This window comes from Sutcliffiella sp. FSL R7-0096 (assembly GCF_038595065.1).
GTDB lineage: Bacteria > Bacillota > Bacilli > Bacillales > Bacillaceae_I > Sutcliffiella_A.
Map to the genome: position 1 here is coordinate 576,716 of NZ_CP152003.1, position 115,343 is coordinate 692,058.

Here is a 115,343-nt window from a genome sequence, read left to right on the forward strand (position 1 = left end):
AGTGAATGCGCATGTGTATGTTTTTAACGAAGGATCTGTTAAGTTGCATGAACGTCTCGGATTTGTAGAAGAGGGGCGCATGCGTAATATGGTGTATACAGATGGAGGCTACCATGATGTGTTGTTATTCGGCCTGACACACGAAGAATTCAAAGAAAAGAACAGATAGCATGAGTGCACTATTCAAAAGGATTGATACCGTATTTCTAGAGGGTGGGCGCGTTTCATTAGTGCCTTGAGATAGTAATAATGGATATATCATTTTTAGGATGGATATCGCCCCAATGTCAGGTGGTATGGGGCGCTCAAAATGGTTGGTCCCACCTCAAAATAAAACATAATTACCAAACCCCACTTTTAGAGAGACCCAAGTGCACATAAAGAAGCCTTTCCACATCCACGAAAGGCTTCTTGCTCATTTTTTCCTTTGTATTCTACTAATCAGAAACTCGACTCTCTCCTCATATCCCTCATCAAGTGATGACAGTTTGGGAATCGCAATCCCGTCCTGGATAAGCTTCCCTTTAAACAGTATGTAGTAGTCCTTTGTTTCAATCATTTCCGTATGGTTGGAAAAGTCAAACCTCGATTGGTCTTTACCCGCTAGGAAATAGTCGTCTCCCTCTTCATACCGCACTACTATTTCCTCATCAAAAACTGGCTTCCTCAATAAAATGACTCCAGCAAGAAAAGTGACCACCTTTATCAATAGAAAAGCAACAGCGAACGGAACGAGAAATGCCATTACGGCGGACATGATAAAGATTCCGGTAGGGATTTCCCCGTACATCTGAAGCAGGTCGATAAAGGAATAGATGCTGAAAAGCAAAGCCCCTATATAAAAGAGAATTCTCCCATAGCGCCAAGGTTTAAACTGATCAACCAGCGCGGATAAAGCATGTCTTGTGACTTCGTACTTGAATTCTATCTGGCGAATGACGGTTTCCCCCTAGTTCTTGATGATTACTATCTTACCACCAGAGAGGAGAAGCGAAACATATATGGTAAAAACCATTTACATTTGTTTCCTATGTTATATAATTATATTCAAACGAACGTTTGAATGTTGAAGGGAGGATGGCAGAATGGAATCTTATCAGGTTGTTATTATTGGGGCAGGTCAAGCGGGATTATCGATGGGCTATTATCTTAAAAAAGAGGGAATTCCATTTATCATCCTGGACGGCAATGAAAGGGTGGGAGATTCCTGGCGGAAAAGGTATCAATCCCTTGTTTTATTTACTCCGCGCAGGTACAGCTCTCTTCCTGGGTTGCCATTGTCAGGGGAGCCAGAGGGGTTTCCTACTAAAGACGAACTAGGGGAATACTTATTGAAATATGTCAGTCATTTTGATCTTCCCATAAAAAATAATGTGCAGGTACAATCGTTAACGAAAATGAATGGTACATTCCAGATGATCACCAATCAAGGGGACATCTCCGCAACAAACGTAATTGTTGCGACAGGAGCATTCCAAAAACCATACATACCACAAATTTTCGAATCACAAGATAATCTGCCTTCGCAGCTTCACTCCTCAGAATACAGTTCACCAAAAGATATGAACGGAGATAGCGTCCTGGTAGTAGGAGGAGGGAATTCCGGAGCCCAGATTGCGGTGGAATTGGCAAAAGAAAAACAGGTGACCATCGCTGTCAGCCATCGTTTTAAATTTCTTCCTCTTAAGTTTTTAGGCAGAAGCATCTTCAGCTGGTTGGAGCGGACTGGGCTCTTATTTGCAGGAGTTGATACACCTAAAGGAATGTGGTTCCAAAAACAGTCCGATCCCATCTTTGGAAAAGAACTAAAAGCATATCTGAAAAACGGGAAAGTGAAGCTGAAGCCGCGTGTCAGTATGGTTGATGGAAACAAAGTTAAGTTTGAAGACGATACCAATCAAGAGTTCGATAGTATCGTTTGGTCAACAGGTTTCATTCCCGCATACGACTGTATTAACATTAATGGAGTCATGGGCGTGGACGGTAAGCCAATTCATAAAAGAGGGGTGACAAATATAAGTGGATTGTACTTTTTGGGTTTGCCATGGCAATACACAAGGGGATCTGGATTGATTTGTGGAGTGGGGAGGGATGCAAAGTATTTGATGGAGTTTTTCTCTAGAAAATCTTAAAAGGAAAAAGCATAGCCAATCCACCCCCGGATCAGCTATGCCCAACTGCCTTATCCTCAAACTGTCCCCAATTCGTCACCTTTTCCAACACAATCGAGAGCAGTACTCCCATAATCAATCCATTAGCCAAGAACGGTTGCAATAACACCGGTAACGGACCAAAAACAGCCGGCGAGGTGTTCATCAAGCACACTCCCAATAATACCGGAGCGGCCAAACGAAAAATCGTATCCGAGTTGAAAACAGCGCCCCGTAAACTACCATAAGCGGTTCCGAACAACTGAAGGTAAGCAACAAACAGCACCGCGTTCCCTACCGTCATAGGCATTGTCACCAAGAAAGAGGTCAACGGTGGTACAAGTCCAATGGCTGCAAGCATGAAACCACCTATGAAAAACGGTTTCCGGTCCAATATCCTTGTACTCTGCAAAAATCCGATCGTCGACGTGAATGGCGTGTATGGGACAAGTCCGAATAGGGATGCAATGACAGAAAATAAACCGGTAAAAAAGAAGGAATTCCTGAATTGCCCTGGTGTGGCGGTCTCTCCATATAGGTCAGCTGCAGCCTGGACGGATGCAATCGTGTTACTCAGATTCAACACCCCTGCAAAAAATGCGACCGCAATTATTCCGTATTCAAGGTTCGGCGCCCCGAGCGGAAACAGGTCAAATGCGAAGGTAGCAGCCGGCGCCTCCTGTCCACCACCTGGAAACAGCAGAACATAGGCTATCCACCCAATGATGATCCCTATAAGAATCGCGAAGTTACCGATAACCCGCGGTGCTTTTATTTTCAACACACTTACAAAAATAACAAGCACAACAGAAAGGATGCTGACAGGTACATTCATCACGCCATCCTCTGTAATGCCAAGCATCCCTTGGAAAAATACCATCATCAATTGGAAGGTCAATAGGAAAAGGTACACCGTCATGACCATAGGCGTAAAAATACGCGGTAGTACTGACGTCCAGCCGAACACAGCAAGCAGCATGGTAAACCCTCCTGCGAGCAACAGTCCTGTCGCGACACCCCCACCTATTTCCGTGAAACTCATTCCTAGAGAAGAAGCAGTGAGCCCTAGATTCAGCATCACACCCCACAATAAACCAGAATGTCCTTCCAGCAGCGGGTAACGGTGGCCCATCCACCCTTGAAAGATGCACGCAAGCCCCGTGAAAAGAAGGGAGGCGCTCAGCATCATCCGGCTTACTTCCGGTGTCACATCAAATGCTGCCCCGATAGAAAGCGGAACCACGACCGTATTGGCGAAAATGAAAAAAAGCCATTGTAAGGAAGAAAACATCGTAAACGATGAGATTAATTTATTCATAGAAAAACTCCTTTAATATGCCCCTTCTTTCGCAAGTAGAGCTTCCATTTCCTTATAGCCCTTGCTTTTTGCATGTTGTAAAGGGGTAACACCATCTTTATCAGCTAGGTTAACGTCGGCATCGTGTTGGATGAGAAGAGAGACGATTTCCTGGTATGTCTCACTGCCATCAGTCAAAATAATCGCTTCCAATAATGCGGTCCAGCCAAGGTTATTTATATGATTCACGTTTTGATCTGCATGATTAAGCAGAAATTCCACCATTTCCACATGTCCTTTTTCAGAAGCCGGAATGAGGGCGTTCCCTCCATAACGGTTGGTGATAGTCTGATCCGTGCCAGCCTCAAGTGTAAGGCGGGCAATCTCCATGAGCCCTTCTGCCCCGGCATAGAGAAACGGTGTGTTTAAGAGGTCGTCCTGTATATTTATGTTTGCACCGTTTTCGATTAGAACGGCGACTGCATCCGGTTGATTCGCATAGGTAGCCGCCATGACAGCAGTCCTTCCCTTTTCATCAACGGCATTGATATCTTGCCCTTTTTCAATCATCGTCACTAAATCCAATGTATTTCCTCGTTTTGCAAGCTCGTGAAGCGTTTGTTCCATGCTTCCAACTCCTTTTGATGTATCTTTAGAATCTATTAATAAGACAGCCATCACAATTAAATTTAGTAGAACTAGAATTATTATCGGCCGCATGTCTTCTCCTGCCTTTCCCCAAATATATGGTATCATATGTAAAACCATATGTATGATATTAGTTTTGTAGTGAAATCATACGAAAAACATATAGGGTGGTGAAAAGACGTGGATCTTCGCCAATTGCGTTATTTTACTGTCATTGCAGAAGAGAAAAATATTTCACAAGCTGCGCGGAAATTACATATGTCCCAGCCTCCTCTGAGTCAGCAATTAAAGCAGATGGAAGAGGAATTAAAAGTAGAGCTTGTTCACCGGGAAGGGAAAAAATTACGTCTGACGGAAGCTGGTGAGAAGCTATATCACCATGCTGTTCAAATTACCAAGCTGATGGAAGAGGGCATGGAGGAAGTAAAGGAAATTGGTGATGGCCTCAAAGGATCCTTGAAAATTGGGGTAAACACCTTATCAGAAATCTCTTTATCTAATTTATTGTTTGCTTTTAAAGAAAGCTATCCCCAAGTGACATATGAAATACATCAAAATGAGTCCGGACAACTTCTTCAATTGTTACGAGAGCGGGTCATTGATATTGCCGTCATTCGTTTTCCAGTACAGTCAGAAGAATTTGCAAGCTTTATGCTGAAAAGGGAGCCATTCTATTTTGTGAGCGGGGAAGAGTGGAGGGGTTCTGTAAGCTTGGAATCTATCGCAAATGAATCACTCGTGTTACCAAGCACAAAGGGCCAGGGGTTGTACGATTATATAATGCAGGCATTCGCGCAACGAGGTTATGAACCGAATATTGTATGTGCAAGCTCCGATTTGACTCTGCTCTCTCGCTTAGTCCAGCAAGGGTTTGGTTCAACCTTGGTTCCAGAGAGTGCGATGCATATTTTTTACGGAACGGATGTCCATACATACCTTGTGGATGATGAGAATCTTAGTACTCAATACGGCGTTGCTTGGATGAAGAAATATTATTTGTCCAAAGTGGCAAAACGGTTTCTGGAAATGTATATGGAAATCACTTCTGACAGCTTGCCAAATTGATGTATAATAGGAAGCAGAAAGATATCCTTTTAATTTCTGAAAGAGAGTGAATATATATGGGTCGTAAATGGAACAACATCAAGGAAAAGAAGGCGGCAAAGGATCAAAATACAAGTAGAGTCTATTCCAAATTTGCCCTTGAAATCTATGTAGCAGCCAAGCAAGGCGAGCCGGATCCAGAATCTAACATGGCCTTGAAATTCGTTCTTGAGCGTGCGAAAACATACAACGTACCTCGTAACATCATCGACCGCGCCATCGAAAAGGCAAAAGGCGGCGGGGAAGAGAGCTATAACGAGCTTCGTTATGAAGGTTTCGGACCAAACGGATCGATGGTAATCGTGGACACATTGACAAACAACGTCAACCGTACAGCTTCCGAGGTGCGTGCAGCATTCGGTAAAAATGGTGGAAACATGGGCGTAAGTGGATCTGTTGCTTACATGTTCGACGCTACGGCTGTATTCGCATTTGAAGGGAAATCCTCCGACGAAGTACTTGAAGTGTTGATGGAAGCGGACCTTGACGTACGCGACATCATGGAAGAAGAGGAAACGGTTATTGTGTACGCAGAGCCAGATCAATTCCATGCCGTGCAAACAGCATTGAAAGGTGCGGGCGTGGAAGAGTTCTCCGTGGCTGAATTGACGATGCTAGCGCAAAACGAAGTGGAGCTTCCAGGAGACGCACAAGAGCAGTTTGAAAAGCTGATCGATGCGTTGGAAGACTGTGACGACGTGCAGCGCGTGTATCATAATGTGGATTTGGGTGAATGATTTGATTTTTAGGACAGGCTTCTATCTTTTGGGATAGGGGTCTGTTTTTTGTTAAGGATAGAGTAACGGTTTACTTGTGAGGTGCAAACAACCAAATCACAGTGCAATTCGCAACGGAACTCACAACATTTTCACATCAAAAAGGCCTAGAGGGTTTTTCTACTAACCCAATTTCTTTATTTCAATGTTCCATTAAAGCTCCCAGTTAACTAAATAAACAAAGGTGTATATCGCATTATTCCTCATCTGCAAAGTCAATCATCACTCCAACAACCTTTTTTGAAATGTTATATTTTACTTTTACCTCGTACAATCCATCACCATAACCAGACATTGAAACCACACCATCTGAGACAACTCCCCCCTGTGCATCTGAAGAAACAATCTCATCAAATTGGATGGCTTCGTTTTTAACAAATGTTTTAAAATCAAAAATTCCTGCTTGTGCAGAGTCAATTCCAATCTGCTTATCGCAAACATGCCATTTTCCACTTGGTTTCTTTTCCCCATAAAATACAAATAAGTTTTTAACAACTTCATCAGTAGTATAAGAAACAGAAGCTGTCCAACAACCATTTTTCACATTTAAAAGTACAATTTGTAACTCAGCTTCTTCATCCACGTTATAGTAGGGGTCAGTAACAATTAGCTTTCCACTTTCAACTATAAAAGTGCCCAGTATATTAGGCTTATTAATATTCACTTTGGGCACATGCCTATCAATAAAATCACTTAACGATAAAGACGCATATTTGCCTAACCCAGTTTTGTCATTCCAAGTATAAATTAGTTCCTGCATAAACCTTTTCCTAATTCGATAGCAGAGTTTATCACCATTCAGTTTTTCACCAATACAAACCATATCACTCGGTAGATTTTGAGGTCTGTGCTGATTTTGTTTTACTATATCAATTGGTAATGCCGTTTGTTCATTAGTTTGAATAGGAAACAAAGTCCACTCGCCAAATTTTGCGCCATTCGTTTCTAAAAAAAGTTCCTTGTATTCATCTGGAAAAATAGCACCAAGTGCTTTTTCTGTTTTTTTCAATTCAACTAACGACACGCCATCCACTTTCGAACTTGGATTAATCATATTTATTACTTTCTTCATCTCTTCCTCCATGATAACTAGGAATTACTTTGTCATACTACAATCAAAATAACTATGTTTGTTTCGATTATTATTATTCAATAAAATAAAGCATTTCTTCTTCATAACAGGAATGCTGCCCGTTTGTTGAATAGTGATAATTATCTGTCATATCTATATTTTAACATATTTTATTTAGTGACCTGCGTTAAACTCCTACAAAATATCCTTATTCAAACCAATTTCACACACCCTCCAATAAATATTTTCACCTCTAGAAAGGGTATGTGATCATAGTGAATTGAGAAACAAATACTCATTTGACAGTTGGAATTTCAATAAAAAACGCACTGTGAATTTCTATGTGAAATACAGTGCGTTTTGCATTGATATTTACTTGTTTGCATCTCTGAAGTAAAACCGTAAGGGATTGAGTGGCGTGCTGTTGTTTTTGTAACATAGCAATCTCAAAAGTTGATTTGTTGTTTTTGGGCAGAAGCCTTGGGGCGCATGAGCTTAGTTTTTTCTTGAACAAACGATTGTTTCAAAATTGCTATGCTAGTATAAGTGGGTGATTCTTTTGCTGATAGGTGGAATTTTTATGTATTTGTGCAACGCTTAACCGTTTTAGGGAAAATAATCGAAAAAGTGAACAAATTTATCAAAAAACCTCCTCAATTAATCAAATAAACAATTCAATTTATCGAGAATCCATATATCCCAACAAAGAAATCCACCAAAAAAATGAAACTAAAACTCTTTTAAAAACGTAAATTACCTAATTACCCAGCCCAAAGGAGTCCTGAATCATGACAACAACCAACAATTCAGCACTAACAAACACACCAATCACCATCCAAGGAACCAAAATCCAATTAAAAAAGCTAACCATCCCAGACCTGCCCATGCTATACCACCTGATGTATGGCGACCCGAACCCAGAATATAAAAAGTGGGACGCCCCATACTTCCCGCTCCAAATGATCGACGAGGAAACCTACCTCTCCAAAATGACGAAACAACTAAACGAAGGACAGGACTCGATCTACCTGATTCAAACACGAACCGATGAGCATCAAACCATTGGCAGCGTCACGTACTACTGGGAGCACGAACCTTCCAACTGGCTTGAAATGGGCATCATCATTTACCTGCCCGAATTCTGGAACGGCGGTTACGGAACAGAAGCCATTCAATTATGGACCGACCACCTTTTCCAAACGAAACCGCAGATTCCAAGAGTCGGATACACTACCTGGTCCGGAAACCATCGCATGGTCAAAGTCGGGACCAAACTGAATTTCACACAGGAAGCCCGCATTCGAAACGTCCGAACCTATCAGGGCAAACTGTATGATTCCATCCGCATGGGCATGCTGCGCGAGGAGTGGGAGCAAACGAAATCCAAAACCACATCCAACCAAAGCGGAGGAAACTAAACGAACATGCAAACATACGCAGAACTCACAAAAGAAACCGAACAAGAACTTGTCCAACTGCTAACAACAGAAACCTGGCCTTATCATGGAACCGAAAAGCCAACAGAGGAAAGCGTCCGAACAATCCATACAACAAGGCAACTATACAAACGAAGGAACAAAAACCTTCCTCGTTCAGGACAAAAAAGAAACCGCCATTGGGATGCTCCGTCTTTTTGATCTGGAGGATCCTACCTGCCTGTTTGACCTCAGGCTCAGACAACAAGACAGAGGTCAAAATAGAGGAGCGCATGCCGTAAAATGGCTCACCGGATACGCATTCATGAACTACCCGCACCTCATCAGGATCGAAGGGCATACTCGCCACGACAACCTGGCGATGCGCAAAACCTTCCACAATTGCGGGTACGTAAAAGAAGCCTACCACAGGAGTGCCTGGCCTCAAGAAGATAAGCTATTTGATTCCGTGGGCTATGCCATCACGCGCACAGATTGGGAGCAAGGCACCACAACACCAATCGAGGACAGTGTCCGGTTCTAACATTCTTTCTGGCATAGAACCAATACGGCTTCAGAGAGTATATCGATCGCACGCTCCAAATCAGAAGTGTCGAGAAATACATTCGTATTCTCGCCAATATACATACTTTCCAACTGCAGCTCACACCAGAGCGCACCAAAAAGGTCGTTGAGCTGTCCGGACTTACCTGCCGGCAGCTTTACCACCTGAATGACCTGTCTTTCTTTAAATGGAAGACCGTATCCGCGCAAAACTCTGCGCATTGTCTGCAAATCTTGTGTCGTTTCCGCAGTACTGCTGCCAAGCACTAGCTTTACAAGATGAATATCCCCATCCAACTTCGTATGAAAATAGGCATTTACATTCACTTGTTGCTCTGCCAATCCGTCCAATATGCAACTCAACGCCCAATCATCCACCTGAAAAGAAAACTGCGTCCGAACCAAATAATCAAAGGACTCCACAACCTCAGGCATTTCCCGCATCACCACACAACCCCCTCAACCTGCGTTTTTTATCCTATACTATGCAGCACACAGGCAAAAGGCCATTACATCAGTCAAGGCAACGTGACGGGTTCTCCTCCGACAGCAATCGGATTGCATAACCTATGTTGGAAACATCCAAGTAAATGTTATTGTCCTCCCCAAGATAAACAGCGCGAACCTGCATCTTGCACCATAGTGTGCCAAAGATAGCATTGACTTGCCCAGGCACACCAGAAATACTATCTAGCAGTTGAATCACCTGATTCTCCCTGTAACGAACACCAACCTGCTTCATCACCTTCCGAACCGTACGGATGTCGCTCTCCTTCTCCTCAGTCGATGTGCCGACAACCATGCGAACAAAGTTGAAGTTCTTACCCGCAAGCGTCTGGAAATATCCGTTGATATTCACGCTTTCCTTTGCTAGTCCATTTAAGATACGGCTCAGATCGCGGTCACTGACGGTAAAGGTAAATTGTGTCCTGATGTTGAAATTTAGACATGCGTTTCCCATCCCTTTTCACTCCCACAAAAAAGTCTTTCCTATAGGATATGAGAAATGGCTTGGCATGCTTGGACTTTTCCCTATGTAGCTTTCCGATCCTTCCACCATTTAAAAAGAGAGAAAAGTAGAATGATGGCAAGCGTACATAAAATGACAATGAATTTATTCGGCTGGGCCTCAGCGGGATATGTTGGGGCGGATGTTGCCTTCACGTAATCCGCCTGCGAAAACCACACCAATAATAAAAAACCTATAATTAATATATGATATTTAATCAGTAGTCTCATTCACCATCGCTCCTTTTCTTTAATATCGTGAACAAAGACCTATTATTTTAGCTTATTAGAAAATATTCTGATAAGTTCATAGGTATTAAGGGAAAATAATAGATTATATTGATAGAAAAAAGGGAATGGGGAATAAGGATGGAGTTTAACCTAAAGGAAGCAATGGAAATCCTCGAGCAAACACCGACAACTATAGAAAGCTTTGTTGGCGGTCTATCGAAAGAATGGTTAAGTTGCACGGAAGGAGAAGGGACCTGGAATGCAAAGGAAGTCATCTCCCATTTAATAGAAGGAGAAAAGGTGAACTGGATACCACGACTCCGTTTTATTTTACAAGAAGGAAACAGCAAACCTTTTCCGGCGTTTGACCGATATTCCCATATGAATGACAAAGATAGCTCTATTACCGAAGCGTTGATAGCTTTCAAAGTGATACGCAAGGAAAATCTGGAAATCCTGAAAAAGTCGATCACGACAGATGCCCAGTTGGAGCTTAAGGGAGTTCACCCAGAGCTAGGGGAAGTGAAAGTGCGCGAATTGATATCTACCTGGGCTGTTCATGACCTTACCCATATTGCTCAAATAACCCGCGTCCTCGCGAAAGGATATAGGGAAGAGGTAGGTCCATGGAGGGAATACTTGGGAATACTAAATAGATAGGATGCAATATCCAAAGAAGGGAACCGTGCAATGCAAAATACCTCCTATAGCACGCAGAAAATGATTTACAAAAACTTTGATGAGGCAGCAGACAATATCTTAAAGATGATGAGCGGGCTTCTCGACATCAACACCTTGTTCATTGCAAAAAACGACCGCAGTACGAACAAAATAATGAAAGTACTGAACAAAAAAGATATTTTGCTAGAAGAGGGTGACACCCTTCCATTTGAGCAAACATTTTGCAAGCTCTCTGTTGAGTATGGCAGCAGGACCTTGCTTATCCCGGATATTACCCAAAGTGACCTGACAAAGAACATGGGTGTGACAAAAAAATTAGGAGGGGGTAGTTTTATCGGGATCCCCATTTATTTTGAGGACGGACATAATTACGGGACACTATGTGGACTGGACAACAGACCGCATAATTTTCGGGAAGATTTGATTGAGTTATTTGAGACAATGGGATCACTACTTACATATGTACTTGAACTGGATGAAGCCTATCAACAGATTCGCAGCCTATCTGTCCCGTTCATTCCAATAACAAAAGGAGTTGCCGCCCTTACCATCACAGGAAATGTCAATGAACAACGGGCAGACACCATCATCACCCTGGCATTAGAAAAAAGCCAAGACCTAGACTTGGACTATTTAATCATCGACCTTTCCGGCATTGGAAAAATAAATGAAATAGTCAGCTTTTCTTTACTTAAAATAGTCAATCTCCTTCAAGTAATAGGCGTGAAACCAATCCTTACAGGAATCACCCCGGACGTCGCCATTAAAGCAATCGGCATCGGCTTTGAAACGGATGATATCCCCATTCAATCCAACCTGGAACAGGCATTAAAGAAGATAGGGTTTTCTTTGTATAAGAATGATGTTAGGGGTAGTTGATTACCCTACATACTAAAAGCAACCAAATGTATGGTTGCTTCAGACTGTTGATAAACTATACAATATTTTGGTTATTTCCTATAACAGTTGATCTTCGTTACAGGAGCTTCGCTTTCCGCGGGCAGTCCGGAAGCCTCCTCGGGCTACGCCCGGCGGGGTCTTCCATGTCCTTTCCTCCCGCAGGAGTCTACGCTCCTTTCACTGCGATCAACGGGGAAACTATAACTCAAAATGACTTTGTTTACACACTGAAGCAACCAAATGTGTGGTTATTTTTAACGTTCATCTAGATTAAATTTAAGTTTAATAAGTTCATGCTAGAAACGATCACGACAGAAAGCACCATGACTAACATATCGCTTAGAGTTAAGATGGCTTCTTTGGGATTATCGGAATATTTCCATTCAAAGAATGCCTGCACGAAACGATCACCTATAATGAGTACCACAAGGCCAAACACCACTACGGATATAGAGATGTTCTCATAAAGGATCATTCCGACAAGGGTGATGTTGACAATCATTATAATTATTCTCATGGCCCAATCAACTTTCCTATGCAAATCATTAATGTGATTGTATGAGAAAAACTCCTTTTTACTCTTTTTGATTTTAAATGCCCTTCGTAATAAGAATCTCACTCCGTACACAATTACCATAACTATAACTCCAATGAATGCAAAATTCAGCCAAAACATGCCATCACTCTCCTCATATAAATAAATCTCATTGTATTCCATTTATTTCTATACTATCATAAAGAAACCCACAAATTTCAAACAAATGGAAGGAATTAGTGCGGTTTATCTTGAAATGGTAAGTTGTGTAAAAATAGCGAAATTGCAATAGTTGGAGGAATACTAGTGGAAGCAATCATGATTCTTGGGTTGACGATAGGTTCTATATTCATGCCGTTATTTGGCATTATCTTTTGTGTCAATTTGGTATCTATATTAAAAAAGGTAAAAAATGATGAGGAAACTAGAGCTAATACTTTTTGGTTGACCTCTTCATTTACACTGATTGTATGGAGTCTTGCCATGATTGGCCTCGCAGGAGTTTATTAAGGAATTTTTGTAATCTAATACTAAGTTAGCGAGGGAGTAAATTGAACTTATTTAATATCATTAAAAACAAACAGGAATATTGGCTTGTAGATCAAATTAAAAAGGACGGCATTCCAACAGAAATATATTTACGCAAATTGAGAGAAATCCTGCAGGAGTGGAATCGTCTAGAGATTGGATATTTGTCTTTACTTATGGATGAACAATTTGAAAGCTGGCTGCTTGAAAATAACTTTGGCAAAGTTTCAAGCATCGTGGAATATACAAGAAAGCTAGAGGAATTGCCGGACGCGGACGATTTAATAGTGGGGCATTCCCTAGCAGAAGGGTTGCTCGATGTTCAGAAATACGCGGAACTATATGAGCTTTGTCGTTCTGGTTCTGCCAATAAGAATACGAAGCAACCGGTAAGTCAGGTAATGAGTTCTATAGAAAATGAATTGGGACCGGAATGGCGACAGCATTGTTTTTATTTTATGAAAGATGGTGGCTTTGCCGGCATTAGTATCCCTCATATTGAGATGGGAACGGAAGATGAAGGAAGATTATTTTATTTTGGCGTCGTACCAGATCTAAGAGGGCAAGGAATCGGGGGGCAAATACATAAAAACAGTATGGCGTTACTCAAGCAATTCCATGCCACCTATTATGTCGGAAGCACCGATATCCACAATACCAATATGATAAAGATATTTGAGAAAAATGGTTGTGAGCTACGGGATAGGAAGGGGATTTATAAGATAGTTAGATGCAAAAATCAGATTTAAAGTGGAATTCTATCGATGCCTATTATATTTGAAATTAAATAATCCAATTTATAAGGGAATGACGATTTAAATGGTAGATAAGAAAGCTATTAAAATATTATATAAACGGTATTGGTCATCGGCGGGTTGGACAGATACCTTCATAAGTAGAAACGAGTTAGACTATGCAAAAGATGCAGGAGTAATGTTTGAACAAATAGAGCTGTCGCATGATGAGATTATTCAGCGGTTAATTTTAATCGTAAATAAACTATCATTAAAGGAAGTGACAGACCAGTTTATAGCTAGTTTATCTACACGAAGGCTTGATTTACGTTCAGCATTAGGTAGTTATATGGTGGGGAGACATATAGTCCATCATGTGTTTGCAGGTGACGAAAGCTATTGTACTTATTGCGGGGCATTTAGCAAGGACCGTGAAAAGCAAGATTTGAATGTTTTAAATTTTGAAAGGTTCAAGTGGGGAGGGGTTCGACATCTTGATCCTTTATATATTTTGTTTGATCTAGAACAATTTGATAAGACAGAAAAGCTTGTTCCACTCACAATGGATTATGAAATTATAAATGAAATGATTAAAACAATTATTGGTATTCCTCCAGAAGCAAAAATAAGAGACTTAGAAAAAGCACTTTCTATAGTTATTAAATCAAATAAAGAAGAAAGAGAAGTATTGCTTCAGATTTTAGGTTTTTGCTCAATACTTGCCCCAAATAAATATCCTGGCTTTACTAATCGATTTATTCCGTTTGAAGAAAGAGAATTACCTGACCATAGTAAAAATGATTGGTCATACCCTATCTGTTGGTGGAATGGAAAAGAAAAATTGAATGTCAATGCTTTAAAGGAAGTATTTAGGATGAACCTCCCATAGTTTGGATACGTAGCTAGGCATTCAAAAAGAATGGTTTATTCTAGAGCGGCTGTTGCTTCCATTCCTCCTTCCATCGGTATCCTACCAAAAATAATGGGATTACCGGATATCAAGTGATGCATATAATGAGTTATGGATTAGAAGATCTGAAAGAATACCAAGAGATTGCATTGCCATATTCGGTGACTAAACTTTTGAAGGCAATTCGAAACTTTATAAATGTTAAACCGTAAAGTAACTAAGTAATGTCCAATACCAATAAAATACAGGGGGTTTGTGATGAGAAAATTTTTGAGGTATTTTTTCTGGACGGTGGTTATCGGGTTTATCATCTATGTTGGTTCAAGGTATGAGTTGCATCTAATCGAACAAGGTCAAATGAATTATAATTTTTGGCCTACGGTGATATTTGCAACAATATTCCCGGTCTTGATAGGGATACTCCTTCGCTTGCCAAGGTTAATAAAAGAGATAAAACAGGAAAAGGCATGGTCGGTGAATTGGATCAAGCTACTGGCGGTCGGACTCCCAATCTTTTACGTAGTTTTGGTTCCCTTACTTTCACTTACTAGCCTATTTAGGTACCTCCCATTTGCGATGGACATCATACATTTTGATCTTGCAACCTTAGCTGGGGTGATTTTTGGTTATGTGTTAATGGATAGTTTGAAGGAAGATGAGGAGAATGTAGACACTATCCAAATGGCGCGTATATAGTTTTTTAAAGGACTCTTTTCAAGTAACAATGAAAAGGGTCTTTTTTTGATTAATTTAAGAAAAAGTTAAGTATTATCCCATGGTTTTTTAAAGGAATTTTATATAAAGTGGTAGATGAAAAGGTAATGCCGTTATATCCATTTGGACAGAATATGTCCAAAGAGTAATCATTCGATTAGTTGCGACGAATTAATGCAAGCCTTTTGAGAATACGATTTTATATAGGAGTGGAAATAATTGAAACGTTTATCCATTTTAATTGCTGATGATGATGCTGAAATTGCTGATCTGGTCGCTATCCATTTAGAAAAAGAAGGGTATCATGTTATAAAAGTTTCAGATGGGGAAGAGGCTGTTCTTGCAGTTGAAACTCAATCGGTTGATTTGATGATTTTAGATATCATGATGCCAAAAATGGATGGTTATGAAGTAACCCGAAGCATTCGCGAAAAGCATAATTTGCCGATCATCTTTTTAAGTGCCAAGACATCGGATTTCGATAAGGTACAGGGACTAGTCATTGGAGCGGATGATTATATGACGAAGCCATTCACACCAATAGAATTGGTTGCCCGTGTAAATGCTCAACTCAGACGTTTTATGAAGCTTAATCAGCCGAAAATAGATAATAAAAGCTCCTTGGAATATAGAGGGTTAGTGATAACTCCTGATCAGCGCACAGTAACCCTTTATGGTGAGAGCATACAGCTTAGGCCGAAAGAGTTTGACATTTTGTATTTACTTGCGTGTAATCCAAAGAAGGTTTATAGTGTGGAAAATATATTCCAGCAGGTTTGGGGTGAAGCATATTTTGAAAGTGGGAATACCGTTATGGTTCACATACGTACACTTAGGAAAAAGCTTGAAGAAGATAAGCGGAAAGAAAAATGGATTAAGACAGTATGGGGAGTAGGGTATACATTTAATGGGTAAAATGATGCACAGCTTTAGGTCAAAAATGGTACTATTATTTGGTTTAAGTATGATTTTTTCTGGAATTATAACATTTATAGTCTTTAAATCACTCCAACTGTATTATTATACCAATGTCGAGTATGGTGACCAACTAGAATATTATCGGAAGGTTATGAATCAAATTGGCGACATTAATGTATTTTTACTACTTTTTATCCCTCTTTCGTTCATGTTCTTTTACATACTTACGAAGCGATATTCTATCTATTTTTACAAGATTTTAATCGGAATCAACCAACTATCTCGGGGAGACTTTACCCATCAAATTCAAATAAAATCAAATGATGAATTTCAGCAAATAGCCCATGATATCAATTTGGCAAGTGAAAAATTGAAACAAGCTGTAGAAAGAGGCGATTTTTCGGAAAGCAGTAAGGATCAATTGGTTGTAAATTTAGCTCATGATTTGCGGACGCCGCTTACCTCTGTACTGGGATATTTAGATTTAATCCTAAAGGATGAAAACTTGACAAAAGAACAAGCAAGACATTTTTTAACCATTGCTTTCACTAAGTCTCAACGTTTAGAAAGGCTGATTGATGAATTATTTGAAATAACTAGAATGAACTATGGAATGCTTCCGGTTGAAAAAAATAGATTGAACTTAACGGACCTCCTTAATCAATTAAAGGAAGAATTGTATCCAGTCCTCAAAAAGAATCATTTGGTTGCCCGCCTGGAATGTACCTCTCACTTACCAATTTTAGGTGATGGAGAATTGATAGCCCGTGTGTTTGAAAATCTTCTGACCAATGCCATTCGTTATGGATATGAAGGTCAGTATGTCGATATCTACGGCACTATTGAACTAGATGAAGTAGTCGTTCAAGTTGTGAATTATGGAGATAGTATTCCTCCTGATGAACTCCCGCAAATCTTTGAGATGTTCTATACTGGTGACAAGGCAAGAACGAATCAAGAAGACAGCACTGGTCTTGGCTTGTTCATTGCGAGGAATATTTTAGAGCAGCACAATGGTACCATCACTGTCGAAAGTAATGTCATCAAAACAGTCTTTGAAGTTCGCTTACCAAAGGATAATGAACAAATTAATCTAGATAAATAAAGGATTTAAGAAAAATTTAAAAATTACCCTACTCTTTTTTTAAATAATTTCCCCTATTCTTTAAGAAAGAAAGAACAAGGAGGAAACTAGATAATGAAAAAGTGGGGCTTGGCATTAATAATATGTTTGGGGTTAACTTTTGTTTATATGAAACCTTTTGCTGAACCAAAAGTAGAAATACAATATGATGATTATAAAAATGATAAAGAGGATAGTTGGACTACAGAAGAAATTCAAAAAGAGATTAATGTGGAACAAATTTATCAAGGCAATCTGCTTTTGGTCAATAGTGAACATCCGGTTTACCAAGAGAGTATTAAATCGGATATAGTAAATTTATCAGCCAACAATGATTTAACACAAGGTTACGTATTGTTAGGCACTGACATATATTTATCAGAGGAGATTGCGCATAAATTCCAAGAGATGATTGCAGCTGCAGGAAAAGAGGGCCTTCAATACTTCGCCATTACAAGCGGATTTCGAGACTTCAATGAGCAAAGTATACTTTTTCAAAACATGGGTTCTGACTATGCTTTGCCACCTGGATATAGCGAACATAACCTGGGCTTATCGCTTGATGTAGGATCTACTCAGATGAGGATGACTGATGCACCAGAAGGAAAGTGGATAGAAGAAAACGCTTGGAAATACGGGTTCATTTTACGCTATCCAAAGGATAAGGTAGGAATTACGGGCATTCAATATGAACCGTGGCACATCCGCTATGTTGGTTTCCCACACAGTGCAATTATGAAGGAAAAGAATTTAGTTCTAGAAGAATATATGGAATATCTAAAAAAAGAAGAAACCATATCTGCTAATGTAAACGGGGAGAGGTATGAGATTTCTTATTACCCTGTTACGGAGAATACGTCGATTCCTGTGCCTGCCGATCATTATTATGAGATTTCAGGTAACAATGTCGATGGTGTGATTGTAACAGTGTTTTCCTCATAGGCATGCTGTCTACTCAGGATGAGGAATAAACAGAACATAAGGTATCATAATACCCTACTTTCACTTAATATAAATATATTAAGGAGTGATATGAATGAGTGGTAAAGTAAGTTGGTTTATACTTTCTTTTTTTGTAGTCATGATGACAGTCGTGGGTTTAATTGCATTTGATAATATAGCTTCATCGCTAATTTTTGGGCTAGGTGTCGGTGGGATATTTGGTTGGATATTTTCCAAAAAATCTAAAGTGAAAGAATAGTAGGTTGCATTATCAATGCCCATTGGTGTTGGCAACCATTCTAAATTGAGCACAATCCTAGGACGGGATCAGTGCTCATTTTTCATGTTGAAAAATTATCGGATGAAGACACAAGAAGAAAGGAGGAGATGGAATGCTACAAACTGAATACGTTTAAGATTTCAGTGCTTGTTTTATCAGGTAAATAATGGGAAGGGATATGCCGTGTAATGTCGAAATTATAGTGTATTCGGAAAAAGCAACCCATGGAGGTATAGACAGTGGTTAAATGGTGGAAGAACTCTTCAAAATAAAAATTTTGAGGAGGAAAAAGAAATGGAAATTAAGTTCAGTAGGGATAAAGACATCAAGCTAGAACAACTAGAGAAATTATACAACGATTTAGAATGGTATGCTTACACTAAGGATTTACATGTCCTTCATCAAGCGATCTATCAGTCTTTAGATGTTATTTCTGCGTGGAATGACGACGAATTGGTAGGGTTGATTCGTATAGTTGGTGATGGATTGACCATTATCTATATCCAAGATATTTTAGTGTTGAATGCTTATCAAAATCAAGGAATTGCTACTCAACTGATACAACAGATTCTAGAGAAATATGTACATGTTCGTCAAACAGTTTTACTAACGGAGGAAGCTCCTGATGTAAGGCATTTTTATGAAAAAAATGGCTTTGAATCTTGTGATAAGGGATTGTTAGTTGCCTTTGCAAAGTTTAATTAACTTCGAACCTTTCAAGGTACGAACTGATTATTTTGGCGCTATTCGAAATCTTGGATAGCGCTAGATTTATATTTAGTGATAGGAGAGAGGCTTCTTGATCAACCTTTTCGAGCAAATGAAGACCGGAAATATAAAGCAGCAGGAGGCTTATTCAGCAATTATGGACTTGTGTGTATTTGATGAGCTCCATGCTTACAACCCCGTCCTATGTGGAACGCTTCCCATCGGTATTGATATAAAAGGGTCAGATTTAGACATCATTATGGAAGTACAGGAATTAGATTTTTTTGCAGAGCAACTACAAACTCTTTACGCTGATAAAGAAAATTTCTCTTTGAAAAGAACTACGATCCGAGGGAAAGAAGTCGTGAAAGCGAACTTCATCTTTCGGAATTTCGAGTTTGAATTGTTCGGCCAAGCTCAGCTTGTACATAAGCAGTTTGCGTACCTCCATATGATGATTGAATATGAACTGTTGAAAAGAAAGCCCGGCTTAAAAGAGAAAGTGATATACCTTAAAAACCAAGGATACAAAACGGAACCAGCTTTTTGTAAACTCCTAAACATTGGCGGAGACCCTTACGAAGGTCTGATCCTGTTCGGAGTGAAAGAAGGAATCGTGTAGGTGCTATTCGACGTTATAGTTAATGAGCGGCTAAACTTAATAGAAAAGGTGAATATAATGTTAAATAAAATCAAAGCAGTGCCTGAAACAAAGTCGTTTTTCATTGGCTTAACCTTGGTGCTAGTTACCCCATTATTATTTCTAATATCAGATTTATTCCCAATTCCTAATTGGATAATGATTTCTGTAGTAGCATTCATCATTTTTATTTCTGGTTTATTTATATTGAATGCAGCGGATCAACGACATTCAAGGTTGGGTAAAAAGACATGAGGGTTTTGCCAATACGTTGTTTTCAAAAGAGAAACTTAGTCTATTCCGCACTTTGTAATCTCAGGCTCTTCAAATGAAATAACATCAATAATGTGATTTAAGCAAGGTATTTGATAATGGGTATATTCCTTTTCAGGAAACATTCCGTCTGCAAAAGTCTCCAATTTTACAAAATCTCTGAATCTAGAATGTTTATGAATTCTAAAAGTATCCCCTTCATAAATTTCGTTTCCCTGCATGTAACAATATGCTTCATTAGTTGTGACATACGAAATATAGGATGGAAAGAATATATGTATTTGTTTACTGGTGTCAGGCACGACTGGTGAAGCTCTTATTTCATGGTCCATCATATAAACAGACTCTTCTTCTAAGGTTGATGTAAAATTTACGATAATAAATAACGAGTTTTCCTCTGGTTCATACATTCTCTCTAGTAAAATAGGTCCCTTTAGATTCAATATGTCTCTAAAACTCATAAAAATCACCCTTTATACATAATTATTTAGATTATTCAGAAATATATAAGGATAACTATATACAAGAATTTTACATTTTACAATATATTAAAAGTTGATACAAGGAGTGAGTTAGTTTGGAAAAATACAAAGTAATTCTATTCGATTTAGATGGGACCCTTTCCGATCCAAAAGAAGGGATTACAAAATCTGTTCAATTTGCATTAGAGAAAATGAATATTGTGGAGCCTGATACCAATAAGCTAGAATGTTTCATTGGTCCACCACTCCAGGTATCTTTTGCAGAGTATTACGGTTTTAGTGAAAGGGAATCAAAGAGTGCAATTGATTTTTACCGAGAGAGATTTAAGGAAAAGGGTATGTTTGAAAATGTGATATATCCCAATATTTCCTTGCTACTAGCAAAATTAAAGGAGAATGACTATTTGTTAGTGGTTGCTACCTCGAAGCCTACCGTTTTTGCTGAACAAATTGTGAAGCATTTTGATTTAGATCAGTATTTTCAACTCATTGTTGGGAGTAACCTGGATGGAACACGATCATCCAAAACGGAAATCATTCAATACATACTAGATAAATATACTAATTATGAACCTAGCGATTTTATCATGATAGGAGATCGGAAGCACGATATCATTGGGGCGAAGAATACAGGGATCGACTCCATTGGAGTGACGTATGGTTATGGGTCGTTAGAAGAGATTAGTGATGCTAAGCCAACTAATATCGTTAATGGTGTGGAACAATTGAAGGATTTGTTGTTGGGAAGCGTGGTCAAATAAAAGATTGAATCCCTGGGATGATTGGTGAAGTGTGAAGGAGGATACCGCAGTGCTTAACGTAGAGATAAGAAGGCCAAGAGCGGAGGATATTAACGAATTAAACCATTTTTTTAGAACAGTGATAAAAGATACTTTCAATAAAGAAGGTATAGGGGATAAGTTAGAGGACCTAGAAACCGAGATCCAAGCCAAGAAAAACTACTTATCTAGTGATCTAAAGAGCAATGGAAAAGAACGATATTTTTTGCTTGCTTTAGATGGAGAAAAAATTATTGGGACAATAGAATATGGTGCAGCAAGCGACCTTATATGTAAATGCACTAGTAATGCCTTAAAAGAGATCCATGAGGTGGGTACAGTATTTGTGCATCCTGCTTTCCAAAGGATGGGTATAGGTAATGTGCTTTTGAAAAAAATAATTGAGACATTGCACAGTAAGAGGATAGAAGAATTTTGCCTAGATAGTGGGTATGTGAGTGCACAGAAAATCTGGAAAAAGAAGTTTGGAGATCCTGCTTATCTCCTAGAGAATTATTGGGGCGAGGGCTATCACCATATGATTTGGAGAATCAAAGTGAGAGTTTAGGGGGATGACCAATGATTATAAGAAAACTGCTGACTTTTTTCCTGGCTTGTATGTTGATACCGGCAATTATTGCGCTATTTAGCCTAGGTTCTGCTTTAGAATTTCTGGGGACGTTTTGGTTCCTTTTTTTTTATGGAATGCCTTTATTATTGCTGTATGGTTTGCCAATTTCTTGCCTTTCCGATAAAGTCACAAGTAAATTTTCCGCTTCTGCTAGAGCCTTAGTTGCTTTTGGCTTTCACATGTTTTTTGGGGTAATTCTAGTTTTCCTCCTCCACCTCTTCAATATAGGATTTTTTAAAAATGAACCTTGGAATGATTTGAGCCAGCTTTTTCTCATTTTTTCTACTGTTGGAGCTTTTGTTGTCTGGGGCATTGATGAAATTCTACGTAAGGTGGCGGATTGGGAAAAGATACAAAGCGGGATGTAAGAAATGGGTGAGGAGGATTTCAATGAAAGCGAAATTGACTACCGTGAAGTACATATTTTTGATGTCTTCATTGTTATTCCTGTTTATTGTCTTACAAAGTATCGTAGTGGTTTATACCCCTCATACCTTTGTGAGGATTATGAATATGATAGCTATCATAGTAGCTTCTGGCATTGTGGGGGCGTTTAATAGGGAAATGTTTATTCTAAAGAGGAACAGCAATAATCTTGCGTTTATCAAACATAGAGTGGAACGAAAACTCCTTGAATGCAAAAAAATCTCTTAAAGGCCTGTAACATCTGAAGGGATAAATCGTATATCCTACAAAGAGGTGATCGCCGTGTGGAAAAAATACCTGAATCCACTTAGAATCAGAAATGCGATTGTATGGATGTTATTTATTGCTGCATTTCTTAGTTTTGTAGGAGGGGTCTTGGAAAGTAAGTGGTTGATCTATACAACTTTTCTTCTCTTCTTTATTTTTGTGATTGTTTCTCTCGTGTTCTGGAGATGCCCTAATTGCAAGAAGAGACTACCACTCAGATACGATAGTGAAATCGAGTTATCCTACGCTTATGTATGTCCGAGATGCGAGAGACGTTTTTTTGATGACGGGACGATGGAGTAGCCCCGTTTGGTTTTACAGGAAAATCATTAAAGCAAATGGTAATCCATGTTATCCTTGAAACAGAGGAGTGATTTTTTTTTGGAAGAAAAGAAAGAAACTGTTTCCATAAGTGGGGTTATTAGTAAAGAAATGTTTCAAAAGTACATGGCTTATCATGTAAATGAAGAAAATAAATATACATTTCCTATTGTCTTAACAGCATTCTTTCTATGTTTATGGTTTGTTGCTAATATAAATCGGTTCGTTTCACTAATTGGAACCTTGTTACTAGGAGGCTTTGCTATGCTACTAATCTCTGTATTAATCAAGTTGCGTGCGACCAAGGAATATAAAAGCGACAGGCAGATCATGGGCGAGATTTTTCTTGCGTTCAGCGAAGATGGCATCCAGCAGAAGCGTCATAAGTCAGAAGCATTTTGGGAGTGGAATGATGTCCTTACCATCAATGAAAAGAAGGAAATGTTTCTGTTCTATGTATCCAAAAATAGGGCGGTACTATTACCGAAAAACTTTATGGTCAACCATGAGATGATCAAATTAAGAAAAATCATACATAACAACGCATTGACCCAGAAGGTTAAATTGTTAGAGGAAGCGGTGTAGGTATGACAAGGTCCATCTATATCATTTCTGGTCCCTGTGGTGTTGGAAAATCGACCATCACAAAAGGGCTCGCACGGAAATTAGAGAAAACGGTACTAGTTGAGGGTGACATGATTAGCGCCTTGTTTGTCGGCCAAGTGCAGCCACCTTGGGAAGAAAAGCTCTCCATTGTCTGGCAGAACTTAAGCAGCCTTACCAAGAATTTTTTGTTGAATGGCTACGATGTTGTCATTGATTATGTGGTGGAAGACGAATTGGAGTGGTTTTGCAAAGAACTCCAACAGACAGGATTGGATATTTCGCTTCATTACTATGTCTTACTTGCTGATCCGGAAGTGCTTGTTGAGCGAATAACCAGACGGGGAGACACCAACATGATTCCTCGATCCTTGGAGCTTCTCCATCAGCTGGAAAATAAAAAGGAAAACGCTCTCCATCTATATGACACGACCAATAAAGATCCGAAAGTCATCATAGAAGAAATTGCAGGCAATAGTACACATTATTATCCTTGACAGATTCCTTTGAAATTCTTACCATAAAGAAAAGAGATGGACGGAAGGGGAATCGAAAGCCTAACAATGTGGAAAAACCTTTAATGAAAACAGAGTAATTGGATAGAGTCAGCGGTTCCGACCAAGGGATTAGTCTGTCCGTCAAATCATTTCATTAAAGGGATACACATGTTGTGGAGTCGATACCCCACTGGAAACAGGTGCCTTTGGTGCACCTGTTTTTTTGTGGAGAAAAAACATCTCTTTCGACCACAAATGAATATGCCCTAACACTAGGAGGGTCATTTTATGAATAGAATAGCAATCGTAACTGGCGCAAGCCGTTCAAAGGGAATAGGAGCTGCCGTCTGCAGAGAGCTTGCAAAAGCGGGGCACCCTATCTTTTTTACGTACTGGACGCCTTATGATGAAGAGATGCCGTGGGGGTCTAATGCCAATGAACAGACTCTTTTAAAAGAGGAGCTGGAGGGTTTCGGTGTTCCGGTGAACATGATGGAGCTTGATCTAACAAGCCCGGAAGCTCCAGAACAATTGTTTCAAAAAGTGAGAGAGGATCTTGGTCAGCCAAGCATTTTAATCAATAACGCGACCTATTCAACCAACGATGATTATAGCACCATTACAGCAGAGGACTTGGATAAACATTATTTTGTAAACATCCGGGCTACCACTTTGCTAAGTAGCAGGTTTGCTCAGCAGTTCAACCTTGGGAGCGGTGGGCGTATTGTCAACCTGACATCTGGACAGTTCCAAAGGCCAATGCCTGGCGAGCTTTCGTATGCAACAACTAAAGGCGCAATTGATGCCATGACCATCACCTTGGCAGCAGAAGTGGCTAAGCTTGGGATTACTGTCAATGCCATTAATCCTGGTCCGACTGATACGGGGTGGATGACAGAGGAAGTCAAGTCTGGTCTATCTGGCATGTTTCCTTCCGGCAGGGTAGGTTTGCCGAGTGACGTTGCTCGGACTATCAAGTTCCTTGTCAGCGAAGAGGCCGAATGGGTGACAGGACAGATCATCCATTCTGAAGGCGGATTTAGGAGGTAGTGGTGTGAGAGAGTTGAGTGTACAATTGCAATTGGTTAAAAGCGCAAATCGTTCGGAGTTTTTACCGTACTTGCTTTTAGCGGATGAGAGCGAGAGTGTGGTGAAAGAGTATATCGCGGACGGTGAAATGTTCGCGATTATTGATGATAGTGGTTCGGTAGCGGGTGTAGCGTTGTTTATGGAAGAATCCGAAGGTGTGGTCGAGCTGAAAAACATTGCATTGGATCCGCAATTTCGCGGGCGCGGACTTGGTAAAAGGGTAATAGCATTGGCCTGTGAACTATATCGTGTGGAAGGCTTCCATAAAATGATTGTAGGCACCGCTAACTCCAGCATTGCCAATATCGCATTCTATCAGAAGGCTGGATTCAGGATGGCCGAAATCAGGAAAGACTTTTTCTTGAAGTATCCGGAACCCATTTTTGAGGATGGAATTCAGGCAGTGGATATGGTGATGTTTGAGCTGGTGTTGTTGGAGATGAAATAAAGTAAAGTTTGAAAAGCGCCCCATAAATCTGGGGTAGACAGAGTCATTTGGAGTAATAGTTCTAGTTGATCGCAGTGAAAGGAGCGCAGACTCCTGCGGGAGGAAAGGACATGGAAGACCCCGCAGGGCGCAGCCCGAGGAGGCTTCCGGACTGCCCGCGGAAAGCGAAGCTCCTGTAACGGAGATAAACTGTTACAGGTAATAACCTAACTAATCTATAGAATGTGCGCCCCATAAATCTGGGGCGCTTTAACATGCGCTCAAACAACACTTGCTTTAAATGTGACAAATTGTAAACAATATCCAACTTATTTTTAACAAAATTTTCAAAAAGTAATTGAGTAATCCGAACTATTTTGAAATAATTGGTGATAGAATATTGGAGCATAAAGGAGCATTCCTGTTAGAAGGATTTTCGGGGACTTGAACAAAAAAGAGCCCTCTTGGTATGATACGGGGTGTCAAATCGTGCACCGAATTGACCCCTAACTTAGGTAACCAAGGAGGACTCCAACATGGATTTTAAACAAAATCAGAAGATAAATCAAGTCACCGAAAATACACTTGTAGTCGGAATCGATATTGCAAAGCGGAAACACTTCGCCTGCTTTGTCGATGACCGTGGGCGTGTGCTTCAAAAATCTTTTTCGGTATTACAGTCTAGCGACGGTTTTGATCGTTTTTACGAGCGTATTTTGGCTGCCATGAAAGAATACGAAAAGACGGAGGTCATTGTCGGGATTGAACCTACCGGCCATTACTGGCTTAATCTAGCCTATTTCCTTGAGGAACGAGGCATTCCCCTGGTGATGACCAATCCTATGCACGTTAAGCGGTCAAAAGAATTGGATGACAACTTGCCAACCAAACATGACCGTAAAGATGCGTTAGTTATCGCTCGCCTGATTAAAGATGGACGCTTCAGTTATCCTCGTATCCTAAAGGATGTGGAGGCTGAACTCCGTGTGGGTTCAACGTTCAGAAGCAAGTTGACAGAGGAACTGGGTGCCGTCAAAAACATGGTCATTCGCTGGCTGGATCGCTATTTTCCTGAGTTCACCCAGGTCTTTCCGACATTCGGAAAGATGGCAATGGCTGTCCTGGAGTGCACACCATTTCCGGCCGATCTTCATCAGAAACAACCGGATGAAGTATTGGCACTTTACCGTAAGGTCGAGGGGCTCAAATCCCCCCAAAGGCCGAAAGCCATACGACTGATAGAACTCGCTTCAGACTCGATCGGGGTAACAGAAGGACGGGAGATGGCCCGTATGGAAATTGCCACACTCGTTCGCCGTTACCACCAGTTAGAACAAGAGATTGAAAGCATTACGCAGCACCTGGTTGAACTTATCCAAACATCAGTAGAATACGAATGGCTCTCAACGGTTCCTGGACTTGGAGATACCACGATTGTCGATTTACTAGCTGAAATCGGAAGCTTTTCTCACTATGAAGATCCACGCCAACTAATCAAACTCGCGGGATTGACATTACGGGAAAATTCCTCCGGCCAGCACAAAGGACAAAAGCGAATCTCCAAAAGGGGCAGAAGAAAGCTTCGTTCCCTCCTATTCCGAGTGATGATGCCGATGATTCGCCATAATGAAGCTTTTAAAAGGCTCCATGATTACTACACAAACCGTAAGGATAATCCGTTACGCAAGAAGCAATCCATCGTGGTCCTATGCGGAAAACTCTTAAAAGTTCTCCATGGAATCAGCACGAAGCACAAAGCGTTTGACGCAAAGCGAATGATGAGGGATATTCCTAGTCTCGCAGAGGCTATGTAAAGTCCTGCATCCCCTTTAAAGACCTAGACAACAGGATGACACGGAGAAGCTGGCACTATTTTTTCCATTCGACCTCGAGTCCCTAAAGGAGCTTCGCTAGCCTCTGCCTTATGACTAGACCGAACGAAGGAATGTAGGCACACTGATGCCCAGAGACATGGGAGGGTACGTCATCATAAGCTACGCAGAGATCCATTGTGCATCGTATATCCAATGATCACTACTTTACCATCATTACCCAGTAGTGACCGCGTAGCGTACCCACCAAATGTAAGAGAATCACAAATTTATTAATATCTGTTAGGGAGTATGTCGAAAAATATTTTTTTGACATCCCACCAACGGGTCAAACCGTTGATATATCAATATTTATAGAGGGAGGAAGCGGATTGGTTTGGAAGAGTTTTCTTATTCTCACCATCGTTGTCTACCTATCATTATCCTTACCTAGTATGTTGGGTATTGGATATGTAATTGACTGGGTCCCTGAAGCAACGGCTTTTCAAATGGCCAAAGGGTATGTGGGGCAAGGATTGAAAGCAAATTTTCCTCTAAAACTTCTTATCGCTGTGATAGTGGCTTTGATTGCCAGCTTGTATAGAAGGAAAAGAACCTCAGATTAATAGCCCCTTGCAACCTTCCATACATACCAACCGTCAAATGCTTGGGTGATATTGTGGAAAAAAACTATATTGAAAAGCATCTAGATAGCAATTCCCTACCGCCCGGGACACCACTCTATCAAAATACACCGAGAACAACAGCAACATCCTATACGAGCTGGATGACAAATACTATATCGCAGAGAAAAAAGACTGAATGTTAAAAATTTTTTAGGGGGATCCAATGGATTTAAAAAAAGAATCACTCAAATTGTCTATTTCCGTTTTTTTGGCTTTGCTCTTTACCATCCTGCTCATTTTTTTCCCAAGAGGAGGGTACTATGGGGAAATTCCCATGAATTTAGAAGACGGGGCATTTCCAGGTTTTCAGCTTTCTCTTTTCTTTGAAGTATACCGAACAAACATCACCCAATTCTTTCAGCATATTTGGGAGCACAAGAGTCTTGGCGAAACCATGTTTTCACAGACTTCCGTGGAAAAAGAACTAGTCCGCTATTATCCAAAAAGTTTGCTTATCATTGTCATCGGATTTGTGGTCAGTATTATTTTTGGAGTATTAAAGGGGATTTTTGATTATCGCAATACATATACAAAAAAGAACCTGCTTGGGAACGGGACAACTTGGCTTTTCCAGTCCATACCTGACTTTTTCATCGTGATTATCGCATTTTATCTAGCGTTCTATTATTTACCGATGGGACTGATTTTCAGTAATCGGAACTGGTACAGCTTTGCCGCGCCAGCCTTACTCGTTTCCATCTATCCGACTATGTATGTTGCACGGATGACCTGTGTGTCGCTTTTAAATCAAGATGGACAGGACTATATCCGCACGGCTTTTGCTAAAGGGTTTAAAGTCAAACAGGTGATAAACCGTCATATTATAAGGAATAGTGCACTTGATTTGATTGCCCACCTGCCGACCATCATGATGGTTGTCATATCAAACATGTTGATGGTGGAGTACTTGACTGGCTACGCCGGGGCAGGTAATAGGATGTTTGTGGCGCTAGGAGGAAGGCAGGAGACGGTCGGGTTTGGCACTACCTCTATTGAAGCGGGACTAGTCTTTGGTTATGCCCTCTGTTTCATTGCGACCGTGCTTATCGTCCATATTGTAAAAATGATTCTGCTGACAAGACTCAGCCAAAAGGGGGAATAAGGGATGTTGAAAAACAAAGCGCTATGGACCGGTGGACTTTTTCTATTGCTGTTAATCCTGGTGGCTGCATTTGGCTCCTATTTTCCATATGTGAAAGAGGGACTAGAGGAAAAGCGTTTGATATTCCCAGAGTCAGGTGGTCTCGAGAAAGCACCCTTTGCTCCATCCGCGGACTTCCCGCTTGGCTCTGATCATGAAGGCAGAAACATGGTGAGTCTTCTCGTCATGGGGGCCAAGGATACATTGTTACTCATTTTCTTGATCACCACCATCCGTTATCTTGTGGGAGTAATGCTTGGTGCGATTGCATCATTAGGAGGTCGGTTCATCTCAAACGTTCTCAATGTGTGGGATCAGATTTTCTCCAGCATGCCTGTGATTTTCTTTGCCATTCTTGCCTTCAACCTGCCACTTTTAATTTATGCCGAAAATAGGTTCTGGATTGTCATTTTCAGCATAGCATTGGTGGAAGTGGGGCGCGTTGGGGTGACCACCAGGGATCAATTGATCCATGTGAAAAATAAACCGTATATAGATGCAGCTCGCACTGTGGGTGTCACAAATTTCGGCCTTGCCAAAAACCACTACCTGCCTACACTGCTCCCGACCATGCTTGTTAATTATTGCTTTGATATTGGTAGAGTTGCTTTAATTATCGGTCAGCTCGGGATTTTCTCGATTTTTATTACGATGCAATTTGTAGAGGTTCCACCGGGAGGAATGTTCCAGTTGGTGAATACAAGCTTCAACTGGCCGACTATTTTGGGAGATGCCCGTAAAGATATCTATACGGCCGTGTGGATTCCGGCAGCAGCAGCGTTTGCCATTATGTATGTTATTTTGACGTTCAATATTTTAGGGGAAGGATTGAGAAGGCACTTTAGTCGTTTTGGGGTGTGATGGATGAAGAAATTTCTTGTGGTATTCCATAGTATTTGGCTCCTGATTTTCGCATTATCGCTGCTTGCGGCGGGGACCAATCCGAGTGAAGAAGAGTATCTTGAACTGTTCGATTATCCATGGTGGTTGGAATTGTTTAATTGAACCCGTGAAAAGGAGGAGGGCAATGGATTACAATGACTATCACTATCAGCAATCAAATCACATAAACCATGGGACCAGTCCTACGCGACATGACTGGGATAATAGTGGAGTAACGATCGGTACCTGGATTGTCGTCTTGCTCCTTATAGCTATCCCTCTCATAAATATAATTGTTTTGCTTGTTTTGGCTTTTGGTGATCATAACGTAAACTTGAAGAATTTTGCGAAAGCATCCTTGATTATTATGGTTGTGGGATTCATGTTTGCTTTATTGGTGAGTGGATGTAGTTTTTAAGGTTCTTAGCACAGAAAGCACTTTTTTTCATCCATTTAAACATGGAACTTTTCCCTTATCCATTTCGTTTAGTTAATAGTAATAGCGGGAGGAAAGGGGCCATCATAAAGTGATGGAATGGATAGTGAGTTCTATAATATGGGGAGGGTTGATGCTGTACTTTATCATTCCTTTTAATAAAATCAGTGAAGACCCCGGGAACCTTACATCTATAAAACTAGCCATGAAAATAAGCCTTAAGAGGGTCACTTTTCATCGTAAGGTCTCCCTTGCGTTTATCTTTTTATTACTTACATATCTCGCAATATGGTACTGCAACAAAGATCTGGCCTGGTATAACGAGGCACATGGAGTTCCTCACACATCAAACACAGTAGAAAAACTACCTTTTTATTTCGCAGGAGTCACCACTTATACCCTTTTCCTCTATTTCGCTGTTGTCGTAAAGCGAGCTCTTTCCTATATGAAAACGGAGGACTGACTAGTGTATACTTATTCCACATTTGAAATAGCAGGAGCATTTGCTTTGCTGAGACCTATTCTATATACAGTATTAGTGTCATCAATCTTACTTTTTATAATCATTGTCGTACCCAAATGGAAAGCTATGAGACTATCAACTTTAACTGTGCTGATCATTTCCCTTATAAATGTGGTGGTTGCCGGTCAAGTGCTATTCTTCAGTGCCATAGTGGCCGATGAACTAAATCTTACAGGGGATAGTGTGGGAATGATTTTGTTCATGTTCATACTTGGGGTCAGTGCTTTAAATATCTTGCTTTACTTAATCAGAGATAGAAGCTAATAGGAGTTGTACTAGATGGGATTGTTTTTTGAAAAAGTAAAACGTAAGAAAAGTTCGAAGCCGGTAGCGGCAGTTAGGATAATATTCTTTATAGGGATGATTGCTCTTTTGATACTAGGGTATAGGGATGATTTTAATGGGGTGTATTTAGGGTATGCCTTTATTGTAGTGGGACTAATGAATGTCATGAATGGTGTAGAATCGCACTATCACAGAGATGAAAAGAAGGTCTATTTGACTGATTTTTTTCTAGGGGTTTTGTTTTTATTTATGGCAATCACACAGTTGTGGGTCAGTTAATGTGGGTCAAGGTGCCTGTCTTAGTGCCTTTCTTGATTTACTTATAACCATATCTGCTTGCAGTACTATTTACTGGACAGAAAAAACAGATAACCAGATTGAACGTCTAAATCAAGCCAATATAAATGATGAAATTAGAGATGGAGAGATTTGGATTAGGGAAGAGGGTATAAGAAAAGTAGTGGCGTGTTGTAGCTAAGGATGGCTATAATGCAGTTAGAGTGTAAATCTTCTAACATTCACTGAATTAGAATGGTAGGTGACGAAAATGAATAGTTCTGTTCCACATTCTGAGACGGGAAAGCTAAATAGTAACGCTATTCTTTCTTTAATTCTTGGTATCTTATCAATATTATGTTGCGTCATCAGTTTTTTGAGCATGCTCTTTGCGGTTCCGGGTTTTGTCCTCGCTCTGATTGGACTTAATGAAATCCAGAAAACCGATCAAATAGGGCGAGGATATGCCAAGGCAGGATTAATATGTAGCATTCTAGGTATGCTGCTGCCACTCATCATTATCCTCGTTAGTTTGTTATTCTTTCAATCGACAGACTTCATCATGGACTTGAGCTAACAATGGAAAAGGACAGCCCTTATTGGAAAATGGGTTGTCCTTTTCTGCATTCTAAAATAGTAATTTTTAAACAAACGTTGGATTAAGAAAAGTTCAAAGCTATGGGGCAGTAAGGAGGAAAATATATTTAAAAGATTAACTTTTAAAAAAGGTGTAGTGGTATAATTCACAAACCTATCATTTTTCGTATTAAAGCGACAAATTTCCCGGGAAACATTTATCCTGGAATAGAATTTTTTAAACAAACGTTTGTTGAACAAAATAATAGCCCCTTGAGTGACAAGGGGTTCAGCGAAAAAATCTTAATTAACTTTTGAAAAAGGTATGGTGGAAAAACATCCTTTTCCTAATTGGAGAATTTCCATGTCTTCTTGTCGAAATCTATGGTGCTTGAAAACCGAAAATCGCTACAAATAGTAATAATACCCATCCACAAATACTAAGTAAGTTTGCCGCAATCAGCCAACCCTTCTGCCAGCCTTTTACTCCAACTATACTTACAATTAAACCTACTAAACCACAAACTATGGGAATAAAGATAGTCACTTTGTTGAACAGTTCAATTAATGCAGACCCCCATGAAGTCATAAAGGCGACCAAAGGAATGGCGGATAATAGGAAGAATAGTGTCCCCATTATAGTGCTCTTTTGCATAAAGTCCCCCCTTGTTCCATAATAGTATGCTGTGGACTGAACAAAAACACCGATTCTTACGAAATCAGTGTTTTTCATTTTCTTACACAAACGGGTGGGTAAAGTGGCCAGTTTCCTAAGCCCGCAATATCTTCTCCATCGCTTTTCCCTTGGCTAATTCATCAATCAATTTATCCAAATAACGAATTTCACGCATGGTTGGTTCTTCAATGTTTTCCACTCGGACACCGCAAACAACGCCTTTAATCAAGGATCGTGAAGCATTCATTGTGGGAGCTTCCGCAAAGAAAGTTTCAAAATCTGTTTTCTTTTCCAGTACCATTTCTAAACTCTTCCTGGCTATAGCCCGTCAGCCAACGGATGATCTCATCCACTTCTGCTTTGGTGCGTCCTTTTCTCTCTGCCTTTGATACATAGTGAGGGTAGACACCTGCGAAACTCATAGTGTAGATACGATGCTTTTCCATTTTATATCCTCCCTTAAAGGTTTTTCTTTTATTGTAGCATGGAAAATTGAGAATGATGTACAAACCATCGCCAGTATATATAACATGTGAAGATTAAGGAAGGGTGGAGATGTTTTGTTTTTTCACATAAAAGAATTACAATATGAAGCCAAACCGGATAAGCCCGATCCCATATTTGCCACAAGATTACAGGAGATTTTGGGTGGGCAATTCGGGGAGATTTCCGTTGCTGTTCAATATCTCTTTCAAGGCTGGGGAGCAAGAAGGCACGATAAGTACCGGGATTTGTTGATGGACACTGGTACGGAGGAGCTTGCCCATATTGAGATGCTTGCGACAATGATTGCAAGGCTACTAGATGGGGCACCGGTAAAAGCGCAAGAGGAAGCGGCCCAAAATCCAGTCATGGCAGCGATCATGGGTGGGATGAACCCGCAGTATGCAATCGTATCAGGCCTTGGCGCGTTACCGGTCAATAGTGTCGGGGTGCCATGGAATGCCGGATATGTTATTGCAAGTGGGAATTTGCTGGCTGATTTCAGGGCAAACCTAAATGCTGAAACGCAGGGACGCCTGCAGGCAGTAAGACTATATGAACAAACGACGGACCCAGGAGTAAGAGACATGTTGTCATTCCTTATTGCCAGGGATAGAATGCATCAAAACCAATGGTTGGCAGCTATTCATGAGCTTGAAGCACAAGAAGGCGTCATTGTTCCAAGTACATTCCCTACTTCCAAGGAAAAATCGGAAGTTTCTCATACATTTATAGCTTTATCAGAGGGTGAACAGAGCAGCAAAGGGAAATGGGCAAGTGGCCCGGCGCCAGATGGATTGGCCAACTTCCAATACTTAAGCATGCCAGGTGCCTGGGGAAGCAAGCCTTTATTGAATCCTGCACCACCAGCCTTTCATAATACTCCACCATCGGTAAAATAAATAGGCTTTTTATCTAGCCATGTACAAAATACGTAAGAGATACAGGCCTTACGAAAATAAACAATAAGGAACGTTTCGATCCACAGATTATGATCGAAACGTCACTTTATTTTATCCTTTGGATATCTCTACAATTCCTTCTTCCTTCAATGAAACTTCACCTTGCTTATTCAGCTTCACCTTTTCATCGTCCTTAAGGTTGGTGAACACGATTGGTGTTATCAACGAAGGAGCATTCTTACCGATGAAGTCCATATCAAACTTTAGGAGCTCTTGCCCCTTCGTCACGGAATCTCCTTGGGCAACCAAAGCTTCGAATCCTTCGCCTTTCAAGTTCACTGTATCAATACCGACGTGGATCAGGATTTCGTGCCCCTCGTTCGACTCAATCCCAATTGCATGCTTGGTCGGGAATAGGTTCACGATTTTTCCGTCAACAGGGGAGACGACAAGTCCTTCTGAAGGCTCGATGGCAAAGCCGTCCCCCATCATTTTTCCGGAGAAGACTTGATCTGGCACATCATCGAGTGGTTTTATTTCCCCCTTGATCGGAGCGATAAATCCGCCTTCTGTCGATTTGGTCTGCATCGCATCTGGATTAATCTCTTCAATCTGCTGCTCGACTTCTTTGTTGGCGTCCGTTTTAGCAGGACGAGGCGTTTTACCATCCATAATGTCTTTCATCTGAGATTTTAAGGTGTCTGATTTTGGTCCGAAAATGGCTTGGATGTTGTTTCCGACTTCCAGGACACCAGAAGCACCAAGCTTTTTCAGACGAGCCTTATCAACCATCGAAATTTCATTTACCGATACACGAAGCCTTGTTATACATGCATCAAGGTGGGAGATGTTCTGCTTTCCTCCCATTGCCTCTAACACATCATGCGGAAGATCACCGGCAGTAGAAGTGGAGGCTCCATCCTCATCCTCGTCCACATCTTCACGACCAGGTGTGGCAAGGTTGAATTTTTGGATAGCGAAACGGAAACCGAAGTAGTAAATGACCGAGAATACAAGCCCCACCGGTATCACCAACCACCAAGCAGTCCGGTTAGGCACAACCCCGAACAGAAGGTAATCGATGACCCCACCAGAGAAGGTCATCCCGATTTTTACATCTAAGATATGCATGACCATAAAAGATAGCCCCGCAAACACCGTGTGAATCGCAAACAGAACAGGTGCGACAAACAGGAAGGAAAATTCAATAGGTTCTGTGATTCCTGTCAGGAAGGAAGTTAGGGCAGCAGATGCCATGATTCCGCCGACCACTTTCTTTTTCTCCGGGCGTGCTGTGTGATAAATGGCAAGCGCTGCAGCAGGTAGTCCGAACATCATGAACGGGAACTTACCTGTCATGAATGTACCGGCAGTCGGCTCGACACCATCACGCAACTGCGCAAAGAACATGGCCTGGTCCCCACGGACAATATTCCCGGCTTCCGTCGTATAGGATCCGAACTCAAACCAGAACGGTGAGTAGAAAATATGATGCAGTCCGAATGGAATCAAGGCTCGTTCAATCACACCGAAAATAAAGGCAGACACCGTCAGGTTTGTGTTGATCATACTTTCGGAAAGTGTGTTCAATCCACCTTGGATTGGCGGCCATACAAAGGACATGAGAATTCCGAGCGCAACTGCCGAAGCAGCTGTTACAATCGGAACGAATCGCTTACCGGCAAAGAACCCAAGGTAAGACGGTAATTCAATATTGAAATACTTATTATACATGAATGCCGCGAGGATACCGACGATTACTCCGCCGAACACCCCACTCTGAAGCGTGTTGATTCCAAGTACATTCGCGTATGCCGGGTCTTCCAGCATTCCGTCATCGACCCCAAGCACGACACCCATCGTCGCATTCATGATCAGGTACCCGATGATGGCGGCAAGCGCGGCAACCCCTTCACCACCGGCTAGTCCAACTGCAACCCCAACGGCAAAGAGCACTGGGAGGTTATCAAACACAATCCCCCCGGCAGCATCCATGATATTCGCTACCATCTGGATCCAACCCGCCCCAAGGAACGGCATCAGCTCCAGCAAATTCTCCTCCTTCAACGCATTCCCAAACGCAAGCAAAATACCCGCAGCAGGCAAAAGCGCGACAGGAAGCATCAACGCTTTCCCGACCTTCTGCAACACACCAAACAATCTCTTCACAGAACAACCTCCTAAATATGTATTAGTCAAAGTGGTTTTAATTTCCCCTAATTGAGCGGTTTTAAACAAAAAAGGAGGAGACTGGTTGAGGGGACAGACACGGTGACCCATTTGGGGCAACGTGTCTGTTCCGAAAGACCAAAAACTTGTTTTGGCACGAACTTCAAATGAAACCTTATAAATTTTACTAATATCCACATATATAGGTATTTAAATTTGGGGAGGGAGGGTCTTCGCATGGACATCGCAACATTATTTATAGATTTATGGCGCAATTTATAGGGATTTTTCTTTAATCAGGATGGAATTATAAATAAAACAAGAATGGTAACCTGTACTGCTGTTGGGTATTTCTCTTATCGCTTCTTTGTTTAAATATCCATCCCCGTTTTCTTACACAATATATCCAGTTGACTGGACACCAAATAGTGTCATATAATAAAGACACTATTTGGTGTCCTATTTGTTTGAAAGGAGGGAGAATCTTGAATCTTGCCCTACAAGAAAAGGATGTGTACGTGGCTATCGCAGATCCAACAAGAAGAAAGATTATCCGGTTGTTAGCAGAGTCAGAGGAACTGCCGCTCTACGAACTCACGCCACACTTTGATATGGGCCGTACTGCCGTATCTAAACATTTGACTGTGCTGAAAGCAGCCGATTTAGTCACAAATCGGAAAATAGGAAGAGAAACAAGATACCGCCTTAACCCGGCCCCTTTGAAAGAAGTACAGGACTGGCTTGCGTTCTATGAGCAGTTCTGGAATGAAAGTGCAATGAAACTAAAGAAGTTATTGGAGGAATAAAATATGGCCAACTTATCATTAGATTATCAATTTAAAAGCCCTATCGACAAGGTTTGGAATGCTTTAACCCATTCAGAGACACTGGCACAATGGGTGATGGAGAACAACTTCAGACCAATTGTAGGGTACAAGTGTCAGTTTCAAAATAAAGAAATTGGATTGGTTGTTAATAGTGAAGTTTTAGAGGTGGACAAGCCTCATAAATTATCATACACATGGGTTGGCGGTCCCATTGATACGATTGTAACCTGGACTTTAAAAGAAGATGGCGATACAACTCACCTCCATTTGGAACATACAGGGTTTGAAGAAGAGAACCAAGCTTACTTTGGGGCGAAATATGGTTGGACAATGATGATAGAAGGGTTGACCGAAATCTTAAAAGAGGGATGAAAGGGGATACTTACATGAGTTTTTTTAAAGATGCACTTTCTATTTTCAAGAAAAGTGAACTTGTTTTTATTGAAAAAGTAAAAGAATCAGAAAAGGTCTATTCCTTTTTATTTGAAAAGGATCAAGACCTTACATGGAAATCGGGCCAGCACGGGCTATTGACGATTACCCACAAGAAAGTAAAAAATGGAACAAAGCCTTTTACAATCTCCTCCATTCCAAGTGAGGGTGTGGTAAGGGTCACTACCCAAATTGGCGATACCACAAGTGAATTCAAGCGTGCGTTACTGGAATTAGAACCAGGAATGAAAATCAGCATGAGTGGACCGGTAGGCTCTTTTTATCTAAAAGAAGAGAGCCCTGCACTCTTCATAGCAGCAGATATCGGCATAACCCCATTTCGAGCAATTATTAAGCAAATAGAGGGGGAAAATATAGGGAAGCAAGTTAAACTCCTTTATCTCGATAGTGATAATATGCACATCTATAAAGAAGATTTCAAGAACGTTGATGTTGACTTTATCACGACAAAAGAACAGTTGTTGCAGGAATTAAATGCATTCACGGAAAAACACAAAGAAAATGGTCAATATTTTGTTGCAGGTTCAAAGGACGCAGTAAACATGGTAGTCGAGCACTTGAAGAGTAACAATATAGCCAAACGTAATATCAAGAAAGATGTTTTTGTGGGTTGAGGGGACAGGCACGGTGCCCCGTTTTAGTGGAGTATGAAAAAATTTAGCCTAAGGCAAGTATGGAGATATGCTCTATATTTGCCTTTTTTGTTTTTTGATCATCCCGTTAAAAGAAAGACGAATACCAGGCCACCATCAAATCCAAACTATCAAAAAACGAAATGGAATGGAGCCACTCAAATGTCAAAACTACTTTTGGTAGGCCTGCTTTTAACGATGCCAGTTCAGCCCCTAAACACGGAAACCGATTCTATTACTTCTAATTACACAAGTTCAGGCTTCACCACAGTCGAAAAAGCTACAGTTCAATATGAAAAGAATACCAGTCTAGACACAGAGACACCCGAATCCATCCCCTTCAAGCCGACGCACTCTTTTGGTAGGTATAATGAGAGAGGATACTACAAAGGGAAATTACAGCTGGAATATGTTGACTCAAGTAATATGGATGTTATGGTGGTCTGGGTCGGGGGAGATGAGCATGAAGATTTTCCTCAAACAATATCGAAGCATGTTCCACTTAAAAATGGCATTAACGGTTCATACGTTGAAGGAAAAGAGCATGCTTCTATTTCAAAGCTTGCTTTTGAATATGAAGGAAATCATTACATGATTGAATATATACGGGCACTTTCTAGGCCCTATGTAAAAGAAGTGTCACTTGTGAAAGTCGCAAATTCCATCATTCAATAAACTATAGAAATTATTACCATATCCTTACTTATATGATACTATTAATTAAAGACGGAATATTCCTTCATTAAAGAGTAAGGAGATGGGAAAATGGAGTTATTTCAAAGTCAGTACGATTGGATCAGACGGACAAGGGAGACGTTATTCCAATATTGTGAGGGGATGTCTCACTCCGACTATGTAAAGGAAATGGAAAGCTTCGGCGGGGACTCAATACGAAACCTTCACGTACATATAGCGACCTGCTACCATTTTTGGCTTGGTACGCATGGTCTTGGAAAATCAATCGGCAAAACAGATCCACTCGCTATAAAAAACGTCCACGATATGAGGGAGCTTTTCCGACAAACAGACGAGCTTGTCGAAGAATTTTTACTGAAGTATCAAGGCAATTGGGAGCACACCATTCCATATACTTTCAAGAGCGGTGAAACCTCTGACTTCAGTACACTCTGGCTTTTCACCCACACCACCACTCACGAATTCCACCATAAAGGGCAGATTGTCAAAATAGGACGACAGTTAGGCTATACCCCACCTGATACGGATTTAATTGCGCCGGAGGCAAATACATGTCCATCTTAACAAAAACTCATTTGGAAATAGTGGGACAGTCAGATATCGATGTGCTTGAAGATAGATTGATGAGAGTACGAGGACTTCACGATAATGCGATGGGCGTGGAGCTGAAACGATTTGGAAATGCAGTTGCTTTCTCGGTCAAAAACATCCCGGGTCCATCATTCAACACGGTGAAGGGGATCAGCGAAGAGAATATAGATGATCTAGAAGAAATAGTAGAATTTTATTCTAGTAGAGGGATTTCAGCTAGGTTCGAGGTGACACCAGGCAATGCCTCTACAAATCTCTTCCGGAAGCTCAGTGCAATGGGCTTTTTTCAAAGTGGCTTTCATACGGCTCTTTATCGCAATTTGGATGAGTTGCCTAGATTTGGTGGAGGTAACACCATTCAAATAGAAGAAATCAGTCTTGAGGATTTCGATATTTTTGGAGAACTTTACACGAAAGGTTTCGGGATGCCCAATGCGTTCAAAGACTTTGTGACCGCCAACAACAGGGTACTTGCAGAGAGCAAAAACTGGACTTTTTACCTCGCGCTTGTTGATAGGGAGCCAGCCGGGATAGCGGTACTGTTTAGAAAAAATGGCGTAGCAACATTGGCTGCTTCGGCAACCATACCTGACTTTAGAAACAAAGGTGTTCACACAGCTTTGCTACAAAAGCGCATCCAAACTGCGATTGATGAAGGTTGCCAATACATTATAGGGCAAGCGGCTTTTTGCAGTGTGAGCCAGAAAAACATGGAACGGGCGGGGCTCAAGGTGGCTTATACGAATGCAGTTTGGGAGAAATTTTAAGTAGGAGGCTTTCATGCAAGCAATCATTGATTCAATTAAGGGATTTTTCTTAGACATCATGGCAATGGGAAAAGGATTTATTTATGGCTTTATGATGATTGGGTTACTCATTGCAGGTGGAACAGCTTTGTTGTATGAGATCTTATGGGTAAGGAATTTATTTATATAGAGTTGCTTGAAAGTGAAGTTACGCAGAGTAGTTTTGATTAGGAAAGGAGCAACCTTTGAAACGCAGAATTGATAAGTGTCGATTGGCATTTATCTTACTCAAAGTGGCTTATAAAAATGAAAACATGATATATGATCCTCATGGGTGGGTAGTTAAGGGTGGATATATCCAAGAAGTTCAGTAAGTTCCCCGAGGCAAGAAGCTCTACGAATATCAATCACCGTATATATTAAGTCTTATCAATTAAATAATCCCTTTTCCTATGTCCTAGCCCCATCTTCAGTATAAAATGTACATATCAGAAGTGAAAGGAAGGGATTTATTATGTCCATAGCCGTTATTTATGGGGGAACCCGGGAGCAAGGAAATACAGAAACTCTAACAAAACACGCCATCCAGGGGATTGAGGTAGAAGAGATATACTTGAAAAACCACAACATCCTGCCGATCATCGATATGCGCCACGATGCCCAGGGGTTTCAAAATAGAACCGATGATTATAACGCCATCATGGAGCGTATTCTGGATCATGACACATTGATTTTTGCGACTCCGATCTATTGGTACAGTATGTCGGGGACGATGAAAAATTTCATCGATCGCTGGTCCCACTCAATGCGGGATGCTAAATTCCCTGACTTCAAAAAAAGAATGTCTACAAAAGGCGCATACGTCATTGCAGTAGGAGGAGATTTTCCTGCAATCAAAGGCTTGCCAATGATCCAACAATTCAAATACATATTTGAATTCATGGGAGTTGAGTTCAAGGGGTATATCATTGGAAAGGGAAACCAACCAGGAGACATTCATGAAGATAAAGTGGCGCTGTATCAAGCAGCAGAACTTCGAAATGAGCTTGGTTAAAATCATAAGGGAGTGGGATGTCTGTTGATTCCCACTCCTTTTTTCTCCGCTAGATATAACTAAAACAATCAACCCAAACGTGCATAGGACAAGTAACAAGTGCACCATATAACAAGCTAGAGTAGCAAATCCAAGATAGCGCAATGACGTTAACTTTTCTAATGCAATCTCCCCCAAAAATAAGATGATCAATGGTATCAGGTAAATGGAACTGTTCCCCGTCCATAAAAGAGGAATACTTATAGGAACAATGGAAAGTAACAGCTTGATTAAAAGGGCAGTAGTTTTATTGGGGAATGACTTTGTCAGGGTGTCCCCTATTAAAGGTAAAATGAAAGATAGTACTAGTGTGATAACATGCATAATCGGTACTAAATATGACATCGTGAATACCACAGTAGTTAAAAATTCTTCTGAAGGATAACTCTCCAGGAAAATAAACCGATAATAATCCAGGTACTTATAAAAGTAGTAAGAAGAACTGTAAGAAATATTTTCCCCAAATATCTGCATTTGAACTTCGTAAGTGACCCTACCAATTCATTATAATCTTCCATATTAATCCTACCAAGAAAATCAATTATCATACAAAACAATGAAAAGAGAAGGGTTTTTGTCGTGGTAAATAGAAAATATTAGTAGATGAATGTTGCTTAGCGAATAGAGGTGTAGCTTAGCCATATGTATGAGGAAGAATTATTTTAAAAGGCAAAATAAAGGGGCCAAGGCAAATGGATTCATATCTTTGGGTTCTCCCGGCAATTATTACAATTTGTTATTTGAAATTTCTAGGAATAGGTGTTCATTGGGTTAATAAGAAAAAGTACAAAATCGAAAAGAGAGCTTTATTGATTTGTACCTTCGTAATACTTATATCGACATTCGTTTTGTTTGTTCCTATAGACTCCGGCATTCATATTAGTTTTGCATTGGCAGGCATAACCGTAGCAGTTTCTTTAGTAATTTTATTGGTATGGATAAGACTGACAAAGAAATTCAATCAACAAATCTATGAAAAATCAGTGGGGGTATTAGAGAAGTTTTTAGGGAGACTGGTTTGATTAGTTCGTTGTAACTCAATATACCAAAGAAGTAACTCGTATTTTAACGATAAAAGATTGGTTGAAGATAAATGGAAAATAAAGTACTACAAGAGAGTTTAACAAAACAATTGCGTAGTAGAAGAGGTGTTCCTATGTGGAAAAGGAATCTAGTAGAGACCGAAAGAGGTAGCTTTGAATATTTTGTTCAAGGACAAGGAGATCCGATTGCTGTTACCCATCTGTACAGTGAATTCAATGAGCTTGGTAATTATTTTGCAGATATGTTCCTTCCGCATTTTACAGTGATTTTAATTAATTTGAAGGACACGGGTAATTCTATTCGTGTAAAAGAGGATGAGGAACTTAGCATGAAAGAGAGCGTTAAAGATCTTGAAGCAATCCGAGAAGCCCTTGGTTATGAATGTTGGGCGTTTGGTGGTCATTCTACCGGAGGGATGCTTGGGTTGGTGTATGCGACGCTTTTTCCCAAATCGCTAACTAAATTAATGGTCGGGGGAGCTACTGCCTCCAATAAATATATGGAGCATGAGCAGAGCATGTACAGTCCTACAAGCCCGTTGAATAAGAGGATAAAGGAGATTTTGCAAACCTTGAATTCTAAAGAGTCATCAATGGATGAAAGACGACAAGCGGGTATGGAGTGGACAGATATGTCCTTATACAACCCGAGTAATAGGGGGGAATATTTTGTAAAACCAAGTAGTGGCAAGGTCGTGCCGAGAAGGTTGGATTATTTCTCCTATCATGATTTGCCGCGTTTTGATATTTTACAAGAGCTAGAAAGTGTCACCGTGCCCACGGTTGTTTATTGTGGCAGGTATGACGCACAGTGTCCGCTTGTTTTTTCGGAAGAAATACATAAAAGTCTTCCTCATTCTATGTTAGTGGTTTTTGAAGAAAGCAATCACTACCCGTTTGTGGAGGAAAAAGAAAAGTTTGAAGAGATGATTTCTATGTTTGAGGGTCTGTCTGGGGGGGCGATGAGGCTGCGGCAATTGCGATGGTGAAGGCAGGATTTTATGCAGGTAAGAAAGAGGAGAAGTTGGATGGGTGATAACGCTAATGTGGATGAAAAGATATTTAAAATAGTAAGGGAAGAAAGAATGCCTTACTGTTTTATTCCGTGCTATGCCCCTTATTAATAATGAAACATATTTCCAGTATATACGTATAAAAGGTATAGAATAATTTCGGCTGAACAAGACAGTAGGGCAAGATTACTGTGAGCCAGGCAAGTTTGTTAAAAAGATAATGATTTTAAGGTAGATAGGAGCAATAAGAATGTTAATTGTTGGAATCGGCATATTGCTTGTGGTGTTCATTTCGTCCATAGCAGTTGAAAAGTCATTAAGAAATATAGAAAGTCAAAATGAACAGATTATCGAGCTATTAAAGGAGAATAACAATCGGAGATAACATGGGGAAACGGAGGGATGAAAAAGTGGGAAAAACCTTTTGGGTACCATTAACAATTGCTTTCGGATCGATGATTTTACTGTATTTGATTGGATTTTTAGCTGATATCAACTTTCTTATTTTCAAAGTATCCCCTTCGTCTACTGAGATTGCGTTATTACCTATTTTAGTTGGGTTGTTGTTGAGTTTTTTCAGTCAGCAGATAATAAAGCAAATTAAATGAAATACCACCACCAAAAGGGGATATAAAATTGGAGATACCAAGTATATCGAAACCGTTTATAGGTACGATTTTTATTTATTTTGCATTTTTGTATCTATACTTTTTTTCCCTGTTGGTGGGATAGAAGCCGGGGAAACTCCGGAGATGGCTACAAAAAGAGAAGTGTTTGAGGAGTTAGGTGTGAAAATCCTAGTTAAAGAATGCTTCGAACAAGTTGAATATAATGGCGTTCAATATTTTTTCCTAGCAGAAGTATTGGAAGGGGAAGTAGGAACTGGTATGGGAGAAGAGTTTTACTGATTTGACGAGGAATCGGGGGACCTATGAGCCTATGTGGGTGGAGATTGGTGAAATTCCTTCCTTAGATGTTAGACCACGACAAGTTGCGAGAAGATTTGTCTCGAGGGGGCTATTGTATGTTTATAAAGGGAAAGGTGCTTTAAAGAATGTTTTTTCAATCAAACAATGACAAGCTATTTTATCATATTGAAGGTGACGGATACCCAGTGCTTATTTTGCATGCTATGGGGACTGACCATCACGCTATGAAAAAGTGGATAGAGCCTATTTTTGCAGCTAAGGAAGGGTTTCAAAGGATCTACGTTGACCTTCCTTGGCATGGACAAAGTGTGTGTAAAGGAATTAAATCATCAGAAGAGGTCCGGGAGTTGCTGTTTACGTTTATTATGAAGGTGGTTGGAACGAAGCAATTTTCCTGTATTGGGCATTCCTTTGGTGGCTATATTGCCCAAGGGCTGGTATGTCCTCAACTTTCAGGGCTATGCTTACTGGCACCTGCCGTTCACAAGAAAAATCGGAATGTACCTGAGAAGGCGGTTTATGGTCGGGAAGATATATCACTGGCAAAAGTAGAGCCAGAGGTCCGAACTGCATTTGAAACACTGATGGTTTATCAATCTAGTGGAAATTTACAAACATTTTTAGAAGAAGTTCAACCGGGACGCCTACTTGCTGACATAGAATTTTTAACTTCTAGTTGGAGAGATTCTGGGTACTTCTTCAACAAATCCCCATTAGCAGAACAGTATACTGGCACATCGTTAATTATTGCTGGAAAATTAGATTCCATTTGTGGTTACAAGGACTACTACGAGCTTATTGAGTGCATGCCAAATTCAACGTTTGTCCTGCTGCAAGCAGGCCACCTCTTACATATTGAAAAGAGAAATAGCGTCCAATTCCTCATTCGTGAATGGGTGAACAGCTTAGAGGGTAGCGACGATCCAAACGTAACTGCCTGTTGATGAAGAACTTTCGTGCACTAAAAAAGGAGAAGCACGGTCTTCAAGTGGTCGTAGGGACAGGTTCCTTGACCCACATTCACACAAAATGGAGGTAATCCTATGAGCTACATAGAAAATCTACGAAACGTTGTTGGCCACCAACCGCTGATATTAGTGGGAACTGCAGTGGCAGTGATAAACAATGAAGGGGAAATTTTGTTGCAAAAACGTAGGGATGGAGTTTGGGGTGTTCCTGGCGGGTTTATGGAATTAGGGGAATCAACGGAGGAAGCTGGCAGACGTGAGGTTTTAGAGGAAACGGGTTTGGAAATCGGAGGGGGGTTCTAGGGACGTTTAACGAAGGGAATTTCACGAACCTCCCAGTGGTTGTCGATGACACAATCATCACTGCTAAAGGGTCTGCTTTTATAGAATTTGCCTTCGCCTTTGGGGATCGCCTGCAACTGAACTATCAGAAAGAATGGTATCGTTAAGGTGGGTTAGGGCTTTTGGGGCTGTAGGAAACCTCCCTCCCGCCGATGAAGACCTCTTAGTGTTGGAAGCGGACGAAGTGAGGTCTTCATAGAGGCGATGAAGACCTCTGAGAGTTGAAAACAGACGAAGTGAAGTCTTCATAGAACGAATAAAGCGCTACTCTAAGGTATGGCTCGCAGTGCCTGTCCGCCCCAACACCCTCAACTATACTTCAACTTCTTCCCGCCGCTCTTCTTCCACTTCCTGTGCATGATCAATGCCACGATCCCAATCAAAGCTACAAAAAGGATGCTGATGAAAAAACCATTGCGGATGGTCTTTTCTACAAGGGTTCCGCTTATGGCCAATAGCAGAAGGAGCAGCCCAAGTATGGATAAAAGCCTCCCTTTCTCCACTAGCTTAAAAGAAGACAGCAGGATGAATAGCCAGTTATACAATAATAGTAATCCTGCGGCTGTAGTGATAAATTCAAACACCTTTCCTGGAAGGAGGAAGGCACAGATGACGGAAGCTGCCAATCCCCCCATTCCAAGTAACAGGGAAGGAAGCGGCAGTTCCTTAAAGTTTAATTTCTTCTGGAATAGCTTTGGGGCGTCCCCGTCTTTTGCCAATGTAACAAGAAGGGTGGTGACCCCGAAAAGTGCTGCGGTCATGGTTGAGAACCCGGCAATGATGATGGCCCCGTTGAATACATGTGGAAAAAAGGCAAGGTCGTAATTGGTCAGGGCGGTCACAAAGGGACTTTCTTTTTCGGTAAACTTGTCAAAGGAAGCGAGGCTGACGGCAAGCCCTAATGACCCCACATAGAGAACCATTAAGAGGAACATCATGATGGTTCCTGCTTTTAGCGTATCTTCCTTCTTTTTCAGCTGCATGGCCATCAGGCCGATCACTTCGATTCCCCCGTATGCGTAAAAGGCATATATGAGGGAAGACCAGAGCCCTTTTACCCCCATAGGTAGCCACTCTTTGATGGTGTTCGGAAAATTGCCTGGGTTGGAACCGCCACCAGCAGCTCCTTTAATCCATCCAAAAAAGATACCCAAAGCAATGACAATGAACATTAAAATCGCCGCGATCTTGATGATGGCAAAAAGGTCTTCCATTTTATCAAACCCCTTTGTTCCCAGCATAACGACGAAAAAGGATAAAACAGCATACCCGGCTGAAAAAATCCAAAGCGGCACATCGGGAAACCAGAATTGAGATAAAAGGCCAAGGGCAGTCAGCTGACTACCCATGATCAGTATGTTGGAGCACCAATAATTCCAGCCACAGCTGAATTCTGCCCATTTGCCAAATGCCTTACCTGCGTAATAGCAAAAGGAGCCTTCCTGTGGATCTTGGATTGTCATTTTAGCTAATCTACTATATACGATATAGGTTCCGGTGGCTCCAATCAAAAAGGAAAGGATGATGGAGGCTCCGGCATGCTTGATTCCTAGAGAGGATCCCAGGAAAAAGCCGATTCCGATGGTGCATCCGATTCCAATCAATGATAATTGCCACCAAGCTAAATCACCTGATGATGTTTGTTTGGTACTGCATGTGGCTTTTGACATGTGACTCTCCTTTTAACCTACTACCATAGTGTGCTTTTAGTGGGTTTTACATTTTGGATGAAAAGAAAAACTAGGACTCCTATTACGACTGCCAGAGCACCGGAGATATACAGGCTTAGTAGAAGGTTGTTTTTCATTACGACAGACATGATCGGCGGACCTGCCGCGACCCCGATGAATCGAGATGAACTATAAAAGGATGTAATTGTCCCTTTTTCTCCCTTATCTACATTTTCAGTAATCAAAGCATCAAGCGTAGGAAGCATAGCCCCAATGCTAATGCCGATAAAGCTGGATATCGTGAGCAATAAAAAAATACTCGCATTCAGATATCCAACAAAAACGATGGTTACAGCGATGATTCCAAGGGAGACCATAAGAATTTTCCTCATCAATTCGATATCCCCTTTTATCACTTTTCCAGTGATAAAGGAGGAGACACACAGAGTAAATAAAGGAACAGCTAAATATAACCCTTTTGTCACACCATGCAGGTCATGCGTTTTTTCAAGAATGTCTGATAAATAAAATAATAGGCCAAAAAGAATCAGCATTGCGTATATGCCGATAACGAAGGTGGTATATAGCCATTTGCCTTCTTTGTGAAAAGTCTTTTTTGTGTTTTGGATAAAAATATTTAGTGCCAGTGGTTTTTCTTCCATCTTCGGGACCTTGATGAAAACAAGTACGAGCAGGATGGAAATCAAACTGAAAAAGGATATAGAGAAGAATGGAAGGTACCATAGGAAAGCAGCCAATAGTGAGCCTAAAATAGGGCTTAGAACCTTCCCGAACGTATTGGAGGTCTCAATGATCCCCAAACATGAACTTGTTTTCTCGTCGTCATCCTGATACAAGTCTCCAACTAGAGGCAAGATGATTGGAGTTGCCCCGGCAGCTCCGACACCCTGTATGATCCGGCCAATGATGATCCAAGTGAAAGGGTCCTCTATCATCCATGAAGCAAACCCTGAAATCAATCCCCCGATAAGTGCCAGTGTTAAACTTGGCAAAATGATCATCTTCCTGCCAAACCGATCTGATAAATAACCTGCAATAGGTATTAAAAAAATGGAAGATACCGAGTAGGAAGTAATGATCATACTCGACTGGAAGGAGGATATGCCCAACTCTTTTTCGAGCAATGGCAGAACGGGAATAAGCATAGAATTGCCCAATGTCATAATAAGAGGGATGGAAGCCATGCTTATTATGCACCAAGCACTGACTTGTCCTATTTTCTTTGTTGTCACCTCTACCCCTCCGTAGTCGTTTCTATGTTTGATAAGCTGAGTTGCTTAAAGCTTGAATGAAAAAGCATCAATCGAATCAATCCTTCCACGCCACCAAGCGTGACTCTTGAAAGGAGATTGTGTGTTTGCTGAGATGTATACAGCATCCTTTAGATGAATAAATGTAGCGATCATATCCTGCTTGTTCTTTTCTTCCTCTTTTTGCTTTTCACTGATATAGGCTTCTTTAAGATCTGTGAATTTCTTATGTAGGACATGAGAAAGGGTACTATTCTCCACATCATCTGCTGATGTAATGATCCCTTCATAATAGGTGTGCGGGCCGACAAGCGTCCCGGCAATCACTGTCCCATTCACATTTAAAGTAAGCCCTATCTCCATCCCGTCCTTATCGGTTAGGTCAAGGAGCATTTGCAACACTGCATCATCAGTGGATACGTTTTCCTCTTTTTTCGCCATTTTTACCCCACCCATTCGTTTATGGTCCTTTAATCAAGCACATAGTTAGTATAGGTAAATAGGGGTAGGATATTCTGGAAGTTTGTGCAAATGAAGACATTAAAAGGAGGGGGAAATAAACGAGAAAAAGCCCGATCAGCATGGGCTCTCACATAAACAGTAATATAAAGGCTTGTACTCCAAAATAAATACCGAACCCAATCATCGAAAGAGATGAAATAATGGATATGAACACAAGGAAATTTGTGTGCAGAAGGTTCCTTGCAATACTTGAAATCGTGGCCATGAACACATCCCATAATAAAATTCCGCAGATGATCGCAGCACTATAAATGGCCAATTGACTACTGGAAAAAGAAGTAGCTGTTTTTGCTAAAACGGATCCATAAATACCAAGCCAAAAAAGAATGGTAAGCGGGTTAGAGATAGATAGCAGGAACCCTGAAGTCCATGATCGGAGCAATGTCGTCTTTCCTTTTGGCCCATCCACAAAATGTGATTTTTTACTTTTCACCAAACTCTCTATTCCTGTATACGTGAGCACAAAAAAACCAAAAAGCCAGAGAAATGCCTTCATCATTGGCTGCTCAATAAAATGAATCATCCCCATGTAAACAAGCAACATATAACAAATATCAGCAATGAGTGCACCGACCCCGAATATCCAGGCATGTCCGAATCCTAGTCGCAATCCTTTATCCAACTGCGCAGCATTGACCGGTCCAATAGGTGCTGCGAGGGACACCCCTAAGAATATGTAAGTGAAAATGGAATTCATTTCGTAGCCCTCCCCATCATCTCCTTACATTTCTATTCACCATCTAGGGGTTGTACCACTATTTCCGAAAAAAAGAGCCCCATCCTGGGACTCTTCATTAATCATTTCGTATGGCGTTCTCAGCCGCTTGTGTCTCTTTCAAGAGCCTGAGCATATCTTTTGCACGTTGTTCTTCTATAGAAGAAGTGTGATTTTCTTTTGCTTCTTTCAACGCTTGTTCCACTCTCTCGATTGCCTGTTGGGAATAACCGAGATTATCACTAGTGCTTTCCAACTGGGTGGCATATACTGCCTCATCAGCATGTTTGATAGCTTTTGTTAACTTTTCATTATGTTCATGCGCCATAAAGGGACCCCTACTTGTGTTCAGGACCATTTAGGTGTAATGGTGGAGGAACGAGCCATCCCTTACTTTTATTCAGCTTTAGAAGTTTTGCGCCATATTGCGCTTTTGTCATATGAAATTGCCCATACATCAAGGCAATATCCTCACGGACGCATTGTGCAATGACTTGGCTGCATGCCACAAGGGCTTCACCAGTGTTTTTAGACAAAGTCGCACTGATTTCTGGATCACTGAACCTTGCTCCGACTGGAATTTCCTCCAAGTTTGCAGTTGGTCGTTCTGGCGGTGCAGGAGGTAATCCAATACCATTCGCCTTAAGCACTTGTTCGATTTGTTTGTTCTCTTCTTTTAAACCTTCAATGCCTTCCTCTACCAGCTTTCTGAGATCTTCATCACCGGTATGATTCACAAATGTTTGTGAAGCAGCGATAGATCCATGATTCGCTAATAGATTGGACCACATACTAAATACTTCTCCATAATGTAAAGGTTCATTCTGAGGGTTTCCGTCTAAAATTCCCATAATAACACTCCCTATTTTGCCAAGATTCATGTGAGGCTCCTTTGTCAAGGATTTGCTCAGTTAGTTTGTGCAATAAATATAATCCTAATCCTACACATTCAAATGAGTATTATTTATTCGTTTCCTTTGGGTAACAATAGAAAATAGAATTTAGTAAAGGGGGTCTATTAATGTCGTTATTTTCAAAGAATCCGATGCGGCCGCATGTTAGAAGTGAGTATGATGTGTTAAAAAAAGTCATCTTGTGTAAACCAGAGCATATGACCATTCGTGAAGTAATCAATGAAACGCAGAAAAAGTTCAAAAATGAAGGCATTCATATCGAAATTGCAATGGCACAACATAAAAAGTTCGTGGATACATTGGAGGAGCAAGGAGTGGAAGTGATACTCCTACCTGCGATCAAAATGTTCCCAGAGCAAGTTTTCACACGTGATATTGGCTTCACCCTCGGAAATATTCTTTTTGTTGCGGAAATGGCCAACAAAATAAGACAAGGGGAAGAAGAAGTCCTGAAAAGCATGCTGGAGCATCATGAAATCTCCTATTTGAATTTAAAAGGCGACATGATCGAAGGTGGAGATGTCATCATAAATGGCGAAACCGTATATGTTGGCATAAGTAACCGGACCAACGAGGAAGCAATCGAACATCTGCAAATCATCCTGCCTCATTATGAAGTCGTAAAGGTACCATTCAAGGAAAAATATTTACATCTGGATTGCGTGTTCAATATCATCTCACCAACAGAAGCACTATATTATCCAAAAGCGTTCACACAACAAGAACTAGACATCCTATCTTCCCGCTTTGAGCTAATCGAAGTAACAGAAGATGAACAGTTCTCCCTTGGCACAAACGTACTCAACATAGGCAACAAAAAAATCTTCAGCCTCCCTGTTAACCCAAAAGTAAACGCAGAGCTCAAGCAAAGAGGCTATGAAGTAATCGAAGTCGACATCATGGAAATCATCAAATCCGGAGGCTCCTTCCGCTGCTGCACGCTCCCGATTCTGCGTGATTAGAGCGGACAGGGACGTATCCCCCTTAGTAAAAAATCAATAATCTACGCAGGCGCTTACCTACTGGGGTGCGTCTTTTTTGTGTATCTTAGAGGATTTTTCAAAAACAAATAGAAACATACACATACTACAGTTAATGAGCGCGTGAGCCGGTCAATCTGCGTGTTTTCTAGAGAAAGCTGATAAGTTTGTTGGCCTCGTGGGATTTTTGAGGTTTCTATTGGTGCGATGGTGATTTCTATGGGGTGATTGTAACTATTTTTATACTGATTGTGAGTTTTCCAGCTGTTATTGTGACTAATTTTGTAGTCATTGTGAGTTTTCCAGCTGTTATTGTGACTAATTTTGTAGTCATTGTGACATTTCCAATGGTTATTGTGACATTTATACTCAATCGTCCGATTAAATAAAAGATGAGCTGTTATTGCCGCGCAATGGTTTCAGCTAAAAAACAAAAGAATATGGTAGAAAAGCAATAGTGCATAGGGGGATAAGCTTTTGCGACAGATTACATTATCAAATGGTACGAAGGTGGAAGTGGAGTGTTTAAGTTGTGCATTAACGAGCGGTCTGATAGAGCCGGATGGGGGAGTGGTGTTGGAAACAGAGCACTTTCATGCTCATCAGGATGTGGCTTACCCCATTAAAGGGTTGATCATCCTTGCCTCTAAGCGACATATCAAATGTTTTGATGAATTAACGGAAGAGGAGAAAATGGAATATATTCAGGTGCTGGCTAGGATCAGGAAAGCGCAAAGGGATGTGCTCGGTATTGAATATGTTTACTATTTTTACAACGAAGATACCACGCATCATTTTCACACGTGGATGGTACCGAGGTATGACTGGATGTACGAGTTTGGTCGTTCGGTGGAATCCGTTCGCCCGGTGTTACTGCATGCCAGGAATAACATGAACGGCGGGGATAATTTGGTGGAAGTGATGGAGGCTATTGAGGCGTTGAGGCGGGAGTTGGGGTAGAGGAAGCGAGTCGAGGGAACAGGCACCCCGACCCAGTTTCTTAACTCTAATTTTTAAAAATTGTCAGCTTCTTTTCTGCGGAAGTCCGCTCTCTCTTTGGTGGCACCTGTTCAAAGTATCCCATATGCAAGAACCCGGCAATCTTTTCTCCAGGCTGTACGCCTAAAATTGCATGGACCTTTGGATCATATATATGCGGATTGGTTTTCCAGACAACGCCAAGCTTTTGTTCCCAGGCAAGCAGCTGAAAGTTCTGAATTAGCGAGCTGACCGCCCCAAAGTTTTCCTCCCATTGTTTTTGTCTCGGGTCTTCCTCCATTACCACGATCAGAAAGGCGGCCGGCTGACTGAAATAATTCCTCCTATTATCCTGCATCTCTGGGGGAAAGGTTTTGACCAGTTTTTCAACGAATCCTTCCTTCTCATTTGAAGATACAAAAATGAACCGCCAAGGCTCCCTTAATCCATGGTTTGGTGCCCAGACTGCATCGTCCAGTAGTTCCAGTACGGTTTCCTGTGTCACTTCTTTATCGGTATATCCAGCTTTTATAGAACGTCGCTCACGAATGGTTTGAGCTAGGGTCGATTTATTCTTTTCCATTGGATTGTCTCCTTTTTAATCTTTTTCAGCGTGACTCTGATTATCATTCTCAATTACATTGTAGTATAGATTTTTATTTAATTCCATATCTATGGGAGAAAAAAGAAAATGTTCATTTTTTAAAAGCGACTCATTAAAGAGAGATGTAACATTTTCCATTTTTATACGTAATTAATAGTAGAGAGGAAGGGGATCCACACATGTCAAAAAACATATACATAGTCAGGCATTGCCAAACTGAAGGGCAACCACCAGAATCGCAGCTTACAGAAGAAGGATTTAAACAAGCGTTAGAGCTAGCACAATTCTTTTCCAACACACCAATAGACCGCATCGTCTCAAGCCCCTTTTTGCGCGCCATCCAATCTATTGAACCATTGAGCAAGAAAACGAATATTCGCATGGAAGTGGATGAGCGCTTAGCCGAACGCACACTGAGCACGGAAGATTTACCGGATTGGCTGGAAAAATTGGAAGCAACTTATGATGACTTGGAGTTGAAATATAAGGGTGGCGAATCAAGTAGAGAGGCGATGGACCGGATCGTCAGCATGGTAGAAGAAGCGTTTGAAAGGGACGCGGAAAACATCATTATTGTGACACACGGAAATATCATGTCATTGCTCTTAAAAAACTATAAAAATAGTTTTGGATTTGAGGACTGGAAGAACCTAAGGAATCCGGATGTGTACCTTTTGCGGAGAGTCGAAGGGAGTCAAGGCGACAGACATGATGACCTGGAAATCCGGGGGGCGATGGGTTGGCCCTATTCGGTGGAAAGGATGATGTAAAATTGAATGGTTTATTGGGCTTTACCATTGCATTCTTTTTGATTGGCTTTGTGGTTCTCTCCTTACTGAAGACGAACCTACAGGGGAAAAAAGACGCGACACAATTTGGCGTATGGTTTGTTGTAGGGACCACAGTCTGGGGGACAGTGAGCATGTTTCTTTTTGTTTGGTGGTTTAATGCAACTTTTTGATTGGTTATCTCGCAAAATTAGGAGATTAAAAGGTTCGGTGTCAATATTTCAAAAAACAGCCCCAATCATACAAAATATCGCAAGAAATGGTCGAATAACAACAACAAGTATACAAAAACCAATGGAAATGGTAGATAATCCATATTTTGTAAGATGAAGTAACTCAATCTATCTATAAAAGGGTTAGAGACTGCACAGGAACTACTAGAAATTGGGTGGGTCACGGAACCTGTCCCTAAACCCAAAGGAATCGAATGGAAGCTTTTGAGGGAATATATTGAGCTAGAGAATTGAGTCAAAATGGGCCGTGGTGGCTGTCCCCACGACCCCACCAACTTTAACTCCGCTCTAACACCTTCACAAGCATACGGTGAATTACCTCATGATCCCGCAAATCATGCAGGCGATAGTCTTCTCCAGGAAGTGTGTACCATTCTGCGGCACCGACATAGGTGATGGCGAGCGAGAGGGTACCATCTTCATCACAAGTGGTACGTAATTCAAGTTCGCCGCTTATGACTCCAACCTCGGTTGTCATGACTCCGTGTGATGCAGTAAAAATAGAAGATTTCTTTTCCATATGTATGACACCTCCCGTTTCCATGAATGAATAGTGCGTCTGCAAGCACAGCCAACTCCGCTCGCAGACGCATACACAATATCTAATTTAGTAAGCGCAGCCGTTAAGCATCGTTTGCAAAGAAGATTTCTCAGATGACTGAAGGTGTAGGTTCCAGCGGTGTTTCGTATTGATCCACCATTTTGCATAGGCACAGCGAGCGCCGGCACGAGGTGGTTGCCATGTAGACGGATCTTGGTCCCCTTTGGAGCGATTGACGCTTGCTGTAACTGCTATCAGCTGCGGACCAGTGAGGTCGTTGGCAAAAGCCCGTCGCTGTTCGGTAGTCCAACTGCTTGCGCCGGAGCGCCAAGCCTCAGCTAATGGAACAATGTGATCAATGTCAATCTCAGACGGAGAATACACAATGACACCATCAAAATAACTATACCATTTTCCGGAAGTAGTGGGACAGGTACCAGTGTAATAGTCGGCATCGCGTTGCAAGACGATTTGGCGGGTATCGCAACCATTGCCTTGACCGCTCCAGTGTGGGAATAAGTCCCTCGAGTACCCGGTCATAGAGCCCTCCGATTTTACGGTCAAGGAGTTCAATTGGTTTTGCGCTTCAGACTTGGTCGGTGTGCCAGGGGGAAGTGCAGAGACGGTTTGTGGGTCAAGCTGCAGGGCTGAGAACGACAGGATAAATGCAAAAACAACCAACATGGATTTTTTAAGCATAGTTATGCCTCCTACTATAAATTTTTTATATCAAAATCCCGTGGATGGACGAGATTTTAATAGTTTCAAAAAGTTCGTCGACTATGTATCTACTTGAAATAATAATATATAAAAGAGCCTTAATAAGTTAAAATATTGTAAAGATTAAGAAAAGGTACTGTCCTCCTGCGCCTGATGGACCAGCAAGGGGCGGGAAGAGTCGAAGGGACAGGTCCGTTGACCCAGAGTATGGGTTGGCCTTTCCTATGTGGGTCGCGGTACCTCTCCCTACAGCACAGCACACAAGGAGGATGCAGATGCTAAAACGAAGACACGGAGATCGCTCAGAATGGAAGAGGATAGTAAAACGGCAATATTCTCAGAAGTACATCGATAGTGATGGCTTCAAAGGGTATGTGACCTTACTTAACATACATAAAGTTAAAGAGCCATTAACTGTCCACTATGAAGAGAAGAGTGTATGCATTGTGGATGATGGGTACATGTGGCTTCAGCACTTTCCAAGCCATGAACATTACTCCTTGACGACAATGTTTGACGCTAATGGCGAAGTTGTTCAATGGTATATCGATATAACGGATGAGAACGGAGTAGATAACGACCTCCCATACACGGATGACCTTTTCTTGGACATCATCGTGCTTTCGACAGGAGATGTCATCCAGAAAGATTCGGACGAATTGGAGGAAGCACTAGCTCAAGGGAAAATTAATCAAGCGCAATACCAACTTGCTTGGGTAGTGGCAAACAAAATTAATCAACAAATTGAAAAAAATGAATTTCTGTTGATGGAGCAGGCAAAGTCACATTTAAAAATGTTATTGGAGGATTTGGGTGTGTACGATGAAAATGATAACAGAGGATATTAAAGGCAAGCGCTACAATCAACTAATTGATTTTCTGGCAAAACATTGTGATCGTTTTGCCTTTGTAGAGAACAGGCAATTGATGGAGGTTGAAGAAGAGCGCCTTGCATATGTAGATGAGCTAATTTTGAACATTAGAAAATATCTCCTAGAAAGAAAGATTCAAAGGGAATGGGAAACGACAAAACTTCGGGGTGTTACGGCTTATGTCTACCATTTTCAAATGAATAATGTAACAAAATTATTTCTAAGAGCCCAAAGTGACTCGCTTTTCGGTTGGACTGGTCGTTTGCCGGAGGATTTGATGTTTTATCAAGAGGAGAAGTGTCTTCTGGCTGCCTGCTCACATGAGGGTTTTTATATGGTGGATGAGGGTTTATGGAAGGAATTTATATATAACACAAAATAAAGAGGTGTAAACCATGCTAACAAAAGAACAGCTACAACAGATTGCAGAACTCAAATCCCTTTGCGAAAAAGAAGGCGAGTTCGAACTGAAGCTAAATGAAGATATGCTCGAAACCCGCGATGCAAACAGCAATGAAGACTTCTTTCATTATGAAGAAGGACGTCTTGTGGGATTCCTTGGTTGTTATGGATTTGGAAATAAAGTAGAGATGACAGGGATGGTTCACCCGGATTACCGTAGAAAAGGGATTTTCTCAAAATTGTTTGCTGAAGCGGTGGCAGAGACGAAGAAGCGCGAGAATACGACAATTTTGCTGAATGCGCCTAGCTCTTCTGCAAGCGCCAAAAAGTTTCTAGAAAGTATTCCGTGTACATTCGAGATGGCGGAGTACCAAATGAAATGGGTAGCAGGTGAGTTATATGAAGATCCTGCTGTAAGCATTAGGCCTTCAACCTCCCAGGAGGATTTTGAAGCGGAAATCCAACTGGAAGTGGCTTGCTTTGGCTTCACTGAACAAGAAGCGCGTAGTTTTAATCAGCGAATGAAGGAATTAAACAGTGAGGACATGTTCATCATCGAAGCAGAAGGTAGACCTGCCGGAAAGATCCGTGTCTCAGAAACGAACGGAGAAGCGTGGATATATGGATTCGCTGTCTTCCCTGAGCTTCAAGGAAAAGGAATTGGACGGAAAGCTCTATCTAAAGTGGTGAAAGTGGAAACGGAAAAAGGACTGCCTGTCTTTTTGGAAGTAGAAGCGAGGAATGCCCATGCGCTGAAACTCTATGAGTCTTGTGGATTTAGGAGTTATCATTCGCAGGATTACTATAAGTATTAGGGGTATGGAGATGAAGAGAATTTGAGTGGATAACTAGGATAACTTGCAGCATTCAGAGGTTTACACTCCCTTAACCCTTAGGAGGAATAACATGATAAAAAGACTCACCATCATCAGCCTTATTGTCATTCTTGGAATACTCGCATACAATAGCAGATTTTACTACCCGACTCTGCCAATAGATTCTGTAAGTAAACAGGTAGTCTTGCAGTCTATCGATGATTCATTAGAACCCATCGTGAAAATTGCAAATGAAGATGGCTATGATTGGTTTATAGCACGAGGAAAACAAGGGGATTACAGAGATGCCCTCAAAAAAATGATGGGTGAACATGGATGGGAGTTTGAATACCAAGAAGGCGGGGGTTACTTTTTTGAAAAAGCTGATCATCGATTAATTGTATCCACACAAATGTGGACAGGGAAGTATGTGTTAGTTAAGGTACCAGAGGGCTGGGAAGAGTGAAAGTGGGATGCTTTCATTTGTTTATTAGAGCAAAAACAATAAGGAGAGAAAAAAATGACCAACATAAAACCAATCTTAAAGGATTTTCCATCAGAGTTCACCACAGATAGACTCTTAATCAGAATGCCGTTGCCAGGAGATGGTCTTGAGGTACATGACGCCATCATTCATTCTCTTCCTGAGCTCAAACCTTGGATGATCTTCGCTCAACATGACCAGGCAGTAGAAGATGTGGAATCGAATATAAGGGAAAGTCATGCAGAGTTTCTACAACGAAAGGATTTGAGGCTCTTAGTTTTCTTAAAAGAAACCGGTGAATTCGTGGCATCCTCTGGATTGCATCGAATCGATTGGTCTATTCCAAAGTTTGAAATCGGCTATTGGGTTGATTCTAGATACAGTGGCAAGGGCTACATAACCGAAGCGGTAGGGGGAATCAGCCAGTTTGCTTTTGAACAATTAGGGGCAAATCGCGTAGAGATTCGCTGCGATTCTAAAAACGTGAAGAGTCGGGCGGTTGCAGAGAGAGCGGGATATACCTTAGAGGGAGTCTTGAAAAATAGTGAGCGCGATGTAAATGGGGAGTTGCGGGATACGTGTGTGTTTGCGAAAGTCGTTATAGAAGGTAAGTAGAGACAAGTTTGATGGTGGCACTTGTTTTTTTGTGGGAAAAAACCATCCCTTTTTGGCGAAGTGGTAGAAGGTTGGGGTGAAACGGTAGAACATCCTTTGGGAAATGTAGAAGTAACCTCGGGAAATGTAGAAGTTGGCCGTTAAAAGGTAGAAGATGAAGGCTGAATGGTAGAATAGTATGGAAGTATAGAGAATACCATCTTCTCATTTAGATGATCCACTGAGAACGCCTCTTTTTACGTTGCTAGCCACGGAAAACAATCATAAAAAAATCAGGCATCATGGAATCATCTGATGTTGAAACATTAGGGTTAATGTTTCAAGACTAAGGGATGGTTCGCCGTACTTCAAATGGAAGCGCGGCGAACCGTCCCTTTTTTGCGAAGTTGTAGAAAGTTGGGGTGAAACGGTAGAACATCCTTTGGGAAATGTAGAAGTAACCTCGGGAAATGTAGAAGCTGCCCGCAAAGTGGTAGAAGTTGAAGGTCAAAAGGTAGAATGGTACGTAAGTATAAAGTTATTTACCAGCAAGTAACCCACCACCCCAACTGGCAAGCCCATCTCCGGTATGGTACAATCGGAACAGCGATTTTAACGTGAAGGAAGAGAAAAATACATGACAGTACCTGTTCAGAAAAATGAATACTACGATGTCACCGTCCAGGATCTGACCCATGATGGCGCAGGCGTAGCAAAAATAGAAGGCTTTCCGATTTTTGTTCAACATGCATTACCGGACGAGGAAATCAAAGTCAAAATCATTAAGGTGAAAAAAGGTTATGCATTCGGTCGACTTGAGGAGATCCACAAGACAAGTCCTTACCGTGTCGATGCCCCATGCCCGATTTATAAGCAATGTGGGGGCTGCCAGCTTCAGCACCTGAGCTATGAAGGTCAGCTTGTGGCGAAGCAAAAGCAGGTCAAGGATGTCCTCGAACGCATTGGACATCTAAAAGACGTGCCGGTTCATCCGGTACTCGGCATGGACCACAATCCATGGCGTTACCGAAACAAAGCCCAGGTTCCGATCGGTGAACGCGAAGGCGGTCTGATTGCAGGATTTTACCAGCAACGCAGTCACGAAATCATTGATATGAAGGAATGCCTGATCCAGCAGGAAATCAACGACCGTGTCGTCCAAACGGTCCGCGAAATCTGCGACAAACATGGCGTTCGTGCTTATAACGAAAAAACACACAAAGGCGTGCTACGTCACGTGATGGCCCGCTATGGCCTAGTCACAGGCGAAGTGATGATCGTGCTAATCACCCGTACTCCTGATATCCCGAATCGCAAGGCCATCGTCGAAGAAATAGTAGCAGCCCTGCCTGAAGTGAAGTCCGTTGTGCAGAACGTAAACACGAAGAAAACGAATGTTATTTTCGGCGATGAAACGCGTGTGCTTTGGGGCAATGAATACATTTATGATTTCATCGGCGACATTAAGTTTGCGATTTCCGCGAGATCCTTCTACCAGGTGAACCCGGAGCAAACGAAGGTTCTGTATGATAAAGCGCTCGAGTATGCCGACCTGACAGGCGAAGAGACCGTCATTGACGCATACTGCGGAATCGGAACCATCTCCTTGTTCCTGGCACAAAAGGCGAAAAAAGTGTACGGCGTAGAAATCGTGCCAGAAGCGATTGAAGATGCCAAACGAAACGCTGAACTGAACGAAATCACAAATGCAGAATTCGGAGTGGGTGAAGCGGAGGTTGTCATCCCGAAATGGTATAAGGACGGCATTACAGCAGACGTGCTGGTGGTGGATCCGCCCCGTAAAGGCTGTGATGAAGCATTGCTTAAAACCATTCTGGAAATGAAGCCTAAAAAAGTTGTCTACGTATCCTGTAATCCGGCGACACTTGCAAGGGACCTGCGAGTGTTGGAGGATGGGGGATATAAGACGGTTGAGGTACAGCCAGTGGATATGTTCCCGCATACGGTGCATTGTGAGGCTGTTGCTAGAATTGAATTAAATCCCACATTATAATATCTAGAACCCCATCAAACCTCTATGTAGAAGAGTTTGATGGGGTTTTTGGTTTAGGGGACAGGCCCCTTTTTTCCAATTAATGTTATGAGAAGCATCGGGAACCGTCCCCGATGCTGCCCAGGAAACATTTTCAATGTCCCTCGAAACAGAATTGATTTTTCCTCGGTTTCGTTGAACCTTGCACTTCTTATCGAATAGTATATGGGCAGAGAGAGTGTACCCATTTTATACTTCAACTTAACTCATGGGAAATTTAGCTAATGGGAAGTGAATATCATGCAGATTTTTTACACAGTACGTTCAGGTGATACGTTATACGAGATTTCCAGGAGATGGGGAATTCCGACAGATTCCCTTATTTCTGCAAATAATTTGAATCCACCTTATACGATTCATATAGGTCAACAGCTCTCCGTTCCTCCTGGGGTTGACAAAGTGCGTGTTAGACAAGGTGATTCCGTGTATCGAATTTCACAATTATATAGAGTGCCATCTTCAGTGTTAATAGAGGCAAATCAACTTCGACCACCTTATGTTATTCAGATCGGTCAATTATTAAAGGTTCCACCAGGTGTTCCTTATTACATCGTACAACCAGGGGATACACTGTATCAGCTTGCAGGACGGTTTAATGTACGAACAAACGGGGAGCCGAATTATGAGCTTATTCGGAATGTAAACCAACTTCCATCTTCCCACCTATTTCCCGGTATGAAGTTAATGATTCCATACGCCCCTCCTGGTGGCCAAGGACGGATTGCCTATACCTCTGATCGGGGAGGGCATTATGATATTTGGTTATATAATCCCCTGACAGGAGAGAACTTGCAGCTCACCAGTGGATTAGGTGACTCCTTCTCAATTCCTGAATGGTCACCGAATAGTACGAGAATTGCGTTTGTAGGAAAGAACAGAATAATAAATGTTATTGAGGTTGCAACAGGTTCCATTGCTCAAATCGACCAGATGGAAGAAGAGGTTGAGTTCAAATTGGCTTGGTCCCCTGACAGCACCCAAATTGCTTATACTAAACAAGGTCACATTATCTTGTACGATGTACTGTCTCATCACGTGCAAAGCATTCAACAACCTAATTCAACAGATGTTCAATGGTTTCCGAATGGTATGGAACTGCTTTTTCAGGCACCGGATGAAACAGGAATCAGTCAGCTTTACCGAAGTCAAACCGACGGGACAGGGAAACAGCAAATTACAAGTAACACAGAAGGAAGGCTTAATAATTCCCAGCTATCACCCGACGGAAGCTTTGTACTTTATACAACACCAGGTGTCAGTATCTCCATCATTCACACCATTGAGCTCTCAACAGGGAATGTGTTCGAAGTAAAAGGAGGGCCGCTGGCAAAAAATTATTATCCGAAATGGTCTCCCGATTCTTTAAAGATTGCCTATAGCGCTACCGCCTTGGAAGATAGGGGGTATTTTTCGCAAGTTCGAACGGTGGGGAGGCGAGGAGAAGAGGACCGAATTTGGGCTATATCTAATTGTTTTGCATCACCTGTCACGTGGTCTACGGACGGAACAAATATAGCATATCTTAGTGGGTGCAGGGAACAGGAATCAGCCCATGAAATGTGGACTATCAATCTCCAACGGCCCGTTCCAATTCGACTAATTGAAGGAGTTAACATTCAGTCACTTCAATGGTCTCCCACTGCCATAATGGATGTCACCCAAAACACATATACGAGCACTACTTACAAGGTTAGTTTCCAATATCCATCAAACTGGCGAAAAGTGAACGAGGAAAGATACGAAGGTGCGGACGATTTTTTTCAAATATCAGCTATTTCTGCTGGTGAAAACTTGGATGAGGTGTGCCATGGGGAAGCTTTCCATCCATTAATGCCCTATGGATCCTTGCCAAGAATAGTAAAGGCAAGAATTCAAAATCAAGAAGCATGCTACATTTTTCCCTCTGTAGATCAACCAACAGAAATGTTGAATCAATCTGCTTTAATCGTAAGGTATCCAATTCCTATTAAAATCCAGGGGGAAACTTACAATTACTTCATCTTATGGACAGACCAACCGCATATGAAGGAAATAGCTTCAAGCTTAACCTTCTTATAGAACAATTATTTTCCTATCCCAAGTTCAAGATTAGTAAAAGAAATTGTTAATTCACCAACTATCTCATGTGTTGCTACACACACTATGGACATGGTGAGGCTGTTGAGGAAATTGAATTGGCATAAATAGGAGGAGCCTTATCCATTGGTGGATAGGGCTTTTTTGTAGCAAAACATTCACTAATTGAAATGGTTTATCCATTCTTGTATTAGTTGCTACGACCGTCCCCATTTCTCTCAGATAGTAGTACCAAGATCGCATATCACGAATTATCTGAATGTTATGATATAATGAAAATGTTGCTTGAGGGTGTACGGATGGATCTCATCGAAATAAACGTGGGATGAAAAAAGCAGAAAGTTTAACGTGGGTGCTGTTTATTCTATAGATTGCTAGGGAATAGTAATCTATAAATGAGTCAATGGCTTTTCTGACCGTTTCTTTTTGTTATCCGCTCAAGAAAAGATTCCTATATAGAAGTAGTAGGGATAACAAGAAATCCATCTTACATTTTAAAGAAAAATCAAATCATCTCTCTTTAATGCTGGAATAGTAAGACGTATCATCTAGATACCAATACACTTCCCGCATTATTCATTTTATATCATCGCATTAATGTGATGGAAGGATGCCGTTGGTTCATCTAGAAGACATTTCAATCAAATACGTATTTACTTCTAGCTTAGAGTAGAAATAAAGTGCTGGAGGCTTTTACGTGATGAAAGGAATAAAAGGAGAGAGTATAAATAATTTAATAGACTACAAAATTTTTGTACCATCGATGTTGATTATTTTAGGAATTAGTATTCCATTTACAGTCTACGAAACAAAATCCCTAAATCTGTTAAACAACATTTTTAATCACATTGTGGAAATGTTTACTTGGGGATATATGTGGTATGCCGCATTAATGGTGGCAGCTGCCTTATTTTTCTCATTTTCAAAATATGGGAAAGTGGTGCTGGGAGATCCATTGGAGAAACCAAAGTACACCATGTTTGAATATGCTTCGATTTTAATCGCGATGGGTCTAGGATCTACCATTATGCGGACAGGCATGATTCAATGGACTGATGTTGCATTAGAACCTCCATTTGGAACGGAAGCAAGGTCGGCAGAAGCATTATTGTGGGGAAATTCCTATAGTATGTTTTTGTGGAGCTTCCAAGTCTTTGCCATCTTTGTCATGGCAGCTCCTGCTATGGGGTACATCATGCATGTTCGTAAAAAGCCATTGATACGAATATCGGAAGCGTGCCGGTGCATTTTTGGGGATAGATTCACAGATGGATTCGGTGGAAAAATCCTTGATATTATTTTTTTAATTAGTATTATCGCTGGGGCAGCTGTCACGCTTGGATTGGGAACACCCATCATTACCTATAATTTATCCAAGTTGGCAAATATCGAGGTTACATTTGGTTTGACGTTACTTGTGACCATTGTTTGGGTTTTATTATTTTCTGCCAGTGCTTATTTAGGCATTGATAAAGGAATCAAACGATTAAGCACACTTAATATGTATTTAGCCGCTGCTTTCGGTTTATTCATCATGATTGCAGGCCCTGGGGTATTCATCCTGACTTATTTTACTGATAGTATTGGATTTTTAGTTAAGAATTATATAGATATGTCTTTTTCTACAAATTCGCTTGGCCAAGGGAACTCGATTATGGAAAGCAATACCGTGTTTTGGTTTGCGTATTGCGCCACTTGGGCGATGTTGCATAGTATATTTGCAGCAAAGATTTCTCGTGGCAGAACAATCAAAGAGATGATTTTGACATATCTGTTGGCACCTACACTTATTTCTTGGATTGCAACTGGCGTTCTTGGTGGTCTTAGTGTAGATCGATATATTACAGGAGAAGTTCCTGTATTACAAATTGTCCAAAACCAAAATGCAATGGCGGCCATTCCGGAAATACTTGCTTCTTTACCTTTTTCTATGATTGTCATGATCGTGTTTGTGCTTATTACAACGGTTTTCCTGACGACCACACTTGACTCCACTACGTATACAATTGCATCGTATACAGGCACAAGGGATATGAGTAAATTTGAACCTTCAAAAGGGTTACGTTTAATTATTTCTGGGGTTGTGACAGTAATTGCTCTTGTATTAATGAGGATCGGTGGTTTGGCACCTCTAGAAGTTCTTTCCGGCCTTATGGGAATACCAATCATCTTTATCCAATTCTTGACCATTTTTGCAGCCAAGAAGATGATGGATGAGGATCGTGCGTGGGAAAGGAACGTAAGAAAAGGTGTGGTAGTAGAAGGTAAAGAACGTAAGATTAGTTAGTAGTTATGGATGCTATTGAAGCAAGAACACAAACTCACCAACATCCCATGTGTATCCGGGATATGGAGTGGCCGTATTACCAGATAACCAAAATAAGTGATTTTTTCAAACCATGTTCCCTCAAACAACAGTTTGGGGGATTTATTATGGTTCGATTACAAGCAATACTTTTTAAATACTGTTTCTACTGTTGCAGGAACCCCATATATATAGGGTAAAAGCTAACAGGAGTAGATAACATGGACAAACAAAATAGTAAATTTAGATGGGTTATATTTACTTCTGTATTGTTTACATATTTATTGATGTCGAGCCAACGAACCGCTCCGGGATTGATTACAGACCAATTGATGACGGATTTTAGCATAACGGCAGCGACGGTTGGATTAGTGACAAGTATCCAATTTTTTGTATACACCGCTTTGCAAATTCCAATGGGGTTTTTGGCTGATCGTTATGGACCCAGTTTTTTTCTTATTATAGGTGCCGCTCTTACAGGTATAGGTACAATCGTTTATAGCCTTGGTACACATGAATTCGTCCTTTTTTCTGCTAGAATATTAACGGGAATAGGGGATGCGACTATCTGGGTAAATATGGTGTTAGTTTTAAGCCAATGGTTTAGTAAAAAAGAATTTACTCGATTGATTGGTTTTGCCGGAATGACAGGAAGCCTTGGTTTCCTTTTTGCAACTGTTCCTTTCTCCTTATTTATAGTCTTACTTGGGTGGAGGGGGGCATTTCTTTCAGCTGGAGTCCTTTTATGTTTATGTAGTTTTTTTCTTTATTTTGTACTCGTAAAAAAATCAAAGCAATCGCTATTCGTAAAAAATAAAAGACAACATGAAAAAACATCGGTTTTACTTCGGAGAATATTTTCGAATCGGCAGGCATGGGCATTATTCTTTTGCCACTTTGGGATTGTCGGAGGGTATATAGGATTTATCGGTTCGTGGGCAGTTCCATATGTAATGGATGTGTATGGAATGTCACGCTTAGATGCAAGTCAACTTATTATGATTAGTCTCATTGGAGCGCTTATTGGTGCACCTCTAATTGGATGGATTTCAAGTTATTTAGGAACCATTAAACGACCATATATTGTCTTTCATATTACGGTTTTAGTGTGTTGGTCTTTCTTTCTTTTATTTAATGAGCATCCACCATATTACTTAGTAATTATACTTTTCTTTACCATTGGCTTTGGATTCGGGTCAAATTCTTTAACCTTTGCAGTCGTTCGTCAATCTTTCCCTATCACAGAATCAGGCATTGTTTCGGGGTTTGCAAATACGGGTGGATTTCTAAGTGCAGTATTGCTGCCAAGCATTTTTGGCTATATATTAGATCATTTTCAGTCAACTTCAGGGAGTATTGGTAATGGATACTACTACGGTTTCCTCATTCTGGTAATCTTTTCTATTTTTGGTTTAATTGGAGTGATGTTTATCAAGGAAAAGGCCAGGATGCAGGACGGACACAAAACCTCTTGAACGACTGAAGTGCTCCTTTCTTCGATTTAAGTGGTTCCATACGATTGCTTGGACGACTGAACTCCTCTTTTTTTCGATTTTGGTGGTTCCATACGACCGCTTGGACGACTGAAGTCCTCCTTTTTTTGATTCAGTGGTTCCATACGACCGTTTGGACGACTGAAGTCCTCTTTTTTTCGGTTCAGGTGGTTCCATACGAGCTCTTGGACGACTGAACTTCTCCTTTTTTGGGGTCAGGTGGTTCCATACGGTCGCTTGGAAGACTGAACTCTTCCTTTTTTTAATTCAGGTGGTTCCATAAATGTAAATGGGGTTTCTATATAACTCAGGATCCCCAAGAATAATAACCCTTAAATAGCTAATAATAACCCTCATCTGATTAAATGCGGGAAAGGGGTTAACCATTTTGCTAAAAAAAGCACTGATTGTCTTTACTATTATGGGGCTGCTTACTGCTTGTGGAGGCAATGAAGATAAGGCGGGGAAAGAAGCCCAAAATGTTGCCAATAAGGTACAAGCGAAAAAGATGGCTAATAGGGGAGATTTCACTACTGCTGAAGAATTAGAAGCAATGGATCTTGATTCCAGGGACTTCAAGTGGGAAGATATTTATTTGTCAGAGCAAACGTTCAATGACATTTTATTCAGGTTTACCGAACCTAACGATCAAGGGGATGTACTGCTGAAAAGGGCAGAGCTAGTAGATACGGACACTGTCGAGCTAGTCGTTAATAATTCAGAAGGCGAATCACTTGAAAATTCCCTTCAAGCTGTGTCACTTGATTCGATTGTCCGCCAGCTATATAAGCATTCCGAGCTATTTAATGGAGAAGAACCACATATCAGGATGATGGATTTAAACGGGGTTGTTCTAGCAGAGAACAAAGAACCCATTCATTTTGGGCAAGGAGAAAAGAAGAAAGGTAAAGGAAAGGGATAAGTTTATACGGCTATCCCCGTATTTTGCCATGGATAGCTCGAAACTCATATAAAACAAGGCAACTACCCCCTTTGGGCTGTTGCCTTTTTACGTTTTTAAATCTTAAATTAAAATTTATTCAATGAGAGGGGAGAGTTCGGTTGCAGTTAAGGTATATAGTTCAGTCATGTTATATCAATCCCGGGTCCACTATCACAATGAGTACTTCCTCATTTAAATCATTATTTATGCTCCTACATCTACCTAGAAATTCTTCTATAGATGCAGGTATCTTCTGGCATTTTGTTTAAATAAATTCCATTGGGGACCGATTTTCGTTAAAATAAACATTGTCGGTTTTCGAAAGAATTCTTCCCATTCACACATGTCCAAAGATGGATGTGTTTGATAATAAGTTAGGAAGCATGATATAAGGTATAGGTGTAAATTTTTTGAACGTGAAATTAGTTAGTTATTGTATACATTACGAGAGGATTTGAGTTGGACATGATAGATAATTTTTGGCGTGATTTACCGCGACCGTTTTTTGTGTTGGCGCCGATGGAAGATGTGACGGATGTTGTATTTCGTTCTGTTGTAAGGAAAGCAGGGCGACCAGATGTGTTTTTTACAGAGTTCACAAACTCCGACAGCTATTGTCATCCAGAAGGAAAGGACAGTGTGCGCGGTCGCTTGCTTTTCACAGAAGAGGAACAGCCGATGGTGGCGCATATATGGGGAGATAATCCCGAGTATTTCCGTCAAATGAGTATCGGCATGGCGGAGATGGGATTTAAAGGAATTGATATCAACATGGGTTGTCCTGTACCGAATGTGGCGACAAGAGGGAAAGGGAGCGGCCTTATCCAACGTCCGGATGTTGCAGCGGAATTGATCCAAGCTGCAAAAGCTGGCGGATTGCCTGTCAGCGTGAAAACGCGACTCGGCTTTACGGAAGTGGACGAGTGGAAGGAGTGGTTGAAGCATATCCTAGAACAGGATATTGCGAACCTTTCCATTCATCTACGTACACGAAAAGAAATGAGCGAAGTGGATGCCCATTGGGAATTGATTCCCGATATTAAAGAATTACGTGACCGTATCGCTCCAAATACGCTACTAACCATCAATGGAGATATTCTTGACCGCCAAAAGGGGCAGGAGCTCGCGGAGAAATATGGCATTGATGGCGTGATGATTGGGAGAGGTATTTTCAAGAATCCTTTCGCTTTTGAAAAAGAGCCGAAAGAGCACAGCAGCAAGGAGTACCTTGATCTCTTACGGCTGCAGCTGGACCTGCAAGATCATTATGCGGAAATAGTGCCACGTTCCATATCAAAGCTACACCGTTTTTTCAAAATCTATGTCAAAGGCTTCCGTGGGGCTGGGGAATTAAGAAATCAACTCATGAACACGAAATCAACTGACGAAGTGCGTGCATTGCTTGATGGGTTTGAGAAAGAAAACGGATTGTGACCCCTTATCTAAATGAATTTCAAAAGCCGAGAATACCAACTATTCTCGGCTTTTGTGCGCCTTGCACTAAGAAAATGGGTCGGCGTGCCTGTCCCCTCGACTCAAAGATTTAAGGTATATATATGATTGAATTTAGCTTCTGTTTATTATATTGGATTTCTTGAAACAAGGAAGTTCTCATTTTATTTGGAAAAACCATTATATTTTGGGTTTTTTTAAGATATTATGGAACTTTTTGTTATGTTTATACGTCTATATATAGGCTGCAATGTCGTTACTAGGCGAAAGTAGAAGAAAAACTCGGAGTTATTATGAACTACTAGTTTTTGAGATTATCATCTCCTTGAAGGAGGTGGTGCTTCTTTGTCCTTTACATATAGAAATATCCAAGGGAGCTTACAAAAACCAAGGTCGGCGTTTGCATTCTAACTAAAATGGGGGGATTGTACATGAATTTTATTAAACGGGGATTGCTTAGCATTACAAGGAACAAAGGAAAGTCTATTATTTTATTGTTGGTCATTTTTGTGCTGGGTAATTTAATCTCAGGAGCAATTTCCATTCAACAAGCAACGGGGAATGTAGAGACAAGCATTAAAGAAAAATTAGGAGCAGCAACAACGGTCGAGCTTGATTACGAGGCTTTGGATGAAATGTCTGCTGAAGAATTGGGTGAGTATGAGATTAAAAACTTGGATCTCGACCTGATTAAGAAGATTGGAGAATTATCCTATGTAAAATACTATGACTATAATACCAATATTCATTTAGGTTCTAAAACGCTTAAAAGCTACAGAGGAGAGCATCAAGAAGATTTTGAGCATGTAACAGATGATTCTTTCTTAAGTATGGATTTTATGATAAAAGGGATTAATTATGCCCCTGTCCTTGATTTTGAAGAACAAAAATCAAAATTGACGGATGGTCGTGTTTTTAAGAAGGAAGAAATAGAGAATGGATCTTCTGTTGCTATTATTTCTAAAAAATTGGCTGATAAAAATAGCCTCCAAATCGGTGATACGTTCGTATTAAATAGTGAAATCTATGGTATGAATAGTGATAAACCTACTGCTGTTCGTGATGTGGTTTTAGAAGTAATAGGATTTTTTGAGCCGCAGTCGGTGAAGAAGGAAGAAGGATCGAACAAAGATAGAGGTATGTATGATTGGATGGATATGGATCTTCAAAATACCATTTATGTACCTAACGAAGTGGTAATAGCTGAAAATAGAGCACATATAGAAGAGTATATAAAGTCTGATCCGGAATTTGCAGAGATGATGGAAAATGAAGAGATGTCCGAATACTATTCGCCTATTTTTGTATTGAACAAGCCGGAGGATAGTGCTTCGTTTGAAGAAGAAGTAAAGCCATTGGTACCTGAATTGTATACGGTGCGAAAAGCTAGTGATCAATACGACACAATCTCTGCTCCTATTCAATCCATGTCTAAATTATCCAACTATGTATTGATTGCAGCAATTATCACAACCGTTATGATTATCGGTCTTGTTGTACTTCTGTTCTTACGTGATCGCAAACGTGAATTAGGTATCTACTTATCCCTAGGGGAGCGTCGTGGGCGTCTGGTTGGCCAAATCATTTTGGAAGTGATGATTGTTTCCCTTATAGGGATCACCTTGTCCTTATTCACTGGAAACTATTTAGCGCAAGGCGTATCGGATACGATGATCAACACGGAAAAAGGTCAAACTAACGAAGATTACTACATGTATCCTAATTCAAGCATGCACTCTAATTTGACTACAGATGATGTCCTTGCATCTTATCAAGTGTCATTGGATGCTTCATTTATCTTTTTATTCTATGGGGTAGGAATTGCGACGATTCTATTATCAACGATTCTACCGCTGATTTACATCATTCGATTGAATCCGAGAAAGATAATGTTGTAAATAAACAGACATTATTAATAGATACCCTCTTTATAAGAAAGTAAACATGTTTTGAAACATTTTTTGTAATTTGCAAACCTACAACCTGAAAGGTGATGAAACATGATATTAGAAGTAAAAGACTTGAACTATTACTACCAAGATGGTGAGAATCGCCGTTTTATATTAAAAGATACAAACATTTCCTTTGAAAAAGGAAAGTTTTATACCATCTTAGGACAATCGGGTTCTGGAAAGAGTACTTTTCTATCCCTTATAAGTGCCTTGGATACGCCACAAAATGGATCTATCTTGTTTAATGGACAAGATATTAAAGGTATTGGTTATGATTATTATCGCCGCAATAATGTGGGGATCATTTTTCAAAACTATAATCTGATCCCCACCTTCACAGCGGTGGAAAATGTATTAATTCCGATGTCAATCACAGAAAACCCGTTACCTGATGATAAAATGACTGTCGCATACAATCTACTAGATTATATCGGCATTGGGAAAAGTAAGGCGGATCGCAGGGTAAACCAACTTTCTGGTGGAGAACAGCAACGTGTGGCCATAGCAAGATCCTTAGCAACAAATGTGGAGTTAATCCTTGCTGATGAGCCAACAGGAAACCTGGATGAAGAAATGGAACAAGAAATCATCGCTATTTTTAAGAAATTAGCGCACGAACATCAAAAGTGCGTTATCGTGGTAACTCATTCCCAAGAAGTTGCTCAACAATCTGATAAAATATTTCAACTGAAAAAGGGTGTCTTAGCTCCGTATGAGTGACTTTTTATCCAAGTTTGGTAAAGATAATTATGATAAATTAGAGAATGAGCAAAAGAGGTCTGGGGAAAAGAAGGAACAAAAAAGTGACGATATTCAAGAAGAGCCAAAAGTAGAGACGGTACCGTCAACTAGTAGTAATTCAGAAAAGCAACCTACACAAAGTAGATATTATTCTAATATGGTGCAAGGGAATGCTGACACCGATAGGTCAGATGAAGAAGTAGAGGTGGATGCTGACACCGATAGGTCAGATGAAGAAGTAGAGGTGGACCCTGACTATAGGAGAAATAAACGGCGTAAGCAAGGGATTATTATCGCCGGATCTGTTCTGGCCGGTATCCTACTCTTTTTCATATACTATCAAATGGTACATGTAAAGATGGATGACTTTGTGGGTAAGCCTGTTTCTGAAGCCCGTTCTTGGATAGCGGATAACGACTTAGAAATGGAATTAACCCAAGAATTTAGTACGGAGTATGAGGAAAACCAAATTATCTCTCAAAGTGTTCCAGAAAAAGATAAAGTTCGCAAAGGAAAAACGGTTCAATTTGTAAGTAGCAAAGGGGCAGATCCTGAAGATGTCATTCCACTTCCTGATTTTTCAACGCTATCTCAAGCTGATATTATAAGTTGGATTGAAGAAAATTATGCAAAGAATCTCAAAGTGGTATACGAATTCAGTGAAACAATTAAGCAAGGGGAATTCATCCGGCTGGAAATAAGAGATAGCAATATTGCGGCTGAGGATTATAAACGAAAAGATAGTGCTGCTGTGTACCTGTCTAAAGGAGAAGAAGTGTTTGCAAAGGATATCACGGTTCCGGACTTTACTAACAAACCAAAAGAAGAAGTGGAACAATGGGCCAAAACAAACATGATTGAGATGGAGTATGAAGAAGAAGATTCAAACACCATTGAAGCTAATCTGGTTATCAGTCAGAGTGTAAAAGCAGAGGAGAAAATTGCTAAGAAAGACAAAATGAAAGTGAAAGTCTCCTTAGGAAAGGCAACGATTGTGCCGAACTTCGGAGATCTTACACCGGATGAAGCGAGTGAACAAACAGGATTGGTGTTATCGGTAAAACAAAAATTCCACTCCGATGTCTCATATGGGAAACTCATTTCTCAATCGGTTGAAGCGGGTACAAAACTGACGGGTCAAGAGGAGACGGCCATCACTGTGGTGTATTCATTAGGACGCCCGTATTTAAGAGATTATCGTGGTCAATTAGATGGAGATTTACCACGTCTCTTTTATGAAGACTATCAATCTAAGGGAGCGAACGTGAATTATATTGTGAAATATGTCGACTCCCCAGAAATTAAGGGGACCATAGTCGGTATGAGTGCGTTTAATCAGTTTATTGCAATGACCTATACAGTTGAGGTAGAAATTAGTAAGAATGATTCTGTATCACCGGTAATGGCACCAATGCCAGGGGATATGGGCGATGGAGAGTAGGGTTGAAGGGACAAGTACACCGACACCCATTATCGAACTATAATAGTCAAAGTGAAAACCCCGAGAATACAAGGTATTCTCGGGGTTTTGCGTCTATGCATAAGAATTGGGTCAGCGCGCTTGTCCCCTCGATAGCTCCCTCTGATCCAAATAATAACTAAGGAACGTAAGAAGACTCGCACATATAGCAACAATACCGCCAACCCATGTCACATGAATGAGGCCGGCTTGATGGTAGACTAACCCACCCAGGGCTGATCCAAAAGCGATGCCGACGTTGCTTGCCACAGGCATGAGGGAGGCGGCGAGCCCAGTTGCTTTTGGTTGATAGATTCCAGCAAGGTCTATCAGGTAGAGCTGGGTGGATGTGGTTATGAGAATGGCCATTAACGACATCAATCCAATGTTTACAAGTCCCAGCCCGAAATGGTTGGTAGTCCAAAATAAGCTTATCAGAACAACCGCCTGAATGAGAAACACAAAACGAAGGCGACCGATTGCATTATGGCTGGCTATTTTACCTGCCAAAATATTGCTGAAAATCGAGATGAATCCATATGCAAAAAGAATTAAACTGATGGAATAGTTTGGTGCTCCCATTCCCTTCAGAAGCGGAACAAGATATGTGAACACGACATAGGTTGCCCCGAATCCGAGAGCGGGAATGAAAAAGGCAATCAAGATTCTAGGGTTGGTCAGCAACAAGAACTGATCCCGAATCGAGCTTCGGACCTGGCTGAGCTTGCTTGGCAGCACGAAATAAGATGCTACGAATGCCAGTACTCCCAATAAAGTCGTCAGCATGAACGTGGAATTCCATCCAAACCATGATGCCACAACCGTCCCAATCGGCACCCCGATAACGTTCGCAAGCGTAAAGCCGCCGAACACGAAAGATATGGCAAGTCCCCGCTTTGCTGCCGGCATGGTTTCACTTGCCACAATCATGGCTAGGGATATAAGAACACCCGTCACAATTGCTGTCAAAATCCGAAAAGAAAGTAGCATCGTGTAAGATGTAGAAACCGCGCACAACGCATTGAAAATAATGAAAGCCCCTATTAAAAACAACATCCATTTACGCTTTGGAAAATGACTTGTTGCAGACATCACGATCGGTGTGGCGATGGCAAATGTAATGGCAAACGCAGAAACAAGCGTACCAGCTTTTGCATTAGACATATCAAGGCTTGAGGAAATCTCCGTCAAGATCCCAACAATAACAAACTCGCTTGTACCAAGGACAAACGTTAATAAAGAAAGTGTTAAGATGAGCAACCAGTGTTGCCTCGTTAATTTTTCAGATTGCATAAATACCTCTTTTCTAAGCTGAATGAAAGTGTGTTATGTGGTAGATAAACAACCTAAACATCATAACATAATGCGTGCTATTTTAAGAAATATTCTCGCAGTGGTAAAGAATTAAAGGAATTAGCCTCTAAGACGAGAATACCCTTTAAATAATGATTAAGGGGAGTGTAGGACAAAATGACACATGCAAAAGAAGTACTTGCTGATCAGCTGTTGGCCAATGCCAATGATAGGAGTTGGTATGTTTCCTTTGCGGAAGCGGTAGAAGGGCTTAAAGAAGAGGATGCGTTTTGGAAACCGAATGATAATTCGAACAGTATTGCGGAGATAGTTTGGCACCTTTTGTTTTGGAATAATGTTTGGCAAAAGCGTTATCGAGCCGATGATGTTAAAGCCGTTCCGTCCGTTGAGAATAATGAAGAGAGCTTCCTTATCCCTGAAGAATACAGCTTTGATCGAATGAAAACGGAGTTGCTTGAAGGTCTATTGGCTTGGCAGGAAATCCTTACGGAAGAAAAGCTGTGCGGAGATGCCACTGGTTTTCCAGTGGAAGCGAAATGGTGGCATTTAATAAGCAACGCTACCACTCATAACGCCTATCACATCGGACAGATCCTATACATTCGGAAGCTGCAGGGAAGTTGGAATGAAGTGGTTAAGTGATAAAGGGGAAGAGCAGATACATTGGTTTAATTGTCTAGTATTTGACCAACTTTGCGTACCATATTTCGAGTAACGTTGTGTCCCAGGTTCCTTATTAAAGGACCCTGCATAGTAAAGAAGCAAAACCATCATTAGAATTATTCATAAATGTACAGGGGCAACGGGCAAGTCATGTTGTCCCCTTTTTATTTTTGATTTTCCATTGGAAGCGATAGTGTGGGCTTGAGAGAATAAGGCAAAGTCTGTAGCCCTGTCTTCTCCCCCTCTAATGTAGAAACTAAAGGAATGGTGTAAAATCTATAGCTCTTTTGTGTGACAGATTGACACTCTATAGGCCATCTTATATCTTGTTGTTTATCTTAGGAGGGGAAAATTCTGAATTTTTAAACCCATCATTGTAAGCGCTTTAATTTTGCCTCTTCATTTGTAAAGTAGGTGATGATGGAAAAGTTGGAAAAGTCATAGTTGGATGTTTCTATTAATATCGAACGGAAAAAACAATAGGGGTGAGTGATGTTGAGAAAGAAGGGTAGTATTCTATATTTCTGCGCATTAGTAGTTTTACTTATTTGTATGAATCCGATCAATGGTTTTGCAAAACAACCAGAATCCTCTTACTGGTACCCAGAGGGCTTGCTCGAATGGAGTCCGGAAAACGACCCTCATGCTGAATTCAATAGAAGTTCTATTCCTCTAGCTGAAAGGGAAGTCCTATTTAATAGTAATGATACACAACAATCAGATGCTAAAATAGTAGCCCTTTCTGCACTAAACCCTAACACGAGCGGGGTTCCATCACAAGGGGGGAACAGTTTTTTTGCTAATACGTTCAGCTATTGGCAGTATGTAGACTTAATGGTGTATTGGGCAGGCTCGGCTGGTGAAGGGATAATTACCCCTCCAAGTGCAGATGTTATCGATGCTTCTCATAAAAACGGTGTGCCTATTTTAGGAAACGTATTTTTTCCTCCAAAAGTATATGGTGGGAGAGATGAATGGGTAGATCAGATGCTTGCCCAGCGTGAGGATGGGTCTTTTCCAGCTGCGGACAAGCTATTGGAGGTAGCTGAATATTACGGCTTTGACGGTTGGTTCATCAATCAAGAAACAGAAGGTGGATCCGCTGAAACTGCTGCAAAGATGCAACAATTTCTAATCTATTTACAAGAAAACAAGCAAGAAGAGATGCACATTATGTGGTATGACTCCATGGTGGAAAACGGGAGCATCAATTGGCAGAATTACTTAACCGACCGCAATAAGATGTTTCTTCAAGAAGATGACACCAGGGTCGCAGACAGTATGTTCCTTAATTTCTGGTGGTGGAACAATAGCCAGGAACGTTCCTATAACAAAGCATTAGAGCTTGGGCGCAGTCCTTATGATTTATTTGCGGGAATTGATGTGGAGGCAAATGGAACGGGTTCAAGAGTGAGCTGGGAAAATCTTTTCCCTGCGAATGGTTCGCCGTTTGCATCCCTAGGCATCTATCGTCCGGATTGGGCGTTTAAGACGACCGATAATATGGAGGATTTTTATCAAAAAGAACAACAATTCTGGGTTGGGGAGGCAGGTAACCCAAGTCAAACCCATGATAATCCGGAAAGTTGGAAAGGGATGGCACATTATTTCAGTGAAACCACTGTGATCAATAAAGCCCCTTTTATAACAAATTTTAACACGGGTAGTGGGAAGTTCTTCACGATTGACGGAAAAGTAAAATCAAATAAGTCGTGGAATAACCGCAGTTTGCAGGATGTTTTACCAACTTGGCGTTGGTTTACGGAAAGTAAAGGGGAAGCACTACAGGTTGATTTTGATTGGGATGAAGCATTCTATGGTGGGAGCTCATTAAAAGTTTCAGGAAATCTGTCAAAGGAAAATGCGACACACGTAAAATTATACAAGACAAATATAAAGGTGGAAAAAGATACGGAAATAGGGGTTACATTTAAAGGATCCAGTAAACAGACGAATATGAAAGTAGGAGTCAGTTTCTTGGATGACCCCGCTTCCTTTACATTTTTCGATGTGAAGAAGAAAAGTAATGGGAAATGGGTTACAGAGGATATTAAGTTAAAGAAATTTGCTGGTGAAAGTATCGCAACGATTTCTTTATATTTCGAGAGTGATAAGCCAGTGGAAGACTATAGTATGAATATTGGTGAACTAAAGGTTCTGAATAAACATGACAAAACACTTCCTGACATGCCTTCTAATGTATCTGTGACAGATACTGTTTTTAAACAAGGGCTTTATGCAGATATTTCCTTGAAATGGGAAGGGTCGGAGGATGTCAAGCATTATGAGATTTACCGTCATTTAGAAAATGGTGAAAAGGAATTTGTAGGAGCGGTTCCCAATGATGTTTATTATATTTCCGACCTTAGAAGAGAGCAAAAGGAGAATGTGACAACCCTGGAAGTTGTATCTGTTAATCACAATCTAACAAGAAGTCGCTCCGGGGCACTCATCACTTTTGAATGGCCTGCCTATCCAACACCAAAAGCAGGCTTCTCTGTCAGTAAATCTATTGCTGCACCTGGGGAGGACATCCAATTCTTTAATGAGTCCTCGGAGGCAACTGAAGAGGTGGAATGGGTATTTGAAGGCGGAGATCCAGTGTCTAGCATGGAAGAAGACCCGATAGTTACTTATATGGAAGAGGGAGTTTATCCCGTGAAGTTAATAGCCAGGAACAGTGAAGGGGAAGATGTGCTCCTTAGAGAGGCATTCATCACCATTTCAGAGGATGCCGCTAATATTGCTAATGTAGCGTTAAATAAATCGGCTACTGCAAGTGGGCAATGTTCCCCAACTGAAGCACCGCAATATGCGGTGGACGGAAAAGTAACCGACAATAGTAAATGGTGCGCCATAGGTTCCAACAGTTGGTTACAAATAGATTTGGGAGAGATCTATCAGCTTTCCAGCTTTGTTTTGAAACATGCTGAATCGGGTGGAGAACCTGCTGCATTCAATACGAGGGCCTTTACCATCGAAGTGAGCGGAGATGGAGAAGATTGGGAAAGAGTGGTTGCTGTAACAAATAATGTTGGTGGAGTGAGTGAACATACGATCTCCTTAACAGAGGCAAGATACGTTCGCTTATCTGTCCAACAGCCAACACAAGGTGGGGATCAGGCAACAAGAATTTTTGAGTTCGAGGTATATGGATTTTAGAGCTGGAAGATTTTAATGTCATTTTTAAAGTTTTCCTGTGTTTATTAAAGGACTTGGGGCGAATCCGTTCCAAGTCCTTTTTTTTCTTTATATGATAAGAGTAACGCAATGTAAGCGATTTCTAAAATGGGGGAGGACTTAGAGAATGGAAAAATTCCCGGAACATTTTTTATGGGGGGCTGCATCTTCTGGACCACAGCTTGAAGGGGCTTCGGATATGCATGGAAAAGCGCCAACAGTGTGGGATCATTGGTTTCAAACAGAACCAGAAAGATTCTATCAACAAATAGGTCCCCAAAAAGTCTCTGATTTTTACACCAACTATAAAACTGATATTTTAACCATGAGAGATATTGGTTTTAATTCCTATAGGACGTCTATTTCATGGGCGCGACTGCTGCCAGATGGAAAGAATGTAAATGAAAAGGCTGTTTACTTTTACCGAGATGTTTTTACAAGGTTAAAAGATAACGGTGTGAAGCCAATCATAAATTTATTTCACTTTGATATGCCACTTTATCTGCATGAGAAAGGTGGTTGGGAGAATCGCGATATCGTTCAAGATTTTGGCTATTATGCTAAAACTGCTTTTGATTGTTTTGGGGATTTGGTAGAAGATTGGGTGACATTTAACGAACCAATTGTTCCGATAGAAATGGGATATTTAAATGATAAACACTTACCGGCCATAGTTGATTTAAAGAGAGCTTTCCAAGCTGGATTCCATACGATACTTTCTCATGCTCAAGCAGTGAAAGTATTTAAAGAGAATTACTATAAAGGCAAAATAGGGATTATTTTAAACTTAACACCTAGCTATCCCCGCAGTGCTGATCCTGTTGATCTAAAGGCAGCAAATTGGGCGGATATCTTGTTTAACAGAAGTTTCCTAGATCCAGCTGTTCACGGAACTTTTCCTGTAGAGCTAAAGGAATTTATGCAGGAGGAACAAATAATTCTAAACTGCAGGGCGGAGGACTTTACGTTAATAAAACAACACAAAATTGACTTTCTAGGTGTAAATTACTATCAACCTAGAAGGGTGCAAGCTGGGGAGAAAGGCGTCAATGGCGAAGTATTACAAAATTACTTTACGCCATATAAGTGGCCAAATGCCAAAATGAATCCACATAGGGGCTGGGAAATATACGAAAAAGGCTTGTATGATATCGCGCTCAGGATACGTGATGAATATTTGAACATTCCTTGGTATGTTGCCGAAAATGGGATCGGCGTGGAAGGAGAAGAACAATACCTTAATATGAGCGGTGAAGTGCAAGACGATTATCGAATAGAGTTTGTGGAAAATCATCTGCGTTGGTTACAAAAAGGAATCAAAGAAGGATCCAACTGTTATGGATATCACGTATGGACGTTCATTGATAATTGGTCTTGGCTCAATGAATATAAGAATCGTTACGGATTAATAAGACTAGATTTAGAAACGATGGATCGCCATAAGAAAAAAAGTGCATATTGGTTTGCTGAATTAGCGAAGGAAAATGCTCTTCCGGATAAATGGGTGAAATGATGGAATGTATTTTGACGATTGATATTGGGGGGACTTTTACGAAGATTGCCTGTATTTCAAGGGCCGGAAAGCTAGAAGGCAAGAAGGAAATAGAAACACCGGGATCTTGTAAAAGCTTTCTTCAATGGGTGCAAAATCAGTTCAAAACGTATAGCAAGAAGTATTCCATCATTGGAATTGGTGTCAGTAGTCCTGGAAGTGTAAGTAGTACTGGGGATGTGCTTGGGTATAGTTCTGTACCTTTCGTCCATGAACAAAATGTTAAACAACTATTAGAAGAGTATTTTAAGTTACCTGTCTTTATGGAGAATGATGCGAATTGTGCGGCACTGGCAGAGATGTGGAATGGAGCAGCTGCAACTATCGATACATATGCTTGTGTGATTTGCGGTACAGGAATAGGCGGGGCGATTGTCATCAATAAGAAGCTCTATAAAGGGGCTAACTTGCATGGAGGAGAATTTGGATACATTCTTTTGGACCGTGAATTTTCTGCTTCTAGCACATGGAGTGAGTTGGGATCTTCCTCAGCAATTACACGCAGATTGAAAAAAGCTGACCCGTATTTTGAAAAATGGTCCGGACCGTTGGTTTTTGAGCAGGCAAAGGCAGGTCATCCTGAAGCGAGGAAGTCCCTAGATACATTTTTTCAAACGTTAGCGGTCGGGGTCTTTAATATACAGTATATGCTCGACCCTGAGAAGATTTTAATCGGTGGCGGAATTACAAGACAACCGGGATTTCTGAATGAACTTTCTAAGAAATTAAATGAGGTATTGGCATCAAAACCTTTTGCGGAAATCCGCCCCTCCCTCTCATTATGCCATTATCTTGATCAAGCACAATTATATGGAGCGGCTGTTGGCTGGAAAGAATGTTACGAGAAAGGAGATACGGTATGTTTACGAGATTAGGTGGCTTTTTTACCGAATCAAGTTTATGGATTTGGAGAATCATTCAACTGAATATAATGTGGATTTTCCACATTCTGTTAGGAGGAATCGTCCTCGGTTTGTTCCCGGCCACGGTTGCGATGTTTGCAACTACAAGAAAGTGGTTAAAAGGCGGAATTGATTATCCGATGCTGCAAGAGTACCGGAATTATTATAAGGATAACTTTTGGAAGGCTAATGCTTTGGGCTGGATTTATTTTCTGATAGGCGCTTTCCTTGTAATCGACCTTCTATTAGTAACGCAAATACAAGGTATTATTGCTCTTATCAGCACGATGATCATTTTGTTTATTCTAGTAATCTATGTTTTCTCCTTTTTGTATTTCTTTAGCTATTACGTTCATTTCCAGCAAACCTTCAGAAACTATCTGTTTCAACCATTCATCATTACGCTGATTAGTTTGAAGCATAACTTATTGATAACTATCGGACTAATGATGATAGGCTATTTAATTCAGCAATTTCCTGGATTGATTCCATTCACATTAGGGGTAATGCCCGCATACTGGGTAATGAAGATTTCCATGAATCGATTTAAGGAAGTGCAATATGGCAGCAGACACGAAATAGCGGGAGGCCAATCATGACAAAAGAAAAGACAGCGCATATCATTTCTCATTCCCACTGGGATCGGGAATGGTATATGTCATTAGAAGAGCATAAATACTATTTAGTGAAATTATTCGATGACTTATTGATTAAATTGGCATCCGATCCGGATTTTCATAGTTTTCATTTGGATGGCCAAACAATCATGGTAGATGACTATATAAAGGTTCGCCCTGAGAAGGAAGAAGAAGTGAAAAAGTACATCAAGGAAGGCCGGTTGATTATCGGACCTTGGTATATATTGCAGGATGCTTTTTTGACCAGCTCAGAAGCGAACATAAGAAATTTATTGTATGGAATGAAAGATACCAAGAAATTAGGCCAGGATGGGGTAATCGGTTATTACCCCGACACATTTGGCATATATGGGCAAGCGCCGCAGATATTAAAGCAAGCAAATATCGATGTTGCAGCTTTTGGCAGAGGGGTGACGCCTACAGGATTCAACAATCAGGTTCATCATAGTGATGAATATTCCTCTCCATATTCCGAAATGATGTGGGAATCTCCAGATGGCTCTAAAGTGTTAGGGATCCTGTTTGCCAATTGGTACTCCAATGGTAACGAAATACCGACGGAAAAAGAAGAAGCAATGGAATTCTGGAAGAGGAAGTTGGAAGAGTCAGAGAGATTTGCCTCTACATCCCAGTTATTATTCATGAATGGTTGTGACCATCAACCATTGCAAAAGGATATCATCCAAGCCATTGAAACAGCAAATGAGCTTTTTCCAAATATAAAATTTAAGCATTCCAGCTTCCAAGAGTATATAGAAAAAGTGAAAAAGGAATTGCCAGAAGAGCTTCAAACGATACGAGGGGAATTGCGTAACCAAAAGACAGATGGCTGGTCAACATTAGTGAATACGGCAAGCGCACGAGTTTATTTAAAACAAGCAAATGATCGTGCTCAAACCATGTTGGAAAGAGTAATGGAGCCTTTGGGGTTATTTGCAAAGGATCGGGAATTCCACAGGGACTTTCTAGAGTATTATTGGAAGCTGCTTATGGAAAATCACCCACATGATAGCATTTGCGGTTGCAGTGTAGATGAAGTGCACCGTGAAATGGAAACGCGTTTTGAAAAAGTGGAAAAAGGTGCACGTAAATTTATAGAAGAACAAATACGCGATGTTGCTCATACAATCAATTCAACACATGATCTCCAAGATGCCATCCCTTTAGCGGTATTCCATACAGGTGGGAAAGCCGCTACTACAGTGATAAAAAAGAAGGTAGCAGTGAGGAAGATATTTTTCAGTGAAATGGACTTTACCGCTATTCCGAACGTGTTAAAAAAGGAATCTATACCTGAGTATGTTATGGAGCGTTGGAATTCAACAAAACTTCCTGTTGTTGTAAAAGACTTGGGAGTAAGCTTTGGTTACGACTTACCTGATGATGGTTTCAGAAGACCATATTATGCCAGGGAAGTGGAAGTGACGTTCATTCTGGATACTACCATTCATATCGGCTATGAAATGTGTTACCTTGTTCCGGCAAACGAGCCTTTAGACAATGATGAACAACCCATTTGGACGGAGACGGAACAGTCTTTACTTAATGAATATCTAAAAGTCGCTATTCATCCGAACGGTTCTTTTTCCATAACAGATAGGCTTACAGGAAAAGTATATGAAAACCTTGGGATATATGAAGATACCGGTGATATCGGAAACGAATATATGTTTAAAGAGACGGGAGATCAGATGCGCGTGACTACAGAAGCTATTTCTTCCACCATAAGAATGGTAGAAAATAATAGCCTTTGTGGATCAGTGGAGGTCACCACCACTCTCCAAGTGCCTAAATCAGCTGATGACCTGCTAAAAGAAGAACGGGAAAATTTAGTTTGGCATCCAGAACGAACAGCCAAAAGGCATGAAGAGACAGTACCATTGAACATCGTAACGGTACTAACATTAGAAAAAGCAGCAAAAGGGTTGAAAGTTGAAGTGACGGTGGATAATCCAGCGAAAGACCACCGCTTACGTGCATTGTTTCCAGTAGGGACGGGGAACACGCACCATTATGCAGATAGCATCTTTCAAATAGCCCAAAGACCAAATAAACCTGAAACCCAATGGAAAAATCCAACCTTTGACCATCATATGCAACGGTTTGTCAGTCTTGATGATAATGAATACGGTTTGACGATTGCGGCAAAGGGGCTTCATGAATATGAAATCATTCCAAATGGAACAATCGCCCTGACTCTGTTGCGTTCAGTGGGAGAGCTTGGGGATTGGGGAGTATTTGAGACACCAGAAGCTCAATGTCTGGGAACCAACAAAGCCGAATATATGGTCATTCCTCATAAAGGGAATGTACTGGATTCAAAAGCCTATCTTACGGCGTATCAGTATCCATTGGAGCCAACGGTAGTACAGGTTGAACAAAGGGACGGAAAAGAAGGCAAATCAATGGACCTATTTAAATGGTCCAGCGAAAAAGCTGTGTTAACAACAAGTAAACCATCACTGGATTTAAAGAGTACAATCATCAGATGGTTTAATCCCACCAATTCAGACGCCGATATCGTGGTGGAGGTAAACGCAAACCAATCTATCTACCTATCAACTATTTTAGAAGAAAAACGGGAAAAGCTCGGTAAGTCGAAAGTGGAGATATCAATCAAGCCAAACGAGATTATCACCCTGTCAGTAGAAGAGGAAGAAGGGGGAGACAAGGAATGAAACAGCATGAAAAAGTCGTGCCTAAATCATTACAACAGGTCATAGATAAAGTGAAGGAATATTATTCAGAGGATAGGGAGGTTCAGAAGCTTTTTGAAAATTGTTTTTTAAACACGTATGAAACGACTTTAAAGCAGGACAAAGAAGGAACATTTGTCATTACAGGGGATATCCCTGCCATGTGGTTAAGGGATTCTTCCGCACAGGTTAGACCATACTTGATGGTTGCGAAGGAAGATAAGGAGATTGCTAAAATGTTAAGGCAAGTAATTGAGCGTCAATGGAAGTATATTTTGCTTGATCCTTATGCCAATGCTTTCAACCAGACCGCTAACAATCAAGGCCATCAAAATGACCGGACCGATATGAGCCCCTGGATCTGGGAAAGGAAATATGAAATAGATTCTCTGGCATATCCAATCCAATTAACCTATCTATATTGGAAAGCAACAGGAGATGAAACTATATTAAATGATCAATTAAAAGAAGTGATAGAAACGATTTATGGGGTGTGGAAAGTAGAACAGAACCATGAAGAAAAATCACCTTACCTATTTGAACGTGATGACTGCAGGGTGTCGGATACTTTACTTCGTGATGGGAAAGGAGGCTATTCAGTAGAGACTGGAATGACTTGGTCTGGGTTCCGTCCTAGCGATGATGCTTGCTTATATGGTTATTTAGTACCGGCAAACATGTTTGCTGTCGTAGCTTTACAATATGCAGACGAGATGCTACAAGAAATGAATGATAGTACTACTTTGGCAAGTAAATGCCGTGAGCTTGCTACAGAAATAAAGGTTGGTATTGAAAAATGTGGAAAAGTTAATCACCCCGTCTTTGGAGAGATGTATGCCTATGAAACAGATGGTGCTGGTAATTTTAATTTAATGGACGATGCAAATGTCCCGAGTCTATTAGCAATTCCTTACTTAGGATATACAGACGCAAATGACCAAGTTTATAAAAATACGAGAAATTTTATCCTAAGCCGTCATAATCCATATTATTATGAAGGGGCTGCAGCGGAAGGAATCGGAAGCTATCATACACCAGATCACTATATTTGGCACATTTCCCTTGCGATTCAAGGGATGACAGCTACCACCTCAGAAGAGAGAAATAGAATAGTGAATACTTTCAAAGCTACACATGGATCGACTTATTATATGCATGAAGGATTTGATGCCGATCGTCCTGAAAGCTTTACACGTTCATGGTTTGCATGGGCGAACTCGATGTTCAGCGAGTTTATTTTAAGCGAAATTGGAATGCATGTTCCTGGGAGTCCGTTAGATAAAATCAATTTCTCGAAGTGAAAAATGGAGGAAAAGTTAGATGCTCATCGTCTAACTTTTTCTTTGAATAATAAGAATAAAGAGGTGGACGATGTTTTATAAAATAGAAAAGCTACAAAACCGTATCCATGATTTAAATAGACTACGGTATCGAGCACTACAAACCATTGGTGCCTTCCGTATGCATGAGCCAGAAAAGGGTTTGGAATCCATCCTCCCACAAAAATACGGCACCAAAGAAATGAAGGTGAATGATACATGGTCAGGAAGAGATCGCTATATTTGGCTTCACACCATGTTACAAATACCTGAACAATGGACTGGTAAAAAAGCGGTCCTATTTTTAGACATGGGTCGTACAGGTGGTGGGAACAACTCGGGATTCGAGTCATTATTATATGTAAATAAACAGCCTTTTCAAGGGGTGGATTCTAATCACCAAGAGGTGATCCTTCCTGATATTACAGGAGAATTAGAGATTGATATATTATTGTGGTCAGGACTTGAAGGAGGAGGCACTCCTTCTGAACAATTTTATAGATTAAAAGAAGCCTGGGTTGGCTGGCTTGATGAAGAGGTAGATGCCTTTTACTATAAGGCCAAAGCAATTCTCGATTCTATTAAAAGGTTGAATGAACATGATTCTATCCGTTCGGATTTAATGGCTGCCCTAGATCGTGTTTTTTATTTTATAGATTGGTCTCTTCCTGGTAGTGATGCTTTCTATGAATCAACCTACAAAGCATTGGATGCATTGGATAGCAATATGAAAGAACTAGCAAAAAATACAAAGGTAACCGTTCATACAATTGGCCATTCGCATATTGACCTGGCTTGGTTATGGCGTACGAAACATACGAAGGAAAAAGCAAAACGAACTTTTTCCACTGTATTGCGATTGATGGATCTATATCCAGATTACACCTATTTGCAAAGTCAGCCACAGTTATATGAATGGATAAAAAAAGAAGATCCGGAGCTATTTGAAAAGATCAAAGAAAAAGTAAAAGATGGGCAATGGGAAGTCGAAGGGGCAATGTGGGTAGAAGCAGACTGCAATATCCCATCTGGTGAATCATTTGTCCGTCAACTATTGTATGGAAAGCGCTTCTTCCAAAAAGAATTCAATAAAACGAACCGTACCCTTTGGCTTCCGGATGTATTTGGTTATAGCTGGTCATTGCCTCAACTTTTACGGAAATCAGGAATCGACACATTTATGACAACAAAGATTAGTTGGAATCAATACAATCGTATGCCACATGATACGTTCAAATGGCGGGGAATTGATGGGTCGGAAATATTAACACATTTTATTACCACGCCAGAGCCTGGTAGACCGGAAGATTCCTGGTTCTATACTTATAACGGGTTGGTTACAGCAGAAACCGTTAACGGGGTGTGGGAGAAATATCGTGATAAAGGAATCAACAAAGACCTTCTATTGGCGTATGGCTACGGCGATGGCGGCGGTGGTGTCAATCGTGAGATGTTAGAGATGAAACGGCAACTAGATACTGTCCCGGGAATACCAAATGTACAATCTACAAAAGCAGAAAATTATTTCCAAAGGCTTCATGAAACAATAAGTGAAACAGATCAGTATGTTCATATTTGGGATGGTGAGTTATATTTAGAATATCACCGCGGCACCTATACAAGCCAAGCGAAAATGAAACAAATGAACAGGAAGCTAGAGTTTCTTTACAAGGAATCAGAATTTATTTCTTTATGGAATAGTGTGATAAATGGGTGGAATAACTACCCAGCAGAAAGAATGGAAGAAGGATGGAAACTAATTTTACTGAATCAATTCCATGATATAATCCCCGGCTCTTCGATTACAGAAGTATACGAGGATGCACACAAAGATTATGAAAAAGCTGTCAGGATAAGTGCAGAGCTCGTGGGAAATCAGGAAGCCCAAATAGTAGAAAAAGGGGAGGGGAGTTGGTCATATGTCCATCCTCACCAATATGAGGCGGAAGCGTTACTGACTATCCCGGATAATGCCGATGAACAAGCAGGATTTGAACAGAATGGGGGGCCACTATTATCTCAGAAAACGGCTAAGGGCAAGCATCTTGTATTGATAGAGAGGACCAAACCATATTCGTATCAATCGATTACGTCCACTAATGCTTCAAACAATTCGAGCGGATTATTAAGTCAGGTCGATTTGGCAAAGCGGACATGGGAAACACCTCATTATCGATTGAAATGGAATGAGGAGGGGCATCTCACAACAATCTTCGATATAGAAGCAAATAGAGAGATGCTCAAACACCGTTCTCTTGGGAATGTCTTCAAATTATATGAAGACAAGCCCCTTGCTCATGATGCATGGGATATTGATTTATTCTATCAGGAAAAATACGACATCATCCAAAGTTTAAAGGATTGTTCTCTGGTGGATAATGGCCCATTGCGAACGACCATCCGTTTTGCCTGGGACTATCAGGAGGTCCAAATAGAACAATATGTCCATTGTTACCTTCACACAAAACGAATAGATTTTGAAACAAAAATAAATTGGGAAGCAAGACAAAAACTATTGAAAGTAGAATTCCCGGTCGGTATCCGCTCGACAGAAGCTATTTATGATATTCAATTTGGAAATGTAAAACGCCCAACCCATTGGAATACTTCTTGGGATATGGCTAGGTTTGAAACAGTCGGTCATAAATGGGCTGCGATTACAGAGCCAAACTATGGTATTGGTTTAATGAACGATAGTAAATATGGCTACTCCATAAAAGATAACGTTATGGCGCTAACATTATTGAAAGGTCCTGTATATCCGGATCCTCAAGCAGATATAGGAATACATCTATTCACGTATTCCATATACCCATTTAAAGGTCCAGCCCATAAGCATGATATCGAAAGGGAAGCCACCTATTTGAATGCTCCACTTAGAGTGGCAGCAGGGAAAGTAAAAGAGGAGTTTACGAAATCCCTTTTCACCCTCAACAACGATCGGATCGTATTAGATACCATTAAAAAAGCGGAAGATAGAGAATCAACCATCATCAGACTCCATGAAATGGAAGGTTCTACAGAGGAAGTAGTGATCGATAGTAGCTATTCTATCGGGCGATGGAGAGAGGTCAACTTAATGGAAGATGAAGGATACATGGATTTTAACGAAGGTCCGATTAACCTTTCCTTTACACCGTATGAAGTGAAAACGATTGAATTGGAGTTTAATAGATAGGCTGTTTTCGTAAACCTTGTTGCTTTTTCGTTTAATACATCAACCGTAATATTCCTTACTGCCATGCTCTTTTTTCTGCTTTACTTAAAAATACTACTTGCAATCCTTTAGAGTGTGTAAGTAGTAAAAAGTTCAACTGGCGATGTTTTCTAGTAAATAGCAACGATTTTTGAGAAAAGAGCCAATAGGTAAGAAACAGTGACAGAGATGAAAAGGTCTCTGTTACTGTTTCCTTTTTACATAACGGTAACGGACAGGGCAAATGACTAAACATGATAGCATCGTGGTTTATCAGCTTAGGAGTGAATGAAATGAAAGCGTTTGAATTAATGAAAAAACTTAGTGGTAGAATGTTTTATCGTGTGTTTTTTACCTATTCGACGATCATCTTTATCACCATGTCGATTCTCTTTGTGTTTCTATCTGAATATTACTCTAATTTTATTATTCAAAGAGAATTGGATAGGCATGAAACGGTGATTAAGGAGATTCATTCCGAAGTAAAAGGGAAGCATCAATTTGTAAAACATGGCGTTCAACAACTATATTTAGACAAGCGATTGATAGAAGATTTAGCATTTGCCTTGCAGCATGACTATCAGGAATATATCGGGAACCGGTTAGATAAGTTCTCCTCGAGTGATTCGTTCGTTCCCTATAATTTTGATTTATATGTAAAAAACTATTTTTCAAGAGATCCAGAAGCAGTTGCCATCCAAATACAAAATGATACCATTGGTACGGAGTATGCATACTTATTTAACCATAGCAGATGGTATCAAAGCAGTTATTATAAAAACTTCGGAGAAGAAAGTCCTCCAGTACAAGAATATGAAGAAAGAGACTTGTATAGAGTCCAAGAGCGGATTAACGATCCTGTTTCGCTTGAGAGGCTTGGGAATGTATCCGTCTATTTCACGTATGATAACTTACAGCGGTTGCTATCCTTAAGGGAAGCAAAAGTAAATGGTTCCTTCCTCATAAGTGATATGGATAATAATGTTTATTTTTCCTATGGTGATATCAACGAAGGTATTTTGAAGGAATTGAATTATAGTACAGTTCAAAAGGAGTTAAAGCTGGATAAGCATTATTATATACACTCCTCTATCGAGCCGACTACACAATTGATGGTTACGGCCGTTATCCCTAAAGAGGAGTTGGCCCCATTACTCACATATAGGCTTACTATTTTTTTCCTCATATTAGCTTTAACAACTGTTGCCATTGGATTACCTTACTTGTCTTTGAGAGGTTATTCCAAGCGGATCGATGAGATGTTAAATAAAATGAAGGAAGTCCAGGAAGGCAACCTGGACGCAAGAATTAAAACCTCCAGTGGAGTCGATGATTTAAATATTATTTCCATCACCTTCAATGAGACCTTGGATGAACTCAATGACTATATCAATAAGGTTTACTTTTCAAGGTTAAAACAAAAAGAAGCGGAATTGGCCAATCTGCAAGCACAAATCAATCCTCACTTCTTATATAACACGCTAGAAGCCATCAGGATGAAATCGTTAGCGGAAGGTGGAAAAACGTCTGCTAAGATGATTGTTCAATTAGCTCAATTGTTCCGCTATTCCTTGAAAAGCGGAGAGCTTGTGACGGTTGATAATGAACTAAATCATGCGAAGCAATATATGGAATTGTATAAGATTCGATTTCAAAACCATTTGACTTCCAATTATATAGTAGACGAAAAACTTTTGAATTTTTACATCCCTCCATTCATTTTACAGCCTTTAATTGAAAATTTCTTGATACATGGGTTTAAAAGGGACTCAGAAAAAAATGAAATATCCATTAGGGTATCGGAGAAGAACCATAAGCTATTGATTGAAATTGAAGACAATGGAATGGGAATTGACCCTGAAAGGTTAGAAGAACTGAAACAAAGGCTGCAACTAATGGAAGGTCCATCCGATTCTATAGGTTTAGAGAATGTTCATCAAAGGATTCGCTTGAAGTATGGAGAACCATACGGTATTAACTTAGAAAGTACACCAGCCATAAGTACTATTGTAACGGTTGTTTTACCACTTATAAGTGAGGTGCTATTACATGATCAAAGTAATGCTGGTAGATGATGAACCACTAATACTTGAGGGATTGAAGTATATCATCGATTGGGAATCTGAAGGTTTTGAAATTGTTGAGACAGCCAAGAACGGCATGGAAGCGCTGGAAAAGGCGAAATCCATTGATTTTGATATACTGGTAACCGATATAAACATGCCCGAACTAACAGGGTTGGAATTAATAGAATCACTGATTAGGTTAGGTAAACAGTTCAAAGCAATCATTCTCTCTGGTTTTCAAGAGTTCGGCTATATTAAGAAGGGGTTGCAATTAGGAATCGAAAACTACTTGCTAAAGCCAATTAATGAGGCGGAGTTAATATCATCGCTTCAGCATGTAAAGGAAAAGATAAATGTATCTACCTTACAAGAGGCATCTAAATTAGTGTTAAGGGACCATTCCATCTGGAGGTGGGTGACCGGTAAAATGTCATTGGAAGATTTTATGGAAAGAATCTCTCTTTATCCAAGTTATTCACTTAATGGCCCTATATATTTGGGTATATTGAAATTGGAGCTGGAAGAGCAAGATGAGTCATTCCTTCAATCATTCCAATTAGAATTGGAACAGCACACGAATGCACTTGTAGTCCTTACACCGTCCAATGATGTACTTTTGTTATGGTCAAGTAATGGGTTGCATGAAGACTGGGAGAACGAAAAATATTGTTTCCGAGAATTTTTAAGGAAATGTAAACTTCCAGGTGAGTATGTTTTAGTTTTGAGTAATGAAATACAATCTTATTCTCAAGTGACCAATCAATACCGTGAACTTGAAATGAAATGTGAATTGAAATTGTTATTACCTGACAGTGACCATGGAATAGCGGAACAAATGTATCTTAACTGGACGAACGTAAAAAAACATAATAATAAATCTACGGAGTATTTAAATCAGGATTTATTAGAACAACTAGCCAATGAGCGATACGACTTGGTGAAAGTATCAATAAGGAATTTATTCAGTCAATTAGAACAAGATCGACAGGCTTTACTGATGAAAGGGATATTGCTGGAGTTCTTCTTTCATGTTAAAAATAAGTTTTTGATTCTCCTGGATTACACGCAATACGTAGAAGTGATTCATCAAATTTTATATATTAATACAAAAGAAGAAGCAGTGAAAATAGCAGAAAAGTGCATCGATATGATTGAAAAAGATTCAAATCCTGAGAATGAGAAATATAGTCCCATTATTCATACGGTATTAAACCATATCCTTAAAAATTATGCGGATGATATGTCCTTAAAAACATTGGGATATCAGTTTCATATCAATCCGATCTATTTAGGTCAGCTCTTTCAAAAAGAAGTAGGTACTTCTTTTACGAAGTACTTAAATAAGCTAAGGATCGACAGGGCAAAAAAACTGTTGCTCAATTCACATGACAAGGCTGGACATATCGGGAAAAAAGTAGGGTATATTGATGCAGCGTATTTTTACAAACAATTTAAGAAGTTTGAGGGGATTACTCCTTCTGAGTGGAAGAAGAAAAGACAAGCATGATGGTAGGATTCCAAACTGTAGACAAACTCGAAGTCCTGAGTTTGACTGCAGTTTTTTTAATGCAATTAAATTTCCAAAATGTTGAAGCGGCTACCTCCATCACTCAATGGGATATAAAAATTTGCAACATTTCATATATTGTATTTATTTTTACCAGTAAATCTAAGATATCTCAACTATTTTGTATGTAAGGGTTTTCATATAATTGAATTAAGGAGAAGTTGTCCAGGAAGGGGGAAGTATATGGGCCGCATCAAGCAATTTGGAAAAAATGTATATGAGAATAGGATATGGCTTCTCATGACACTGCCAGGGCTCATTTGGCTTATCGTATTAAAATATATTCCAATGTTTGGACAAGTTATGGCATTTAAAGATTTTAGATTTCACCGGGATGGGTTTCTAGCAAGTGTCATGCATAGTGAGTGGGTTGGGTTCGATAACTTTAAGTTTTTATTCAGTACGAATGATGCATATATCATTACTCGAAATACCGTGTTATACAATTTGGCCTTTATCGTAATAGGTTTGATACTAGCGGTAGCAGTTGCCATCATTTTGAGTGAGTTGACAAAGCAAAGGTTAGCGAAAGTCTATCAAACAGGAATGTTATTTCCGCACTTTTTGTCCTGGGTGGTTGTCAGTTATTTTGTATTCGCTTTCTTAAGTGTAGATAAAGGATTGTTTAATAGTATTTTAGGATATTTTGATATGGACGCTGTCTCGTGGTATAACGAACCTTCGTATTGGCCTTATTTTATCTTAGCCATCAGTCAATGGAAGGGAGTGGGGTTTAGTAGCATAGTCTACTTGGCAGCTATCGTAGGTATTGATAGAACTTATTATGAAGCGGCCATGATAGATGGGGCTAGTAAGTGGCAACAAATTTGGAATGTCACGATTCCGATGATCATGCCATTGATTATCATATTAACTATTTTAAATATAGGAAGTATTTTTAGTGCAGACTTCGGGCTATTCTACCAGATTCCGAGGGATTCAGGCCCTTTATATCCAGTCACGAATGTCATTGATACTTATGTATATCGAGGATTGATGTCGATGGGGGATATCGGGATGAGTACAGCGGCGGGATTATATCAAGCAACTGTCGGATTCATTCTGATTTTAGTCACCAATTATATTGTAAGAAAAATAGATGAAGAGAATGCCTTATTTTAATTTTATATGGAAGGAGAATGTAATGGTATGGAAACTCCTCCAAAGGTGACTGAAACTGCCATTGTAAAAACAGAGCGCCAAACAAAGAAGAAACATAAATACAATCCGCATGGGTTTTCAGGGAAAACAAGTGTACTCATGCATGTATTGCTTGGATCATTCGCCTTTTTTTGTATCTTTCCATTTCTTTATATCATTGTAATTTCATTATCAAGTACACAATCATTAGCTTTAAACGGTTACAGCATCATTCCGAGTGAATGGAGCATGGAAGCTTACCAATATTTATGGCAGATGAAATCACAAATCATTCAAGCTTATGGCGTGACAATTTTTGTAACAGTAGTAGGAACTTTTATTAGTGTTTCGATTATCGCTATGTACGCTTATGCCATTTCAAGAAAACAATTTAGATATAGGAAGCAATTTACGTTCATCGCTTTCTTTACCATGTTATTCAGTGGAGGCATGGTACCATTTTATATTGTCATGACACAGCTACTTGGTTTACGCAATTCTATTTGGGCACTCATATTGCCATTGGCTGTCAATGCCTTTTATATCATTATCATGAGAACATTCTTTCAACGTACAGTACCGGAAGCCATTCTAGAATCAGCTCGCATCGATGGTGCAGGGGAGCTGCGGATTTTCTTCACCATCGTCTTACCGCTGTCCATACCGGGAATTGCAACTATTGCTCTATTCAGCACATTGGCATATTGGAATGATTGGTTCAATGCATTACTGTTCATTGATAATCCCAACCTAGTTCCATTACAGTCACTACTGATGAGAATAGAAAACAATCTGGATTTCATTCGTCAAAATGCTATGTTGACGAATCAAAACAGTTCCATCCTGGCTTCGGTTCCACAAGACTCTGCAAGGATGGCTATGGTAGTTTTAGCTACTTTACCAATCGCTTTATCCTATCCTTTCTTTCAAAAGTATTTCATCAAAGGATTAACGATTGGCGGAGTGAAGGAGTAATGAAACGTCTGTAAAGGGAAGCCTTAACTAACCATTTAGGCTTACCTTTATTATAAAAATTAAACAAGAAATGGGGGAAGTAATGATGAAAAGATTAGGTTTATTAGCAATGGTCACCATGCTTATAGTTTCGGGACTCTTAGCATGCAGCAATGAAAAATCAAGCAATAATACGCAGGCAAATGAAAAAGCATCCACAGACGAACACGTGGAGTTATTATGGTATTTAATTGGTACACCACAGCAGGATCTAGATACCGTAATGGAAAAAGTTAATGAGTACACAAAAGAAAAAATTAACGCAACTATTGACCTGAGGCTTCTAGATTGGGGAGAATTCAACGACAGAATGCAAGTTATCACTACTTCAGGTGAGGCGTATGATATTGCCTTCACTAGTTCTTGGGCGAATAACTATGCTTTAAATGCAAGAAGGGGTGCTTTTTTAGAGCTTAATGATTTAATGGATCAATATGGAAAAGAAATGAAAGAATTGATTGATCCAGCATTTTTAGAAGGGGCAAAATTGGATGGAGAACTTTATGCAGTTCCTACCAACAAAGAAGTAGGGCAGCAAGCAGTCCTCTCCTTCAACAATGAATTAGTGGAAAAACATGGACTAGATATTTCTACTGTGAGCTCCCTTGCAGATCTTGAGCCACTATTAGCAGTTATCAAAGAAAAGGAACCAAATGTATCACCGATTGCAACATTTGATGCATTCTTACCTTTTGACTCCATCTTACAAGAAGAGATGCCATTTGCATTCCGTCTAGACGGGAATACAGACGAAGTGATTAATAAATATGAAGAAGAAATTACAATGAAAACGCTTAAAACCATGCATAGCTATTACAATAAAGGATTTATTCGACCAGATGCTGCTACAAGTACGGACTCTTGGCCACTGGAGACACCAAACTGGTTTGTCCGAAAAGAATTATATCAACCATATGCGGAATCCATTTGGTCTAGGTCTGCGGGTTATGAAATTGTTACGCGCCCACTGCAGGAGCCATATGTATTTAACGGCTCTGTAACAGGTTCGATGCAAGCTATTTCAGCTACTTCCAAAAATCCGGAAAGAGCGATGATGTTCTTAAACTTACTTAACTCTGACCCTTATTTAAGAAACCTTTTGGATAAAGGTATTGAAGGGATTCACTACGAAGAAAATGAAGACGGTAAGATTAAAGATTTACCTGCACGTGTGGAGAAATACAATATGCCAAGTTTCGCCATTGGTAACCAATTGATTTTAAAGTTATATGAAGATGATCCAGAAGATAAATGGGATGCATTCAAGGAATTCAATGAAAATTCCATTCCATCCCCTGTATTAGGCTTCTATTTCGACTCTAACCCGGTTAGATCTGAAATTGCCGCTATCTCTAATGTGTCCAGTGAATTTGCCCCTGCTTTATTAAAAGGTGCTGTTGATCCTGAGCAATATATACCGGCATTCAATGAGAAATTAAAGCAAGCAGGCATGGATAAAGTGTTAGAAGAAATCCAAAAACAGTATGATGAGTGGAAAGCAAATCAATAATAGAAGGTCCATTTAACAATTATGTAGAGGGTGCCAAAAGGTGTTTCCACCTTTTAGGTCACCCTCTACTTTTATGGAGGGAAGATAGGATGCACTATGGCGCTATAGAAGCAGGTGGTACCAAGTTTGTTTGCGCGGTGGGTGACAAGGGGGGAACCATTGTGGATCAAATCACGATTCCGACCCTGGCTCCAGAAGAAACCTTAAAAATGGTCGATGCCTTTTTTGATAAGTACGAATTAAGCTCTATAGGAATAGGGAGCTTTGGACCTATTGAGTTGAACGAAACAAATCCAAACTATGGAAAGATATTAAATACGCCAAAACTTTTATGGAAGAACTTTAACCTATATGAGGCATTTAAAGAGAAATATCGTATTCCGGTTTTCCTTGATACAGACGTGAATGCTGCTGCTTTAGGGGAGTATTATTGGGGGGCTGCACAGCTTACAGATAGCTGCCTGTATATAACGGTAGGAACAGGGATAGGGGCAGGATTTGTCAGGGACGGTGTTACATTGAAAGGGATGGCCCACCCTGAGATGGGCCACATACTTATCCCCCGCCATCCGAAAGACACGTTTGATGGGTGTTGCCCGTATCATAAAGATTGCTTAGAAGGGTTAGCTTCCGGAACCGCCCTTTCAGAAAGGTACGGGTTGAGTGGAAAGGAACTTGCAAGTGTAAAAGATGTTTGGGAAATGGAAGCCTATTACCTTGCCCAAGCTATTATTAACTACATCCTGATTCTAAGCCCTGAAAAAATAATTTTGGGTGGGGGAGTCATGAAGCAAGAGGTCCTTTTCCCATTAATTCGACAACAAGTATCCAAGCTGCTAAATCATTATATAGAAATTGATTCCTTAGAGAACTATATTGTTTCACCTCAACTTAATGATAACCAAGGAATCAAAGGGGCGCTTGCTCTTGCAGCAAGAAATATTTAAAGATACAAATCATTTGATTCCGAAGGCCTTGGAGGTATTTATGTATAACAACCAACCAATATTTTTGCAACCTGTATTTCAAGAAAGGGTGTGGGGAGGAATAAAGCTACACACAGAATTTGATTATCACCTCCCTACTGAAAGCATTGGAGAAGCATGGGTCATTTCTGCTCATCCCAATGGGCCAAGTATAATTGAAAACGGACCGCTTAAAGGGAAAACGTTAATGGATGCTTGGATGGGACATGGGGAGCTGTTTAATAGAAAGGAAGATAACAAAGAAGAATATCCACTACTTGTCAAACTATTGGATGCAGCTGATGACCTTTCTGTACAGGTCCACCCCAATGATGAATTTGCGCGAGATATCGAAGGGGTACCTTATGGAAAAACAGAATGCTGGTATGTATTAAGTGCCGAAGAAGGAGCGGAAATAGTTTTGGGGCATCGTGCCCCCACAAAAGAAAAACTTGCCCATATGATAGATAACGGTCAATGGGAAACATTGTTGCGCCGCGTAAAAGTAAAAGCAGGAGACTTTATATACGTTGCAAGTGGAACCATCCATGCGATTGGTAAAGGAATTCTTCTTTTAGAAACACAACAAAGCTCTGATGTTACATACCGTGTTTACGACTACGATCGCATGGATGCTTCAGGGGAGAAAAGGGCTCTCCATCTCGAAGAATCAAAGGAAGTAACAACTGTACCGGATAGTGGTGCCTCATTTTCCAATGAACAACACGAAGAAAACAGAAATGATGGTTTAATCGAAAAAAAGCTGGTCGAAGCTCCATATTTTACGGTATATCACTGGATGTTGGATGGTACAGTAAAGCGTAAAATGACACACGACTTTCTGCAGGTCAGCGTGGTGGAAGGTAGAGGAGAAATTACTATAGAAGGTGAGAAATTTCTATTTAAAAAAGGATCACATTTTATCATACCATTTGTGATAAAAGATTATACATTAAAAGGAGTGGCAGAGTTCATCGTGTCCCATGTATAAAGGAATAGAAACTATATACCCTTTGAAAGAAAAACTTGATTATCAAAGCTTACACTGGGATCTACAACAGCACTTTATGAGAGAAAAGTATTTTATGATATCCGAAAAAGCCGAGGATACAAGGGTATTCTCGGCTTTTCATAAAAACGGGGCGAGCAACCTCTCCCCAATCATTATTTCTCTTGCATGACAAGCTTGGCAACTTTAGCGGCCGTTCGTCTAGGTAAAAGCGGGCTCCTTGCTTAGCTTTGTTGCAAACGTGGGGAACACGAAAATGTTCTCGGCTCCGATCAGTTTGTTCGTAGTTCCAGGGAGCTGGACCTCTTCAAAGTTCAAATACTTATACTGTCTTATATTCAAAAAAAACACGCCAACCCCTGGAGGTTTGACGAGTTTCTTCAGATTATTCTTCTTCCATTCTGAGCGAGGGCAAAATGAATGCCGTGCTGCAGCGACTGGAAGAAATCGAAATGAGACAGATCAATGTCTGCTTTTGTAACTTCCAAGCTTAGCTGAGCGGAAATACCGACTAGAATGGTCTTTATTCCCAGCAGTTCTGCGGAACAACCCAGCTTTTCAATCATGCTTGCTGTATATGGTGTCAGATTGTCATCCATCCCGGTTAAATCAAGTACCAGATAGCTTGCTTTATGCTTTGGAAGACTATACAGGGTTTTTACAATCAGCTCGTCAGCCCGTTCTTCATCATATTTTCCTAGAAGGGAAACCACCACAATTCCTTCGAGTACAGGTATTACGGGAGATGATATTGTCTTGACCAGCTCTTTTAGTTCCTTTGTTTTTTCTTCCACTACTTTTTCCAGCATTTTTATCTGCTCCGCCTCTTTTTGACGGGCAAGCTGATGGATGTTTTGGGCAACATTCACTTCTTTTGGGAAATATTCGATGGTGGTATATTCATGGCCCTCTATCTGATGATGCAGGATATTGTACCAGATGTCCGTTTTGAATAGGCCAGTAAAAATCCCTGCATAATGCGCCGCAAGGAAATTGCCGCCGGTTTTCTTTCCTTGTGCCTGATGGATTTTATATTCCCAGTCATCCCTTAACTGGACTGTTAATGTGTAATTATCCACATCCAGGTTTTTTACATAAGCTCTTCCCCAGCCGGCAGATGCATAGGTATTGGTAATCAAGCCAGCTATTTTTTCAATACTGATATCTGTCATATTTTCAAAATACTTCCCAACTACCGCACCTTGCCGATAGCCTGTGGATTCCATTACAAGGCAGGTCGCTTCCTGGCCGGAAACCTCTTCAATTGTATCAAAGAAGGTTTTCATTGCCGATGAGATCCAAAATAGGACAGCATCCTCCCCTTCAAAGAGAAATTTCCCTTTTTCTACATCCCATTCAAAATGAAGACCTTCTATATCGATTTTTGGAAGTGTACTCATTTTCTTACCAAATCCTTTATATTTTTTTATTATTATAAACTAACTCGACAGGATTTTTAATTAATAGCCTATTAAAAGGAGATGGATATAATGGAAAGTCCCCCTTATTATGTAAAATATGGGAAATATCAGAACGTGAAAAGGGTCGAGGTTCCTGTCCCTCGACCCAAAAAACACTTGAATCCACCACAAATCCATGGTAAAGTCAAATAGATTGTATTGTAATGAAATTATTGAGAGTATAATCATCCCTATTATAATCATACAATACATTCCACCCCCGAGTCAACCCCCTATTTATCCATTTTCGAAAAAAAAGGAGTGTTTGCATGAGTACGGAATTTCAGTTGGAGCAAAGACGTGTGGACGATGTGATGGAGACCATTACAGAGGAAATCGGGAAGTTAGAGAAAGAGACTTCCAAACGTAAGGATGAAGTCATTCATATTCGTAAACACTTTTGGGAAGAGGTCAAGGTTAGCACGGATTCTTTTGATGATTATTTAGAGACGATTATCGGCCTGAGGCAGGAGGCGCAGGCGTTGTCTGTGAGTCAAAGCTCCCATAGGCATGCCTCCAAGCGGTTAACCACCTTGCGTAAGATGCAAGAGATTCCTTATTTCGGCCGAATCGATTTTATAGAGGACGGGACTTCAGAAGAGGAGCAGATCTATATCGGAATCTCCGCCCTAATGGATCAAAGTGGAGAGGACTTCCTTATTTATGATTGGCGAGCTCCGATCTCAAGCGTTTATTATGATTACCAGCCTGGTCGGGCGAAGTACACAACTCCGGGCGGCGAAATAGAAGGTGATTTGGAAAAGAAGTGGCAATACCTGATTCGAAATGGCGAGCTGGAATCCATGTTTGATACAAGTCTCACCATCGGGGATGAAATCTTACAAAAGGTGCTCGGCAAAGCAACGGCAGATAATTACATGCATAATATCGTCGCCACGATCCAGCAGGAGCAGAACAGGATTATCCGACATGACAGCGGAAGACTCCTGATTGTTCATGGTGCGGCAGGTAGTGGCAAGACGTCGGCTGCCCTTCAACGAATTGCCTATTTACTTTATAAATATAGAGATAACCTAGATGCCGACCAGATTATTTTATTTTCTCCCAACTCCATGTTCAAAAGCTATGTTTCCAATGTCTTGCCTGAACTTGGCGAGGAAAGCATGCAACAGGTTACCTTTCAAGAGTATCTCGACCACCGATTGTCCAAAGCTTTTCAAGTGGAAAATCCCTACGGGCAGTTGGAGTACGTGCTGACGGAAAGCCATACGCCGGCTTATAAAGCAAGGCTTGCGGGCATCAAGTTTAAGGCTTCACTTCGTTTTTATGAAGCAATCCAAGCCTATATAGAATCACTGACCTTGGAAGGAATGACCTTCAAGAATATCACCTTTAGAGGGAAAACCATTGTAGCGGCCCAGCAAATAGCGGACCGGTTTTACAAATATGATACTTCCCTTCGATTATCCAATAGACTCGAAAAGTTGAAGGATTGGCTGATGAAAGAGTTAAAAGACATCCAGAAGGCTGAAAGTGATCAGCCATGGGTTCAGGAGGAGATGGAACTCCTCAGTAACGAAGAATACCATGAAGCGCGAGCATTTTTAGCTAAAAAGAAAGGCTTTGAAAGGGAGGAGGTTGCGGACTATGAAGTTGATCCAAGGGCACTTGCGCGTTTACTTGTGCACAAGAAAATGAAGCCTTTGCGAAATCGTGTCCGCAGCTATCAATTTATCAGCTTTAAAGATCTCTATCAGCAGATTTTTGCAGACCCTAGGAAAATTAGTCAATGGTTGGGAGGGGATGCGCCTGAAGAGTGGAACGCAATCTGCCAGGGTACCATCGAATCGCTGCAGGAAGATAAACTGTGGTATGAAGATGCGACGCCATTTTTACTGTTAAAGGAATTGATCCTTGGTTTTCAAATAAACAGCTCGATCAAGCATATTGTCGTGGACGAAGCACAGGATTACTCCCCGTTTCAGTTTGAGTTCATGAAGCGGCTTTTCCCAGCTGCCAGAATGACCGTCCTTGGCGACTTTAACCAGGCAATCTTTGCCCATGCGAGTGAAGCGGTCAACTTTGATGTGCTTGAGGGCCTTTATGGACCGGAGAAGACAGAGATTATAAATATAACCAGGAGCTACCGTTCTACAAAGCCAATCATTGAGTTTACCAGGAGGCTTGTACCAAATGGAGATAAAATCATCCCGTTTGAACGAGACGGCGAGGAACCGGTGCTGACGGAAGTGAATGATTTTGAGAGCCTGCACGCTAATATTTCCTCACGAGTTGAGGAACTTAGAAACCGCGGCTATCAAAGCATTGCCATCATCTGCAAATCAAGTGAAGAGAGTGGTCGTGCTTTTGAAGCACTTTCCCCGGAGATTGATAATTTAAAGCTGTTGAAAATGAACTCCATGGAGTACGAACAAGGGGTAGTCGTCGTGCCGTCCTACTTGTCCAAAGGTATCGAGTTTGACGCGGTCATTATCTATAATGCTTCCGATGAAGTGTATGGGGATGAGAGTTTGAGAAGGGTGTTCTATACAGCATGTACGAGAGCGATGCACTACTTGGAGATTTGTAGTGTGGGGGAAAGTTGTGGGGATAGGTTCCTTGACCCGATTGTGCGTTAATGTAATAAAATGGAAATAGGGGGGAGGAGAAAACGCCTGCCCCTATTTCCATTTACCTTTTCTCTTGTGCCAGTTTCTTTTTGTCTGCTGTACCGGGTGGCTGTTCAAGCCATCCTTTTTGTATCATTTCATCTGCAATATCTTTTGCATATTGGCCTATTTCAAGGGAGAATCGTTCATAGTTTACGATTAAATCACTCCTCTGGCTTGCGGCAGCAGATGTTGCATAATTACCAGTCCCTGAAGCTGTAAGCATCCCTTGATGAAAGAGAAGCAATTTATCGGAAAATACCTGTTCAGTGGAATCAGTAATGGCTACATCTGCTGAAATAGGTGCTTGTGTATCATTATTAATGAGGATACTGGTAAAAATCTTCATATGCTTTTCAGAGATATCTTTTCCTCGTAACATCAATTTCTGTATTTCTTTTCTTGGGGAAAACTGTGCAAAGCTAATGGATAGCTTGGAACCAATCAAGTTGTTTTGTATGTTCATATGTAAGTGAGAAAGCTCGATTGCATTTAAAGGGCGTTTATTTGTGAATGGATTCATGCCGCTTAAGTAACTCTTACTATCAATAAAATCCTTCTGTTTAGGATAATCAATATAAGGGGAGCGCATATACAATCCTTTTTCAAGCAGCACTTCAGAGCTTTTATCAAATAAATCAGAGGTCAAGGAAAGGGCCTCTTTAAATATTTTCCTGATATCCACTCTTGTACACATACTCAAAAATCCACTATAACCAAGCATACCTGCTTTCGACATATGATTCAGGTAAGTCAGCATAAAAGGATCTGTGTAAAGCTTAGATGCGTTAAGATTAACATCACTTTCATTAAATGCCTCTGGCATCGGAATTTTCTCCGTCTTAAACACTCCGCTCAGTTGCAAAAGATGGGTGGTGGATATGGCAAGAGCCTTCTTTATTACCCCCTTCACTTCCGGATCTTCAACAGTATGCAAGAAAAAATTCATAATTTGGATGGACATGCTATTTTGCATATATGATGTCCACACAGAAGCGATCTCAGACGAAGTGAGATGAATAATCTTATTAGACACGGCACAACCCCTCTTCCTAAACAAATAGTAAAGGTATTATTTGTAATTAGTGGATAGAATATGTGAATTTCGAATGGGGAGAACAATTTTTTTCAGCAACCACTTGCTGCGAAAACCATGGCCTTGGTATGGGTTTATCGTTATATATATGTGGGAACTACGTTTCACTGGAACTTTTCTTCTGTAAATTCGTAAGTAAAAGAGAGGAGGCGATTAATATGAAGGTATGGTTTTTGGTGAAAGCCTCATGAAATTCTATTGGCTGAAACAATCATTGGTGATTCTTTTACTTGTTTTATTTGCGTTCATAGCAAATTTCAATTTGGTTAATCCTTATCTGACTATGAAAAGTACACTATTAAAACAACTTGCAGTCCTGGTGTCCATTTCACTGATCTTGTTTGCATGTAATCAGTTGCTTTATAACTATGCAAAGTATAAAAAGCAATTCATGCAACATCGGTTATGGAATAAAATGTCCATTATCCTCTTGGTTTGGCTACTGTTTTCCTTTGGGCTGTTTATCTTGTTATTTTTCATAACGCCATTACAAGACTTGCTCAATCAGCAAGCTTGGCTGATGTTTATGGTTATCTATTACTTTTTGTTTTTCATAAATCTATTCATTTTGTCTATCGTACATAAGGTGGGGGACTCATCCGTAAAAGTAGAGAAGAAACTCGTCATCACATGGATCGGCTCTTCTCTATTGATTGCTATAATCTTATTCGTGGGTTGAAGGGACAGGCACTATGATCAGTGTTGGGTCGGCGTGGCTGTCCCTTCGAATCCTGATAGCTACTGAATCGGCATAAACGCCACAGCCCAACTACCGTCTTCTTCCTTCACCATCTGAAAGCCCCACTCTTGACCGTAGAGGTTTATATAGCTGATATATCCACTTTCCCCTCGCTCATGGAAGATGCCATATTGAATTCCAAAGAACTTCTCGCGGATTTGTTCAGGCGAAGAATGCCCCATTTCGCTCAAGTACTCCTCTTTATCAATTTGCATCATGTCTTGCCTATCTGTGTAAAGTTCATATCGTACTTCCCATTCGCCATCTAACGTCGCCTGTACATAAAGTTTCGCTATGCTGATAGGGGTGAGGTCTAGTAACAATTGAGTATCGAAATCAGCTTTTAGCAGTTCGTAGACTTCTTGTTCGGCATCGGACAGCGCAAGTTCTCTGCGTTTGGATTTGCTTCTAAAAGTTCGTGACTTCCACCATTTCCATAAAGCGTATCAATGGAATAAATAACTTGCCCATCTCTAGTTATCCCATGTAATTCAAACATTTCATCTGGTTCTATATCCACAAAAGCAAACCAATATTTTTTTCCGTTTTCTGAATAAATAACCTCTGCCTTATATTCTTGTTTACTTTAAACCTTTCTGACAAGAACTTTAGAAATATCAGCGTTGGTTATCTTTCCAAAAACTATAGGAAACGGTGAATCTTCAGTAGTAGGAGATATAAATTCATGGCTTATGTAAGCATCATCAATAATTGCATGTTCTCCGCCCTCTATAGGATGCTCCCAACCGAATTTAGTTTTATTTATAAACAAGGCACTTACCATTTCAATATTTTCCACTTTTTTAATTTGGTAAGTGAATATATACTATTGGACTGGTTGTCATCAGACCTTTTCTGGAAGAAATCGTATATCGTGTATTGCTTCAAGGGTACCTCCAATCTAAATTTAATAATTGGTTCGCGTTAATCATTTCCTCTTTACTTTTTGGATTAATGCATTTTGATAACATGGTTCACTCAGGCATACATGGATTCGTTTATGGCTATTTGTTTATGAAATTTAGATCTATTTATCCTTCCTTAATACTGCATGTATTGTGGAACCTGTATGCAATGTTTTATTTTAATTATATTTAGTAAGGAGAATCAATGTGTTAAGACATATTCTAATTTCCGTATGCCTCATCTCTATTTTAGGTGCTTGTTTACAACAAGAAGCAGCAAAACCAAGCGAGATAACATTAGAGGAGGTAGAAGCAGTGCTAATAGAGAAGGGCTTCATTTTAAAGAAACCTGCAATTCTAACAAGTGAAAACGTCTTTATCCAGGAGTTAAACGGTATTACACCTCGTGTATACAGTTTAGAAGGAAACACTTTATCCATATATGTATTTCCTTCATCAACAGAAAGATCAGAAGGAATTCAGGAATTTGATGAGAAAACTGCCACAATGGAATTAATAGAGCACAAGGCATATGGTATAAGTAATGCATTGATGTTTTATGTGAGCGATGAAGAAAAGAAGCAAAAAGACTTGTTTGAAACATTAATTTTACTAGATACTCCAGAGTAAGGAGGCAAAAAAATGACCAACCCTACAAAGGACACCTACAACAAACTAGCACAAACTTATCAAAATGATACGGATGAAGGAAGCCCTTATAACGCCTATTACGAACGTCCGGCAATGATGGCAGCCTTGCCACAGCACTTAAAAGGTAAGAATGTGCTGGATGCGGGTTGTTCAGCTGGATGGTATACTTCTCAATTGGTGCAGCAGGGTGCGGAAGTTACGGGAATTGATTTGAGTCCGGAAATGATAAAAGCTGCAAAGGAGAGGGTGGGGGAGGATGCGACCTTTCTTTGTCACGATCTCCAAGACCCACTGCCGTTTAAGGACAATTCCTTTGATATGATAGTCAGCTCGCTTACGCTTCACTATTTGAAGGATTGGACCTCGACATTCCGGGAATACCATCGCGTGCTAAAACCAGAGGGAGCGGTTTTGTTTTCGGTTCATCATCCATTCATGGATTATACGCGCTTTCATTGTGAGAATTATTTTAAGACGCAGTTTTTAACGGATACTTGGCATAAGCCGACCATCACCATTGATGTCAGCTTTTACAGACGGCCCATGCAGGACATCGTCAATAAAACTACTCAATTCTTCATCTTAGATAAGCTGATTGAACCAAAGCCACACGAGAAGATGAGAGAAGTGAAAGAGGAAGCGTATCACTATCTCATGACAAGTCCGCATTTTCTGATTGTGAAGGCTATGTCTAAAAAAATATAACAAAAGTGCCCAGAGATTTTGTTCTCTGGGCACTTTTGTTAGAAAGATTGTCTGATCAAGGAGAATGGGGCGGCGTGCCTGTCCCCATCACTCGCACATCCCGCATCACAATTTTGCTTTCTGGCAAGCTAGGGATTTGGGACATACTGAAGCTCAAGTCTTGTTCGGGCAAGTTGTAATCTAGGCCATTTACTAGAAAGTCCAGGCTTACATTCATGATATCAACCGTCAGCCATTCTCCGGCACAGCGGTGACCGATATCATACTCCCCGCCACCTTGGGGGATAAAATCAAATGGACTTTTGTCCCAGGTTTTAAAGCGATCGGGCTCAAAGCGATCTGGGTTCTCCCAATCTTCGGGATGATGGTTTGTTCCGTACAAGTCCAATAGGGTAAGGGTATCTTTTTCAAATTTATAGTCATTCCAAATAAAGTCTTCTTTTACTCTTGCTGCGGTAAAGGGGAAGAAAGGATAGAAGCGACGGACTTCCTGCACAAATCGTTGGAGACTCCCGCTTTCTCCTTCGTGTAACTTTGCAGCTTCCTCCGGATACTGATGTACCGCAAGAGCGGTAAAGCAAACATAAACAGAAATAGCAACAATCGGACGCAAAAGATTCAATAATTCCACGGCAACAATCTCTTTATCAAGAAGTTCTCCGTTGAGGTCACGATGCATGGAGAATTGAAAGAGGGCTTTGTCTTTTGGTACATCTACTTTTTCTTCCCGGACTTCTTCGACCAGGTCTTCTAACCAGCTTTCTACACTGGAGCGGGATCTGCGTCCTTTCCAATGCTTTAACCCGATTGCAGCAGCAGATTCATACATATCACCCAATTGAACGGAGAACTTCTCCACTTTATCTTCCGGAAGAGGGACGCCCGTCCACTCACAGGCAACCTGTGTGAGGATTTTCTTTGCTTCTATGTATAATTCTATTTCCTCTTCGTGCTCCCATTTTAGAGCGGCAGCTTCCCAATGTTTTTTTGTGAGTTCGGAAACTTCCTTCAGGCTATCTTTCGACATAAGGGACATGAACATTGCTTTTCGATGGTGGTGCGCTTCGCCGTCCATCGCTTGCACGCCGCCTTCACCGAAGAGCGTCTTTTGCAAACGTTTTGGAGCTGCGCCTTTTCGTTTGAATTTCTCATTATCATAAAAGATTTTTGCAGCTTCTTTTCCAGTCAGACAGATTGCTTTTTCTGCTAGGAGCGTGGTTTCAAAAATATTGGAGTGGAACATATGACGGCGGTTCATAATGAACTGGTACCCTTCTTTTAAAAGCTTCAGGCTATGATCGAGTCCCTCTTCCTTAGGCATGGAATGATTATTTTCCAAACAGATCCCTCCTTCATGTATCTATACTTTGTATATTTACTTCTTTCTTCCAACCTAAACGTAAGAAAAGGGGGAAAAGAGAATAAGGAGTCAATTAGGTGGATGGGGAGCACCTGGTGGGCTATATTTCGGGGGAACCCTTAACCATCCCCTGGATTTCATTAAATTTTTTAATGGTGCCGCATACTTCATTAATTGGACCTGTATGGAAAAGAACAAAAGCCCTACATCGGTTCGAACCGTTTTGGACATTGCTTGGGCGCAAAAGGTAATGGAAGTGGCAACTTTAGCAGCTATAAGATTTGCAATCTCATCTTCGGTCAGTTTTACCCCCTCTGGGATAGCACCTGGGTCGGATGCAGGTTTATTGGGATTAACAAGGGGCAATGGGACGCCTTCTTTAACGAGGAAATCTTCTATCCGTTTTGTATCAGACAGACTGCCGTCCAAGGCATCCTCCAACATGGCTTTCAAGTCCCTGTCAGTGGTACTGTTGAGTGCAACCTGATAAAGGGTATGCGCTTCCTTAAAAGCTGTAAAAGCCGTCCATAGATCCATTACTTCCCCTACATGTAAAGGTAGTTTAGGTTCTTCATCTGTGAAGTTTTTTATGATGGCGGCTATGGCTTCCAATGCATTAGTCATGGTGAAACCTCCCAAGCTATATTTGGTATATTTTTAACAAGTAGAGGGTAAATATTCCCCTCTACTCTTCTTTTAACAAATCCAAGATGTAAGCTTTCAAATCCACCATCCTCCTGGAGGTTGGTTCTTTGTCGGTACCGGCAATAATTAGGGCAGCCAAGGTATCATCCTTATGGATTCCACCATGTTCCCCGCCGCCATCATGTACAGGTGCGGTCTCTGAAAAAGTAATATGTCCGGGTTTTGCAGTAATGACAACAGAACCTGGTTGACTTAATAGGGCACTGGAAAGCTGATTAAGTGCGTCTGGATAATCTGTATAGGAAAGCTTCTTGTTTGAATCGTCCAGCTTTAGTTTAAGCACTTCCCCTGGGCCATCAATGGTCCAGGATTGTCCAAAGGAATCGGTCCATTCCCCGCCTTTCTTAAATCTAAAAGGCTCTTTCATCTCAGGAGTCCAGACAGTATACCAGTCATCTATGCTTGCTGCAGATAGAGCAACTCTTTTGTCCTCCATGGCTTTACGGGCAAGCTCTTCTTGTTGCACTTTCTTATTTGTGGGATAAAGAAATGCCATGCGGTGATTGTTGGAAATCACAATATCACCTGAGGAAGGCTTTTCTTTAAAGGGGGCAATATGATAATCCCTGTAAAGCTCGTGTAAGTTTATTTTCACATCGTCCTCTTCCTCCGCTAGGGAAGCTTGGCCATGATCACCAAATAAAATAAAGATATTATCCTCTAGTGCATCGTCCCAATTTTCATAGACATCCAGTATTTCTTGAAGGTGGTGATCTACTTCTTTGAATCCTTTTACATAAGGGGGACTGTTTCGATGCGTCTTCTTATCCATTTCAGGAAAAAAAGCGAGCAGAAACTGTGGCTGTTGATTGGTTACTATCAATTTTTTTATCACTTCAGTCGCATAGTTATCTGAGAATCCTGCGCGCAATAGGAGTGCGTCTGGCAATCTTTCGTCCTTCAATACAGCTGGCCGATGAAAAGAACCGAAGGAAAAGACGTCGGGACCATAGGTTTCCACTTCATCATCGATCCCAATCAATTTATTGAGACCGAGCGGGGTTTGGAGCAAATGCTTGGTTTTTCCTCGGTATAAGAGTGTATTAATCGCGCCAGTCGAAATATCCTTTTCATGCAATTCTTCAAAAATGGTCGTACTTTTTTTATTTAAATGAACGTTGTTTAATCGAAAGAATGCATCTTCCAAAGATTCCTTGAAACCCAACTTACGCAATGTTTCAAAAGAAGTCCCATAGTCAATGATACGATCTTCCGTTGGGTCATACCAGGTCAGACCTGGTACCTTATGCTCGTATGGCATTTCCCCTGTGATAAGTGTCCCTTCGATGGCAACAGACATGGAAGGGAAAGGGGCAATCAAATCGGGATATACTTGTCCCTTCGACACAAAAAAACGCAGCGCAGGGAAATCATCGCTTTTTACACTTTCTTCTATAAGCTCATTTGTCATCGAGTCCACCATAATCATTATGATATTCTTTTCAGGGGGAGTGCGGGCTTGTAGCTTTTCCCCTTGGCAAGCTGTTAACAAGGATGCTGTGCATAACATGATTAGTAGTATGATTTTCATAATAACTCCTAGTATTGATGTATTAAACGCAAGATGGTCTTTTGACATGCTAAAGGATCTATTTTTTGTTTGTAAGTATGAACATTTTCAAGCACGTGCTTTTTATTTTCAGAAGGTGATAACATTTCTTCAATCAGGGAGAGGACTTCGTGTTCATCATCAGCATAGAATGCTAAGTCATTGTTGGTGAGAAAATCACGGTTCTGCTCTTCATGCCCTGAAATTGGCTCGAAAATGATGAAAGGAATCCCTTTCATCAAAGCTTCAAAGCAGGTGACACCCCCGCACTTGGTGATGAGAATGTCGGAAGCATCCATCCAAACATCAATAGAGGAAACAAAGCCGATAACCATGATATTGGGATATCGACATGCCAAGTTATTCTCCAGGTAACGCCTTAAAACGATATTATGGCCGGTACAAATGATTATTTGGTATTGGTTTTTGTGGCTTGCAAGTTTTTCTGCTACTTTTTTCAAACCTCCAAGCCCTAGTCCTCCGCCCATTACAAGTATGGTCTGCATGTCTTCAATACCAAGCTTATTCCGGGCAGTTGTTTTTTCTACTTTCCTCCAAAAGCCCGGCCTTGTAGGCAAACCGGTTATCTTTATTTGATTATTGGGTGTCCCGAGTAGCTCTAGGTCCGAATGCATATCCTGACTCGAAACAAGGTAATAATCAATTTGTGGGGACATCCATCCTGCATGTAAATGTAACTCAGTGATTAACATACAAAAGGTAAAAGGATGATTATTGGTATCCTTGATCCTAGAAACCACTATTTTTGAAAAAGGGTGAGTACAGATGACGACATCAGGCTTGAACTCACTTGTCAACCTATCTAATTTTTGAAACAAAAGTGTATGTAACAAAAGGTTCCACCATGCTGGTACTCCCTTTTGCTGACTGTTGGTGTATAGCTTTCTCCAAATGGAAGGATACCGTTCAATTAAGGTCATATATGTTTTGCAAATCAGCTTAAAAGCCATTGGTTGAAAGTGCTTTCCCAGCTCCATCACTTTTACCTCAACAGATGAATCTATTTTTCGGATCCCTTCCATTAAGGAAAAAGCGACCGAAGTATGCCCCGATCCAAAAGCCTCTGATAAAATAAGAACTCGTTTACTCAAAAGAAACCACCTGCTTCTAATTATCTTGCTCTTAGTATGAGGTGTTTCCTTAAATTTATTACTGTTTTTGAACTAAGGGGAAAGGTTTTGTAAGAGGTGTAAGAATAGGTAATTGGGGAGGGAAACAGGGGGGGAAGAGAGGGAGAAGTAAAGAGTGGGAGTCGGCGGCTTCACCTGCTCCCCACTCCTCAAAAACCAAAACGACCTTTTATCAACTGGGCGACTTCCGCCGCACTCTTATTCGTATTATTAATCTTCATATAGTTCTCAAATGGTATTTCTCCTTCCATTGAGTTCAAACGATGCTTCTTCAAGGTCTCCATCAGATCATTTTCCGACCATTCCAAGTCCCTCTTTTTAGGCTTGTGTTCCAGTCGGTTTGGCGTTTTATTTCGCTCCAGCCGCTTGTCTAGATCTGCTTCTAATTCCACAAAGTAAACAGTGGCCCCTCTCGACTCAAACAGCTGGGTGAGATTCTTCACATACTCCCAATCCGACTCCATATCAAACATCCACACATAAGTGAACATCATACCGTATAGGTCACTTTTAGAAACCTCTTCAAAAATCTCCTGACGGAACAAGTTCACCAACCGCTTGGCTTCCTTTGTGCTGTAATCAAAAAAATGACCAACCAAGTCGATTGTCATATGGTTATGAAAAAGCTTCAAATCCGTTATTCTCGCTAACTCCTGCCCAACCGTCATCTTCCCAACCGCTTGGGGGCCGAATATGTGTACAAATTTCATAATGGTCGCTCCTTGCTATTCTTAGGATATCTATATTCTCCAGAAAAGAATTAGGGTTATTTTAACATAAAATACCATAGATTATTGTTAAAAAATTGAATAATTTTATATTTCTGAAACTAAAACAATGGGACTTTATGTTAAAGTTTAGTGGAGAATATCTTACCGAATGCTGGAAGCTAGCTTAAGGGGGGAAGTAGGGAGCGTGCCTGTCCCCCTCGTCTCCCTTCCACCCGATCCTACTAGGCAAACGCACATCTTTCTAGGTACAAGTTTATAGACTCATGTCCCGTGAATACCATGGTATGGAATAACTTTAGGGAGTGTAGTCTAGTGAATATTGATTATAATGATCAAAGAAGAATCATTGGCCCAGGCTTTGGTTTTGGCCGCCCTGGCTTTGGCCGTCCAGGTTTTGGATTCGGACGTCCGGGCTTTGGTTTCGGTCTTCCGTTTATAACAGGTTTGGCAGCGGGTGCATTATTAAGACCAAGACCATATCCGTACTATTATCCATATCCGCCTTACCCATATCCACCGTATCCTTACTATTATTAATTTACGAACATGAAACATTCCACTCCCTAACTGCGTAGACATGTAGGGAGTGTTTTTATTAGAGGATAATGGGTCTAGGCATGTGCTGTGTGGATCAAGGAAATAAATGAGTTTTAAATAGCATGCGCATTTTTAAGTGAGAAGCTAGCACTTCTTAGTTAGCTATGTGACCGGACGGGTTTCTTTGAAAAGAGGAATGCGTCTTTTTTTTTGAGGAAAAGATTGAATAGTGAGAATTATTTTGGGATGATTAATGATAAGTGTGATGTGAATATGAAGGAGGAAGATAATATGTTATTTATGTTGATTGTCAAAGCCTCAAAGAATTCGGAAACCGGAAACCGTCCGAACCCTGAATTGAATGAAGCCATGACGAGGTACAATGAGGAATTGGTGAAGGCAGGCGTCCGGGTGATGGCGAAAGGTCTTCATCCCAGTTCAAACGGGATTCGCATTTCGTTTCCAAATCCAGGAGGCGAGCCGGTTGTGACAGAGGGTCCATTTACTGAAACGAGCGATTTGGTTGCCGGTTTTATTTTAATTGATGTGAAGTCGAAGGAAGAAGCCATCGAGTGGGCGATGCGGATGCCGGACCCACAAGGATTTGGGGAAGGGCAGATCGAATTGCGTCAGGTGTTTGAGTGAGGAGTTTCGACCAAAGATAAGCGGCGTGCACGATAACTTGTGAATCGAGAATCACCGTGCCCGCCCACTCAACTTCCCTTTCTCTCTGACTGCTCTTGAAAATGATAATCGTTTTCAATTATAATGTTGGTAGGAAAGAAGGGAGTAACATTCTTTTATGCTGAACGATCAACCTATTGATTTTTATAAGACTGTTAGATTTAATTTGCGTGAGGGCCAGTCGAAAGCCTTCAATAAAGATTGCGATTATTATTATATTCTGTATGTTTCATCAGGTAATGCCATTTTAGATAATGGGGGACAAGTGATAAGGGTAGAGGAGGGCAAAAGTTACTTTCTCACCGATACTTGCGAGCTCACATCAGCTGCTTCAGACCTTTTGACGGTGTATTATCTTTCATGGCCAAAAGAAGGGGACATGATTTCTGGATTCCTATCAGGTCGGCTTGCGGAACAGGCACCAGTAAAAATGATGGCTTTGTGGGAAGAATTGCGGAAATGGAACAAAGGAAAAACGATCTCGGCAAGATGCAGATTTCAGTCCCTGCTTTGGGAAATGCTATCCTTTCTGACAGATGATGCGGAAGTGGACAGAATGGCAGAAGCGGCGGAATTGCTCCGTAACAACTTGTCCAAGCCATTCACGGTGGCAGAGCTTGCATCTAAAATGAATATGAGTCCAGTTTCATTTTCGAGGGCATTTCGTAAAAGCACCGGAATGGCGCCGAAGGAATATTTAAATGTGGAGAGGATGAAGGCTGCTAAAACACTGATGCTCCAAAAGAAAGGAATTACCGCCAAGGAAGTGGCACTCCAAATTGGACTGCAGGATGAGTTTTATTTCAGCCGTCTTTTTAAAAACAAAGAAGGCATGCCACCATCGCTTTTCATGAAAAGGGCGAAGGAAAGGATCGCGGTTGTCAGCCAGCTGTTTTTGCAGGATCACCTACTCGCACTTGGTGTCCAGCCCGTGGCAGCTCCATCCTATCCAACCATGTATCCCGCAAGCAGTGGGGTGCCAAGCTATCTTCAACAAGGGCTGGAAGGAACTAAGCTGCTGAATGCGGAAAAACCGTTTCAGCCGGAGGATATCCTTTTGTCTCAGCCAGATTGCATCATCAAAACACCTCTACATAATCATCAGCTCCAAAATGTACTGCTTTCCCAGCAGGATCGTGTCCATCATATGCCATTCAAGCAAGATTGGCGGGAGTATCTGTATGAGATTGCATCGATGGTAGGGTGTGAAAGCCGTGCCGAATCGATAGATAAAGATATTCACTGTCTGGAGTGTAAAGTGCGGGATGAACTGTGCCCGTTAACCAAAAATGGGAGTTGGGCAGTCATATGGATTCGCCCGGAAGAAATTCGTCTTTACGGGCAGGGAAATCATGCCTTGCTTGATCTTCTTTTTCAAGGCCTTGGATTCCAGCCGCACCCTGACTTGCATGGGGAAGGCTACCGGATTGTCAGTCTAAAGGATATAGCGGCATTAAACCCTGACAAGCTTCTTATTTTATGGAGCCATGAAAGGGATGTATGGAGAACGGCCCATACCCCAGAATGGAATGAGATCCGTGCTGTCCAATCAGGAGAGGTTTATTATCCTGAAAGTCATGAGTGGGACCCGTGGGGGCCGTTGGGAAGGAAGAGTATGCTCGAGGAGTTTTCCTCCAGCATGTTCAAAGCCAGGTTAAAAGCATAGTAGTTTTGCTTTCGACGGATGAAGACCTCAATAGCTTAGAAGTTGAGGTGGAAAGGTCCTCATAGAGCGGATGAAGACCTCACTAGCATGAAAATTGAGTTGGAAAGGTCCTCATAGAGCGGATGAAGACCTCACTAGCATGAAAATTGAGGTGAAAAGGTCCTCATAGAGCGGATGAAGACCTCACTAGCGTAAAAATTGAAGTAAAAAGGTCTTCATAGCACTCATGAAGACCTTTTTAGCGTGAAAATCGAAGCACTAAGGTCTTGATTACGCTTATGGAAAAAATCTTCTCCTATAGAAAACTGGCTATGAAGATTTACAACAGTATTAAACTGAACTAGAAGTCGTTTGCACGTTTTTTTTCATCCGACATTCATTTTCTCCATGCAACAAGTTGCATTTGTCCATGTTCAGCATCGTTGATAATGATTATCATTGAGAATGAATTTCAATATCCTATCAAACATCAATGAGCGTAAATATATCAAATCAAATTTTTTTAACCAGTAGTGAGAATGGTTATCAATTACTAGGTCTAAAGACTCGGTGAAAGGATGGAATTATGCATCAATCAGCCAAACAAATTGCAGAAAATGCAACGTTTCAAGCTT

General features: G+C 40.7%; 123 protein-coding genes and 2 pseudogenes (2 of these 125 running past the window's edge). 93 read left to right on the top strand and 32 right to left on the bottom strand.

Annotated features, from left to right (window positions below):
* Window positions 1–169, top strand: partial view of a GNAT family N-acetyltransferase gene (locus MKY77_RS03100; protein ID WP_339148797.1) — the end only. The gene continues 383 nt to the left of window position 1, outside the view; 169 of the gene's 552 nt are visible here — the last part of the coding sequence; its start codon lies beyond the left edge, outside the window; its stop codon occupies window positions 167–169.
* 246 nt (window positions 170–415) lie between these two features.
* Here MKY77_RS03100 and MKY77_RS03105 read toward each other — a convergent pair whose 3' ends face one another.
* Window positions 416–829: a hypothetical protein gene (locus MKY77_RS03105; RefSeq protein ID WP_339148799.1), complete on the bottom strand. Its 414-nt coding sequence runs from the start codon at window positions 827–829 to the stop codon at window positions 416–418.
* A 256-nt stretch (window positions 830–1,085) separates the two neighbouring features.
* On the opposite strand from MKY77_RS03105, the gene MKY77_RS03110 reads away from it, so the two are divergent.
* Window positions 1,086–2,132 (top strand): NAD(P)/FAD-dependent oxidoreductase, encoded by a 1,047-nt coding sequence (locus tag MKY77_RS03110; protein WP_339148800.1) that lies wholly within the window; start codon window positions 1,086–1,088, stop codon window positions 2,130–2,132.
* Between the two features lie 31 nt (window positions 2,133–2,163).
* Here MKY77_RS03110 and MKY77_RS03115 read toward each other — a convergent pair whose 3' ends face one another.
* Both MKY77_RS03115 and MKY77_RS03120 read right to left on the bottom strand, forming a co-directional pair.
* A complete protein-coding gene (locus tag MKY77_RS03115; protein WP_339148801.1) occupies window positions 2,164–3,468 on the bottom strand; it encodes a uracil/xanthine transporter in 1,305 nt (434 codons plus the stop codon).
* 12 nt (window positions 3,469–3,480) lie between these two features.
* Window positions 3,481–4,167, bottom strand: a complete 687-nt coding sequence (locus tag MKY77_RS03120; protein WP_339148803.1) for an ankyrin repeat domain-containing protein — start codon at window positions 4,165–4,167, stop codon at window positions 3,481–3,483.
* A 108-nt stretch (window positions 4,168–4,275) separates the two neighbouring features.
* On the opposite strand from MKY77_RS03120, the gene MKY77_RS03125 reads away from it, so the two are divergent.
* Both MKY77_RS03125 and MKY77_RS03130 read left to right on the top strand, forming a co-directional pair.
* Window positions 4,276–5,160 carry a LysR family transcriptional regulator gene (locus MKY77_RS03125; RefSeq protein WP_339148804.1) on the top strand — a complete coding sequence of 295 codons (885 nt, stop codon included), beginning with the start codon at window positions 4,276–4,278 and terminating at the stop codon, window positions 5,158–5,160.
* Window positions 5,161–5,216: 56 nt separating this feature from the next.
* Entirely contained in the window at window positions 5,217–5,936 is a 720-nt protein-coding gene (locus MKY77_RS03130) for a YebC/PmpR family DNA-binding transcriptional regulator (RefSeq protein ID WP_339148805.1), read from the top strand.
* A gap of 235 nt (window positions 5,937–6,171) precedes the next feature.
* Here the strand turns inward: MKY77_RS03130 and MKY77_RS03135 are convergent, their stop codons facing one another.
* Window positions 6,172–7,047, bottom strand: a complete 876-nt coding sequence (locus tag MKY77_RS03135; protein WP_339148807.1) for an SMI1/KNR4 family protein — start codon at window positions 7,045–7,047, stop codon at window positions 6,172–6,174.
* 788 nt (window positions 7,048–7,835) lie between these two features.
* On the opposite strand from MKY77_RS03135, the gene MKY77_RS03140 reads away from it, so the two are divergent.
* Both MKY77_RS03140 and MKY77_RS03145 read left to right on the top strand, forming a co-directional pair.
* Window positions 7,836–8,465 (top strand): GNAT family protein, encoded by a 630-nt coding sequence (locus MKY77_RS03140; RefSeq protein WP_339148809.1) that lies wholly within the window; start codon window positions 7,836–7,838, stop codon window positions 8,463–8,465.
* Window positions 8,466–8,550: 85 nt separating this feature from the next.
* Window positions 8,551–9,006: a GNAT family protein gene (locus tag MKY77_RS03145; RefSeq protein ID WP_339148811.1), complete on the top strand. Its 456-nt coding sequence runs from the start codon at window positions 8,551–8,553 to the stop codon at window positions 9,004–9,006.
* Here MKY77_RS03145 and MKY77_RS03150 read toward each other — a convergent pair.
* The 3 genes from MKY77_RS03150 to MKY77_RS03160 form a co-directional block, all read right to left on the bottom strand.
* The gene (locus MKY77_RS03150; RefSeq protein ID WP_339148812.1) at window positions 9,003–9,473 is read right to left on the bottom strand and encodes a hypothetical protein; all 471 of its coding nucleotides are present in this window, start codon (window positions 9,471–9,473) and stop codon (window positions 9,003–9,005) included. The genes MKY77_RS03145 and MKY77_RS03150 overlap by 4 nt on opposite strands.
* A 67-nt stretch (window positions 9,474–9,540) precedes the next feature.
* Window positions 9,541–9,987 (bottom strand): hypothetical protein, encoded by a 447-nt coding sequence (locus MKY77_RS03155; RefSeq protein WP_339148813.1) that lies wholly within the window; start codon window positions 9,985–9,987, stop codon window positions 9,541–9,543.
* Window positions 9,988–10,058: 71 nt separating this feature from the next.
* Complete coding sequence (locus tag MKY77_RS03160; protein ID WP_339148814.1) at window positions 10,059–10,265, bottom strand: hypothetical protein; 207 nt, start codon at window positions 10,263–10,265, stop codon at window positions 10,059–10,061.
* A 138-nt stretch (window positions 10,266–10,403) separates the two neighbouring features.
* Here MKY77_RS03160 and MKY77_RS03165 point away from each other — a divergent pair, with 138 nt between their 5' ends.
* Window positions 10,404–10,925 carry a DinB family protein gene (locus MKY77_RS03165; protein WP_339148816.1) on the top strand — a complete coding sequence of 174 codons (522 nt, stop codon included), beginning with the start codon at window positions 10,404–10,406 and terminating at the stop codon, window positions 10,923–10,925.
* Between the two features lie 30 nt (window positions 10,926–10,955).
* The gene (locus MKY77_RS03170; protein WP_339148817.1) at window positions 10,956–11,825 is read left to right on the top strand and encodes an STAS domain-containing protein; all 870 of its coding nucleotides are present in this window, start codon (window positions 10,956–10,958) and stop codon (window positions 11,823–11,825) included.
* A 286-nt stretch (window positions 11,826–12,111) separates the two neighbouring features.
* Here MKY77_RS03170 and MKY77_RS03175 read toward each other — a convergent pair whose 3' ends face one another.
* Entirely contained in the window at window positions 12,112–12,522 is a 411-nt protein-coding gene (locus MKY77_RS03175; RefSeq protein ID WP_339148819.1) for a DUF4181 domain-containing protein, read from the bottom strand.
* Between the two features lie 123 nt (window positions 12,523–12,645).
* Between MKY77_RS03175 and MKY77_RS03180 the strand changes: the two genes are divergently transcribed.
* The 11 genes from MKY77_RS03180 to MKY77_RS03230 all read left to right on the top strand — a co-directional run bounded on the left by MKY77_RS03180 (window position 12,646) and on the right by MKY77_RS03230 (window position 20,133).
* Entirely contained in the window at window positions 12,646–12,891 is a 246-nt protein-coding gene (locus tag MKY77_RS03180; RefSeq protein ID WP_342515644.1) for a hypothetical protein, read from the top strand.
* Window positions 12,892–12,932: 41 nt separating this feature from the next.
* The gene (locus MKY77_RS03185; protein WP_339148822.1) at window positions 12,933–13,658 is read left to right on the top strand and encodes a GNAT family N-acetyltransferase; all 726 of its coding nucleotides are present in this window, start codon (window positions 12,933–12,935) and stop codon (window positions 13,656–13,658) included.
* A 70-nt stretch (window positions 13,659–13,728) separates the two neighbouring features.
* A complete protein-coding gene (locus tag MKY77_RS03190) occupies window positions 13,729–14,532 on the top strand; it encodes a hypothetical protein (RefSeq protein ID WP_339148823.1) in 804 nt (267 codons plus the stop codon).
* Between the two features lie 279 nt (window positions 14,533–14,811).
* On the top strand, window positions 14,812–15,249 hold the full coding sequence (locus tag MKY77_RS03195) for a hypothetical protein (RefSeq protein ID WP_339148824.1): 438 nt from the start codon (window positions 14,812–14,814) through the stop codon (window positions 15,247–15,249).
* 237 nt (window positions 15,250–15,486) lie between these two features.
* Window positions 15,487–16,182 (top strand): vancomycin resistance response regulator transcription factor, VanR-F/VanR-M family, encoded by a 696-nt coding sequence (vanR, locus tag MKY77_RS03200; protein WP_339148825.1) that lies wholly within the window; start codon window positions 15,487–15,489, stop codon window positions 16,180–16,182.
* The gene (locus tag MKY77_RS03205) at window positions 16,175–17,290 is read left to right on the top strand and encodes a HAMP domain-containing sensor histidine kinase (RefSeq protein WP_339148826.1); all 1,116 of its coding nucleotides are present in this window, start codon (window positions 16,175–16,177) and stop codon (window positions 17,288–17,290) included. Before vanR ends, MKY77_RS03205 begins: the two co-directional genes overlap by 8 nt.
* A 93-nt stretch (window positions 17,291–17,383) precedes the next feature.
* Window positions 17,384–18,250, top strand: coding sequence for a VanY-A/VanY-F/VanY-M family D-Ala-D-Ala carboxypeptidase (gene vanY / locus MKY77_RS03210; RefSeq protein ID WP_339148827.1), 867 nt, complete (start codon window positions 17,384–17,386; stop codon window positions 18,248–18,250).
* 94 nt (window positions 18,251–18,344) lie between these two features.
* Window positions 18,345–18,509 carry a hypothetical protein gene (locus tag MKY77_RS03215; RefSeq protein ID WP_339148829.1) on the top strand — a complete coding sequence of 55 codons (165 nt, stop codon included), beginning with the start codon at window positions 18,345–18,347 and terminating at the stop codon, window positions 18,507–18,509.
* A gap of 315 nt (window positions 18,510–18,824) precedes the next feature.
* On the top strand, window positions 18,825–19,235 hold the full coding sequence (locus tag MKY77_RS03220) for a GNAT family N-acetyltransferase (RefSeq protein WP_339148830.1): 411 nt from the start codon (window positions 18,825–18,827) through the stop codon (window positions 19,233–19,235).
* A gap of 115 nt (window positions 19,236–19,350) precedes the next feature.
* Window positions 19,351–19,860, top strand: a complete 510-nt coding sequence (locus tag MKY77_RS03225) for a DUF4269 domain-containing protein (RefSeq protein ID WP_339149940.1) — start codon at window positions 19,351–19,353, stop codon at window positions 19,858–19,860.
* A gap of 57 nt (window positions 19,861–19,917) precedes the next feature.
* On the top strand, window positions 19,918–20,133 hold the full coding sequence (locus tag MKY77_RS03230; protein WP_339148832.1) for a hypothetical protein: 216 nt from the start codon (window positions 19,918–19,920) through the stop codon (window positions 20,131–20,133).
* A gap of 35 nt (window positions 20,134–20,168) precedes the next feature.
* Here MKY77_RS03230 and MKY77_RS03235 read toward each other — a convergent pair whose 3' ends face one another.
* Entirely contained in the window at window positions 20,169–20,612 is a 444-nt protein-coding gene (locus tag MKY77_RS03235; protein ID WP_339148834.1) for a hypothetical protein, read from the bottom strand.
* Window positions 20,613–20,728: 116 nt separating this feature from the next.
* Between MKY77_RS03235 and MKY77_RS03240 the strand changes: the two genes are divergently transcribed.
* From MKY77_RS03240 to MKY77_RS03325, 18 genes are all read left to right on the top strand, one after another.
* On the top strand, window positions 20,729–21,394 hold the full coding sequence (locus MKY77_RS03240; protein ID WP_339148836.1) for an HAD family hydrolase: 666 nt from the start codon (window positions 20,729–20,731) through the stop codon (window positions 21,392–21,394).
* Between the two features lie 49 nt (window positions 21,395–21,443).
* On the top strand, window positions 21,444–21,980 hold the full coding sequence (locus tag MKY77_RS03245; RefSeq protein ID WP_339149941.1) for a GNAT family N-acetyltransferase: 537 nt from the start codon (window positions 21,444–21,446) through the stop codon (window positions 21,978–21,980).
* 11 nt (window positions 21,981–21,991) lie between these two features.
* The gene (locus tag MKY77_RS03250; protein WP_339148838.1) at window positions 21,992–22,411 is read left to right on the top strand and encodes a hypothetical protein; all 420 of its coding nucleotides are present in this window, start codon (window positions 21,992–21,994) and stop codon (window positions 22,409–22,411) included.
* A 22-nt stretch (window positions 22,412–22,433) separates the two neighbouring features.
* Window positions 22,434–22,697: a hypothetical protein gene (locus MKY77_RS03255; RefSeq protein ID WP_339148840.1), complete on the top strand. Its 264-nt coding sequence runs from the start codon at window positions 22,434–22,436 to the stop codon at window positions 22,695–22,697.
* A gap of 420 nt (window positions 22,698–23,117) precedes the next feature.
* Window positions 23,118–23,642, top strand: coding sequence for a YcxB family protein (locus tag MKY77_RS03260; protein ID WP_339148842.1), 525 nt, complete (start codon window positions 23,118–23,120; stop codon window positions 23,640–23,642).
* Between the two features lie 2 nt (window positions 23,643–23,644).
* Window positions 23,645–24,157 (top strand): AAA family ATPase, encoded by a 513-nt coding sequence (locus MKY77_RS03265; RefSeq protein ID WP_339148843.1) that lies wholly within the window; start codon window positions 23,645–23,647, stop codon window positions 24,155–24,157.
* Between the two features lie 288 nt (window positions 24,158–24,445).
* Window positions 24,446–25,207, top strand: a complete 762-nt coding sequence (locus tag MKY77_RS03270) for an SDR family oxidoreductase (protein WP_339148844.1) — start codon at window positions 24,446–24,448, stop codon at window positions 25,205–25,207.
* A 4-nt stretch (window positions 25,208–25,211) separates the two neighbouring features.
* Window positions 25,212–25,694: a GNAT family N-acetyltransferase gene (locus tag MKY77_RS03275; protein ID WP_339148845.1), complete on the top strand. Its 483-nt coding sequence runs from the start codon at window positions 25,212–25,214 to the stop codon at window positions 25,692–25,694.
* 515 nt (window positions 25,695–26,209) lie between these two features.
* Window positions 26,210–27,487 carry an IS110 family transposase gene (locus tag MKY77_RS03280; RefSeq protein WP_342515391.1) on the top strand — a complete coding sequence of 426 codons (1,278 nt, stop codon included), beginning with the start codon at window positions 26,210–26,212 and terminating at the stop codon, window positions 27,485–27,487.
* Between the two features lie 389 nt (window positions 27,488–27,876).
* Window positions 27,877–28,110: a hypothetical protein gene (locus MKY77_RS03285; RefSeq protein ID WP_339148846.1), complete on the top strand. Its 234-nt coding sequence runs from the start codon at window positions 27,877–27,879 to the stop codon at window positions 28,108–28,110.
* 223 nt (window positions 28,111–28,333) lie between these two features.
* Window positions 28,334–29,272: an ABC transporter permease gene (locus MKY77_RS03290; protein ID WP_339148847.1), complete on the top strand. Its 939-nt coding sequence runs from the start codon at window positions 28,334–28,336 to the stop codon at window positions 29,270–29,272.
* A 3-nt stretch (window positions 29,273–29,275) separates the two neighbouring features.
* On the top strand, window positions 29,276–30,172 hold the full coding sequence (locus MKY77_RS03295; protein WP_339148848.1) for an ABC transporter permease subunit: 897 nt from the start codon (window positions 29,276–29,278) through the stop codon (window positions 30,170–30,172).
* Window positions 30,173–30,175: 3 nt separating this feature from the next.
* Window positions 30,176–30,316, top strand: coding sequence for a hypothetical protein (locus MKY77_RS03300; RefSeq protein WP_339148849.1), 141 nt, complete (start codon window positions 30,176–30,178; stop codon window positions 30,314–30,316).
* A 22-nt stretch (window positions 30,317–30,338) separates the two neighbouring features.
* Window positions 30,339–30,611, top strand: coding sequence for a hypothetical protein (locus tag MKY77_RS03305; protein ID WP_339148850.1), 273 nt, complete (start codon window positions 30,339–30,341; stop codon window positions 30,609–30,611).
* Between the two features lie 124 nt (window positions 30,612–30,735).
* Entirely contained in the window at window positions 30,736–31,092 is a 357-nt protein-coding gene (locus MKY77_RS03310) for a hypothetical protein (protein WP_342515645.1), read from the top strand.
* A gap of 3 nt (window positions 31,093–31,095) precedes the next feature.
* Window positions 31,096–31,416 (top strand): hypothetical protein, encoded by a 321-nt coding sequence (locus MKY77_RS03315; protein WP_339148852.1) that lies wholly within the window; start codon window positions 31,096–31,098, stop codon window positions 31,414–31,416.
* Window positions 31,417–31,431: 15 nt separating this feature from the next.
* Window positions 31,432–31,716 carry a hypothetical protein gene (locus MKY77_RS03320; protein WP_339148854.1) on the top strand — a complete coding sequence of 95 codons (285 nt, stop codon included), beginning with the start codon at window positions 31,432–31,434 and terminating at the stop codon, window positions 31,714–31,716.
* 268 nt (window positions 31,717–31,984) lie between these two features.
* Window positions 31,985–32,290: a DUF4190 domain-containing protein gene (locus MKY77_RS03325; protein WP_339148856.1), complete on the top strand. Its 306-nt coding sequence runs from the start codon at window positions 31,985–31,987 to the stop codon at window positions 32,288–32,290.
* Between the two features lie 381 nt (window positions 32,291–32,671).
* On the opposite strand, the gene MKY77_RS03330 is transcribed toward MKY77_RS03325, so the two are convergent.
* Window positions 32,672–32,944, bottom strand: coding sequence for a hypothetical protein (locus tag MKY77_RS03330; RefSeq protein ID WP_339148857.1), 273 nt, complete (start codon window positions 32,942–32,944; stop codon window positions 32,672–32,674).
* Between the two features lie 115 nt (window positions 32,945–33,059).
* Window positions 33,060–33,411, bottom strand: a pseudogene (locus MKY77_RS03335) (DUF2200 domain-containing protein).
* Between the two features lie 114 nt (window positions 33,412–33,525).
* Here MKY77_RS03335 and MKY77_RS03340 point away from each other — a divergent pair.
* Window positions 33,526–34,350 carry a manganese catalase family protein gene (locus MKY77_RS03340; protein WP_339148858.1) on the top strand — a complete coding sequence of 275 codons (825 nt, stop codon included), beginning with the start codon at window positions 33,526–33,528 and terminating at the stop codon, window positions 34,348–34,350.
* 111 nt (window positions 34,351–34,461) lie between these two features.
* Here MKY77_RS03340 and ptsG read toward each other — a convergent pair whose 3' ends face one another.
* Window positions 34,462–36,519, bottom strand: coding sequence for a glucose-specific PTS transporter subunit IIBC (gene ptsG, locus MKY77_RS03345; RefSeq protein WP_342515646.1), 2,058 nt, complete (start codon window positions 36,517–36,519; stop codon window positions 34,462–34,464).
* 485 nt (window positions 36,520–37,004) lie between these two features.
* Between ptsG and MKY77_RS03350 the strand changes: the two genes are divergently transcribed.
* From MKY77_RS03350 to MKY77_RS03410, 13 genes and pseudogenes are all read left to right on the top strand, one after another.
* Window positions 37,005–37,325, top strand: a complete 321-nt coding sequence (locus tag MKY77_RS03350) for a metalloregulator ArsR/SmtB family transcription factor (protein ID WP_339148860.1) — start codon at window positions 37,005–37,007, stop codon at window positions 37,323–37,325.
* A 3-nt stretch (window positions 37,326–37,328) separates the two neighbouring features.
* A complete protein-coding gene (locus MKY77_RS03355) occupies window positions 37,329–37,718 on the top strand; it encodes an SRPBCC domain-containing protein (RefSeq protein WP_339148861.1) in 390 nt (129 codons plus the stop codon).
* Window positions 37,719–37,732: 14 nt separating this feature from the next.
* Window positions 37,733–38,413 carry an FAD-dependent oxidoreductase gene (locus MKY77_RS03360; protein WP_339148863.1) on the top strand — a complete coding sequence of 227 codons (681 nt, stop codon included), beginning with the start codon at window positions 37,733–37,735 and terminating at the stop codon, window positions 38,411–38,413.
* 180 nt (window positions 38,414–38,593) lie between these two features.
* The gene (locus tag MKY77_RS03365; protein WP_339148864.1) at window positions 38,594–39,106 is read left to right on the top strand and encodes a hypothetical protein; all 513 of its coding nucleotides are present in this window, start codon (window positions 38,594–38,596) and stop codon (window positions 39,104–39,106) included.
* A 90-nt stretch (window positions 39,107–39,196) separates the two neighbouring features.
* Window positions 39,197–39,691 carry a DinB family protein gene (locus MKY77_RS03370; RefSeq protein WP_339148865.1) on the top strand — a complete coding sequence of 165 codons (495 nt, stop codon included), beginning with the start codon at window positions 39,197–39,199 and terminating at the stop codon, window positions 39,689–39,691.
* Window positions 39,679–40,485, top strand: a complete 807-nt coding sequence (locus tag MKY77_RS03375) for a GNAT family N-acetyltransferase (protein WP_339148866.1) — start codon at window positions 39,679–39,681, stop codon at window positions 40,483–40,485. The genes MKY77_RS03370 and MKY77_RS03375 overlap by 13 nt, the downstream gene beginning before the upstream one ends.
* Window positions 40,486–40,498: 13 nt before the next feature.
* Window positions 40,499–40,654: a hypothetical protein gene (locus tag MKY77_RS03380; RefSeq protein WP_339148868.1), complete on the top strand. Its 156-nt coding sequence runs from the start codon at window positions 40,499–40,501 to the stop codon at window positions 40,652–40,654.
* Between the two features lie 324 nt (window positions 40,655–40,978).
* Complete coding sequence (locus tag MKY77_RS03385) at window positions 40,979–41,518, top strand: flavodoxin family protein (RefSeq protein ID WP_339148869.1); 540 nt, start codon at window positions 40,979–40,981, stop codon at window positions 41,516–41,518.
* Window positions 41,519–42,713: 1,195 nt separating this feature from the next.
* Window positions 42,714–43,589: an alpha/beta hydrolase gene (locus tag MKY77_RS03390; protein WP_339148871.1), complete on the top strand. Its 876-nt coding sequence runs from the start codon at window positions 42,714–42,716 to the stop codon at window positions 43,587–43,589.
* A gap of 274 nt (window positions 43,590–43,863) precedes the next feature.
* On the top strand, window positions 43,864–43,998 hold the full coding sequence (locus MKY77_RS03395) for a hypothetical protein (protein WP_339148873.1): 135 nt from the start codon (window positions 43,864–43,866) through the stop codon (window positions 43,996–43,998).
* 367 nt (window positions 43,999–44,365) lie between these two features.
* The gene (locus MKY77_RS03400; protein ID WP_339148875.1) at window positions 44,366–44,521 is read left to right on the top strand and encodes a hypothetical protein; all 156 of its coding nucleotides are present in this window, start codon (window positions 44,366–44,368) and stop codon (window positions 44,519–44,521) included.
* Between the two features lie 146 nt (window positions 44,522–44,667).
* A complete protein-coding gene (locus MKY77_RS03405) occupies window positions 44,668–45,486 on the top strand; it encodes an alpha/beta hydrolase (protein ID WP_339148876.1) in 819 nt (272 codons plus the stop codon).
* Window positions 45,487–45,585: 99 nt separating this feature from the next.
* Window positions 45,586–45,801, top strand: a pseudogene (locus MKY77_RS03410) (NUDIX domain-containing protein); the annotation flags it as partial.
* A gap of 359 nt (window positions 45,802–46,160) precedes the next feature.
* On the opposite strand, the gene MKY77_RS03415 reads toward MKY77_RS03410, so the two are convergent.
* The 6 genes from MKY77_RS03415 to MKY77_RS03440 form a co-directional block, all read right to left on the bottom strand.
* Window positions 46,161–47,522, bottom strand: coding sequence for an amino acid permease (locus tag MKY77_RS03415; protein ID WP_339148878.1), 1,362 nt, complete (start codon window positions 47,520–47,522; stop codon window positions 46,161–46,163).
* 20 nt (window positions 47,523–47,542) lie between these two features.
* Window positions 47,543–48,727: an MFS transporter gene (locus MKY77_RS03420; RefSeq protein WP_339149942.1), complete on the bottom strand. Its 1,185-nt coding sequence runs from the start codon at window positions 48,725–48,727 to the stop codon at window positions 47,543–47,545.
* A gap of 93 nt (window positions 48,728–48,820) precedes the next feature.
* Window positions 48,821–49,234 (bottom strand): gas vesicle accessory protein GvpU, encoded by a 414-nt coding sequence (gene gvpU, locus MKY77_RS03425; RefSeq protein WP_339148879.1) that lies wholly within the window; start codon window positions 49,232–49,234, stop codon window positions 48,821–48,823.
* 148 nt (window positions 49,235–49,382) lie between these two features.
* Window positions 49,383–50,012 (bottom strand): LysE family transporter, encoded by a 630-nt coding sequence (locus MKY77_RS03430; protein ID WP_339148880.1) that lies wholly within the window; start codon window positions 50,010–50,012, stop codon window positions 49,383–49,385.
* A gap of 97 nt (window positions 50,013–50,109) precedes the next feature.
* Window positions 50,110–50,358: a hypothetical protein gene (locus tag MKY77_RS03435; protein WP_339148882.1), complete on the bottom strand. Its 249-nt coding sequence runs from the start codon at window positions 50,356–50,358 to the stop codon at window positions 50,110–50,112.
* A gap of 10 nt (window positions 50,359–50,368) precedes the next feature.
* The gene (locus tag MKY77_RS03440; RefSeq protein ID WP_339148883.1) at window positions 50,369–50,881 is read right to left on the bottom strand and encodes a DUF3231 family protein; all 513 of its coding nucleotides are present in this window, start codon (window positions 50,879–50,881) and stop codon (window positions 50,369–50,371) included.
* A gap of 170 nt (window positions 50,882–51,051) precedes the next feature.
* Here MKY77_RS03440 and MKY77_RS03445 point away from each other — a divergent pair, with 170 nt between their 5' ends.
* Together MKY77_RS03445 and MKY77_RS03450 are read left to right on the top strand one after the other, a co-directional pair.
* A complete protein-coding gene (locus tag MKY77_RS03445) occupies window positions 51,052–51,906 on the top strand; it encodes a dimethylarginine dimethylaminohydrolase family protein (protein WP_339148884.1) in 855 nt (284 codons plus the stop codon).
* Between the two features lie 495 nt (window positions 51,907–52,401).
* Window positions 52,402–52,884 carry a diadenosine tetraphosphate hydrolase gene (locus MKY77_RS03450; RefSeq protein ID WP_339148885.1) on the top strand — a complete coding sequence of 161 codons (483 nt, stop codon included), beginning with the start codon at window positions 52,402–52,404 and terminating at the stop codon, window positions 52,882–52,884.
* 46 nt (window positions 52,885–52,930) lie between these two features.
* On the opposite strand, the gene MKY77_RS03455 is transcribed toward MKY77_RS03450, so the two are convergent.
* A complete protein-coding gene (locus MKY77_RS03455; RefSeq protein WP_339148886.1) occupies window positions 52,931–53,485 on the bottom strand; it encodes a nitroreductase in 555 nt (184 codons plus the stop codon).
* 200 nt (window positions 53,486–53,685) lie between these two features.
* Here MKY77_RS03455 and MKY77_RS03460 point away from each other — a divergent pair, with 200 nt between their 5' ends.
* Window positions 53,686–54,276 carry a histidine phosphatase family protein gene (locus MKY77_RS03460; RefSeq protein WP_339148888.1) on the top strand — a complete coding sequence of 197 codons (591 nt, stop codon included), beginning with the start codon at window positions 53,686–53,688 and terminating at the stop codon, window positions 54,274–54,276.
* A gap of 2 nt (window positions 54,277–54,278) precedes the next feature.
* Window positions 54,279–54,467 (top strand): hypothetical protein, encoded by a 189-nt coding sequence (locus MKY77_RS03465; protein ID WP_339148889.1) that lies wholly within the window; start codon window positions 54,279–54,281, stop codon window positions 54,465–54,467.
* Between the two features lie 337 nt (window positions 54,468–54,804).
* Here MKY77_RS03465 and MKY77_RS03470 read toward each other — a convergent pair whose 3' ends face one another.
* On the bottom strand, window positions 54,805–55,047 hold the full coding sequence (locus MKY77_RS03470; RefSeq protein WP_339148890.1) for a hypothetical protein: 243 nt from the start codon (window positions 55,045–55,047) through the stop codon (window positions 54,805–54,807).
* A gap of 87 nt (window positions 55,048–55,134) precedes the next feature.
* Entirely contained in the window at window positions 55,135–55,767 is a 633-nt protein-coding gene (locus tag MKY77_RS03475; RefSeq protein WP_339148891.1) for an HNH endonuclease family protein, read from the bottom strand.
* A 296-nt stretch (window positions 55,768–56,063) separates the two neighbouring features.
* Here MKY77_RS03475 and MKY77_RS03480 point away from each other — a divergent pair, with 296 nt between their 5' ends.
* The 14 genes from MKY77_RS03480 to MKY77_RS03545 all read left to right on the top strand — a co-directional run bounded on the left by MKY77_RS03480 (window position 56,064) and on the right by MKY77_RS03545 (window position 73,411).
* Window positions 56,064–56,636 carry a DUF402 domain-containing protein gene (locus tag MKY77_RS03480; protein WP_339148892.1) on the top strand — a complete coding sequence of 191 codons (573 nt, stop codon included), beginning with the start codon at window positions 56,064–56,066 and terminating at the stop codon, window positions 56,634–56,636.
* On the top strand, window positions 56,611–57,042 hold the full coding sequence (locus MKY77_RS03485) for a stage III sporulation protein AH (protein WP_339148894.1): 432 nt from the start codon (window positions 56,611–56,613) through the stop codon (window positions 57,040–57,042). The genes MKY77_RS03480 and MKY77_RS03485 overlap by 26 nt, the downstream gene beginning before the upstream one ends.
* Window positions 57,043–57,055: 13 nt before the next feature.
* Entirely contained in the window at window positions 57,056–57,877 is an 822-nt protein-coding gene (locus tag MKY77_RS03490) for a GNAT family N-acetyltransferase (protein WP_339148895.1), read from the top strand.
* Window positions 57,878–57,968: 91 nt separating this feature from the next.
* Window positions 57,969–58,343 (top strand): hypothetical protein, encoded by a 375-nt coding sequence (locus MKY77_RS03495; protein ID WP_339148897.1) that lies wholly within the window; start codon window positions 57,969–57,971, stop codon window positions 58,341–58,343.
* Window positions 58,344–58,406: 63 nt separating this feature from the next.
* Window positions 58,407–58,976, top strand: coding sequence for a GNAT family N-acetyltransferase (locus MKY77_RS03500; RefSeq protein WP_339149943.1), 570 nt, complete (start codon window positions 58,407–58,409; stop codon window positions 58,974–58,976).
* Window positions 58,977–59,592: 616 nt separating this feature from the next.
* Complete coding sequence (rlmD, locus tag MKY77_RS03505; RefSeq protein ID WP_339148899.1) at window positions 59,593–60,969, top strand: 23S rRNA (uracil(1939)-C(5))-methyltransferase RlmD; 1,377 nt, start codon at window positions 59,593–59,595, stop codon at window positions 60,967–60,969.
* A gap of 279 nt (window positions 60,970–61,248) precedes the next feature.
* Window positions 61,249–63,066, top strand: a complete 1,818-nt coding sequence (locus MKY77_RS03510; protein WP_339148900.1) for a LysM peptidoglycan-binding domain-containing protein — start codon at window positions 61,249–61,251, stop codon at window positions 63,064–63,066.
* Window positions 63,067–63,784: 718 nt separating this feature from the next.
* A complete protein-coding gene (locus MKY77_RS03515) occupies window positions 63,785–65,371 on the top strand; it encodes a BCCT family transporter (RefSeq protein ID WP_339149944.1) in 1,587 nt (528 codons plus the stop codon).
* A gap of 239 nt (window positions 65,372–65,610) precedes the next feature.
* On the top strand, window positions 65,611–66,864 hold the full coding sequence (locus MKY77_RS03520; protein WP_339148901.1) for an MFS transporter: 1,254 nt from the start codon (window positions 65,611–65,613) through the stop codon (window positions 66,862–66,864).
* Window positions 66,865–67,270: 406 nt separating this feature from the next.
* On the top strand, window positions 67,271–67,804 hold the full coding sequence (locus MKY77_RS03525; RefSeq protein WP_339148902.1) for a hypothetical protein: 534 nt from the start codon (window positions 67,271–67,273) through the stop codon (window positions 67,802–67,804).
* Window positions 67,805–68,290: 486 nt separating this feature from the next.
* On the top strand, window positions 68,291–69,259 hold the full coding sequence (locus tag MKY77_RS03530; protein ID WP_339148903.1) for a tRNA-dihydrouridine synthase: 969 nt from the start codon (window positions 68,291–68,293) through the stop codon (window positions 69,257–69,259).
* 449 nt (window positions 69,260–69,708) lie between these two features.
* Window positions 69,709–71,175: an ABC transporter permease gene (locus MKY77_RS03535; RefSeq protein WP_339148904.1), complete on the top strand. Its 1,467-nt coding sequence runs from the start codon at window positions 69,709–69,711 to the stop codon at window positions 71,173–71,175.
* A gap of 102 nt (window positions 71,176–71,277) precedes the next feature.
* Window positions 71,278–71,949 carry an ABC transporter ATP-binding protein gene (locus tag MKY77_RS03540; protein WP_339148905.1) on the top strand — a complete coding sequence of 224 codons (672 nt, stop codon included), beginning with the start codon at window positions 71,278–71,280 and terminating at the stop codon, window positions 71,947–71,949.
* The gene (locus tag MKY77_RS03545; protein ID WP_339148906.1) at window positions 71,942–73,411 is read left to right on the top strand and encodes a PASTA domain-containing protein; all 1,470 of its coding nucleotides are present in this window, start codon (window positions 71,942–71,944) and stop codon (window positions 73,409–73,411) included. Before MKY77_RS03540 ends, MKY77_RS03545 begins: the two co-directional genes overlap by 8 nt.
* Before the next feature lie 111 nt (window positions 73,412–73,522).
* Here MKY77_RS03545 and MKY77_RS03550 read toward each other — a convergent pair whose 3' ends face one another.
* Complete coding sequence (locus MKY77_RS03550; protein ID WP_339148907.1) at window positions 73,523–74,722, bottom strand: MFS transporter; 1,200 nt, start codon at window positions 74,720–74,722, stop codon at window positions 73,523–73,525.
* Window positions 74,723–74,899: 177 nt separating this feature from the next.
* Between MKY77_RS03550 and MKY77_RS03555 the strand changes: the two genes are divergently transcribed.
* The 16 genes from MKY77_RS03555 (at window position 74,900) to MKY77_RS03630 (ending at window position 98,332) form a co-directional block, all read left to right on the top strand.
* A complete protein-coding gene (locus MKY77_RS03555) occupies window positions 74,900–75,385 on the top strand; it encodes a DinB family protein (protein ID WP_339148908.1) in 486 nt (161 codons plus the stop codon).
* A gap of 513 nt (window positions 75,386–75,898) precedes the next feature.
* The gene (locus MKY77_RS03560) at window positions 75,899–78,568 is read left to right on the top strand and encodes a discoidin domain-containing protein (protein ID WP_339148909.1); all 2,670 of its coding nucleotides are present in this window, start codon (window positions 75,899–75,901) and stop codon (window positions 78,566–78,568) included.
* A gap of 145 nt (window positions 78,569–78,713) precedes the next feature.
* The gene (locus MKY77_RS03565; protein ID WP_339148910.1) at window positions 78,714–80,099 is read left to right on the top strand and encodes a glycoside hydrolase family 1 protein; all 1,386 of its coding nucleotides are present in this window, start codon (window positions 78,714–78,716) and stop codon (window positions 80,097–80,099) included.
* A complete protein-coding gene (locus MKY77_RS03570) occupies window positions 80,087–81,013 on the top strand; it encodes an ROK family protein (RefSeq protein ID WP_342515647.1) in 927 nt (308 codons plus the stop codon). Before MKY77_RS03565 ends, MKY77_RS03570 begins: the two co-directional genes overlap by 13 nt.
* Window positions 80,998–81,639, top strand: coding sequence for a YesL family protein (locus MKY77_RS03575; protein ID WP_339148912.1), 642 nt, complete (start codon window positions 80,998–81,000; stop codon window positions 81,637–81,639). The genes MKY77_RS03570 and MKY77_RS03575 overlap by 16 nt, the downstream gene beginning before the upstream one ends.
* The gene (locus MKY77_RS03580) at window positions 81,636–84,356 is read left to right on the top strand and encodes an alpha-mannosidase (protein ID WP_339148913.1); all 2,721 of its coding nucleotides are present in this window, start codon (window positions 81,636–81,638) and stop codon (window positions 84,354–84,356) included. The genes MKY77_RS03575 and MKY77_RS03580 overlap by 4 nt, the downstream gene beginning before the upstream one ends.
* Window positions 84,353–85,675, top strand: a complete 1,323-nt coding sequence (locus MKY77_RS03585) for a glycoside hydrolase family 125 protein (RefSeq protein ID WP_339148914.1) — start codon at window positions 84,353–84,355, stop codon at window positions 85,673–85,675. The genes MKY77_RS03580 and MKY77_RS03585 overlap by 4 nt, the downstream gene beginning before the upstream one ends.
* Window positions 85,676–85,745: 70 nt before the next feature.
* Window positions 85,746–88,871, top strand: coding sequence for an alpha-mannosidase (locus MKY77_RS03590; RefSeq protein WP_339148915.1), 3,126 nt, complete (start codon window positions 85,746–85,748; stop codon window positions 88,869–88,871).
* A gap of 311 nt (window positions 88,872–89,182) precedes the next feature.
* A complete protein-coding gene (locus tag MKY77_RS03595) occupies window positions 89,183–90,964 on the top strand; it encodes a sensor histidine kinase (protein WP_339148916.1) in 1,782 nt (593 codons plus the stop codon).
* Window positions 90,939–92,462, top strand: a complete 1,524-nt coding sequence (locus MKY77_RS03600) for a response regulator transcription factor (protein WP_339148917.1) — start codon at window positions 90,939–90,941, stop codon at window positions 92,460–92,462. The genes MKY77_RS03595 and MKY77_RS03600 overlap by 26 nt, the downstream gene beginning before the upstream one ends.
* Window positions 92,463–92,705: 243 nt before the next feature.
* Window positions 92,706–93,644 carry a sugar ABC transporter permease gene (locus tag MKY77_RS03605; protein WP_339148918.1) on the top strand — a complete coding sequence of 313 codons (939 nt, stop codon included), beginning with the start codon at window positions 92,706–92,708 and terminating at the stop codon, window positions 93,642–93,644.
* Window positions 93,645–93,782: 138 nt separating this feature from the next.
* The gene (locus MKY77_RS03610) at window positions 93,783–94,637 is read left to right on the top strand and encodes a carbohydrate ABC transporter permease (RefSeq protein WP_339149945.1); all 855 of its coding nucleotides are present in this window, start codon (window positions 93,783–93,785) and stop codon (window positions 94,635–94,637) included.
* A gap of 82 nt (window positions 94,638–94,719) precedes the next feature.
* Window positions 94,720–96,186, top strand: coding sequence for an ABC transporter substrate-binding protein (locus MKY77_RS03615; protein WP_339148919.1), 1,467 nt, complete (start codon window positions 94,720–94,722; stop codon window positions 96,184–96,186).
* Between the two features lie 89 nt (window positions 96,187–96,275).
* Window positions 96,276–97,133, top strand: a complete 858-nt coding sequence (locus MKY77_RS03620) for an ROK family protein (RefSeq protein ID WP_339148920.1) — start codon at window positions 96,276–96,278, stop codon at window positions 97,131–97,133.
* 40 nt (window positions 97,134–97,173) lie between these two features.
* Complete coding sequence (manA, locus tag MKY77_RS03625; RefSeq protein WP_339148921.1) at window positions 97,174–98,142, top strand: mannose-6-phosphate isomerase, class I; 969 nt, start codon at window positions 97,174–97,176, stop codon at window positions 98,140–98,142.
* Window positions 98,143–98,164: 22 nt separating this feature from the next.
* Window positions 98,165–98,332: a hypothetical protein gene (locus MKY77_RS03630; RefSeq protein ID WP_342515648.1), complete on the top strand. Its 168-nt coding sequence runs from the start codon at window positions 98,165–98,167 to the stop codon at window positions 98,330–98,332.
* Window positions 98,333–98,540: 208 nt separating this feature from the next.
* Here MKY77_RS03630 and MKY77_RS03635 read toward each other — a convergent pair whose 3' ends face one another.
* On the bottom strand, window positions 98,541–99,560 hold the full coding sequence (locus MKY77_RS03635) for an STAS domain-containing protein (RefSeq protein WP_339148922.1): 1,020 nt from the start codon (window positions 99,558–99,560) through the stop codon (window positions 98,541–98,543).
* Between the two features lie 329 nt (window positions 99,561–99,889).
* Between MKY77_RS03635 and helD the strand changes: the two genes are divergently transcribed.
* Window positions 99,890–102,220, top strand: a complete 2,331-nt coding sequence (helD, locus tag MKY77_RS03640; RefSeq protein ID WP_339148924.1) for an RNA polymerase recycling motor HelD — start codon at window positions 99,890–99,892, stop codon at window positions 102,218–102,220.
* Between the two features lie 52 nt (window positions 102,221–102,272).
* On the opposite strand, the gene MKY77_RS03645 is transcribed toward helD, so the two are convergent.
* Window positions 102,273–103,286: a DUF3231 family protein gene (locus MKY77_RS03645; protein WP_339148925.1), complete on the bottom strand. Its 1,014-nt coding sequence runs from the start codon at window positions 103,284–103,286 to the stop codon at window positions 102,273–102,275.
* A gap of 226 nt (window positions 103,287–103,512) precedes the next feature.
* On the opposite strand from MKY77_RS03645, the gene MKY77_RS03650 reads away from it, so the two are divergent.
* The gene (locus MKY77_RS03650; RefSeq protein ID WP_342515649.1) at window positions 103,513–104,025 is read left to right on the top strand and encodes a hypothetical protein; all 513 of its coding nucleotides are present in this window, start codon (window positions 103,513–103,515) and stop codon (window positions 104,023–104,025) included.
* A 59-nt stretch (window positions 104,026–104,084) separates the two neighbouring features.
* On the opposite strand, the gene MKY77_RS03655 is transcribed toward MKY77_RS03650, so the two are convergent.
* The 3 genes from MKY77_RS03655 to MKY77_RS03665 form a co-directional block, all read right to left on the bottom strand.
* Window positions 104,085–104,408 carry an RNA polymerase subunit sigma gene (locus MKY77_RS03655; RefSeq protein WP_342515650.1) on the bottom strand — a complete coding sequence of 108 codons (324 nt, stop codon included), beginning with the start codon at window positions 104,406–104,408 and terminating at the stop codon, window positions 104,085–104,087.
* Window positions 104,409–104,428: 20 nt separating this feature from the next.
* The gene (locus tag MKY77_RS03660; protein ID WP_342515651.1) at window positions 104,429–104,605 is read right to left on the bottom strand and encodes a hypothetical protein; all 177 of its coding nucleotides are present in this window, start codon (window positions 104,603–104,605) and stop codon (window positions 104,429–104,431) included.
* A 66-nt stretch (window positions 104,606–104,671) separates the two neighbouring features.
* Window positions 104,672–104,884: a hypothetical protein gene (locus tag MKY77_RS03665; protein ID WP_342515652.1), complete on the bottom strand. Its 213-nt coding sequence runs from the start codon at window positions 104,882–104,884 to the stop codon at window positions 104,672–104,674.
* A gap of 313 nt (window positions 104,885–105,197) precedes the next feature.
* Here MKY77_RS03665 and MKY77_RS03670 point away from each other — a divergent pair, with 313 nt between their 5' ends.
* Window positions 105,198–105,620, top strand: coding sequence for a hypothetical protein (locus tag MKY77_RS03670; RefSeq protein ID WP_339148929.1), 423 nt, complete (start codon window positions 105,198–105,200; stop codon window positions 105,618–105,620).
* A gap of 12 nt (window positions 105,621–105,632) precedes the next feature.
* On the top strand, window positions 105,633–106,346 hold the full coding sequence (locus MKY77_RS03675; protein WP_339148930.1) for a class I SAM-dependent methyltransferase: 714 nt from the start codon (window positions 105,633–105,635) through the stop codon (window positions 106,344–106,346).
* Between the two features lie 55 nt (window positions 106,347–106,401).
* Here MKY77_RS03675 and MKY77_RS03680 read toward each other — a convergent pair whose 3' ends face one another.
* From MKY77_RS03680 to MKY77_RS03700, 5 genes are all read right to left on the bottom strand, one after another.
* Entirely contained in the window at window positions 106,402–107,685 is a 1,284-nt protein-coding gene (locus MKY77_RS03680) for a cytochrome P450 (protein WP_339148931.1), read from the bottom strand.
* A gap of 90 nt (window positions 107,686–107,775) precedes the next feature.
* Complete coding sequence (locus MKY77_RS03685) at window positions 107,776–108,330, bottom strand: DUF3231 family protein (RefSeq protein WP_339148932.1); 555 nt, start codon at window positions 108,328–108,330, stop codon at window positions 107,776–107,778.
* A gap of 61 nt (window positions 108,331–108,391) precedes the next feature.
* A complete protein-coding gene (locus MKY77_RS03690) occupies window positions 108,392–109,942 on the bottom strand; it encodes an alkaline phosphatase family protein (protein WP_339148933.1) in 1,551 nt (516 codons plus the stop codon).
* An 8-nt stretch (window positions 109,943–109,950) separates the two neighbouring features.
* Window positions 109,951–111,072 carry a glycosyltransferase gene (locus tag MKY77_RS03695; protein WP_339148935.1) on the bottom strand — a complete coding sequence of 374 codons (1,122 nt, stop codon included), beginning with the start codon at window positions 111,070–111,072 and terminating at the stop codon, window positions 109,951–109,953.
* A 188-nt stretch (window positions 111,073–111,260) separates the two neighbouring features.
* Window positions 111,261–111,821 (bottom strand): AAA family ATPase, encoded by a 561-nt coding sequence (locus tag MKY77_RS03700; protein ID WP_339148937.1) that lies wholly within the window; start codon window positions 111,819–111,821, stop codon window positions 111,261–111,263.
* A gap of 333 nt (window positions 111,822–112,154) precedes the next feature.
* Between MKY77_RS03700 and MKY77_RS03705 the strand changes: the two genes are divergently transcribed.
* From MKY77_RS03705 to MKY77_RS03720, 4 genes are all read left to right on the top strand, one after another.
* Window positions 112,155–112,379: a spore coat protein gene (locus tag MKY77_RS03705; RefSeq protein ID WP_339148938.1), complete on the top strand. Its 225-nt coding sequence runs from the start codon at window positions 112,155–112,157 to the stop codon at window positions 112,377–112,379.
* Between the two features lie 291 nt (window positions 112,380–112,670).
* Window positions 112,671–113,024, top strand: coding sequence for a YciI family protein (locus tag MKY77_RS03710; protein WP_339148939.1), 354 nt, complete (start codon window positions 112,671–112,673; stop codon window positions 113,022–113,024).
* 157 nt (window positions 113,025–113,181) lie between these two features.
* Window positions 113,182–114,729: a helix-turn-helix domain-containing protein gene (locus MKY77_RS03715; protein ID WP_339148940.1), complete on the top strand. Its 1,548-nt coding sequence runs from the start codon at window positions 113,182–113,184 to the stop codon at window positions 114,727–114,729.
* Window positions 114,730–115,294: 565 nt separating this feature from the next.
* Window positions 115,295–115,343 carry the beginning of an IucA/IucC family protein gene (locus tag MKY77_RS03720; RefSeq protein ID WP_339148942.1) on the top strand. The gene runs 1,778 nt beyond the window's last position, so 49 of the gene's 1,827 nt are visible here — the first part of the coding sequence; it begins with the start codon at window positions 115,295–115,297; the stop codon falls past the right edge of the window.

Excerpts from the sequence above, each read along its gene's own strand:
- MKY77_RS03110 (WP_339148800.1), top strand. The coding sequence starts at position 1,086 with ATGGAATCTTATCAGGTTGTTATTATTGGGGCAGGTCAAGCGGGATTA.
- MKY77_RS03115 (WP_339148801.1), bottom strand. The coding sequence starts at position 3,468 with ATGAATAAATTAATCTCATCGTTTACGATGTTTTCTTCCTTACAATGG.
- MKY77_RS03120 (WP_339148803.1), bottom strand. The coding sequence starts at position 4,167 with ATGCGGCCGATAATAATTCTAGTTCTACTAAATTTAATTGTGATGGCT.
- MKY77_RS03130 (WP_339148805.1), top strand. The coding sequence starts at position 5,217 with ATGGGTCGTAAATGGAACAACATCAAGGAAAAGAAGGCGGCAAAGGAT.
- MKY77_RS03135 (WP_339148807.1), bottom strand. The coding sequence starts at position 7,047 with ATGAAGAAAGTAATAAATATGATTAATCCAAGTTCGAAAGTGGATGGC.
- MKY77_RS03140 (WP_339148809.1), top strand. The coding sequence starts at position 7,836 with ATGACAACAACCAACAATTCAGCACTAACAAACACACCAATCACCATC.
- MKY77_RS03145 (WP_339148811.1), top strand. The coding sequence starts at position 8,551 with ATGGAACCGAAAAGCCAACAGAGGAAAGCGTCCGAACAATCCATACAA.
- MKY77_RS03155 (WP_339148813.1), bottom strand. The coding sequence starts at position 9,987 with ATGGGAAACGCATGTCTAAATTTCAACATCAGGACACAATTTACCTTT.
- MKY77_RS03160 (WP_339148814.1), bottom strand. The coding sequence starts at position 10,265 with ATGAGACTACTGATTAAATATCATATATTAATTATAGGTTTTTTATTA.
- MKY77_RS03165 (WP_339148816.1), top strand. The coding sequence starts at position 10,404 with ATGGAGTTTAACCTAAAGGAAGCAATGGAAATCCTCGAGCAAACACCG.
- MKY77_RS03170 (WP_339148817.1), top strand. The coding sequence starts at position 10,956 with ATGCAAAATACCTCCTATAGCACGCAGAAAATGATTTACAAAAACTTT.
- MKY77_RS03175 (WP_339148819.1), bottom strand. The coding sequence starts at position 12,522 with ATGTTTTGGCTGAATTTTGCATTCATTGGAGTTATAGTTATGGTAATT.
- MKY77_RS03190 (WP_339148823.1), top strand. The coding sequence starts at position 13,729 with ATGGTAGATAAGAAAGCTATTAAAATATTATATAAACGGTATTGGTCA.
- MKY77_RS03195 (WP_339148824.1), top strand. The coding sequence starts at position 14,812 with ATGAGAAAATTTTTGAGGTATTTTTTCTGGACGGTGGTTATCGGGTTT.
- MKY77_RS03205 (WP_339148826.1), top strand. The coding sequence starts at position 16,175 with ATGGGTAAAATGATGCACAGCTTTAGGTCAAAAATGGTACTATTATTT.
- vanY (WP_339148827.1), top strand. The coding sequence starts at position 17,384 with ATGAAAAAGTGGGGCTTGGCATTAATAATATGTTTGGGGTTAACTTTT.
- MKY77_RS03215 (WP_339148829.1), top strand. The coding sequence starts at position 18,345 with ATGAGTGGTAAAGTAAGTTGGTTTATACTTTCTTTTTTTGTAGTCATG.
- MKY77_RS03220 (WP_339148830.1), top strand. The coding sequence starts at position 18,825 with ATGGAAATTAAGTTCAGTAGGGATAAAGACATCAAGCTAGAACAACTA.
- MKY77_RS03225 (WP_339149940.1), top strand. The coding sequence starts at position 19,351 with ATGAAGACCGGAAATATAAAGCAGCAGGAGGCTTATTCAGCAATTATG.
- MKY77_RS03230 (WP_339148832.1), top strand. The coding sequence starts at position 19,918 with ATGTTAAATAAAATCAAAGCAGTGCCTGAAACAAAGTCGTTTTTCATT.
- MKY77_RS03235 (WP_339148834.1), bottom strand. The coding sequence starts at position 20,612 with ATGAGTTTTAGAGACATATTGAATCTAAAGGGACCTATTTTACTAGAG.
- MKY77_RS03250 (WP_339148838.1), top strand. The coding sequence starts at position 21,992 with ATGATTATAAGAAAACTGCTGACTTTTTTCCTGGCTTGTATGTTGATA.
- MKY77_RS03255 (WP_339148840.1), top strand. The coding sequence starts at position 22,434 with ATGAAAGCGAAATTGACTACCGTGAAGTACATATTTTTGATGTCTTCA.
- MKY77_RS03265 (WP_339148843.1), top strand. The coding sequence starts at position 23,645 with ATGACAAGGTCCATCTATATCATTTCTGGTCCCTGTGGTGTTGGAAAA.
- MKY77_RS03270 (WP_339148844.1), top strand. The coding sequence starts at position 24,446 with ATGAATAGAATAGCAATCGTAACTGGCGCAAGCCGTTCAAAGGGAATA.
- MKY77_RS03280 (WP_342515391.1), top strand. The coding sequence starts at position 26,210 with ATGGATTTTAAACAAAATCAGAAGATAAATCAAGTCACCGAAAATACA.
- MKY77_RS03290 (WP_339148847.1), top strand. The coding sequence starts at position 28,334 with ATGGATTTAAAAAAAGAATCACTCAAATTGTCTATTTCCGTTTTTTTG.
- MKY77_RS03295 (WP_339148848.1), top strand. The coding sequence starts at position 29,276 with ATGTTGAAAAACAAAGCGCTATGGACCGGTGGACTTTTTCTATTGCTG.
- MKY77_RS03300 (WP_339148849.1), top strand. The coding sequence starts at position 30,176 with ATGAAGAAATTTCTTGTGGTATTCCATAGTATTTGGCTCCTGATTTTC.
- MKY77_RS03305 (WP_339148850.1), top strand. The coding sequence starts at position 30,339 with ATGGATTACAATGACTATCACTATCAGCAATCAAATCACATAAACCAT.
- MKY77_RS03320 (WP_339148854.1), top strand. The coding sequence starts at position 31,432 with ATGGGATTGTTTTTTGAAAAAGTAAAACGTAAGAAAAGTTCGAAGCCG.
- MKY77_RS03325 (WP_339148856.1), top strand. The coding sequence starts at position 31,985 with ATGAATAGTTCTGTTCCACATTCTGAGACGGGAAAGCTAAATAGTAAC.
- MKY77_RS03330 (WP_339148857.1), bottom strand. The coding sequence starts at position 32,944 with ATGCAAAAGAGCACTATAATGGGGACACTATTCTTCCTATTATCCGCC.
- MKY77_RS03355 (WP_339148861.1), top strand. The coding sequence starts at position 37,329 with ATGGCCAACTTATCATTAGATTATCAATTTAAAAGCCCTATCGACAAG.
- MKY77_RS03360 (WP_339148863.1), top strand. The coding sequence starts at position 37,733 with ATGAGTTTTTTTAAAGATGCACTTTCTATTTTCAAGAAAAGTGAACTT.
- MKY77_RS03365 (WP_339148864.1), top strand. The coding sequence starts at position 38,594 with ATGTCAAAACTACTTTTGGTAGGCCTGCTTTTAACGATGCCAGTTCAG.
- MKY77_RS03370 (WP_339148865.1), top strand. The coding sequence starts at position 39,197 with ATGGAGTTATTTCAAAGTCAGTACGATTGGATCAGACGGACAAGGGAG.
- MKY77_RS03375 (WP_339148866.1), top strand. The coding sequence starts at position 39,679 with ATGTCCATCTTAACAAAAACTCATTTGGAAATAGTGGGACAGTCAGAT.
- MKY77_RS03380 (WP_339148868.1), top strand. The coding sequence starts at position 40,499 with ATGCAAGCAATCATTGATTCAATTAAGGGATTTTTCTTAGACATCATG.
- MKY77_RS03385 (WP_339148869.1), top strand. The coding sequence starts at position 40,979 with ATGTCCATAGCCGTTATTTATGGGGGAACCCGGGAGCAAGGAAATACA.
- MKY77_RS03390 (WP_339148871.1), top strand. The coding sequence starts at position 42,714 with ATGTGGAAAAGGAATCTAGTAGAGACCGAAAGAGGTAGCTTTGAATAT.
- MKY77_RS03395 (WP_339148873.1), top strand. The coding sequence starts at position 43,864 with ATGTTAATTGTTGGAATCGGCATATTGCTTGTGGTGTTCATTTCGTCC.
- MKY77_RS03400 (WP_339148875.1), top strand. The coding sequence starts at position 44,366 with ATGGCTACAAAAAGAGAAGTGTTTGAGGAGTTAGGTGTGAAAATCCTA.
- MKY77_RS03405 (WP_339148876.1), top strand. The coding sequence starts at position 44,668 with ATGTTTTTTCAATCAAACAATGACAAGCTATTTTATCATATTGAAGGT.
- MKY77_RS03415 (WP_339148878.1), bottom strand. The coding sequence starts at position 47,522 with ATGTCAAAAGCCACATGCAGTACCAAACAAACATCATCAGGTGATTTA.
- MKY77_RS03420 (WP_339149942.1), bottom strand. The coding sequence starts at position 48,727 with ATGGCTTCCATCCCTCTTATTATGACATTGGGCAATTCTATGCTTATT.
- gvpU (WP_339148879.1), bottom strand. The coding sequence starts at position 49,234 with ATGGCGAAAAAAGAGGAAAACGTATCCACTGATGATGCAGTGTTGCAA.
- MKY77_RS03430 (WP_339148880.1), bottom strand. The coding sequence starts at position 50,012 with ATGAATTCCATTTTCACTTACATATTCTTAGGGGTGTCCCTCGCAGCA.
- MKY77_RS03435 (WP_339148882.1), bottom strand. The coding sequence starts at position 50,358 with ATGGCGCATGAACATAATGAAAAGTTAACAAAAGCTATCAAACATGCT.
- MKY77_RS03440 (WP_339148883.1), bottom strand. The coding sequence starts at position 50,881 with ATGGGAATTTTAGACGGAAACCCTCAGAATGAACCTTTACATTATGGA.
- MKY77_RS03445 (WP_339148884.1), top strand. The coding sequence starts at position 51,052 with ATGTCGTTATTTTCAAAGAATCCGATGCGGCCGCATGTTAGAAGTGAG.
- MKY77_RS03455 (WP_339148886.1), bottom strand. The coding sequence starts at position 53,485 with ATGGAAAAGAATAAATCGACCCTAGCTCAAACCATTCGTGAGCGACGT.
- MKY77_RS03460 (WP_339148888.1), top strand. The coding sequence starts at position 53,686 with ATGTCAAAAAACATATACATAGTCAGGCATTGCCAAACTGAAGGGCAA.
- MKY77_RS03470 (WP_339148890.1), bottom strand. The coding sequence starts at position 55,047 with ATGGAAAAGAAATCTTCTATTTTTACTGCATCACACGGAGTCATGACA.
- MKY77_RS03475 (WP_339148891.1), bottom strand. The coding sequence starts at position 55,767 with ATGCTTAAAAAATCCATGTTGGTTGTTTTTGCATTTATCCTGTCGTTC.
- MKY77_RS03480 (WP_339148892.1), top strand. The coding sequence starts at position 56,064 with ATGCTAAAACGAAGACACGGAGATCGCTCAGAATGGAAGAGGATAGTA.
- MKY77_RS03485 (WP_339148894.1), top strand. The coding sequence starts at position 56,611 with ATGAAAATGATAACAGAGGATATTAAAGGCAAGCGCTACAATCAACTA.
- MKY77_RS03490 (WP_339148895.1), top strand. The coding sequence starts at position 57,056 with ATGCTAACAAAAGAACAGCTACAACAGATTGCAGAACTCAAATCCCTT.
- MKY77_RS03495 (WP_339148897.1), top strand. The coding sequence starts at position 57,969 with ATGATAAAAAGACTCACCATCATCAGCCTTATTGTCATTCTTGGAATA.
- rlmD (WP_339148899.1), top strand. The coding sequence starts at position 59,593 with ATGACAGTACCTGTTCAGAAAAATGAATACTACGATGTCACCGTCCAG.
- MKY77_RS03510 (WP_339148900.1), top strand. The coding sequence starts at position 61,249 with ATGCAGATTTTTTACACAGTACGTTCAGGTGATACGTTATACGAGATT.
- MKY77_RS03515 (WP_339149944.1), top strand. The coding sequence starts at position 63,785 with ATGAAAGGAATAAAAGGAGAGAGTATAAATAATTTAATAGACTACAAA.
- MKY77_RS03520 (WP_339148901.1), top strand. The coding sequence starts at position 65,611 with ATGGACAAACAAAATAGTAAATTTAGATGGGTTATATTTACTTCTGTA.
- MKY77_RS03530 (WP_339148903.1), top strand. The coding sequence starts at position 68,291 with ATGATAGATAATTTTTGGCGTGATTTACCGCGACCGTTTTTTGTGTTG.
- MKY77_RS03535 (WP_339148904.1), top strand. The coding sequence starts at position 69,709 with ATGAATTTTATTAAACGGGGATTGCTTAGCATTACAAGGAACAAAGGA.
- MKY77_RS03540 (WP_339148905.1), top strand. The coding sequence starts at position 71,278 with ATGATATTAGAAGTAAAAGACTTGAACTATTACTACCAAGATGGTGAG.
- MKY77_RS03545 (WP_339148906.1), top strand. The coding sequence starts at position 71,942 with ATGAGTGACTTTTTATCCAAGTTTGGTAAAGATAATTATGATAAATTA.
- MKY77_RS03550 (WP_339148907.1), bottom strand. The coding sequence starts at position 74,722 with ATGCAATCTGAAAAATTAACGAGGCAACACTGGTTGCTCATCTTAACA.
- MKY77_RS03555 (WP_339148908.1), top strand. The coding sequence starts at position 74,900 with ATGACACATGCAAAAGAAGTACTTGCTGATCAGCTGTTGGCCAATGCC.
- MKY77_RS03560 (WP_339148909.1), top strand. The coding sequence starts at position 75,899 with ATGTTGAGAAAGAAGGGTAGTATTCTATATTTCTGCGCATTAGTAGTT.
- MKY77_RS03565 (WP_339148910.1), top strand. The coding sequence starts at position 78,714 with ATGGAAAAATTCCCGGAACATTTTTTATGGGGGGCTGCATCTTCTGGA.
- MKY77_RS03570 (WP_342515647.1), top strand. The coding sequence starts at position 80,087 with ATGGGTGAAATGATGGAATGTATTTTGACGATTGATATTGGGGGGACT.
- MKY77_RS03575 (WP_339148912.1), top strand. The coding sequence starts at position 80,998 with ATGTTTACGAGATTAGGTGGCTTTTTTACCGAATCAAGTTTATGGATT.
- MKY77_RS03580 (WP_339148913.1), top strand. The coding sequence starts at position 81,636 with ATGACAAAAGAAAAGACAGCGCATATCATTTCTCATTCCCACTGGGAT.
- MKY77_RS03585 (WP_339148914.1), top strand. The coding sequence starts at position 84,353 with ATGAAACAGCATGAAAAAGTCGTGCCTAAATCATTACAACAGGTCATA.
- MKY77_RS03590 (WP_339148915.1), top strand. The coding sequence starts at position 85,746 with ATGTTTTATAAAATAGAAAAGCTACAAAACCGTATCCATGATTTAAAT.
- MKY77_RS03595 (WP_339148916.1), top strand. The coding sequence starts at position 89,183 with ATGAAAGCGTTTGAATTAATGAAAAAACTTAGTGGTAGAATGTTTTAT.
- MKY77_RS03600 (WP_339148917.1), top strand. The coding sequence starts at position 90,939 with ATGATCAAAGTAATGCTGGTAGATGATGAACCACTAATACTTGAGGGA.
- MKY77_RS03605 (WP_339148918.1), top strand. The coding sequence starts at position 92,706 with ATGGGCCGCATCAAGCAATTTGGAAAAAATGTATATGAGAATAGGATA.
- MKY77_RS03610 (WP_339149945.1), top strand. The coding sequence starts at position 93,783 with ATGCATGTATTGCTTGGATCATTCGCCTTTTTTTGTATCTTTCCATTT.
- MKY77_RS03615 (WP_339148919.1), top strand. The coding sequence starts at position 94,720 with ATGATGAAAAGATTAGGTTTATTAGCAATGGTCACCATGCTTATAGTT.
- MKY77_RS03620 (WP_339148920.1), top strand. The coding sequence starts at position 96,276 with ATGCACTATGGCGCTATAGAAGCAGGTGGTACCAAGTTTGTTTGCGCG.
- manA (WP_339148921.1), top strand. The coding sequence starts at position 97,174 with ATGTATAACAACCAACCAATATTTTTGCAACCTGTATTTCAAGAAAGG.
- MKY77_RS03635 (WP_339148922.1), bottom strand. The coding sequence starts at position 99,560 with ATGAGTACACTTCCAAAAATCGATATAGAAGGTCTTCATTTTGAATGG.
- helD (WP_339148924.1), top strand. The coding sequence starts at position 99,890 with ATGAGTACGGAATTTCAGTTGGAGCAAAGACGTGTGGACGATGTGATG.
- MKY77_RS03650 (WP_342515649.1), top strand. The coding sequence starts at position 103,513 with ATGGTTTTTGGTGAAAGCCTCATGAAATTCTATTGGCTGAAACAATCA.
- MKY77_RS03675 (WP_339148930.1), top strand. The coding sequence starts at position 105,633 with ATGACCAACCCTACAAAGGACACCTACAACAAACTAGCACAAACTTAT.
- MKY77_RS03685 (WP_339148932.1), bottom strand. The coding sequence starts at position 108,330 with ATGACTAATGCATTGGAAGCCATAGCCGCCATCATAAAAAACTTCACA.
- MKY77_RS03690 (WP_339148933.1), bottom strand. The coding sequence starts at position 109,942 with ATGAAAATCATACTACTAATCATGTTATGCACAGCATCCTTGTTAACA.
- MKY77_RS03700 (WP_339148937.1), bottom strand. The coding sequence starts at position 111,821 with ATGAAATTTGTACACATATTCGGCCCCCAAGCGGTTGGGAAGATGACG.
- MKY77_RS03710 (WP_339148939.1), top strand. The coding sequence starts at position 112,671 with ATGTTATTTATGTTGATTGTCAAAGCCTCAAAGAATTCGGAAACCGGA.
- MKY77_RS03715 (WP_339148940.1), top strand. The coding sequence starts at position 113,182 with ATGCTGAACGATCAACCTATTGATTTTTATAAGACTGTTAGATTTAAT.